93 protein-coding genes, 3 tRNA genes, 1 other RNA gene and 3 pseudogenes are annotated in these 112302 nt (G+C 63.9%); 44 read left to right on the top strand and 56 right to left on the bottom strand.

Annotated features, from left to right (window positions below; genetic code table 11):
• The 3 genes from E4J89_RS15315 to E4J89_RS15305 all read right to left on the bottom strand — a co-directional run.
• A partial coding sequence (locus E4J89_RS15315) for an N-acetylneuraminate synthase family protein (protein WP_136787011.1) occupies positions 1–669 on the bottom strand: 669 nt, incomplete at its 3' end.
• Positions 670–937: 268 nt separating this feature from the next.
• The gene (gene ettA / locus E4J89_RS15310; RefSeq protein WP_136787010.1) at positions 938–2620 is read right to left on the bottom strand and encodes an energy-dependent translational throttle protein EttA; all 1683 of its coding nucleotides are present in this window, start codon (positions 2618–2620) and stop codon (positions 938–940) included.
• 93 nt (positions 2621–2713) lie between these two features.
• On the bottom strand, positions 2714–3295 hold the full coding sequence (locus E4J89_RS15305) for a single-stranded DNA-binding protein (RefSeq protein WP_136787009.1): 582 nt from the start codon (positions 3293–3295) through the stop codon (positions 2714–2716).
• Positions 3296–3505: 210 nt separating this feature from the next.
• On the opposite strand from E4J89_RS15305, the gene E4J89_RS15300 reads away from it, so the two are divergent.
• The 3 genes from E4J89_RS15300 (at position 3506) to E4J89_RS15290 (ending at position 6581) form a co-directional block, all read left to right on the top strand.
• The gene (locus E4J89_RS15300; RefSeq protein ID WP_136787008.1) at positions 3506–4552 is read left to right on the top strand and encodes a tyrosine-type recombinase/integrase; all 1047 of its coding nucleotides are present in this window, start codon (positions 3506–3508) and stop codon (positions 4550–4552) included.
• Between the two features lie 56 nt (positions 4553–4608).
• A tRNA-Arg gene (locus E4J89_RS15295) sits at positions 4609–4681 on the top strand.
• 1018 nt (positions 4682–5699) lie between these two features.
• Complete coding sequence (locus tag E4J89_RS15290; protein WP_169304026.1) at positions 5700–6581, top strand: GT-D fold domain-containing glycosyltransferase; 882 nt, start codon at positions 5700–5702, stop codon at positions 6579–6581.
• A gap of 108 nt (positions 6582–6689) precedes the next feature.
• On the opposite strand, the gene E4J89_RS15285 is transcribed toward E4J89_RS15290, so the two are convergent.
• Together E4J89_RS15285 and E4J89_RS15280 are read right to left on the bottom strand one after the other, a co-directional pair.
• Positions 6690–7382 (bottom strand): acyltransferase family protein, encoded by a 693-nt coding sequence (locus E4J89_RS15285; protein ID WP_346763391.1) that lies wholly within the window; start codon positions 7380–7382, stop codon positions 6690–6692.
• Positions 7383–7397: 15 nt separating this feature from the next.
• Positions 7398–7700 (bottom strand): hypothetical protein, encoded by a 303-nt coding sequence (locus E4J89_RS15280; RefSeq protein ID WP_136787005.1) that lies wholly within the window; start codon positions 7698–7700, stop codon positions 7398–7400.
• A gap of 811 nt (positions 7701–8511) precedes the next feature.
• Here E4J89_RS15280 and E4J89_RS15275 point away from each other — a divergent pair.
• Both E4J89_RS15275 and E4J89_RS15270 read left to right on the top strand, forming a co-directional pair.
• A complete protein-coding gene (locus E4J89_RS15275; RefSeq protein ID WP_136787004.1) occupies positions 8512–9369 on the top strand; it encodes a hypothetical protein in 858 nt (285 codons plus the stop codon).
• A gap of 682 nt (positions 9370–10051) precedes the next feature.
• Positions 10052–10789, top strand: a complete 738-nt coding sequence (locus E4J89_RS15270) for a polysaccharide deacetylase family protein (protein ID WP_136787003.1) — start codon at positions 10052–10054, stop codon at positions 10787–10789.
• Between the two features lie 61 nt (positions 10790–10850).
• On the opposite strand, the pseudogene E4J89_RS19780 reads toward E4J89_RS15270, so the two are convergent.
• The 3 genes and pseudogenes from E4J89_RS19780 to E4J89_RS19435 form a co-directional block, all read right to left on the bottom strand.
• Positions 10851–10996, bottom strand: a pseudogene (locus tag E4J89_RS19780) (endonuclease/exonuclease/phosphatase family protein); the annotation flags it as partial.
• 134 nt (positions 10997–11130) lie between these two features.
• Positions 11131–11328 carry a hypothetical protein gene (locus E4J89_RS15260; protein WP_136787002.1) on the bottom strand — a complete coding sequence of 66 codons (198 nt, stop codon included), beginning with the start codon at positions 11326–11328 and terminating at the stop codon, positions 11131–11133.
• Between the two features lie 58 nt (positions 11329–11386).
• On the bottom strand, positions 11387–11527 hold the full coding sequence (locus E4J89_RS19435) for a hypothetical protein (protein ID WP_169304025.1): 141 nt from the start codon (positions 11525–11527) through the stop codon (positions 11387–11389).
• Positions 11528–11710: 183 nt separating this feature from the next.
• Between E4J89_RS19435 and E4J89_RS15255 the strand changes: the two genes are divergently transcribed.
• The gene (locus E4J89_RS15255) at positions 11711–12736 is read left to right on the top strand and encodes an endonuclease/exonuclease/phosphatase family protein (RefSeq protein WP_136787001.1); all 1026 of its coding nucleotides are present in this window, start codon (positions 11711–11713) and stop codon (positions 12734–12736) included.
• A 38-nt stretch (positions 12737–12774) separates the two neighbouring features.
• On the opposite strand, the gene E4J89_RS15250 is transcribed toward E4J89_RS15255, so the two are convergent.
• Together E4J89_RS15250 and E4J89_RS15245 are read right to left on the bottom strand one after the other, a co-directional pair.
• Positions 12775–16278 (bottom strand): CDP-glycerol glycerophosphotransferase family protein, encoded by a 3504-nt coding sequence (locus E4J89_RS15250; RefSeq protein WP_240691921.1) that lies wholly within the window; start codon positions 16276–16278, stop codon positions 12775–12777.
• A complete protein-coding gene (locus tag E4J89_RS15245) occupies positions 16275–17711 on the bottom strand; it encodes a stealth family protein (RefSeq protein ID WP_169304024.1) in 1437 nt (478 codons plus the stop codon). The genes E4J89_RS15250 and E4J89_RS15245 overlap by 4 nt, the downstream gene beginning before the upstream one ends.
• A gap of 198 nt (positions 17712–17909) precedes the next feature.
• Between E4J89_RS15245 and E4J89_RS15240 the strand changes: the two genes are divergently transcribed.
• The 10 genes and pseudogenes from E4J89_RS15240 to E4J89_RS15195 form a co-directional block, all read left to right on the top strand.
• Complete coding sequence (locus tag E4J89_RS15240; protein WP_136786999.1) at positions 17910–19106, top strand: CDP-glycerol glycerophosphotransferase family protein; 1197 nt, start codon at positions 17910–17912, stop codon at positions 19104–19106.
• 200 nt (positions 19107–19306) lie between these two features.
• Entirely contained in the window at positions 19307–20944 is a 1638-nt protein-coding gene (locus tag E4J89_RS15235) for a CotH kinase family protein (protein WP_136786998.1), read from the top strand.
• Between the two features lie 168 nt (positions 20945–21112).
• Positions 21113–23146: an acyltransferase family protein gene (locus E4J89_RS15230; RefSeq protein WP_276606350.1), complete on the top strand. Its 2034-nt coding sequence runs from the start codon at positions 21113–21115 to the stop codon at positions 23144–23146.
• A gap of 5 nt (positions 23147–23151) precedes the next feature.
• The gene (locus E4J89_RS15225) at positions 23152–24231 is read left to right on the top strand and encodes an acyltransferase family protein (protein WP_136786996.1); all 1080 of its coding nucleotides are present in this window, start codon (positions 23152–23154) and stop codon (positions 24229–24231) included.
• A gap of 596 nt (positions 24232–24827) precedes the next feature.
• Complete coding sequence (locus E4J89_RS15220) at positions 24828–27314, top strand: GH25 family lysozyme (protein WP_240691920.1); 2487 nt, start codon at positions 24828–24830, stop codon at positions 27312–27314.
• Between the two features lie 382 nt (positions 27315–27696).
• Entirely contained in the window at positions 27697–28803 is a 1107-nt protein-coding gene (locus tag E4J89_RS15215) for a polysaccharide pyruvyl transferase family protein (RefSeq protein ID WP_169304023.1), read from the top strand.
• A 9-nt stretch (positions 28804–28812) separates the two neighbouring features.
• Entirely contained in the window at positions 28813–30774 is a 1962-nt protein-coding gene (locus E4J89_RS15210) for a glycosyltransferase family 2 protein (protein WP_136786993.1), read from the top strand.
• A 413-nt stretch (positions 30775–31187) separates the two neighbouring features.
• Positions 31188–34352 carry a CDP-glycerol glycerophosphotransferase family protein gene (locus E4J89_RS15205; protein WP_169304022.1) on the top strand — a complete coding sequence of 1055 codons (3165 nt, stop codon included), beginning with the start codon at positions 31188–31190 and terminating at the stop codon, positions 34350–34352.
• Positions 34349–35890: a CDP-glycerol glycerophosphotransferase family protein gene (locus E4J89_RS15200; RefSeq protein ID WP_205754507.1), complete on the top strand. Its 1542-nt coding sequence runs from the start codon at positions 34349–34351 to the stop codon at positions 35888–35890. Before E4J89_RS15205 ends, E4J89_RS15200 begins: the two co-directional genes overlap by 4 nt.
• A 190-nt stretch (positions 35891–36080) precedes the next feature.
• Positions 36081–36385 (top strand): annotated as a pseudogene (locus E4J89_RS15195) (transposase); the annotation flags it as partial.
• Between the two features lie 221 nt (positions 36386–36606).
• Here the strand turns inward: E4J89_RS15195 and E4J89_RS15190 are convergent.
• From E4J89_RS15190 to mptB, 12 genes are all read right to left on the bottom strand, one after another.
• Complete coding sequence (locus E4J89_RS15190) at positions 36607–40251, bottom strand: CDP-glycerol glycerophosphotransferase family protein (RefSeq protein ID WP_169304021.1); 3645 nt, start codon at positions 40249–40251, stop codon at positions 36607–36609.
• Between the two features lie 217 nt (positions 40252–40468).
• Positions 40469–41908: a bifunctional cytidylyltransferase/SDR family oxidoreductase gene (locus E4J89_RS15185; protein WP_136786989.1), complete on the bottom strand. Its 1440-nt coding sequence runs from the start codon at positions 41906–41908 to the stop codon at positions 40469–40471.
• A gap of 160 nt (positions 41909–42068) precedes the next feature.
• The gene (locus tag E4J89_RS15180; protein ID WP_240691924.1) at positions 42069–43847 is read right to left on the bottom strand and encodes an endonuclease/exonuclease/phosphatase family protein; all 1779 of its coding nucleotides are present in this window, start codon (positions 43845–43847) and stop codon (positions 42069–42071) included.
• A gap of 201 nt (positions 43848–44048) precedes the next feature.
• Positions 44049–45815, bottom strand: a complete 1767-nt coding sequence (locus tag E4J89_RS15175; RefSeq protein ID WP_136786987.1) for a CDP-glycerol glycerophosphotransferase family protein — start codon at positions 45813–45815, stop codon at positions 44049–44051.
• A gap of 2 nt (positions 45816–45817) precedes the next feature.
• Positions 45818–46279: an adenylyltransferase/cytidyltransferase family protein gene (locus tag E4J89_RS15170; RefSeq protein WP_136786986.1), complete on the bottom strand. Its 462-nt coding sequence runs from the start codon at positions 46277–46279 to the stop codon at positions 45818–45820.
• Between the two features lie 86 nt (positions 46280–46365).
• The gene (locus tag E4J89_RS15165) at positions 46366–47295 is read right to left on the bottom strand and encodes a glycosyltransferase (RefSeq protein ID WP_240691918.1); all 930 of its coding nucleotides are present in this window, start codon (positions 47293–47295) and stop codon (positions 46366–46368) included.
• Positions 47292–48116 (bottom strand): CDP-alcohol phosphatidyltransferase family protein, encoded by an 825-nt coding sequence (locus E4J89_RS15160; protein WP_136786985.1) that lies wholly within the window; start codon positions 48114–48116, stop codon positions 47292–47294. The genes E4J89_RS15165 and E4J89_RS15160 overlap by 4 nt, the downstream gene beginning before the upstream one ends.
• On the bottom strand, positions 48113–49186 hold the full coding sequence (locus E4J89_RS15155; RefSeq protein WP_136786984.1) for a glycosyltransferase family 2 protein: 1074 nt from the start codon (positions 49184–49186) through the stop codon (positions 48113–48115). The genes E4J89_RS15160 and E4J89_RS15155 overlap by 4 nt, the downstream gene beginning before the upstream one ends.
• The gene (locus E4J89_RS15150) at positions 49186–49977 is read right to left on the bottom strand and encodes an ABC transporter ATP-binding protein (RefSeq protein WP_136786983.1); all 792 of its coding nucleotides are present in this window, start codon (positions 49975–49977) and stop codon (positions 49186–49188) included. Before E4J89_RS15150 ends, E4J89_RS15155 begins: the two co-directional genes overlap by 1 nt.
• Entirely contained in the window at positions 49961–50809 is an 849-nt protein-coding gene (locus tag E4J89_RS15145) for an ABC transporter permease (RefSeq protein ID WP_136786982.1), read from the bottom strand. The genes E4J89_RS15150 and E4J89_RS15145 overlap by 17 nt, the downstream gene beginning before the upstream one ends.
• A gap of 85 nt (positions 50810–50894) precedes the next feature.
• Positions 50895–51326 carry a DUF3224 domain-containing protein gene (locus E4J89_RS15140; RefSeq protein WP_136786981.1) on the bottom strand — a complete coding sequence of 144 codons (432 nt, stop codon included), beginning with the start codon at positions 51324–51326 and terminating at the stop codon, positions 50895–50897.
• 45 nt (positions 51327–51371) lie between these two features.
• Positions 51372–52904 (bottom strand): polyprenol phosphomannose-dependent alpha 1,6 mannosyltransferase MptB, encoded by a 1533-nt coding sequence (mptB, locus tag E4J89_RS15135; protein WP_169304027.1) that lies wholly within the window; start codon positions 52902–52904, stop codon positions 51372–51374.
• 210 nt (positions 52905–53114) lie between these two features.
• Here mptB and orn point away from each other — a divergent pair, with 210 nt between their 5' ends.
• From orn to def, 3 genes are all read left to right on the top strand, one after another.
• Positions 53115–53729: an oligoribonuclease gene (gene orn / locus E4J89_RS15130; RefSeq protein WP_136786980.1), complete on the top strand. Its 615-nt coding sequence runs from the start codon at positions 53115–53117 to the stop codon at positions 53727–53729.
• A 151-nt stretch (positions 53730–53880) separates the two neighbouring features.
• A tRNA-His gene (locus tag E4J89_RS15125) sits at positions 53881–53953 on the top strand.
• A 142-nt stretch (positions 53954–54095) separates the two neighbouring features.
• A complete protein-coding gene (gene def / locus E4J89_RS15120) occupies positions 54096–54668 on the top strand; it encodes a peptide deformylase (protein ID WP_136786979.1) in 573 nt (190 codons plus the stop codon).
• Between the two features lie 68 nt (positions 54669–54736).
• On the opposite strand, the gene E4J89_RS15115 is transcribed toward def, so the two are convergent.
• The 4 genes from E4J89_RS15115 to rnpB form a co-directional block, all read right to left on the bottom strand.
• On the bottom strand, positions 54737–54937 hold the full coding sequence (locus E4J89_RS15115; protein ID WP_136786978.1) for a hypothetical protein: 201 nt from the start codon (positions 54935–54937) through the stop codon (positions 54737–54739).
• Positions 54938–55035: 98 nt separating this feature from the next.
• Positions 55036–56496: a glyceraldehyde-3-phosphate dehydrogenase gene (locus E4J89_RS15110; RefSeq protein WP_136787017.1), complete on the bottom strand. Its 1461-nt coding sequence runs from the start codon at positions 56494–56496 to the stop codon at positions 55036–55038.
• A gap of 256 nt (positions 56497–56752) precedes the next feature.
• A complete protein-coding gene (locus E4J89_RS15105) occupies positions 56753–57787 on the bottom strand; it encodes an acyltransferase family protein (RefSeq protein ID WP_136786977.1) in 1035 nt (344 codons plus the stop codon).
• Between the two features lie 329 nt (positions 57788–58116).
• An RNA gene (gene rnpB, locus E4J89_RS15100) (RNase P RNA component class A) lies at positions 58117–58509 on the bottom strand.
• Positions 58510–58638: 129 nt separating this feature from the next.
• Between rnpB and E4J89_RS15095 the strand changes: the two genes are divergently transcribed.
• The 4 genes from E4J89_RS15095 to E4J89_RS15080 all read left to right on the top strand — a co-directional run bounded on the left by E4J89_RS15095 (position 58639) and on the right by E4J89_RS15080 (position 64388).
• The gene (locus E4J89_RS15095; RefSeq protein ID WP_136786976.1) at positions 58639–59403 is read left to right on the top strand and encodes a peroxide stress protein YaaA; all 765 of its coding nucleotides are present in this window, start codon (positions 58639–58641) and stop codon (positions 59401–59403) included.
• 226 nt (positions 59404–59629) lie between these two features.
• The gene (locus E4J89_RS15090; RefSeq protein WP_136786975.1) at positions 59630–61432 is read left to right on the top strand and encodes a hypothetical protein; all 1803 of its coding nucleotides are present in this window, start codon (positions 59630–59632) and stop codon (positions 61430–61432) included.
• A 75-nt stretch (positions 61433–61507) separates the two neighbouring features.
• Positions 61508–63274, top strand: a complete 1767-nt coding sequence (locus E4J89_RS15085) for an accessory Sec system protein Asp2 (protein WP_136786974.1) — start codon at positions 61508–61510, stop codon at positions 63272–63274.
• A 130-nt stretch (positions 63275–63404) separates the two neighbouring features.
• Positions 63405–64388, top strand: coding sequence for a hypothetical protein (locus E4J89_RS15080; RefSeq protein WP_136786973.1), 984 nt, complete (start codon positions 63405–63407; stop codon positions 64386–64388).
• Positions 64389–64427: 39 nt separating this feature from the next.
• Here the strand turns inward: E4J89_RS15080 and E4J89_RS19775 are convergent.
• Positions 64428–64667, bottom strand: a pseudogene (locus E4J89_RS19775) (type II secretion system protein F); the annotation flags it as partial.
• A gap of 52 nt (positions 64668–64719) precedes the next feature.
• On the opposite strand from E4J89_RS19775, the gene E4J89_RS15070 reads away from it, so the two are divergent.
• Positions 64720–64950, top strand: a complete 231-nt coding sequence (locus E4J89_RS15070; protein ID WP_136786972.1) for a hypothetical protein — start codon at positions 64720–64722, stop codon at positions 64948–64950.
• Positions 64943–65155, top strand: a complete 213-nt coding sequence (locus E4J89_RS15065; protein ID WP_136786971.1) for a hypothetical protein — start codon at positions 64943–64945, stop codon at positions 65153–65155. The genes E4J89_RS15070 and E4J89_RS15065 overlap by 8 nt, the downstream gene beginning before the upstream one ends.
• A gap of 92 nt (positions 65156–65247) precedes the next feature.
• Here E4J89_RS15065 and E4J89_RS15060 read toward each other — a convergent pair whose 3' ends face one another.
• Both E4J89_RS15060 and E4J89_RS15055 read right to left on the bottom strand, forming a co-directional pair.
• Complete coding sequence (locus E4J89_RS15060) at positions 65248–65988, bottom strand: C4-type zinc ribbon domain-containing protein (RefSeq protein ID WP_136786970.1); 741 nt, start codon at positions 65986–65988, stop codon at positions 65248–65250.
• 75 nt (positions 65989–66063) lie between these two features.
• On the bottom strand, positions 66064–67092 hold the full coding sequence (locus E4J89_RS15055; RefSeq protein ID WP_240691917.1) for a Nif3-like dinuclear metal center hexameric protein: 1029 nt from the start codon (positions 67090–67092) through the stop codon (positions 66064–66066).
• Between the two features lie 101 nt (positions 67093–67193).
• On the opposite strand from E4J89_RS15055, the gene msrA reads away from it, so the two are divergent.
• From msrA to E4J89_RS15010, 9 genes are all read left to right on the top strand, one after another.
• Positions 67194–67718 carry a peptide-methionine (S)-S-oxide reductase MsrA gene (msrA, locus tag E4J89_RS15050; RefSeq protein WP_136786969.1) on the top strand — a complete coding sequence of 175 codons (525 nt, stop codon included), beginning with the start codon at positions 67194–67196 and terminating at the stop codon, positions 67716–67718.
• A gap of 90 nt (positions 67719–67808) precedes the next feature.
• Positions 67809–68744, top strand: coding sequence for a cysteine synthase A (gene cysK, locus E4J89_RS15045; RefSeq protein WP_136786968.1), 936 nt, complete (start codon positions 67809–67811; stop codon positions 68742–68744).
• A gap of 80 nt (positions 68745–68824) precedes the next feature.
• Positions 68825–69412, top strand: coding sequence for a serine O-acetyltransferase EpsC (epsC, locus tag E4J89_RS15040; protein ID WP_136786967.1), 588 nt, complete (start codon positions 68825–68827; stop codon positions 69410–69412).
• Between the two features lie 47 nt (positions 69413–69459).
• Complete coding sequence (locus E4J89_RS15035) at positions 69460–70446, top strand: diaminopimelate dehydrogenase (protein WP_136786966.1); 987 nt, start codon at positions 69460–69462, stop codon at positions 70444–70446.
• A gap of 149 nt (positions 70447–70595) precedes the next feature.
• A complete protein-coding gene (locus E4J89_RS15030; protein WP_136786965.1) occupies positions 70596–71510 on the top strand; it encodes a hypothetical protein in 915 nt (304 codons plus the stop codon).
• A gap of 473 nt (positions 71511–71983) precedes the next feature.
• Complete coding sequence (locus E4J89_RS15025) at positions 71984–73303, top strand: hypothetical protein (RefSeq protein ID WP_136786964.1); 1320 nt, start codon at positions 71984–71986, stop codon at positions 73301–73303.
• Positions 73304–73731: 428 nt separating this feature from the next.
• On the top strand, positions 73732–75939 hold the full coding sequence (locus E4J89_RS15020) for a S8 family serine peptidase (protein WP_169304020.1): 2208 nt from the start codon (positions 73732–73734) through the stop codon (positions 75937–75939).
• A gap of 196 nt (positions 75940–76135) precedes the next feature.
• Entirely contained in the window at positions 76136–76741 is a 606-nt protein-coding gene (locus tag E4J89_RS15015; protein WP_136786962.1) for a DUF1326 domain-containing protein, read from the top strand.
• 1 nt (position 76742) lies between these two features.
• Complete coding sequence (locus E4J89_RS15010; protein WP_136786961.1) at positions 76743–77516, top strand: DUF2182 domain-containing protein; 774 nt, start codon at positions 76743–76745, stop codon at positions 77514–77516.
• Positions 77517–77762: 246 nt separating this feature from the next.
• Here the strand turns inward: E4J89_RS15010 and gndA are convergent, their stop codons facing one another.
• Positions 77763–79199, bottom strand: a complete 1437-nt coding sequence (gene gndA, locus E4J89_RS15005) for an NADP-dependent phosphogluconate dehydrogenase (protein ID WP_136786960.1) — start codon at positions 79197–79199, stop codon at positions 77763–77765.
• A gap of 128 nt (positions 79200–79327) precedes the next feature.
• On the bottom strand, positions 79328–79549 hold the full coding sequence (locus tag E4J89_RS15000) for a hypothetical protein (protein ID WP_136786959.1): 222 nt from the start codon (positions 79547–79549) through the stop codon (positions 79328–79330).
• Positions 79550–80298: 749 nt separating this feature from the next.
• On the opposite strand from E4J89_RS15000, the gene E4J89_RS14995 reads away from it, so the two are divergent.
• Positions 80299–80541, top strand: coding sequence for a hypothetical protein (locus E4J89_RS14995; protein ID WP_240691916.1), 243 nt, complete (start codon positions 80299–80301; stop codon positions 80539–80541).
• 246 nt (positions 80542–80787) lie between these two features.
• On the opposite strand, the gene E4J89_RS14990 is transcribed toward E4J89_RS14995, so the two are convergent.
• The 4 genes from E4J89_RS14990 to E4J89_RS14975 all read right to left on the bottom strand — a co-directional run bounded on the left by E4J89_RS14990 (position 80788) and on the right by E4J89_RS14975 (position 82976).
• A tRNA-Val gene (locus tag E4J89_RS14990) sits at positions 80788–80863 on the bottom strand.
• Between the two features lie 393 nt (positions 80864–81256).
• On the bottom strand, positions 81257–82087 hold the full coding sequence (locus E4J89_RS14985; RefSeq protein WP_136786958.1) for an NAD-dependent protein deacetylase: 831 nt from the start codon (positions 82085–82087) through the stop codon (positions 81257–81259).
• 5 nt (positions 82088–82092) lie between these two features.
• The gene (locus tag E4J89_RS14980; RefSeq protein WP_136786957.1) at positions 82093–82557 is read right to left on the bottom strand and encodes a peroxiredoxin; all 465 of its coding nucleotides are present in this window, start codon (positions 82555–82557) and stop codon (positions 82093–82095) included.
• The gene (locus E4J89_RS14975; protein ID WP_136786956.1) at positions 82554–82976 is read right to left on the bottom strand and encodes a DUF3052 domain-containing protein; all 423 of its coding nucleotides are present in this window, start codon (positions 82974–82976) and stop codon (positions 82554–82556) included. Before E4J89_RS14975 ends, E4J89_RS14980 begins: the two co-directional genes overlap by 4 nt.
• Positions 82977–83393: 417 nt before the next feature.
• Here E4J89_RS14975 and aceE point away from each other — a divergent pair, with 417 nt between their 5' ends.
• The 6 genes from aceE (at position 83394) to fabF (ending at position 91461) form a co-directional block, all read left to right on the top strand.
• Positions 83394–86135, top strand: coding sequence for a pyruvate dehydrogenase (acetyl-transferring), homodimeric type (gene aceE / locus E4J89_RS14970; RefSeq protein WP_136786955.1), 2742 nt, complete (start codon positions 83394–83396; stop codon positions 86133–86135).
• 128 nt (positions 86136–86263) lie between these two features.
• Positions 86264–87622, top strand: coding sequence for a helix-turn-helix domain-containing protein (locus E4J89_RS14965; protein ID WP_240691915.1), 1359 nt, complete (start codon positions 86264–86266; stop codon positions 87620–87622).
• 109 nt (positions 87623–87731) lie between these two features.
• A complete protein-coding gene (locus tag E4J89_RS14960) occupies positions 87732–88697 on the top strand; it encodes an ACP S-malonyltransferase (RefSeq protein WP_136786954.1) in 966 nt (321 codons plus the stop codon).
• The gene (locus E4J89_RS14955) at positions 88694–89761 is read left to right on the top strand and encodes a beta-ketoacyl-ACP synthase III (protein WP_136786953.1); all 1068 of its coding nucleotides are present in this window, start codon (positions 88694–88696) and stop codon (positions 89759–89761) included. Before E4J89_RS14960 ends, E4J89_RS14955 begins: the two co-directional genes overlap by 4 nt.
• 112 nt (positions 89762–89873) lie before the next feature.
• Positions 89874–90119, top strand: a complete 246-nt coding sequence (locus E4J89_RS14950) for an acyl carrier protein (RefSeq protein WP_136786952.1) — start codon at positions 89874–89876, stop codon at positions 90117–90119.
• 106 nt (positions 90120–90225) lie between these two features.
• Positions 90226–91461, top strand: coding sequence for a beta-ketoacyl-ACP synthase II (gene fabF / locus E4J89_RS14945; protein WP_136786951.1), 1236 nt, complete (start codon positions 90226–90228; stop codon positions 91459–91461).
• A gap of 129 nt (positions 91462–91590) precedes the next feature.
• Here the strand turns inward: fabF and E4J89_RS14940 are convergent, their stop codons facing one another.
• From E4J89_RS14940 to E4J89_RS14920, 5 genes are all read right to left on the bottom strand, one after another.
• Positions 91591–92094: a DUF3145 domain-containing protein gene (locus E4J89_RS14940; RefSeq protein WP_136786950.1), complete on the bottom strand. Its 504-nt coding sequence runs from the start codon at positions 92092–92094 to the stop codon at positions 91591–91593.
• A 190-nt stretch (positions 92095–92284) separates the two neighbouring features.
• Positions 92285–93238: a tyrosine recombinase XerC gene (locus E4J89_RS14935; protein ID WP_136786949.1), complete on the bottom strand. Its 954-nt coding sequence runs from the start codon at positions 93236–93238 to the stop codon at positions 92285–92287.
• 195 nt (positions 93239–93433) lie between these two features.
• Positions 93434–94633 (bottom strand): DNA-processing protein DprA, encoded by a 1200-nt coding sequence (locus tag E4J89_RS14930; RefSeq protein ID WP_136786948.1) that lies wholly within the window; start codon positions 94631–94633, stop codon positions 93434–93436.
• Positions 94634–94680: 47 nt separating this feature from the next.
• Entirely contained in the window at positions 94681–96222 is a 1542-nt protein-coding gene (locus tag E4J89_RS14925; RefSeq protein ID WP_136786947.1) for a YifB family Mg chelatase-like AAA ATPase, read from the bottom strand.
• The gene (locus tag E4J89_RS14920; protein WP_136786946.1) at positions 96222–96578 is read right to left on the bottom strand and encodes a YraN family protein; all 357 of its coding nucleotides are present in this window, start codon (positions 96576–96578) and stop codon (positions 96222–96224) included. Before E4J89_RS14920 ends, E4J89_RS14925 begins: the two co-directional genes overlap by 1 nt.
• Before the next feature lie 170 nt (positions 96579–96748).
• Here E4J89_RS14920 and E4J89_RS14915 point away from each other — a divergent pair, with 170 nt between their 5' ends.
• On the top strand, positions 96749–97636 hold the full coding sequence (locus E4J89_RS14915; RefSeq protein ID WP_169304019.1) for a CPBP family glutamic-type intramembrane protease: 888 nt from the start codon (positions 96749–96751) through the stop codon (positions 97634–97636).
• 15 nt (positions 97637–97651) lie between these two features.
• Here E4J89_RS14915 and E4J89_RS14910 read toward each other — a convergent pair whose 3' ends face one another.
• The 11 genes from E4J89_RS14910 to E4J89_RS14860 all read right to left on the bottom strand — a co-directional run bounded on the left by E4J89_RS14910 (position 97652) and on the right by E4J89_RS14860 (position 105093).
• Complete coding sequence (locus E4J89_RS14910) at positions 97652–97975, bottom strand: DUF2469 domain-containing protein (RefSeq protein ID WP_136786944.1); 324 nt, start codon at positions 97973–97975, stop codon at positions 97652–97654.
• 33 nt (positions 97976–98008) lie between these two features.
• Positions 98009–98707: a ribonuclease HII gene (locus E4J89_RS14905; protein ID WP_136786943.1), complete on the bottom strand. Its 699-nt coding sequence runs from the start codon at positions 98705–98707 to the stop codon at positions 98009–98011.
• Positions 98704–99537: a signal peptidase I gene (gene lepB, locus E4J89_RS14900; protein ID WP_136786942.1), complete on the bottom strand. Its 834-nt coding sequence runs from the start codon at positions 99535–99537 to the stop codon at positions 98704–98706. Before lepB (E4J89_RS14900) ends, E4J89_RS14905 begins: the two co-directional genes overlap by 4 nt.
• A gap of 11 nt (positions 99538–99548) precedes the next feature.
• Positions 99549–100256 carry a signal peptidase I gene (gene lepB / locus E4J89_RS14895; RefSeq protein WP_240691922.1) on the bottom strand — a complete coding sequence of 236 codons (708 nt, stop codon included), beginning with the start codon at positions 100254–100256 and terminating at the stop codon, positions 99549–99551.
• 41 nt (positions 100257–100297) lie between these two features.
• On the bottom strand, positions 100298–100654 hold the full coding sequence (gene rplS, locus E4J89_RS14890) for a 50S ribosomal protein L19 (RefSeq protein WP_136786941.1): 357 nt from the start codon (positions 100652–100654) through the stop codon (positions 100298–100300).
• A 324-nt stretch (positions 100655–100978) separates the two neighbouring features.
• Complete coding sequence (trmD, locus tag E4J89_RS14885; protein ID WP_136786940.1) at positions 100979–101971, bottom strand: tRNA (guanosine(37)-N1)-methyltransferase TrmD; 993 nt, start codon at positions 101969–101971, stop codon at positions 100979–100981.
• Positions 101972–102520, bottom strand: a complete 549-nt coding sequence (gene rimM / locus E4J89_RS14880) for a ribosome maturation factor RimM (protein WP_136786939.1) — start codon at positions 102518–102520, stop codon at positions 101972–101974.
• 122 nt (positions 102521–102642) lie between these two features.
• A complete protein-coding gene (locus E4J89_RS14875) occupies positions 102643–102882 on the bottom strand; it encodes an RNA-binding protein (protein ID WP_136786938.1) in 240 nt (79 codons plus the stop codon).
• A complete protein-coding gene (rpsP, locus tag E4J89_RS14870; RefSeq protein ID WP_136786937.1) occupies positions 102882–103307 on the bottom strand; it encodes a 30S ribosomal protein S16 in 426 nt (141 codons plus the stop codon). The genes E4J89_RS14875 and rpsP overlap by 1 nt, the downstream gene beginning before the upstream one ends.
• Before the next feature lie 345 nt (positions 103308–103652).
• Positions 103653–104138 (bottom strand): hypothetical protein, encoded by a 486-nt coding sequence (locus E4J89_RS14865; protein WP_136786936.1) that lies wholly within the window; start codon positions 104136–104138, stop codon positions 103653–103655.
• Between the two features lie 67 nt (positions 104139–104205).
• On the bottom strand, positions 104206–105093 hold the full coding sequence (locus tag E4J89_RS14860; protein ID WP_136786935.1) for a VOC family protein: 888 nt from the start codon (positions 105091–105093) through the stop codon (positions 104206–104208).
• 177 nt (positions 105094–105270) lie between these two features.
• Between E4J89_RS14860 and E4J89_RS14855 the strand changes: the two genes are divergently transcribed.
• Positions 105271–105702, top strand: coding sequence for a YkvA family protein (locus E4J89_RS14855; protein ID WP_136786934.1), 432 nt, complete (start codon positions 105271–105273; stop codon positions 105700–105702).
• Here the strand turns inward: E4J89_RS14855 and E4J89_RS14850 are convergent.
• The 4 genes from E4J89_RS14850 to ffh all read right to left on the bottom strand — a co-directional run bounded on the left by E4J89_RS14850 (position 105684) and on the right by ffh (position 110019).
• Positions 105684–106925 (bottom strand): hypothetical protein, encoded by a 1242-nt coding sequence (locus tag E4J89_RS14850; protein ID WP_136786933.1) that lies wholly within the window; start codon positions 106923–106925, stop codon positions 105684–105686. The two genes, E4J89_RS14855 and E4J89_RS14850, sit on opposite strands and share 19 nt — an antisense overlap.
• A 61-nt stretch (positions 106926–106986) precedes the next feature.
• A complete protein-coding gene (locus tag E4J89_RS14845; RefSeq protein ID WP_136786932.1) occupies positions 106987–107697 on the bottom strand; it encodes an alpha/beta hydrolase in 711 nt (236 codons plus the stop codon).
• Positions 107698–107707: 10 nt separating this feature from the next.
• Complete coding sequence (locus E4J89_RS14840; protein WP_136786931.1) at positions 107708–108265, bottom strand: NUDIX domain-containing protein; 558 nt, start codon at positions 108263–108265, stop codon at positions 107708–107710.
• Positions 108266–108432: 167 nt separating this feature from the next.
• Positions 108433–110019: a signal recognition particle protein gene (gene ffh / locus E4J89_RS14835; protein WP_136786930.1), complete on the bottom strand. Its 1587-nt coding sequence runs from the start codon at positions 110017–110019 to the stop codon at positions 108433–108435.
• Between the two features lie 351 nt (positions 110020–110370).
• Between ffh and E4J89_RS14830 the strand changes: the two genes are divergently transcribed.
• Positions 110371–111789, top strand: a complete 1419-nt coding sequence (locus E4J89_RS14830) for a glucose-6-phosphate dehydrogenase (RefSeq protein ID WP_136787012.1) — start codon at positions 110371–110373, stop codon at positions 111787–111789.
• Positions 111790–112008: 219 nt separating this feature from the next.
• Here E4J89_RS14830 and E4J89_RS19430 read toward each other — a convergent pair.
• Positions 112009–112302: hypothetical protein (locus E4J89_RS19430; protein WP_169304018.1), on the bottom strand; the 294-nt coding region annotated here is incomplete at its 5' end.

Here is a 112302-nt window from a genome sequence, read left to right as displayed (position 1 = left end):
CCCGCGCTCGTGCCCGGAATAGCCCACCGGCACCTGGTAGCGCTCCTGCAGCGTGCTGATCATCCGCAGGTTCGCCTCTTCCGGCGGCAGCGGGTAGGTCGAGGTCGCGTGCATCAGGATCAGCTTGTCCGTGCCCAGGGTCTCCACCGCCTTGTCGATCTGCTCGATCGTGGACATCCCGGTGGACAGGATCACCGGCTTGCCGGTCTCGCGCAGCGCCTTCGGCAGGTCCAGGTCGGTCACCGAAGCGGAGGCCACCTTGTGGGTCAGCGCGCCGGCGTCCTCCATGAACGCGACCGAGGGAACATCCCACGGCGAAGCGAAGCAGTGCAGCCCGCGGTCGGCGGCGTGCGAGATCAGCTTCTGGTAGATCGGCATGTCAAACTCCACCCGGTACCGGTAGTCCAGGTAAGTCATCTCGCCCCACGGGGTGGAACGCATCTTGTCGCGCATGTCCGCCGGGGTGGAGATCTCCGGGGTGCGCTTCTGGAACTTCACCGCGTTCGCGCCGGCCTCGGCCGCCACATCGATCAACTGCTTGGCGATCTCGATGTCGCCGTTGTGGTTGATCCCGATCTCGCCGATCACATAGACCGGCTGCCCGGCACCGACCTGCACGTCACCGATCGCGACGGGAGCCGGCGCACCGGCGGGAAAATTGGAAGGCATAGCTTGCGTGGTCAATGTAGCTCTTTCTGTACCGCTGACTCGATGACCACCTCACGCTATGGTCAAACGGTAAAGCACCGGCGCTGGCCAAGTGACCGGCCGGTGTACAGAAGGCGACAAACTGAGGAAGCGGCTTTTCGGCCCAGGCCTTGGGTGCTGTTGCACCGGCTCCAGCGCCGGGCCGGGGCGGGCCGGGCGCCTCCGGCTGTAAAAAATGCAGCGAGCGGCCCCGGAACCGGGAGCCGCTCGCTGCAGTCTGGACCTACCGTCAGTCGCGGGTCAGGCGGCGGTGCGTCACGCGGTGCGGCTTGGCCGCGTCCGGACCCAGCCGTTCCACCTTGTTCTGCTCGTAGGAGTCGAAGTTGCCCTCGAACCAGTACCAGTTCGCGGGTTCTTCGTCGGTGCCCTCGTAGGCGAGGATGTGGGTGGCCACCCGGTCCAGGAACCAGCGGTCGTGCGAGACCACCACGGCGCAGCCGGGGAATTCCAGCAGCGCGTTTTCCAGGCTGGACAGCGTCTCGACGTCCAGGTCGTTGGTCGGCTCGTCGAGCAGCAGCAGGTTGCCGCCCTGCTTCAGGGTCAGCGCCAGGTTCAGCCGGTTGCGCTCACCGCCGGAGAGCACGCCGGCCTTCTTCTGCTGGTCCGGGCCCTTGAACCCGAAGGCGGAGACATACGCGCGGGAGGGCATTTCGACCTGGCCCACCTGGATGTGGTCCAGGCCGTCGGAGACGACCTCCCACAGCGTCTTGTTCGGGTCGATGCCGCCGCGGGACTGGTCCACGTAGGAGATCTTGACGGAATCGCCGATCTTCAGCTCCCCGTCGTCCAGCGGCTCAAGGCCCACGATGGTCTTGAACAGCGTGGTCTTGCCGACGCCGTTGGGACCGATCACGCCGACGATGCCGTTGCGCGGGAGCGAGAAGGACAGGCCGTTGATCAGCTCGCGGTCGCCGAACCCCTTGCGCAGGTCCGTGGCCTCGATGACCAGCTGGCCCAGCCGCGGTCCCGGCGGAATCTGGATCTCTTCGAAGTCCAGTTTCCGGGTGCGCTCCGCCTCTGCCGCCATTTCCTCGTAGCGGGCCAGACGGGCCTTGGACTTGGTCTGCCGGCCCTTGGCGTTCGAGCGGACCCAGTCCAGTTCCTCGGCCAGCCGCTTGGCCTGCTTGGCGTCTTTCTTGCCCTGGATTTCGAGGCGGGAGCGCTTCTTTTCCAGGTACGTGGAGTAGTTGCCCTCGTACGGGTAGAGGTGCCCGCGGTCCACTTCGGCGATCCATTCGGCCACGTGGTCCAGGAAGTACCGGTCGTGGGTCACGGCGAGGACGGCGCCCGGGTAGGACTTCAGGTGCTGTTCCAGCCACAGCACGCTTTCGGCGTCCAGGTGGTTGGTGGGCTCGTCGAGCAGCAGCAGGTCCGGCTTCTGCAGCAGCAGCTTGCACAGCGCCACCCGGCGCCGCTCGCCGCCCGACAGCACGGTCACATCGGCGTCGCCCGGCGGGCAGCGCAGAGCGTCCATGGCCTGCTCCAGCTGCGAATCGATGTCCCAGGCGTCGGCGGCGTCGATGGCCTCCTGCAGCTTGCCCATCTCCTCCAGCAGCGCATCGTAGTCGGCATCCGGGCTGGCCATCTCTTCGGAGATCTCGTTGAAGCGCTGGATCTTCCCGTAGATCTCGCCGACGCCTTCCTGGACGTTGCCCAGGACGGTCTTTTCCTCGTTCAGCGGCGGTTCCTGCAGCAGGATGCCGACCGTGTAGCCGGGGCTCAGCCGCGCCTCGCCGTTGGACGGGGTGTCCAGCCCGGCCATGATCTTCAGGATCGTGGACTTGCCCGCACCGTTGGGGCCGACGACGCCGATCTTGGCGCCGGGGAAGAACGACATGCTCACGTCGTCCAGAATGACTTTGTCGCCAACGGCCTTGCGGGCCTTGGTCATCGTGTAAATGAATTCCGCCATGCCCTCAAGGCTAGTCGGTGCGCCCCGCGATCACACATTCAGGACACCTGCAAACCCGTGACGGGCAGGCGGGCGCCGCCCGCCACGGACTGCTCAGCTGGCCAACGGCAGGTCCGCCCCGCTTTCCCGGTCGCCGCCGGCAGCCTCCTCCTCCGCTGCCGCCCTTGCCGGCTGGACCGCGGCCACGGGGCTGCCCGCCTCCGCGTCCGGGACGGAAACCGCCGGATCCGGATCCGCCAAGGCCATCGACCGGCAGTCCAGGGAGCGGGGGTGCGGCGCGTCCGTGCCGTCCGGCGCCGCGCCCGTTGGCGCTGCCGTCCAGTTCTTGATGAACTCCGCGGTGCCGCGGCGCAGGTCATGCCCGATGGAATCCGCATCAATCTCCGGGGAGGTGCCGCGGCGGCCGTCCTGCAGCTCCCACTGGCGCAGCTTCAGCTTGCCGGTGACCACCACCGGATCGCCCTTGGCCAGGCTCCGCCACAGGTTTTCCGCCAAGCCGCGGAATGCCTGCACCGTGTACCAGTTGGTCACGCCCTTGACCCACTCGCCCGTGTCGCGGTTCAGCCAATCCCCTGACGACGCCAGCCTGAACTCCGCCACCGCGTCCCCCTTCTTGGTCCGCTTCCGCTGCACCTCCGTGCCGAGCACGCCGCGGACCGTGATGTAGTCACTCATCTCCTGCCTCCGATCTTCTCGAAGCCGGCGGTGCCGCCGGCAGCAGCCACTCTGCCCCAGCCGGACGGCGGGCAAAAGCGGTGCGGCCCCGGCTGTGGACGGGTTCCCGCCGGCGCCCGGGTGTGTAGGCGAACTTGGCACGGCACCGGGTTGTCCACAGCGGAGGAGGCCGAGCGCCAGGGCCCTGACTGCTGGCCATAGCCTCTAGGCGTGGATCCAGTCTCTTCCAGCGCACAAGGGCGCCGCGGCTACCGGCGGCGTGCCCGCTTCGCCGTCGCTGGTCCGGGCATGGCACCGCGAGAGCGGGAGATGACCGTCGGCGCGTTGTACGCCGACTGGATGCGACTGCTGACCACCCAGGGGCTGCGCGGCAGGCCCATCGCGGCCAGCACGGCGGCCAATTACCGCAAGAACTGGCACCGGCACATCGCGCCGCGCTGGTCGTCCACGCCGGTGGACCAGGTGCACTGGCGCGACGTCGGCGAGTGGATCGCCGGCCTGCAGGCCGGCAGCCGCGGCCAGTCCGGCAACAACACCCGCCGCCGGGTGGCGCTGATGTTCATCCGGCTGATGCGCCACAGCGTCTATCTGGAACTGCTGCCGGAGAATCCGGCCACCGATGCCACCGGCCGGGCCGGCTACGTGCCCCGGGCCCCGGTGGAGAAACGGCGCATCTATTTGTCGATGCCGGAGCTTCAAGCCCTCGCCGGACAATGTGCGCCGTGGACGGATCTCATCATGCTCGCCGGGACCACCGGACTGCGCTGGGGCGAGATCACCGCGCTGCAGGCCCGGGACTTCCGCAGCACGCCCGAAGGCTGGCTGCTGGACGTGCTGCGCTCCTGGACGGAGGGCGACACCGGCGCACCGTCGCCCAACACCAAGAACGGCGGCACGCGCACCGTCCCGGTTCCGGACAAGGTTGCCGCCATGGTGCTCGGCGTCCGGCCGCCCGAGGGCCTGCTGTTCCGCTCCCCCGGCCGCAGCGGGGTTCCCGGCGGGCGGCTGCACCACTCGAACTTCGCCGCCCGCGTGCTGCGCCCGGGCGCCGCCGGGGCCGGGCTGGACCCGGCCCCCACGTTCCACGACCTGCGCCACACCGCCGTCAGCCTGATCCTGCACTCCACCAAGGACGTCAAACTGGCGCAGCGGATCGCCGGCCATTCCTCCGCTCAGCTGACCTTGGACACGTATGCCGAACTGTTCGAACAGACCCTCTTCACCGCCTCCCGGGCACTGAACGGCTTGATAGAGTAAATCCTGGATTTGCCCCGAGCCGGACGCGTGCGCAGCGGCCCGGGCTGAAACCGCCAGCCTCGGTAGCTCAGCGGATAGAGCAGGAGCCTTCTAATCTCTTGGTCGCAGGTTCGATTCCTGTCCGGGGCGCAGCGAAAAGCGGCTCTGACTAGGCGCTATGCCCGGTCGGGGCCGCTCCAATTTTGCACCCTCTGGGGGGCAGATCCACCGCTTACCCACCGCTTTCGCTTCTGACCACCGCCCCATCATCTCGGCCAGATGCTCACAGGCCTTGCGGTGGGGCGGGTCCCATGCCCCCAGTCCAACCGACTGCCTGGTGTCAAACATCGCGCTGACAGGCGCGGGAGCAGGGCCCGCGTATACGGCGTGGCCGGAAAATTGATCAGCCGTGACATCTACGGCCAGTTCGTTCGACTCCAGCAAGTCATGCCCGCCGTTGCTATCCGACCGTGTGGCATTCACAATGGGCCATAAACCGAGGCCGGCGTCCTGCAAGATATGCCCCCAGAGCCTAAGACGCCCACGTGCATGAGGACTTGGGGAAGCTCGCGAACCCTGGGTGCGCTTTCGCGGCCGGGCTCGCTGCAGCTTCCAGGAAGCGAGATACCAGTTCCTGCACCTGCTCCAGCCTGGCACCCTCAAGCGCAGGCCTCATTGTGTGCCACCTAAAGCTTCAAGGCCCGATGTCATGTCGTGGGTCTTCTGCACGTAGTGCCGGCTGGTGATCTGCTCACTGGAGCGGCCCAACTGGGCAGATGCTGAATGCCATGCCCGCGGTGTTGGCCAGCAGGGTTCCAACAGACTTGCGGAAGGTGTGCGGCGTGACCCACGGAAACCAATATCATCCCGGGCCGAACGCCACTGCTTTCGGAAGTGCCGGGATTCCGCAGGGTGCATGTGGACGACGGAAATACTACGCCCCAAGGGTGGGTAACGATCTGCTGCACTTGGCGGGTGTTCGGCAACGACTTCAAGGGCCTCGCCGGAGGCACATCCGGGACCGTCAACACCACCAGCAACCGGGTCTGATCGGGGCGGGTCGGGCTTCTAGCGGTTGGTATGCTGAGGGAAATCTCGTACCACTAGGAGCCCGATGATCTCCCGCTACGCACCGAAACTCCGATCAGCATTCGCGTTGATGCGGGACATGTCCAAGTCCCTGAAAAGCCAGGAAGACCTGATGGCCCGGCAACTGGAGCTCCTGGAAGTCCAAAATGACATGCTGAGCAAGATCCGGTGGCATGTTTCGGAGTCGCGGCAAATCAGCGACGAGATCCGCAACGGGCTCGCGGCACCACGCCTGGACGAGATGAGCGACTTCCTTGCCGAACGGCAGTTAGGGCTTGTGGAAACCATCGAAACCGTCCGCGACCGGAAACTGAGCCTGGCACGATACGGTGACGGCGAGTTCAAACTGATGTTCCGGCTCGAACACGACACCCAGTTCCAACGCAACTCCACACAGGTTTTCCAAGCCCTCAACGATGTTGTCCTGCACGCCATGGACAACCCCGACAAACTGCTGGTCGGCTTGCCGCACCCCCACCGTGACAAGTATTGGACGAACTTCTACAGCCAATTCTCGGGGCAGATCATCAAGCGGTTCGAAGCCCTGCCGGTCGTGGGGAACAGCCAAGCCACTCGCCCCATCCTTTTCCATGCGTGCGGGCCGGCAGCCGTGGACGCGTGGAGGTCCGTGTGGGAAGGGCTGGATGTAACTGTCGTGACCGGGCGTGGTTCACGGTTCGAGATGGTCCCGGAACTGTTCGACAACATCCGCTCGTCCACGTTTGAATACTCCGAGCCGCGGCATGCGTTCGATGATCTTCCCCGGCTGCTCAAGGTGCTCGAAGGCTCCACCTCGGATCTGGTGCTTATTTCATTAGGTCAGGCGGGGACCGTTCTTGCCAGCGAGTTGGCTATGAGGGGTCAGTGGGCTCTCGACATTGGGCACCTCAGCAACAGTTACAACCAGATCTACAAGGGCGCTGTCCGGCCGGAACAACTGCCCTTCAGCACAGTCGAGTAACCACAGCCGCACCCGATACGGAAGGCCCTCACCGCATGGTGGGGGCCGTCGTTGCACCCAGAACCCCGCGCCACGGTGGGTTATAGCCCGAGTCTGAGCCGCCCGGCGTCAGGATGCATTGTCAGCGCCCTGACGCCGGGGCGCCAGTCCCACCACTCGATCTCGGTAGGTGCGCAGGACCGCGTCAAATCCAGGGTGCGAAAACACGGCGACGACGGCCACTGCAACCAGCAGGCAGACGCCGAGGGCAACCCAGCGCCCGTAGTCCTCCAACACTGCAGGCATCATCATTGCCAACCCCATGATAATGAACCCATGGAATAGGTAGACTGCTAAGCTGCGTCTACCTGCCGCCGCGATCCTGCCCTGCCGGTCAGGCATAAAGGCCAGGAACGCGAAGACCATCAGCGCCGACAGTGACAACAGCCCGGCGCGCATCAGCGCACCCTCCCCCGCGTCGGCATTCAGGTCCTCATAGCTGCGGCTAGCAAAGAACCACCACGGACTAAGGTCTGCACGGAACACCACCCACGTCAGGGCCCCAGAGGCGGCAGCCAGCCCGGCTTTGGCAACGATAGGCAGACGAGCGGCCACCCCGACTATGCGGTGGCCGAAGACCGCACCGAGAACATAGAACGGCAAGAAAACAACTGCCCGCGAGACCGCGAACTCGTTCCCCAAGAAGCCGAAACAGCCCGCTGCCACAGCGGCTACCACGGAAACCACGAGTGCAGTGCGCTGGAACCGAATAGCCTGTGGCAAGAGAAGCTGCCAGTAAACGAGGGCGAGCAAGAACCACAGAGTCCAGAACGGGAACTAGGAGAACTGCTGCGGCGTACCGGCAAGCGTGTCGAATACCCAGTACAAGCCTTGGAAGGTCAGCAGCAGGAGCAAGATCCCGCCGGCACGCTCCGGCAGTCGGTTGGCCTTAGCAGTGATCCCCGCAAGGAACACGAACGCCGGCATGTGGAACAAGTAGATCGCCGTCAATGCGAGCCGGAACGTCTCGGCATCCCAAAAGTTTGTGACTTCAAGCAGATGCCCGAGTACTACCAGCACGATCAGAGCGCCCTTAGCGGTGTCGATGCGATGATCACGGTTCGGCAGCGTGGCGGGCATCGCATGAGTCTAGCCCACGCACTCCCGCGCCACGGCGGGTTATGACCCTGGCTGCGTCGGCCCGGCAGTCGTACACAGACCTCCGGGCTGACATAACCGGGCACCGTTCGCGAACACATTCTTTACGCACGACCCACAGAGGCCACGCATGATTGACGGCATACCCATCAACCTCGACACCCTGACCCCCGTGGGCCTCTACATCCTGCTCGTACTCCTGCTCTACTTCGAACGAGTAGTATCCATCGGCAGGGTCCGCGCCGCATGAGGACGCCAAATACTGGCGGGATCTCTGCGAGAAAAAATGACCTCACAATCAGCCAGCTAACGGAGACCAACAACGTACACGTGGGAGCGTCGGAGAAACCGTTGCAAAGGTCATGACCGAGCTACAGAACAAGGCCGGAGATGAGAAGTGAAGTGGTTCACCCGAAAACCCGCAAGCATGGAGATGCACCTGGGCACTGCAGTGCCCAGGTGCCCGCAACCTAGCAGCTGTTGCAATACATTGGTAGACGACGAAAACCAGCATCCCCAAATCTTTTGGTCGCAGGTTCAATTCCTGTCCGGGAAGAACTGCTGGAGCCTACGGCCGTTCTCGCGGCGGCTCGCACACGTGATGCGTTGGCACCACACGGATGGCGATGCGACGCCTCCCTCAACTGTTCTCCGGCTACTCCGAGCCTGCCTACGACTTCGGGGGCCTCCGAGTGAGCAGAATCTCAAATATTCGCTGCGGTCCTGGGAACCTGCCGGATACAGGTATCGTTACCTATCCGTAATAATCCCCAGATTGAACTAGGTACGAAATATGGCTGACGACTCCGCCGCCGACGACAAAAAGCCCAAAGCGCTCGGGCTAAGTGGCACACAGACTATAGGCTCGGCGATGGCCGCGGTGACCTCCGCACTGGTAGGTTCCTTTCTCGGCGTCGCCGGAACGCTGATCGGCGCCGCCATTGGTTCCATCGTCGCCACGGTGGGCGCCGCACTCTACGCCCGGACGCTGAGCTCCGCCGCCACTGTGGCCCTGAAGAAAATCCCCAAGGCTCGGGTACGCGCCCTGCGGGAAGTCGAAGAGGTGGCCGCCAGCGCACCATCCGAGGCGATCGAACCGCAGACCGAGCCGACCAGACGGAAGGATAAACGCGCCAAGAAGCCCATCACGCCGATGACGTGGGTCAAGGTTGGACTGGCAAGCACAGCGGCTTTCGCCATCGCGATGATCGGCATTACCGCGGTCGAATTCGGCACCAGTCAGCCGATCTCCAGCCTGGTCTCGTCTGCTACAGGGATTGACCGTGCATCGAGCGCTTATAAGACGACCCTTGGCTCCTTGGGCGGCAACAAGGAGGCAGCGGAAGAAACGGACAAACCCGCCAAACAGGATGAGGATCCCGCAAAGACCGGAGACGGCGCGGCCGACGACTCCGAAACCGCGGATAATCCTGAAGTGGGCGGGAACAACTCGACCGAAATCGAAGAGCCGGGACTTAGCGAATCGGACGGCACCGAACAGGTCCCGGCCCCTGCCCCGGAAACGGGCCAGACCGCTGAACCTGCGCCGGATACGACCCAGGCCCCGGTGCCGGAACAGACCCCAGAGCCCACCCCCGCCGAGCAGGGCGGCCCGTCCGATGGTGGCGGCGACACCGGAACCGGCCAGTAGCACGTCGCTTCCCGCGGCTGGGCGCCGAGCGCCCGGCCGCGGGAATCTTCTTTGCAGGCCTGACGTCTTGGCCCGGGCGGGGGCAGAACAGCGGATCACGCCAGGTGATCCGGTCGGGCGACTCAGGGCTAACGCTTCGCTCAAACACGATCCCAGCGGACCACGTCGTCCATCCCTCCGCCGACATCCGCTTCCTTGCAGCCAGACAGGCCGGGCACCGGCAAACAGCCACAATCCTGTTTCGCTAGGTGCCCCACTGAAAAGTGAGCGCGTGGAATGAGCTGGTGCCTCACATAGGTGAACGCGAGAGGCTTGATGTCATTCGGTTCTTGGGAGTCGACGGCTCAACGGTTCCAAGGATGCCATGTCGGGGTGCCGGCTGGCAGTCATTGCCTTGGTTTTGTCTTTGGACAGATTAATTAGGCGGAGCTGGATCTAGTTGATCCGGCCCAGCCATCGGAATCTTGCCTTCCACATTAGCCAGCCTGCCCCGGACCCGGGGCTACGCGCTCAAAGAATCTCCTGAGGCACCTACCCACTCCAAGTGCTCAAAGAAATTGAGGGACGTCGCCGTCTTGCCCTCCTGAGAGCCTTTGCTCCATACTGCCAGTAGCCGCGCGCGCCCCACGAACTGGCGCCCCCAGCTCCGGCCGCACGGTGTTTGGGGGAAGGACGGTGCGCCATGCGTACCAGCCGAATTTTGATCATCTTGGCCACTGTCTTGGGGCTCACCACGGCGGGGTTCGTGCCCAGCGCCCAGGCGGCCATTAGCTGGACGCAAAGCGAGGCGCGGGGACCCAACCACACCAGCCGCGTGGTGCTGACCTATGACGATTGTCCGAAGACTTTGACCTCCTTCAAGAAGGTCATCAAATACGCCAAAAAGAAAAACATCGGACTCGTCATCGCGCCCACCGGCCGGTGCCTGCAGAAGTACAAGAAGAAATACGACGTCGACCTGGCGAAGCTGGCCCGCTCCTACGGCCAGTACGTCATTAACCACAGCATTAACCACCGCGGGGATATGAAAAAGCTCAGCTGCGCCGCCGTGGCCCGCGAGCTGCGTGCCCCCGGCGTGGTGACCAATTACGGCCGCCCGCCGCATGGCCGCATCGATGATTCGGTCCGCTGCGGCTACCGCAAGGCCGGCATGAGGCCGTGGCTCTGGACCGGAGAAACCTATGACTTCACAGGCAAGACAAAGGCACAGGTGGTCTCCTCCGCGGCGAAGACAGCCGCCAAGGGCGGCACCATCTTGATGCATATGCAGTGGAACGGCTTCAATCCCGATGCCATCAGCAAGATCAAATCCAAACTGGCCGACCGCGGACTCAAGGTATGTCGGGCCTACCGCGGCAAGGACAACAAGGGCTCAGTCATCACCAGTCCTGTGAGGCTGCCGTCCAAGCTCCCCTGCTAAGTGTGTCTCTACAGCAGATGCAAGCGGGGCAGTTGGCGCGGGTGGTCCGGTTTTCGTCGACGTATTCGGCAGTCCCGAGAATCGGCAAATGGTCCGACTGATCGCGCGGCAAAATTTTCACGTTCTGAATGTCCACTCCCAAAGAGGTGGCGAAATCGAAGTGGCGCGGAAGAGCTTGTAGCGCGTGTAGGCCCGACGATTACCCAGGTCAGGGCTTAGCCGGATTCCTTCAGGTGCTCAACCCAGGTTTTTGGTGAAGAAGGGGAGTTGAAATCCCCCACCATCTCCCCGGTTCTTGATGGCGATATTCTCGGTCCAGCCGGTGAAGACATCGGTGGCGGTCAGGTTGCAGGCGAACTCGCCTCCAGCGAATGACCAGATCGATTTCCAGAATGCCTGGGCTGTTCCATATCGTCCAAGGCCCGGCGCACGGCTATCTCAAAGCGCAGCAGCGAACCGGGTTTGGTTGCTGAAACGGCGTTGAGATACCCCGCGTTCTTGGCCGGTTTCAGCAGGCGGTCGATGGTCGCAGGGCTCATGGTCACCAGTTGTTCGTGCACATGGGCGTTCAGGCGGCGTCGACAGGCCTTAGCTCGTTCAAGCGTTCCAGCGATCGAGCACGTCAGCCATGATCGGCACCAGCAACTTGCCGCAGGGCTCGCCCGAAAGCGACCAAACCAACTGAAGCATCTTCAGGGTGTCGTAGCCGTAGGGCCATGATCGCGGCACGCTCGTCAAGGATCCGGCCCTTCTCCTTCTTTAAAGCCCGCTGTAGTCCTGGGCCCTCTGTTTGATGATCTCCCGTTTCGGTTCGTTGACAGCACCTAGACACCGGTCCATACTGGCTGCTGTCTGCAGGGCCTTCCGTGGAAATGGACCGCGATTCAGCCCGCAGCCAATGGGGGAAAAGCGGGTGGAGCCATGCGCACACGCACATTGGTCATGCCGTCCAAACCGGCGGCTTTTCTGGCCGCGATGCTCCTTGTTCCCGGCGTCCTGACCCCATCGTTTCTGTCCGCAGACGTCTTGACTTTGGGCCCAACCCAGTCCGGCCACAGCACAGCGGCTGGCGGCAGCACGAACGCGGCCGGAAGCCCAGAGATCGACGTGCGGGTCATGACGTTCAATATCCGACACGGCACGGACGAAGATAACGACCTTGACCTGGAGAGCGTCGCGGACGATATCAAATCCGCCAAGGCACAGATCGTCGGGCTACAGGAAGTAGACCGGCACCGCTCCTCCCGGAGTGACTTCGTAGACCAGGCCAAGTGGCTGGCTAAGCGCCTTCACATGCATTTTGCTTTCGGGCTCAACCGCAAGACACCGCCGAAGAAAGGGCACAAGAAGCCCGGCCTGCACGGAGTCGTTGTGCTGAGCAAGTTTCCCATCCTCTCAGCACACAACCACATGCTGACCAGCATCAAATACAAGCACCGCCCCACCAAGCAGCGCAGCATGCTAGAGGTGGTGATTGACGTCAAAGGCACCAAGATCAGCTTCTACAACACGCATCTGGACCACCAGCGTAAGGAACAGCGTCTGGCCGAGATGCAGCAAATTCTGGCGATAACCCGGCAGTCCTCCAGGCCGTCGGTCTTCGTTGGCGACCTCAACTCCCAGCCCTCCTCCCGGGTGTTGGATCTGGCCAGGACCCAGTTCCACGACGTCATGGCCGAGCTGGGCGAAGGCGAGGAACTGACCTTCCCCTACGAGGATCCGGACCGAAGGATTGATTACATTCTGACCCGCGGGCCGATCACCGCGCGTTGGGGCGTCGTGGTTGACACGGATTCCTCGGACCACATGCCTGTGGTGGCAGATCTGGCCATTGCCAAGCCCGTCAAAAAGCCGTCCCCGCCGCCAGCCCGACTGGAGGGCGGACCGAGGATTGCGCCGCACCCACCGGTGGCGCCGAGGACCGGCACCACGCCCATCTGGTTCTGACCACGGCTCTGGCCGGCGCCGACGGAGGCTCGGACTCGTCAGGGTTGCGGGGACGTCGCTCTGGGGCCGTCGTCGTCACCCGGCTTGCGGACCTCATCCGAATCGGGACGCCTTCGCCTCCGGACGGGCGGAAGCAGCAGGTCCACCACCCGCCGGGCGGCACCGCCGTCATCCTTCGGCGCGAAGCGAGCCGCAAACTCCTCCAGCCGACGCTCGCGTCCGGGATCCGGGGCAGCCGCCTCGGCGAGCGCGTCGAACAGTTCGTCTTGGGTCTGGGCCACCGGTCCGGGCAGGTCGGGGCCATATTCGAGGTAAAAGCCGCGCAGCGTGTCCCGGTAGTGCTCCAGATCATAGGCATAGAGAACGATCGGCCGGCGCAGAATGGCGTAATCGAACAGGACCGATGAATAGTCGGTGACCAGCACGTCGCTGGCCAGAAACAGTTCCTGGATCTCCGGATACCCAGAAACATCACGCACGCAGCCCGCGACGTTCTCGGGAATGGCCAACCGGTTCGCGATCAGCACATGCATGCGCAACAGGAGCACGGTATCTGCGCCAAAGCGCTGCTGGAAGGCGCTCAGGTCCAACGGCAGTTCAAAGCCGAACCGCCCCGTGCCAGACGACTGGTCATCACGGAAGGTCGGTGCATAGAGGATCACCCGGCGGCCGTGCGGAATGCCCAGCCGTTCCCGGATCACCTTGCCTGCATCGCTCCCACGATTCAGGGCGAGCACGTCGTTGCGTGGATAACCTTCTTCCAGCACCGGCCCTCTGTATCCGAAGGCGCTGCGGAACGCGTTCGTGGCATAGGGGCTGGGCGACAGCAGCACGCTCCACTGCCGGACCGCTTGGTCGACACGCACCATATACTCTTCGTCGCGGCCATGGACCTGTTCCAGGTCGTGCACCATGCGCTTGAGCGGTGTTCCATGCCAGGTCTGGATGAACACGCCTTTTCCGCGCCGCCGCAGGTAATGCGGGAAGTTCTGGTTGTTCACCCAATACCTTGCTCTGGCCAGATACCAGTAATAGCCGGGCGAGAGCCGCCGCACCACCTTGGTCCGCGGATCGCTGTTGGGCAGTTTCCGGTGGTAGATCCACACTTTGCGGCGCTGGTCCCCCCGCCGGACCAGTTCCTCGTAGAGGTAGCGCGGGCTGTCCGCATACTGGGTGCCCAGCCCGCTCTCGAACACGATGAGGTCGTCGGCGGCCGGGGTGCGCGTAACGGCGCTGAAGAGTCGGCGCATGGCCGGGAAGTAGAGTCGGCTGCCACGCAGCCGACGGCCCGCCGTCACCAACACTTCCGGTACTCCGCCGTCGCGCAGTCCCCGGGCGGCAGGCCGGGCGTGGAGCACCGCGTCGAAAATACGACGACAATTCTCCTGGTCCTTGAACGTGAGGAACCGACGTGCCCGCCGCCGGTACTCGGGGGTGACCTTGCAGCCGGAGCCGAGGGCCTCCTCCAGCAACTCCAGCAGCCTGTCACGGTCGAACGCGATCCGTCCCGGCAGTTCGGCATCCAGGTCAAGGTGCGAACCCCGCGGACCGAGGAACCGTTCCCGATCGAACTGGTAGTAGATCACCGGCTTGTCCAGAAAGCTGAAATCGAAGCCCACGCTGGAGTAGTCAGTGACCAGCAGCGCGCTCTGCTTCAGCAGGTACTGCACGCTGATTTCCCCCTGTGAAATGACGCGAGCCGGGACGCCGTCGAAGTAGGTGCGGTATTGCTGCATGTTGGGGTGAAGGCAAAAGACCAGTTCGGCCCCGTACTGTTCGGTCAGCGCGGCCAGCCGCGGGTCCCGCAGGAAGGCAGCCCAGGCGTGCAGATAGTCGGACTCGGCGAACCGGCCCGGGTCCTGCAGCCAATCCCGCCAAGTGGGGATCACCAGGATTTGGTTCGGCTTGACCGGAACGTCGTGGGCAAAAAGCGTGTCGAATCGGGACAGCCCCGTGACGACGACCTGGCCAGGCCGGTAGCCGAAGTCGCTGACGATGTACTCTTTCTCCCGCTCCGAGCTGACCAGGAACAGGTCCGTTTCAAAGCCCGGGGAATTGCGTCCGTAGTTGGGCACCATCCACTTGGTGCCCATCACTCCGTGCTGCAGGAAGACCTTCACGCCCCGTGCCGCGCGGTGAAACTGCGGCAGCCTCGTCGGATAGAGGAAATCGGGGTGGTGCGACCCGATAAACCGTTCGGCCCTCAGCGCCACGGCCACGTGCTCCTTGGACTGATACGCCACCACGTTGTCCAAGCCCTCAAGGTTTTGGGCCTCCGGGGAATCCGGATCAATGACGTAGTAGGCGTCGATCTCCGGATGGCTGGTGCGCAGGTACTTGAAGAAGGCCAGTCCCGTGTCCTGGGCCTTATAGGGTTGCTCGCCGACCAGCCACACCGGGCGGTCCCCCGTTTTGCCGGCCTTCGGCTGCGGGAGCATCCGGGCGCGGGTGTGCTCCTGCAGGCACTCGAAGGCGTCGGTGTCCAGCAGCTCTATGTGGAAGGACGTCTTCCTCGCTTTGAACGTGTAGTACGGGATGATGCACAGCGTGCGCTCGCCGCGGTTCTTCCAGCCGGGCCGGGTCAGCTTGCGGACGATATACCGGGTCCGGCCGACCCGCACCCGGTGCGGTTCAGCCGACGCCCTGTCATGGATCTCCAGCCAGGCGTCCAGAATGCCGTCTTTGGCCAGCGCATCATCCGAAAGGGCGCCCAGGTCGAGCCGAACGGAGAGCCGGTACTCGTGAAGCCCGAAATTACGTTGGGTCACGGTTCTGTCCAGAGCCAATCGTGCGGGGGCGGTGTACCGGGCTCCGCTGCGGCGTCCGGTGAGCACGAGTTCGGCCCTGACAGCCTCACCATGGCGTGTGCGCAGCCGCCCCGAGAGCCGGACCACGCCGTCGGCCACCGAGAGGCGCTTCACGTAGATAGCGTGGTACGGCTTGAGCGGGCGGTTGACCGCAAGTCTGAGAAAGCCATTCCGGTTCACATACAGCGCTAAGACGGTGCCGGTAGCTGTGGTGACCGGCCGCAGCGGGCCTATAACAGTGCGACGGAACCTGCCCATTGAGACAAAGCCATGGGAATGGCCGTCTTCCGCATCTACCCTGGATGCATAGCTTGGCAGCCGGTCTGCGGTGGCCCTGAGTTCCAGCAGCAACGGCAGAACGCCGCCCTCGCCGTCATCTGCCGGTTGGACTGCGACACCGGGGAAATCCTCCAGCCCGATCACCGCCGAGTACTCCGGACCCGTCTGACTTGGTCCCTGCCCACGTCGGGTCGGTGCCCAGGTCGGACCCGAGCCCGGTGACACCGGGTGCAGTTCGGCCAGCCGGACCAGTTCCTCCCCGGATCTGGTCCACAGTGCGATCGGGGCCAGCTCCGTCGACAATCTCAGGCGCACCGTCAACTGCGTGCCCTGCTGGCTCACGGCCAACCCGTGCAACTCCAGCCGGGCGCCGGACGCGCTTCGGTCCAGGACGTGCTCAAGGCGCCGCCGGGCCGAGCGGACCAGGCTCTGGAGGGCAGCCGCCGGCGCCGTCACTCCTGCACCTCGAACGAACACGGCACGGGGAAATACTCGGTGAGGAATTCGAGCATCATCCGGTCCAGGTCGGTCTGGTCCAGTCCGGTGCTATCCACCTCGTTGAGACAGAAGACATCCGAATTGCGGTCACGCAGCAGCCGCAGCAATTTGCCTTGTGCGGAAGGCTGCGAGATGTCGCAGTAACGGTAGCTCAGCCGCCCCGGCACCGTGGTGCCAATCAGATAGCCGTAGTAGTGGGCCACCGCGGAGGCCACAGAGATGTCCTCGGGTGTGCGGAACTTCGCCGAGGTGGTCGCGCGGATCTCAGCCGGAAACTCCCGTTCGATCCGGGCCAACGTGCTGACCCGCTGCGGGTGGGCCACGTGCTGGAACTTGTAGGCGATCGTCCTCCCAAAGGCGGTCTCCAACAACGCGCGGTTCCGGCGTGCCGCGCTGTCCACGGGAAGGTCATCCGGGCCGCCAGGGCCGAAGTCCACCGCTTTGCTGGAGGGAAACATCTTGGTCATCCCGTTACCGAGGAAAAATAGTTCCGGTTCAACGTGGCGGCCGAAGAAGACGTCGTCGTTCAGGTAGAGAAAGTGCTCGCTCAGGCCCGGAATGCGATGCAACTGGGCCTCGATGGCATGCGAGTTGAAGGTGGGAAGCACGTCGGGGTCCGCAAAGATGTCACGGTGGTGGACCAGCGTGACCCGCGGGTTGCCGAGGTCCAACCATGCCGGGGCCTGCCCGGCGGTGACCAGGTAGACGTGGTTGATCCAGGGCGCGAAATAGTCCAGCGAGCGCAGCGAGAAGCGCAGTTCGTCGTGCTGCCGGAAGCGTGCCTCATTCGCTGAGTACTCGCTGTACCCGCCACGGTTGACGGTTCCCTCAGCCACCGCCCGCCGCCAGGCCTCGGCTTTCTGGGCCGCCCATTCCGGATCGGCGCCGTCCACCCAGGTGTAGACGGCGTCTATCGGAAAGATGACGTCCGAATACCACGGCAGAGTCCGGCGCGGACCGTCGACCATGCTCAGAATGCAGCCATGCCGCTGGTCGGCCAGCACCACTCCGCCTGCTTCCAAGGCTTCGAAAAAGGTTAGCTGCTCGCCCGGGACCGGCTTGACATCGGTGACGGGATGCGGGCCCTCCCCACTGCCGGAGAGCACATACACGGGCCGCCCCACCGCGGCGTGTGCAATCGCCGTCACGGCCTGCTGCAGCTGCTCGGGCGCTATGTCCAGGGTGGGCATTTCCCCAGGCAGCGTCGCGTCCCGGAAGACAATGCCGGCGGCCTTAAGGGCTCCACCGACCAGAGCCCGGTTGTCTGCAATGGCCTGTACCGCGCTGAACCGTCCCACGGAGCGGGCCGGCAACAGTCCCCCGGCCACCGACACGGCGGCCTCACCTTCGGTTAATTCCGTGTGCTGTACCCGTAGCCGCGTATGGTCCACTGCTCTCTTAAGGCCTCGCTGCATGCCAGTCCTGCCATAGACGAGGTTGAATAAGGCCCGTGCCACGGGCCTGGGAAGTGTGCGTGCGAGCCATCCCCGCACTGCGGCGATCATACGCTTCCCTCCCCCAGCGAACCGGTAGTCCCCCTTAGCAGGAATACTAGGCTGGTAGCAGTCCCACGGAAAGCAGGAAAACCCTTGACCATCGCCGCAACCGCCCGACGAACACTGGAGCTGGCACGCGACCGTGCCGCTGGTGCGCTCTTGGAACGCCGGGTCCGAGCCCGGCTTGCTGCCGCCAATACCGGCGCCCCGGACCGTTTCGACTGCGTGGTTTACTTCGCCGATGATCGCGGCAGCGCCTACCAGCTGCGGCAATGGCTGGCGCCTCTGGCGGAGCTAGCCAAGAGGCATCCAACCGCAGTCCTGGTGCACCGGCCGACGACGACGGCAGCGCTGCTGCCGGACTCTCAGCTGCCGGTGTTCCTGACCACCGGCATTGGCCAGGTGGAGGACTTCGTGGACTCGCACGGCGTCAGGCTGGTGTTCTACGTGAACAACAACCGGGACAATTTCACCGTCCTGCGACTAGCTGGCCCGCGCCATGTGCATCTGAGCCACGGTGAGAGCGACAAGATATCGATGGCATCCAACCAGCTCAAGGCGTATGACTACGCTTTCATCGCCGGGGCCGCGTCTCGCGAACGCATCCTCGGCCACCTCCAGGGGATGGATCCGGCCAAGCTGGTAGAAATCGGCCGGCCACAGCTGGACACCCCGGTAGAGGACATCAAGGTGTACGCCGGGGAGCGGACCACCGTGCTGTATGCCCCCACGTGGGAAGGAGACCGGCCCGCGATGGCCTACGGTTCCGCGCACAGCCATGGCCCCGCACTGGTCAGGGCGCTGCTGGCCGATCCGCGCTACCGGCTGATCTTCCGCCCCCACCCGCGCACCGGTGTCCGCATCCCTGCCCACCGGACCGCCGTGCGCGAAATTACCGACTTGATCAAGAACGCGCAGCAGCAGGATCCCGGTGCGGACCATTATCTGGATCGGCGCCCCGATGTAGCTGCTGCTATGGCCGAGGCGGATGCATGTATTTGCGACATCTCGGCGGTGGCGATGGACTGGCTGCCGCATGCGAAGCCACTGCTGGTCACCCGCCCGGTGGACCCCGAAGCTCAAATCCAGGACGGCGGGATCACCGCCGTCGTGCCACTGCTGGACGCCGCCGCTGCCCAAGACGTCCCGAGCATCCTCTCAGGCATGCTGTCCCTGCCCGTGCCAAGTGAGCAGAAGGTCCTGGTGGAACACCATTTCGGTGACACCGCGCCGGGTGCGGCTACTCGGCGTTTCCTGGAGGCGGTGGAGCGGGTGCTGCCCGAGGGCTGAGGTCTTCCCGCTGGCTCAAATCAACACCACCGGAGCTGCATCGGCGCTGGCCGGGGCTCCGGACATTAAGCCGCCTCATGCCGGTTCACATTCGGAATGGCGCTCGGGGGTGTTGTCCTATCGCAGCCCGAGGAGTAGTGTACGGGCACTATCGCACTTGGGGTTGCGCATCTGGGGTTGCGTGCTGATTCGGGGGAATCATGAAAAGCCTATTTTCTGCTGCCGCAATAGTCTCGCTCTCGCTCGGTTTGCTGGTGATGCCGCCCGCGCTGCCGCAAGCGAACGCGGCCACCGGCACATTGTCCATTGTCGACGGCGGATCGGGGACCGCCGCCAAGGCGACCGCACAGTTCAGCCCCGCAGCATCGGGCCAAGCCGTCAAACTGCAAGTGAAAACGCTCGTCACGTCCATGACCGTCGAGGTGGCGTCCGCGACCTGGAAGACAGTTGCCACCGGCGCCCAGGACGCCAGTGGCAAGGCGACGCTCAGCATCGCCAATCCGCTGGAGGTCAAGCACGAGTATCGTGCTGTGACCGGCTCCGGAAGCACACAAGTTGTCACCGGCACGGTCAAATACGCGTCCAAGACCGCCACCAAGAAGACCGGACTCCCCGTGGTCTACCTGAACACCAACGAGGGCAAGACGATCAGCACCCGCAGCCGCTACTTCGAAGGCAGGTTTGCCATCAAGGCTGGTGCCGGCTGCACAGCGGTCTCATCGCAGGTGGCGGCGGCCAAAGGACGGGGCAACTCGTCCTGGACGTTCGAGAAAAAGTCGTACACGGTCAAGCTCGACGATAAAGTCAATCTGTGCGGACTGGGCGCCAGCAAGAAATGGGCTCTCGTAGCGAACCACTATGACAAGTCGCTGCTGCGCAACTCGCTCGCCGGATTCATCGGCTCCAAAATGACGAAGCTGGCTTGGACCCCCAAGTCCAAGCCGGTGGACCTCTACATTAACGGTGCCTACCGCGGTTCGTACCTGTTGATCGAACGGATTGCCGTGACCGACCCGGCCAAGAAGAAGCCAGGCGACGCGGTCCGGGTCAGCGTTCCGGAATTGGATTCGGGCTCCACCGACAAGACCGGCGGCTATGTCCTCGAGTGGGATTTCCGTAAAGGAGCCGATCACAACGTGACAGTCGGTAAACACGGCTATGTGGGCATCAAAGAGCCCGAAAACGACTACGACGAGGCGGGCAAGGATACCGGAAAAGGCATCACGGCGGCCCAGATCAAATACATCGACGGGTACCTCGACGCCGCGGACAAGGCTCTATTCGGCAAGAACTTCAAGTCCTCCACCAAGGGCTGGCGAAAGTACATCAGCCTTCCCTCCGCCGTGGACTACTACATCGCCATGGAACTCATGAAGCCCCTCGACGGCAACATGTATGCCAGCGTCTACATGTACAAGAAGCCGAACGGGAAACTGTATTTCGGACCGCTGTGGGACTTTGATATGGCAGCCGGAAACGCCGACCGGGGCGGAAAGCTGGAAACCACCAACAGCTGGTATCTCCGTGATCCGCTCAAGATCGCCGCGCGGCAGTCGGCGGACACTTGGTTCAACCGGCTGAATGACGATCCTGGGTTCCGGAAGGCCGTCAGCAAGCGCTGGACGCAGGTTCACGCCTCGCTGAAAAAGAGCGATTCCTACCTCGCCAGCCAAAGCAAGACGATCTCGAAATCCGCCGCATCAAACTTCAAGCTGTGGAAGGTCAAGGAGAAGCTCCGCACCTACCAGATCGTCAAGGGCACCTGGTCGAAGGAAGTCAGCTACCTGCGCAGCTGGACCAAGAGCCGGATCAGCTGGATGAACAAGCAGTACCGGTAACGCAGTTGCTCCCTGTTTCCGGCGGGGAGCGGCGGGTAGACTGACCGGCACACCGCACCTTGGCCGTGACCTTCGTCAGGAGCCAAAACGAAAGCACCGCTCACATCACGGGCCGGAACCAGCCAGGATTCCGGCAGCGCGGCCCGCAGGGCCGGCTTTCGGCAGGACATTCAAGGCCTGCGGGCGCTCGCCGTGTCCATGGTCGTGGTCTACCATCTCTGGCCCGGGGCACTCACCGGCGGTTTCGTGGGCGTGGACGTCTTCTTCGTCATCTCCGGCTACCTGATGACGGCCCATCTGCTGGGCAGGCAACCGCGGACCGGCCATGACCTGCTTCAGTTCTGGGGCCGGCGCATCCGCCGGCTGCTGCCGGCGGCCTTCGTTGTCCTGGCCGCGACGGCGGTGGGCTCGCGCATGCTGGCCCCGCCCACCCAATGGGAGGAAATTGCCCGGCAAGTCATCGGTTCCGCGCTGTATGTGGAGAACTGGTTGTTGGCCAGTAGTTCGGTGGACTATCTGGCCGCGGACGACGCGCCCACCCCCGTCCAGCACTTCTGGTCCCTTTCCGTGGAGGAGCAGTTCTATCTGGGCTGGCCGGTGCTGATGCTGCTGGTGTTCGCGGCTGCCCGTCAACGACAGGTCCGACCGGCAGTGGCGGTCCGCTGGATGGTGGCGGCGGTCATTGGGGTTTCGCTGACCATCTCGGTGCTGGGCACCGTGGCCGAGCCTGCGAGCGCCTACTTCATCACTCCCACGCGAATCTGGGAACTGGCCGCAGGAGGCTTTGCAGCCACGCTGCCAGCGCTGGCGTCCACCCGCCTCCCGCAACCGACGACGGCGGCGCTTGGCTGGGCAGGCATGGCGGCAATCCTGGTGGCAGGGGTCAGCTATTCAACCAACACCCCTTTCCCTGGCTATGCTGCGCTGCTGCCGGTGCTGGGCACTGTATTAGTCATCCTGGCCGGATCTACCCGTGCCTACTCCCCCACGGGGATCCTGCGGCCCCGGCCGGTCCAGTGGCTCGGAGATGCGTCCTATTCGATCTATTTGTGGCATTGGCCGCTGATCGTGCTGTTACCTATGCTCATGGGTGCCGGCCTGCCGGTCCAGATGACCGCCCTTGCGCTGACGCTAGCCCTCTCAGCAGTGACGAAAACCCATGTCGAAGACAGATTCCGGCGGACCCTGCCCTCGGCGCGGCTGCTGCCCACATACCGTTTCGCCGCATTGGGCATGGTCATGTTGGCTGTTGTCGGCGGTGCCCAGTTAGCCGAGGTGAGCGTGCGTCAGGAATCGGCGGCCAGCCAACTGGCCGCCATTGAGCAGAGCCGGGACCCCTGCATCGGGGCCGGCGCTGCAGCACGGGGCTTCGAGCACTGCCCGCAGGATCCGCGGGCCACGCTGGTACCGGATCCTTCCCTGGCCAAAGACGATCTGCCAGACGCCTACCGGGACGGCTGCTGGGCGGTCAGCGACTTCGTGGACCGGCCGGTATGCCGCTATGGAAACGGCCCGGTGCAGATCGCGCTCGTGGGCAACTCTCATGCCGGTCAATGGCTGCCCGCGCTGCAGGCGTTGGCCGAGCACCACGGCTGGAGAGTCACTACCTTTTTGGCCTCTCGCTGCAATGTGACAGACGCACCGCTGGAGCTGGGCAGCCAGGCCAAGACCCAGAATTGCCTGGACTACGGAGACTGGGTCATGGAGCAGACCAAGGGCAGCAAGTTCGATCTGGTCATCACGTCCGAACGCCAGTCCGTCCCGGTGCAAGGTGAAAGCTGGGGCACCACGCAGGCGCCCGCCGTCGCCGGTTACGCATCATATTTGAGGCAGTGGGCCAGCGCCGGCACCAAGGTGCTGGTGATCAAGGATCCGCCCTACCCTGGAACCAAGATCAGCAACATCCCCGACTGCCTGGCCTCGAATCCGGGCAACCCGGCTGCCTGCTCCGGCACCCCGTCCAGCTGGCACTGGATGGACCCGCTGGATGAGGCGGCCCGCAAGCTCTCCCTCCCCGGCATCAGCCGGGTGGATCTGGACAAGTATTTCTGTGTTGACGGCGTCTGCCCTGCGGCAATCGGCTCCGTGGTTGCCTACCGCGATGGTTCACACATCACCGCAACCTATGCCTCGTCGCTCGTTCCGTACTTGGACAGGCCGATCAGCAACGCTCTCCGCGCTCCCCGCCCCGGGGACGGGTAGCCATCTTGGACCGGGACACGAATCCTCCGGTCGGTGTCTCCCCGGCCGTACCGGCTCCTGCGGGAAAAATCCGCCAGACCTGGATCGACCAGGCCCGCTGGGCGGCCATCGTGCTGGTCGTCGCAGGCCACGCCGCGGGCCTGCTGCGCAGCAGCAGTGGCTTGGCCCTGATGGTGTCCAACTTCGTCTACATGTTCCACATCCCCGTCCTGATCTTGCTGGCAGGCTGGGGAGCCCGGCATGCGGAGGCCAACGGTCGAAACCTGATGAGGATCTGGTGGCAACTGTTACTGCCCTACCTGCTATTTCAGGTGGTGGCCTTCGGGGTGAACTACCGATTCGAAGGCACCGTGCCGAGCTGGGTCTTTGCGGAGCAGACCTTCGGCCTCTGGTTCCTGGTGGCTTTGGCTGCGTGGCGGCTGGCGGGCCCTTGGTTCCGGGGACTGCGCGGCGCAGTCCCCGTGGCCGTTGTTCTGTCCTTGCTGGCGGGGATGAGTCCGGATATCGGCGGTTTCCTGTCCCTGTCCCGGGTTTTCATCTTCCTGCCGCTGTTCGTGGCCGGGCCATGGATTGTGGAGCGGGTGGCCGAGTGGCGCGCGCACCGGCCAATGCGACTGGCCGGTGCGGCAGTCCTTGCGGCCGGCGCCCTGGTTGTCGCCGCCCAGGGCAAGGGGTTCTGGCGCAGACCCTTCCTAGGCAACGCCGGCTACGAGGTGCTCAACCTCAACAGCCTGGAGGGCATGCTGGTTCGACTGGTGGTTCTGGGGGTCGGGGCGGCCATGGCAACCGGATTCATGCTGGTGCTGCCGGGCAGTCCGGGAGCACCCTCACGCGTGGGCTCCTGGGTGGCCGAAGCAGGCCGACACACCATGTATCCGTACCTGCTCCACCTGCCAATGCTGACCATAGTCGGAGCATCCACGCTGGTGCATGCGGGACCGCCGACGCTCCGCACGCTGGTATTCCTCGCTGCATCCGTGGCGTTCTGCGTCCTGACGGTCAGCCGACCAGTCCGGTTTCTGACCCAGGTACTGGTGGAACCCCACAACCTGGTCCAAGCCACGAAGCGTCTCCGGCACGCCTGACCCTTCGGTGTGCCCTCTGAAATCAGGCAGCAGAGCCGGGCGCACCACCTAATTTGTAAATTCTTTATATAAATTTGCTCCGACACTGAGCTTGGCCGGGCGTGGCGCGGATCCTGGTGTTAAGGTGAAGCGGTCAATCTACCCCGGCCCAGTCCTTTTCCTATCGGTGTCGCATCGCAGCGGTAAGGAAGCTTTGGAGCAGCTTTATGCGCAATCGCAACTTCTTGTCCGCAGGCGCCCCATCCTCACGCCCCAATCCGTCCCGGCTAGTCTCGACCCTGACTTGTGTGGCACTGGCGTCCTCCGCCTTGCTGATGGTTCCCCCGGCCGCTGGAGCCGCTGAGCTGCCAACGGGAAACACCATTCAAAGCCCGTTGGGTGAAACGGCCAACGACGTCCCCTCCGAACCGGCTGCAGCATCCGAAACGGAACCGGCAACAGAGCCAGCGGCCGAACCTGTCGTTGAACCCACTGAAACGAATATCGCGGAGCCCCCGGCTGATCCGATCGAGACAGAGGCAGCCGAACAAGATCCCGCCCCTGCCCCAACGGAACGGGCTACAAAACCTGCCGTCGAAGAACCCCTCAGTGAAACGATGCAGACGCTGCTGGATCCGGAGGCTGAGGTTGACGTTGACGAGCTCACGCAGGAACAACTTGATGGGCTGATGAAGGCCCTGCAGGGAGAAGACGGCGCCCAAATGGGGCAAGGCCTACAGCTCCGCCGGGAACTGGCCCAGCCGGAACAGCAAGAACAACTCGAGCAGAACCTCCTGCAGGAACTGGCACCTGACCTGGACGTTCTATCCATCGACCGGATGGCCGCGGTCCAGCCGCTAGCTGCACCGAACCGCAACAAGCCCCAGCCCAGCGGCATTCAGGGCATCGATGTCAGCAGCCACCAGGGAACAGTCAATTGGAAAACCGAGTGGAACTACGGTGCCCGCTTCGCGTACGTCAAGGCCACCGAAGCCACTACGTATTTGAATCCCTACTTTGGCCAGCAGTACGGCGGGTCCTACAACCAGGGAATGATCCGCGGTGCCTATCACTTCGCCATACCCAGCGTTTCCTCCGGGAAGGCACAGGCGGATTACATGCTGAGGAACGGCGGCGCTTGGTCTGCCGATGGAAAGACGCTCCCGCCCCTGCTGGACATCGAGTACAACCCGTACACGAAGCTGGGCAACACCTGCTACAACATGAGTGCCAAGCAGATGGTTGCCTGGATCAAGGACTTCTCCAACACCATTAAGTCCCGCACCGGCCGGGTTCCGGCGATCTACACGACGGCCGGCTGGTGGAACCTGTGCACCGGCAACAGCACCGCGTTCCGCGACCATCCACTGCACATCGCCGAGTACGGGGTCTCCTACCCAGATCCGATGCCGGCCGGCTGGACCGGCTGGGACATATGGCAGTACAGCTCCACAGGACCGTTCGTGGGCGACTCCAATGTTTGGCGTGGCAGCTGGACCGACCTCAAAAACTTTGCCGGACTCTACGACCGCAAGCTTCGCAATGCCACGCCCGGTGACATGAACGGAGACGGCAACGGGGACCTGCTCTCGCGGCGCACTGACGGGACCATGTGGCTCTATCCCGGCAACGGCAATGGCGGGTTTGGCGCGGCACGCCAGATCAGCACCGGCGGCTGGCAGAAATACGACGCAATTATCGGCGCCGGGGACCTGAACGGGGACAAGCTGCCGGACGTTTTGGCCCGGCATACCGACGGTTCCCTGTGGTTCATGGCGGGAACCTCCAGCGCCACCCTTAAGAAGGGCGTCGAGATATCGGCCAAGGGTTGGGAGAAGTTTCAGTCCATCTTGGTCCCAGGCGACCTGAACGGGGACGGTAAACGGGATGTTCTGGTGACGTTGTCCGACGGGACGGCATGGGTCTTCCCCGGCCTTGGCAACGGGCGATTTGGGTCCCGGACCAAGGTGGCGTCCGGTTGGGGGGTCTACAACCAACTTGCCGCCCCCGGGGACTTTAGCGGTGACGGCAAGGCAGACGTCTTGGGCCGACGTGCGGACGGTTCGCTCTGGGTGCTGCGAGGCACCCGGACCATCAAACTGGACGGCACTTTCACCACCGCCACGCGGGTGGCCTCCAAGGGCTGGGAGAAGTTCAACCAGATCCTTGGCCTTGGCGACAACAACCGTGATCGCAAGCCCGACGTCGTCGTCACCCTTCCCGACGGCAATCTCGGATTCTTCAGGGGCACGCAGATGAAGGATTCGACGGGAGTTAAGGGCCGGGTGCGCGCCGGTCAATCCGTCTGGCACACGTACGACCTTGTGTTGTCCGCCGGCGATCTCAACGGCGACGGGAATCCCGACCTCTTGGCGCGCAAGTCCAGCGGTTCCTTGTGGTTTGCCGCCGGAAACGGAAAGGGCGGTTACGGGGCCCGGGTCAAGATCGGAAAGAGTGGCTGGAACAAATTCAACCTGCTGATCGGTGTGGGCGACTACAACGGCGACGGCCGGGACGACGTGTTGGCCCGCGGGCAAAAGGGATCCCTGTGGCTCTACCCTGGGACCGGCCGCGCTGGCGCAGGCCAACAAGTGTTCGCCAAGAAGGTCCGGATCGGGAAGAGCGGTTGGAACAAGTTCAGCCACTTGCTCGGCGCCGGCGACGTCAATCGCGACGGCAAGCAAGACCTGGTTGCCGTCCAAAGTAACGGCTCCGCGTACCTGTACGCTGGCACCGGCACGGGAGGTACCGGGAAGAAGTCCCGGATAGAGTCTGGCTGGCAGAGCTACAACGCGATGGCCGCCACCGGTGACTTCACCGGAGACGGAGCCGGCGACCTCGTGGCGAGGAAGCGTGACGGCTCGCTATGGCTGCTCTCCGGGTACAAGACGTATTCCGCTTCAAACGGCTGGTTCGCCGCAGAGAGGAAGATTGCGTCAAAGGGCTGGGACAAGTTCAACCGGATCCTAGGAGTGGGGAATTTCAACCAGGACGGCAAGCCTGACCTGGTGGTCACCAAGTCGGACGGCTCGGGTTGGTTCTTCGCCGGAACTCGCTTCCAACACAGCGGATTGCTATCGCGCAAAGCGGCGGGCAGGCTGTGAGCTGGGGCCCAGCCGCCCGTTGCCTGATCAAAGCCCGTATATGATGGGTACTTGCCTCCGGCCCTTCGCACCGCCGGAGGCAAGTACGGACGGTCAATATTGAGGCCGCTGGACCAAAGACCGGCTCACCCTTGCCAGGCGTGATTGTTACCGCTGCCTGCTGCCGGCAACCGTAACGAGCGAAAGGCAGCACCTTACCGCCATGCAGATTAACGGCACGCCATCCGCTGTCTCCGCCCTGCGTACCCAGGCAAGGCGCTTGGTCCGTGCCTACGGACGGGTCACTGACCCGGACCCCCTACGGTCCTTGCAGAGCCAACTCGGACAGCGAACCACTGGGATGCCCGGTCTGGTCCGGATTAGGAGGCACTCCGAATCCTGTGTGTGCCTGGACTTTAAGGACGGCGCGCTCGCCTATGCCTTCGACCTACGGGTAAAGGCCCGCCAACTGGAACTCTCGGTGGTGGGCCGGGATGCCATGTCCAGGCGTGTGCTTCGCAGCTCCTTGGTAGGACTGGCTCCGATGGTCCGGGACCGGGGCGAACGCCACATCCTGTCCCGGTGGTCAGGCGGGCGCAGTGCGCGCCAGCGCCTCGTTCAGGAAACCTTGGCCAAGATGCGGTGGCTGACAGGCCTGTTGCAAACCTTGCCGCACGAGGCGGCTCCCGATCGGCCGGTCCCCCTCGACCATGTACTGACCTACTGGTGGGACCAAAAACCCAATTTCGGAGACGCCATTGGCCCTTGGCTGGTGGGCGCCATGACCGGGCGTCCGGTGGTCAACAGCAAGTGGATCGAGCCGCAGCAGCCTTCGCTATTTACCGTGGGCTCCGTCGTCGGCCACCTGAGCGTGCCCGGCCACAACATTTGGGGCTCCGGGATCATCAACGAGTTGGGCGCCGAAAAGGCCGGGCGCATCGGTCCGAATAAACCAGCGGCCATTCATGCCGTGCGGGGACGGCTGACCCGACACGAGCTCACCACCAAGCTGGGCTGGGATGTCCCCGAAGTCTATGGAGACCCGGCCCTGCTGCTGCCGAAGTTCATGGAACCAGCCCAGTCGAAGCAAGCCGGCAAGATCGCCATTGTGCCGCATTACTTACACAAGCCCTATTTCGCCGGAGTCACGGATCCGCAGCTGAACGTGGTCAACGTTGGCAACGGGCTGGAGCGCGTGGTGTCCCAGATCGCTCACGCGAGCCACTGCATTTCAACGTCCCTGCACGGCATCATCATTGCCCACGCTTATGGTGTGCCGTGGACTTGGCTGCGGGTCGGCGATCACATTTTGCACGGGGATAACTTCAAGTTCGAAGACTTCTTCAGTGTGCTGGCTCGCGATGAGGTCACCGAGGCCATAATCGGCGCCGAACAGATCGCGAAAACGGACTTCGTGAAATTGGCCCAGGCGGCCAGACTGCCCGCCGACACGCTCAGCCCGGGGCCACTGCTGGATGCGTTTCCCAGCACACTTTCCAGCATGAATTAGAGGCAACTCGTGACCACGCCCACCATTTCCATCGTCACCCCCACCTACAACTGCCAGCCCCTCCTTCAGGCAAGCCTGGAAAGCGTCTTTACTCAGACCTTGCCGCAGTCCGAGATCGAAATCATCGTGGTGGACGACGGCTCCACCGACGGCACCTGGGACTACCTGCAGTCCCTGCGCGCGGAGCATCCGAATCTGGTGGCCCTGCGGCAGGAGAACTCCGGCAGGCCCAGCGTGGGCCGCAACCGCGGCCTTGCCACTGCCACCGGTGAATTCGTGTTCTTTTTGGACTCAGACGACTGGTTCTCCCCGGAAGCCTTGGAAAAGATGGTGGCCGCGGCCCGCGAGCACGGATCCGACGTCGTCGTGGCGCTTGCCGTGGGTGACAATCGAACGGTCCGGCAGGCCTCTTACCTGAAGACCGTCTACGACGCCGATCTGCTCGACGACGGCGCGTGGCGGACACTTTCCCCCTGGAAGCTTTTCCGCACCTCACTCGTCCGCCGCCTAGGAGTCGAATTTCCGGAGGACATGGTCCAAGGCGAAGACCAAGTCTTCGTCGCCCAGTGCTACCTCGCCGCCGGCAAGGTCTCCACCTTGGCGGACTACGACTACTACCACCTGCGCGGCCGCGAAGACGGCGGCAACGTCTCCAAACAACGGCAGTCGCTGCAGAACAAACTGTTGACCACCACTCGGATGGCCCAGATTATCGTGGCGAACACGGAGCCCGGCCCGCGACGCCAGAGGTTCTTCCACCGCGTCATTTTCCGGACCCTAGCGCCCGGGCTAGGCAAGCCGTTCATGACCGCCGCTCCCGACGAGCAAGAGGAATTCCTCAACCGAATTCAGCAGGAAGTCCTGCCCGGCATGGGCAGCGAGGACCTGGCAGCGGCAAAAGACAAGTCCAGGCTGCGGCTGGCGGTGGCCCAGGAGGGGACCGTCGCCCAGTTGACAGACCTCAACGAGCGGTTGGCGGCGCGGCCGTCCTATGTCGCCGAAGAAGGCAGGCTGCACTACGATCTCGGCCCCGAACTCAACGTCCTGGTCCCTGTAGAACTGCGCCGGGTCAGGGACGCAGCCAAACTCAAGCACAGCTTCGATGGGTTGTGCAGCACGACCGCCGGGCTGGAGGCCACATACCGCATTCACACGCCGTTGTCCGAAGTCCCCGGTCTGGACCTGCAACCGCCTGTGTTGAAGCTGGTGACTCGAGGCAGCTCCCCCGTCACGGTCAGCGTGGCCGGCACCGCACTTGACGACCAGCGCTGGCAATTCGTTGTTGGGGCGGATCTGCTCGCCCAAGCGCCGACGGTTCCCGTGATCTGGGACGCCCACTTGGTGCTATCGGACAACAGCGGACAGCTAAGTTCATCCCGTGCTACCTATCCCCGCATTAATGAGGCGACCCAAGCCCGCGCCGTGGCGCTATTGTCCCCGGACGGCGCAGCCGCCTACTTGGAGGCCTACTCCACCGCTCATGGCAGCCTCAGCGTGCGCCAAAGCGGGGCGCCGAAGCTCACGGCGATCACAGTCGCCGGTGGCGATGACCATCTAACGCTCACCCTGCCTAGGAACAGCGGGAATTTGCGCTCTGTTGCGCTGATGACCGCGCAGGGTCATTTACAGCTCCAACATGAGTTGTCTCCGGAGGGGCAGTTGGTGGTCCGGATGCCTGAGGCTTCCAGTCTGTCGGCTGATCGGGCGCCCACCATGGACGGCGTGGGCTTGCCCAGGCTCGCCCTGGAGATCGAGTGCGAAGCGACGAGCTCTCAAGTGCCGCTGACCCTCGCTGAGGGAATGCTGGTCCCGCTGCAGCCTACCGCCGCCCCGCAGGGTCCTGCCGCCGGGTCCGTTGCGCCCCCACAGGCGCAGCGTCAAGATCGCACCCGTCCTTTGTCGAAGCGCAGCGCAATCTCCGGGCTGCTAAACCGGCTCCGACGCTCAAAGCGACACGCACCCCGCGGGTGAGCGCCACGTGGCTTCACCTTGCCTAGAATTCCCCCAACTGCCCCCAGTGAAAGCTTGACATGGCACTGATATCCGCTGATGAATCCGAAACGCTTCCCAGCGCCCCGCGAGTCCTTCGCGGCCTGGCCGGCGAGACAGCTTATGCGCTGGTCCTGACGCTACTCGCCGCCGCTGCCACCACACTGGCGGTTTCGGGCGGGTCCGTTTGGCTGGCAGCGGCTGTGCTGCTGGCGGTTAGTGTCGCCGGTATTGTCCAGTTGGCAGTGCCGGGTCTGAGGCCTGTCCAATCGCTGGGACACCTCGCTGTCCCCCGGACGGCGGCTATAGCAGCTGTATCCCTGCTCCTGGTGCAAGCTTCCCCATCGTCCGCGGGCCGCTGGACCGCAGCGCTCACGGCAGGTGCAGTTTTAGGCATGATGCTGCTGGAGCCGCTGCTGCTCCGTGCTGTCGGCGCGCGGCAGGCTTTCGCAGCCCATTTGCCTGGCGTCTCCCCTGTGCCCAAGCTGACCAACCATGCCCACACCTATGTGATCGGCTCCTTCGTATTGCCGGGCTGGGGCGCGGCGACCGCTGCGCTCGGATGGCCGGTCTGGCTCTGGAGCGCCGCCACGGTGGCGGTCCTCGGGATCTTTGGTGCCGCCGGATTGAACGCATACCGGCGGGCAAGGGCCAGCCGCGCCATAGAAAGCAACCTCGGCACGGCGCTGCGGCAGTACGCCCCAGACTTCATCATCTACACTGCCCGGCCCGATGATGCGTCCTATCAGGTCGCCATGTGGCTGCCTTACCTGCAGCGGACCGGCAAGAAGTTCATCATTGTCACCCGTGCGCTGGTGCCTGCCGAGGCTCTTGCCGAATTGACCGATGCCCCCGTGGTCATGCGCCGGCGGGTCGCCGACTTAGACGACGTGGTGGTGCCAAGCGTCAATGCGGTGTTCTACGTCAACGCGTCCTCAGGCAACGGTGCCATGGTGCGGTTCCATGAACTCACGCATGTCTATTTAGGGCACGGGGATTCGGACAAGCCCCCGTCGTACAACCCCACGCACGGCATGTACGACAAGATCTTTGCCGCCGGCGAAGCTGCCACCCGCCGCTACGCCGAGCACGGCGTCTCGATACCCCAGGACAAGTTCCAAATCGTCGGCCGCCCGCAACTGGAAAACGTCCAGCCTGCCCGGCCAAGAGGCGCCAATGCTCCGGTGGTGCTCTATGCACCCACGTGGCGGGGACATGTGGAGGAAACCTTCTTCCATTCGCTCCCGGTGGGAGAGAAGATTGTCCGCTCGTTGTTGGATCGCGGCGCCACTGTTATCTTCCGTCCGCATCCGTTCAGCTACGAGTTCCCTGAAGACGCCGCGATAATCCGCAACATTCAGGAACTCCTACGAGAGGACGCGGAAAGCACCGGGCGGAAGCATCTCTGGGGCGCTGAGGCGGAGTCGGTTCGCGGCATCGTCGAATGCATCAATGCCTCCGACGCCATGGTTTCGGACGTCTCGAGCGTGGTCTCGGATTATCTGTATTCCGGCAAGCCATTCGCCATGGTTGCGGTGAATTCCGTCGCGGAAGACTTCGTCCTCCAGTACCCGATCGCCAGAGCTTCCTACGTTCTCGACGGCGGTCTGGCCAATGTGGACCAGGTCCTGGACTCTTTATTGGGGTCGGACGAGATGGCCCGGATCCGGTCAGATTTGCGCTCCTACTACCTGGGCGACTTTCCCGTCGAGGGCTACACCGACGTGTTCATCGAGGCGGCCCGCCTCGTTGCGACGACGCGGGCCAGCCACACCGTCCCCTCAGCCGCGGCGGATCCCGAGGTCCAGGCGACCCCGGCCGAGGATGTCGGCGCGGCGGGCGAGGAGGAGGCCCACCTGACCTCGGGGCGTCGGCGTTTGCTCGCCCTGCTGCGCTTCGTCCTGCCCGCCCTCGGGGCGGTCATCACCTGGTGCGCGCACATTTTGGTCGCTCCGGCGTGGCTGACCTGCGCTGCTGGCCTGGCTACAGTGGCAGCGTCATTGCTCTTCCACCGGCGTGCCCTGCAGCGCCGCCGAGCACTCAATGCCATGCTCGGCAACGACCTCGCCCCACGTGCCCTGCTTGTTCTGGCGCTCCTGCTTCAATTGGGATGGCCAGCCTGGACTGGTGCCGCCGCCTGGGTGACCGCCGGCCTCTTCTGCTGGCTGGCGGCCACCACCCTGGAAGAACAAGCAGCAACTGCTTGGCGTCCTCGTGGATTGGATGCGCGCAACCTGCCGGGAGTCAACACGCAAGGTCACGAGATTCTCCCTCGCGGCAGTGTCGCGGTGTTCAGCCTTGTAGGTCTTGTCGCGGGCTTCGTGACCGTGTTCTTTGGCGTCGGAGATGCCTACATCGCTGCCGGGGTGACGGCCCTGCTTCTACTGGCATTCACCACCAAGATATTGGGCGCCGGTTGGTGGCGCAGTTACCGGAACCTGCGCCACGAGACGGAGCTGCCGCAAATGGTAGAACGGCTGGCTCCCGAATTTGCCCTCTATTTCGGATCCAACGTTGGCGCCGGCTACCAAGCAGGCATGTGGCTGCCCTACCTCGACAGAATCGGACGACCCTACATCGTCATCACGCGAACCCTCCGGATGATGCGTGCCATCGCTGCGCTGACGGATGCCCCGGTCGTCCACCGGCCGACGCTGCGCAGCTTGGAAGAGGTCGTTCCGCATAGCTTGAAAGTCGCCTTCTACGTAAATAACGCGGTCAAGAACACTCACTTCATTGAGCGCCGCGAAATGCGCCATGTCTGGCTCAACCACGGGGACTCGGAAAAGCCCGCCTGCTACAACCCGGTGCATGCCATCTATGACCATATTTTCAGTGCCGGACAGGCTGGCGTGGACCGCTATGCACGGCACGGCGTGGAAATTCCGGCGGAGAAATTCCGGATCGTGGGAAGGCCGCAGGTGGAGGACATTCAGCGCCGCCACGGAGCGCCAAGGCCGAACCCGACGGTGCTGTACGCCCCGACCTGGCGCGGCCCGTACGCCGACTCGGCCGTGTACTCGCTACCGTCGGGACGCGGCATTGTGCAAGGTCTGTTAGACCGTGGCTGCACCGTTATTTTTCGCGCGCACCCGTTCAACTACCGTTTTCCGGAGGCAGCCAAGTGGATCGCCGAGATCGGCGAGCTTCTGGCAGCAGACTCCGCAACCACTGGTCGGCAGCACCTCTTTGGGAAGGCGGCAGAGCAGGACATGAGTGTCGTGGACTGTTTCAATGCCTCAGATGCAATGGTCTCCGATGTTTCTGCGATGGTTTCGGACTACTTGCAGTCCGGCAAACCGTTCTCCATCGTTTCCGTGGGTCGTACCATTGCGGAGCTGGAGGCGGAGGCCCCGGCGTCGCGGGCTGCCTATGTGATCGAGGAAGATCTGGGGAACCTGGACCAAGCGTTGGACAATCTGCTCGTCCATGATCCGTTGGCGGCGCAACGGGAAGAATCCCGGGTCTACTACCTTGGCGACTTCCCGGCAGGCAGCTACGCGGACGGATTTTTAACGACCGCTAGAGAGCTCATCGACGCGCCCAGGCGGCCGTTGTGAGAGGCGCCCTTCGCACGGTGCTACCCCTCACGGCGGGAACCCTGGTGCTCGGCGCTGGGGCCGGCGTCCTCGCCGCCTCGCTCGCGCTACAAGGCTCGGCTGGGCTGGGATGGGTGCTGCTGGGTGGGGTCGGAACGGCTCTGAGCATTGTACTGGTCCCTATTACACACCGGGTTCTCGCGGTCCACCATGTCACCGCGTACGGCCTGCCCGGCGTCAAGCTGCCCACAGCCCCTCAGGTTTGGGTTCCTAGCGTCCTGGCCGGGGCCAGCTTGCTCGGTACCGCGGCGATTCTCAATGCCGGGTGGAGCGTGTTGTGGTGGATTTTGTGGCTAGCCGCCATCGGTGCCGCCATGGCCGGCGTCGCAGGCTACGCCTTCTGGCTAGCTCGGCAGCGACGCGGTCGCTGGCCCTCTGTACAGCAGGCCTTGGACAATCACGGCCCACAGTTCCTGATCTACACCGGACGCAAAGACGGTGGAGCCTACCAGATCGAGCAGTGGCTGGGACCTTTGAAGGACCTCCAAGTCCCCTTCGCCGTCATTACTCGGCACAACGAAGCCGCAGATTCGCTGCACAAGCGACCGGCGCTGGCTGGTATACCGCTGATCGCTTGCCTGAATACCGCAGAGCTGGACAAGGTCATAGCCCCCACGGTGCGTGCGGTCTTCTACGTCAACTCGGTGGCGTCGAACATCAATATGGTAAGTTACCGGAATCTGACGCACGTCTACCTCGGGCACGGGGACTCTGACAAAGAAATTTCCGCGCATCCTGTCCATGCCATGTACGACAAGATCTTCGTCGCAGGCCAGGCCGCCATCGAGCGTTACCATGCCAACAACGTGCTGATCCCAGAGGAAAAGTTCGCCATCGTCGGACGACCACAGCTTCGCGGGGCAGAACAAGGACCCCGAACACGCGGCCCGAACGAGCCGATCACCGTGCTTTATGCGCCGACATGGCTTGGCTATAACGACGCTTCCACTCTTAGTTCGCTTGCGCAGGCCGGCCCCTATATAGAGCGACTTCTAGCAGTCGGAGCCCGGATCATCTTTCGCCCGCACCCGTTCAGCAGCAAGTCACCCGAGGAACGGAGGCTTGTAGCAGGAGTGGACGAACTGCTAATCCGTCACCCGGGGCCGCACATGGTTTCCATGGATGCCCGGGCGGCTGACCTCATGCGGTTGTTCAATGATTCGGACGCATTGATCACTGATGTCTCAAGCGTCTTAGTGGACTACACGGTCACTGATAAACCCATCGGCGTCATTGTCCAAACAGATGAGGGCCAGGTGGAACGCTATCCCTCCTTGCGGGCCGCACAACTGCTGCACTCCCCCACCGACGCGGATGACCTGGTCAGGTGCGCTCAGCTCGGACGTAATCCACGCAGTGAACACGCAGCCGGATACCATGACCCATCCGGTACGTTCGAGACCGCGGTCAGGGAAGTTCTAGCCGCCGACGCCACTCCTGCCCTAGCCACGGTGCCAGCTTCTACCGTGGACACGGAAGCCATTACGTCGGAAGGCTGATGCCCGAGAGGAGAAGATGCTAGCCGACGAGATGGACCCCGGCGACCCACCAGGTTCAGGTTCACTCGCCGCCTCCGAATCAGCCCAAGCCCCCTACCTTCTTCGTGGGCCCTGAATTAGGTAAGAATCAGGATTGGTGGCCTGTCGGCCCCGGCATGATGCTGCCCCCAGCGTTCATGATCCGGCGGGCCTGACATCCATGCCGGCGGTCGGCGTCAGGACGGAAGCAGGATCATCACCGAGATCGTCGGCAAGGAATTCGCCTCCGCAGGACATCTGGCATCCTACTCCGGACTCGCTCCGGTGACCTGGAGATCGGGTACTTCGATCCGGGGAGATCACCCGTCGAAGAAGGGCGACAAAGTCCTCAATCGCGCCAAGGGCAATCGCCAGAACCAAGCCCTCATCGCCATGGCCGGACGACGCTGCGACGTCCTCTCCACAATGCTCCGCGACATGACCCTCAACGAAACACCCCAGCTCAAGGCAGTCTGACCCCATGACGAGGACCAAAGGGATACCTCCCCATGGTCCTCGACTGAACAACCTGACGCACACCGACCGGGAAGACTGCGATGCATCAAACGCTATCGCGCCCGACGCGGCTGCCAGAGGGAAGGCTCGTCACGGCTGCCTCGTGCTGAGCGAGCCAGGGACCGTGAGGTCGATGTTGCAACGCGGTCAATGAGTACGTGTCCCATTGGCTATTACAACATTCAACGTTGACTTAGCCCAACTGTCGCCTCATCCCTGGCCACCGGAGTGGGGGAAGAGAATACAGCATCAACCAGCCGCGCAGCGGCGTTGCCATCTTCAAGACAAATGAAGTCACGGCGGAAACGTTCGTAAGAATCTTGGTACTCCTCCTCGATTCTGTCGAGGCTCCTCAGACTTGCAATCACTCCCTCCGTAGTTGTTAGCTTTGGCCCCGGGGCCGTCGGCTCATATTCGAGCAGCCAATCCCGCGCCTCCCTGTAGCGTTCTAAATCAGGGACGAAGAAGAGCATTGGCTTGCCTGTGACACCGAAATCGAACCTTAGCGAAGAGTAATCGGCGATTAGCACATCAGCAGCCAAGTAAAGGTCCGCAACGTCAGGGTAACGCGTGACATCTATGACTTGCTCGGGAATGCCGAACCGGCTTCCCGCACGAACGCTGGATACGTGACCTCGAACCATTATGGAATATTGCGGACCCAACTCCGCAACGAGGCGTTCCATGTCCAGTAACTCCAATACTGGAGCACTTAACTCGTTCGATGCAAGGTAATCACGATACGTTGGCGCATAGAGAACTGCAGTTTGGTTGGGCGCTATACCCAATACTTCCCGGACAGACTCGCGTCTATCGCTGGCGGAACCCTGCTGCAGAGAGTCATTGCGCGGATACCCGATCTCCAGAACCTTGCCATTGTAACGGAACTCTTGCACAAGCAGAGGTGTGGCATAAGGAGCCGGAGAAACCAAATAATCCCACTCAGATGCCCGCTTGTCGAACGACGCAACTCGTGCACGACTGAAGATCGAAGAAAGTCGCTCCCAGTTTGTGTGACCCATCTCCTTGAACGGATATCCATGGAAGCCTTGTATAACCTTTTGATGGGGAGACTTCTCGTGATATATCGGCTGATGGACGTTGTCCATCACGTATTCGGCATTTCGCAGCAGCTCGTACCACTCACGACTTTCATAGATCACTGGTATTCCACCATCGGGAACCTCGACCGAATGGTCTGTGACGGCCCAGTAGACCTCTACTCCTGCATTGCGACGCATCAACTCTTGGTGCACAGCTTTAGCATTGCAAGCAGTGTTTTCCCCATAGTAGGAACGGAAAAGCGCGGTTGCCCAACGAGGGTTGGGGGTTAGTTGCTGATGCCAGAGTTGTAGTTCTCGTTGCTGTCTCGCGCCCCGCTCTTCCGGCCGAAGGGGGCGCAACACCACGAATTCAAGACTGCCATTCCTGGACCGCTGGAGACGACCATGCAATGAACCGCTATCCTGCACGATGGGGAGCTGGGCCAGAAGTTCTGGAGAGGTTTCCAGTTGGCACAAATCGCCATCGTCGGTCGAAAGCTGTAATCTGTAACGCCCCGGAGGTAGCGGCAGCGAGGCACCTCCCCAAACTGAAGTGCGCAAAGAAAGCGAAACGGTGTCTTGCTCCAGGTTCGCTTCGATGTTTGTGCGGGGATTGACATCATTCATCAGCTTTACAACACTGGCTTGCTCCGAATGGCCCCGGTGGACTGTTAGTACCAGCCGATCCTCTTCAAACTGCGCACTCTCGAATCGGACCGTGGAAATCCATTCTCGGAGGCCGAGGTTACCCGCCCTAGTACGAAATGCAGATAGGCCTTGATGCGAGCTTGATTCGCCATATGCCTCACCATCTTGCCAGGCAATTGGAGACCGGCGTCCGGACATCCGCACCATCCGAACAAGCCAACTGCCCATTGCTCTAGATTCGCCATCCGATGTCATCGGCCGCGGCAGTTCCAAGATCGCACTCACGGTGTCGTCTGAACGATCGACCGGACATTCCACGGTAAAACCGGTCGGTTGGTGGACAAACAAAAACGATTTGATTTTCGGCGCCTCAGCTGAACTGACAGTCAGAGAGACTCTCCGGGCGTCAACAGCATAGGTTCGCAACTTTGCAGAAGGACGGTGTACCGAGAACTCAATGCCACCAGCAACGTAATTCGGCATTACGCGGAAGCCATTATCGAGCTCGCTAGGAGTCAGGTACCCGGCAGAAGAATGCCGATCTATACCTGTGAGAAGAACCTGTTGCCGGAAACCAGCAGTTTCGACTCGAACTTGCAGTTGCCATTTTGAACGATGAAACTTCCCTCGATATAGCTCATTCGTGAACTTTACAGTCGCGCTGAAACCAGAAGCTTCGTAATTGGACCACTTATGTTTAGACCGTGCACTCGTCTCCGGATCGAGACGCTGATGGGTCGGCAAATCGATCTCTTCGCCAGTAGCCGAATTAACCAATAGACAAGTCACAGTTGTTTCTTCATGGGACAGGTCGATGTTGTCGATATATGCCCACCCGTGAATCGTCATTGTTCGTACGTCCGACCACCATGCGCGAGTGATGGTCGGAATCACCTGACGCTGACGGGGCAACAAAGCGTACTGGCTGTCAGGTATTCCAAGGGCCGCATCACGAAACGTGGGTAGACAGCAAAGCAATTCGCCAGATTCGACGATACTAGGGAAGTTCTTGATATTCCCGCCGCCGGAATCGAAGAACTCAATAAAGCGATTGCGCTCATTTCGAAGCACTAATTCGTAGGCTACTCGGTGTTGTGGCGGTATGTTGTGCCACATGTAGGGCTTGGCCTGGGACATGAGCCACGAAATTCCCTGACGCAATAGATCCCAATATGCTTCGTCGGCGCGGACTGCGGCAGCCACTGAATGGGGAAAGTCATTGGAGACTAGTTGAGCAACACGATCTTCTCTGAGCGATGCAGATCCTTGCTTTCCGAGGATTTTCAGGCTCTTCCTTGCAGCTCGCAATCGCTCCGTAAGATCCGCAGACGTTGCGATCTGCTGGGTGATGGATGTTCCGTCCTCGCGTTGCCTCCATCCAACGTACGCTCCGGACAGGATGTCGATAGATTTTGCTTTCGCATAAGCACTCGCTGATACCGGCTGGTCCTCATATTTTTCGCCTACGGGGAAATGAAGGCCGGCACGATCCCAAAACTCCCGTCTGAAGACCTTGCTCCAAACGACTGCATTAACCAGGACACTAGGGTGCTCTTGCGCAGCGACTTTTAGTCTAGTTTCTGCATGCAGGTCACGGATCCAAGACGCGGCTTTCCACTGCCGTGTGCTGTTGAATCTGTAATAGCCGAAAACGGCGAGGTCTGAACCAGTGGACTCAAGGCTACTAATGGTAGTCTCGTATGCTTGTCTGGCAATAATGTCGTCCGGATCTAGAAATCCGAGATACTTACCTACTGCGTTCGCGATCCCAACATTTCTGGCTTCGCTGGGCCCGACGTTGTCATCAAGGCGAATGACCCTAATCCGTCTGTCCCGAACGGCTAAAGATTCAGCTATCTGGGCAGAATTGTCTGTGGACTTATCGTCCACGACGATAACCTCAAGATCAATCAGCGACTGTTGAATGATAGAGTTGAGGCTCTCTTCGATGTACCGTTCGACATTATGGACAGGAACTACGACACTAAGAATCGGCCCTCGAAGTGCTGATCGCCGAATGGCCACATTGTTGGAGTAAGAGGCGCTGCTTTCGCTCCCCTGCTTAGCACTCTTGGCGTTGGCGCGAAAGGCATCAAGCCTCTTCACCAATCTGCCCTTCAACGTGTTCATGATCATCTTTAAATCCTTAGTTCCTGCACTAACCATGAGTTGGCATCACACTTAGCGACAACCACTCTTTTCGGGATAGCGTTGCTTTCCTGCAGCCTATTCGGCATGTTCACTTGCGGACCTGATCGGCTGCTCTCCACCTGACGTCCCCACTGCCGAGCGCGAGCGGTCGTTGCAGCGATTGCACCGGTTCGGCAGACTCGGCGGTAGCAGCCTCAACTACTCAGGCTTGGTCTTGAATCGACAGTATGTTTTCCATGGCCATCGGGTCACTCTTGCGGACGTCGATCACGTGGCCTGTCTTTAGGGAAACAAGAACGTCAAGGGAGGCTTGGGCAACAGTCTCCGACTCTAGAAGTCCGGTCGGATCTTCCGCTCCGAAAGCTTTCGTCCGCATTGGAGTCCCAGTGCGTTCCGGGTTGACACAGTTGACGCGGACGCCGTCTTCGGACCATTCGTCAGCCAGGGCTTGCGTGAGGTTTACAGTGGCGGCCTTGGCAGAGCTGTAGAGACTATAGCTAGCCCGCCCGCGGGTATAAGAACTCGATGTAAAGAGAAGAAGAGACCCGCCGGTCTTCTTGAGTTCTGGGTAGAAGGTCTGGGCTACCAGTACCGGACCGATGTAATTGATCTCGGTCGCCTCATAAATGGTCTCGTCCGAGGTTTCACTCAGTAGCCCACGCGGAAGAACGCCAGCAGTGTTGACCACGTAATCTACGCGTCCGGTTTCGGCGAGGACTTGATCTCGGGCCGCAATCAAGTCCTCACGACGATTCACGTGGGTCTTGGTGGTGGATCGGGAAAAAGCTTTGACCGTAGCCCCGTAACGTGCGGCCATAGCAGCGATGTCGGCACCGATGCCGTAGGAGCCGCCGAACACCACAACGGTCTTGCCCTCCAGGGCTGCCCTGTACCCCTCTTCGTTCAAGGGGGCCTGCACATCATTGCTGGTGAGCTGGAAGAGCTTGTCCGCGATGTAGATGTCGATCGGCTCGGTGACCTTCATGTTCCGGTCGTCGCCGTGGACGACCGCCACCGGGACATCCGAGTTGTATTTCAGCACGACCGTGCAGTCGTCCGTAGCTGCGAAATCCGGATCCTTGGCTGCTTCAGCGTAGGCCGACCGGATGACGCTGAGCTTAAACGCCTGCGGGGTCTGGCCGCGGCGCAGCATTGCCCGCGGCGGGACCGAACTGATCACGGGGTAGCCGTCGACCTCGGTGCCTGCCACGGAAATGATGGTATCTGCGGAAGGGATGGCGACATCGACTGCGCCGTGCGTATCCAAGGCCTTGACCACGTCGGTGACGATGCGCGGTGAGAGAAGGGGGCGAACAGCGTCGTGAAGGATGACATTGCACTCCTCGTCATCCAGAGCAGCTAGGGCCCGCTGCGTGGTGTCGTTGCGGTTGTCAGCGCCTTCGAGAATCTGGGTGACCTTGGCGAAGTCGTTGCGCTTGACAATCTCTCGCACCTTGTCCAGGTATCCAGGAGTCATCATGACCAGGACCTCGTCAATGGCGGGATGACTGTTGAGGACGTCGAGCGTGTGTTCCATGATCGGACGGCCAGCGATTTTGATCAACTGCTTGGGAATATTCAGGCCCACACGCGACCCGACGCCTCCGGCTAGTACAACTGCAACGTTCCGTAGCTGAGACAAAGACTTACTCCTAATTAATCAATTCGTTGGGCGTCGCCCGGAACAGTTTACCGGCTATTCACATGCCACTTTGCCAAGGCGTGCGGGTCCTTCCCGTTCCGCGCCGTAGCCTCCGACGCCTGTGTGTCGAACGCGACTGACCAGCAGGCTGCCCCGATGTCTACCGGGGCAGGGTCACGACCGCCTTAATCGCGTGGTGATCCGAAGGAATCGTTCCCACAAACTTGCCTGTCTTCGGATCAATATTCGCGACGAGCTCCCACTTCTTCACTGCCACGTCTTTGGAGACCAAGACGTAGTCGATCTGGGTGCCGAACGTGCTCGGTGGGGGATTCTGGAAACCATGGCTGCTGTTGAAGTTTGCCTTGGTTTGGGGGACGTCGAGCCCAGCGGTGTCCGCAAAACCCCCGGCCAGGAACGTCGAGACCGGTTTGTGTCCTCCGTGCGAGTTTAGGTCGCCAAGGAGCACGACGGGCAAGTCTGCCAGCTCTGCGTTGTTCTTCAGCGTGCTGAGAATAGCTTTGACCTGAGCGGTCCGTCGGTCCTCGTAGACGCCCCGCTTAGTGATTCCTGATGAGTAGAGATGAGTATCCACGGCCGCGAAACGAACACCGCTCCCGTCACGCTTCTCGAAGACCTGCCACGAAGCGGTGTACCCGCTCCCCCGGTTGTCCGGGTTGGGCAGGCTGATGCTGCCGCCCTTCCCGATTGGCTTCACGGTAGCTGTCTTGTAGAAGATGTGGTTGCCGTCGAGCTTGTATTCGTCCTTCCAACACCCGTCCTTCTTGCATTGGCTGTAAGAGTAAACGCCGTCCGTTCCGGTCAGCGCACGTTGGTAACCTTTCGGAGCCAAGGTCCGGCGAAGGTCCTCCCATTGGGGTGTGACTCCGTCTCCGCCCGGATAATTATCGGAGGCATACGCTTCCTGCACACCCACCACGTCTGCCCCACTGCCGGCAATCGTGGACGCAATGGCCGGCTTGCGGTTGTTCCAGCGGCGGCTGCTCACGCCGTCGTCATACTTCGCAGACTTGACGTTGAACGACATCACTGTCAGGGGAACGCCAGCACGGAGCGTCGCCCCGTAGACTGTTGCGCTGTACGTACTGCGGACGACGTTTTCCTTCACGCCATTGACAGCCCTAACCTGGAAGTAGTACTTCTTGCCAGATCCAAGCGTGTTGAAGGTCAGTCGGTTGCTGCCATCGGTTGTCTTCAGGGTTTTCACGTTGGTGGTGAAGCCGGTATCTGTGGCAGCCCTGACTTCATACTGGCGGGCGTTCCACGCGGTGTTCCAACTCAGCGTGGCACCGTTTGGCGAGGTCCCGACCACCTTCAGCCCCTGGGGCACGGACGTTTTCAGATTGGCCTCGAGCTTCGGCGAGTACCGGACGTTCTTGGTGTTGGACTTGTTGAAGGCCAGGATCCGGTAGAAGTAGCTCTTGCCCGGCTTGGATGCCTTGAAGTTGGTATCCAGATACCAGTCTTTGCTGGTCTTCACCTTGACCAGGTTGGCGCTGAAGTCCCGCTCGGTCGAGCGCCAGATCTCGAAGCGGGTGGCGTACTGCGGCTTTTTCCATTTGAGAGCGATGCTGGTTCCGGACTTGGGCACCACTTTGATGGTGGAGAACTCGCGCGGCCAGAAGCAGTCCAGCGTTACCTTCTTAACGGCCGAGTAACTGCCCGAAGCCGAACCCTTGTTTGCCCTGACCTTGAAGTAGTAAGTCGTGCAGTTCTTCAGACGAATGGGCTTACGGGTGGACTTGCTGGTCTTGAAGTGCTGGACTCCCTTGGTGAACTTGGCATTGGTTGCCAGCTTCCCCGTGTAACTCGTGGCGCCAGCTACCGGTTTCCAGCGGAAGACGAAGCTCTCGAAGTTGATCTCAGTAACGGTTACCCCTGTGGGCTTCGCCAGTGCCGCCGCTTGGGCCGCAGGCATCGCCACTTGGACCGCTCCTCCGGCCAGGAGCACCGCAATCAACAGAGCCAGGATACGTCGTGCCACATTGCTTCCTTGTAGAGCCAGAGGGATATTGGAGCGGCGAGATTAGATGCTGGACGTCGAGCAGTAACCTTTAACCGTAGCGCGATCTTAGTCGCCGAGTTCGCAAAAGAGAACCTGTGACGTACAGGCGTCCCGCTAACCCACTGAGGACTTGGCAGCTGCCACTCCGTCGATGATGGCCAAGGAGGCCTCGACGAAGGGCTCAGCTGCCTGAGGACCGATAATGTCGCCCAGGCAGTACCGGCGGCGATCGGCACGCTTGGCTGCCAAGGGGTCGGCGCCCAGCAGCCCCTCCAGAGCCGGCGTCAGCGTGGAGAGGTCCTTCTCGATGACGTACGCAACCTGTGCCGTCGGGAACTCCCGCAGGAACGCATCGCCGCCGGACGTGATGGCTGCCATCGCGAATGGTTTGCCCGAAGCCAAGTACTCGGAGGCAATGCTTGAAACATCCGTGACCAAGGCGTCCGAGAGGTTGAAGCAACCAGCGACGTCGAGGTCCTTCTCGGCGGCGCGACCGAAGACATGTTTGCGTCCGGAGGTTTGGGCATCCTTCCGCAGTAGCTCATGGATCTTCAGCACCTGCTTCTTATCGGCAGGAATGCCGTAGCTCAACGGGTGCGGACGGAAGACCACCGTTGCGCTGCGTGCCAAAAGCGCTGTGACGATCTCGGGGCCGATGGGCAGGGACGAGTAACTGGTACTGGGACGACCGCCCTGCCACGTTGGAGCATAAAGCACCGTCGGCTCGGCCGGAACGATTGCATCTTCGCGGAATTCGATGTTTTCGACCTGCGGCCGGCCGACCAATTCGAACTTCTCCCGCGGAATATCGATGCCGTGGGTCGCGTAGCGGGCCACCCCCTGCTCCCCGCAGACGAAAAGCTTGTCGTAGGTCGCGTGTCGGGGGTGGAAATTTGCTTCCTTGTCCGAGTCCCCGTGGTTAAGCCAGATGTGGGTCAGCTTGCGGTAGCGCTGAAACGCGGCGTTACCCGGACTTCCCTGGACGTAGTAGGCAGCCTGCAGGGTAGGGACAACCAAACGGTCCAGAGCGCCGACTGCACCTTCCATGACGCTGACAACTGGTGCGGAGGTGAGGCGTGCGATGACCGGTACCGTCGCCGGGTTCTTGGTGATGACGACGAAAGGTCGATCCAGCCGTTCCAGGTACGGAAGCCACATGCCCAGCTGGTACTCGGCGCCTTTCAGCGCGGCATAGTAGACGGCGAACTCCGGCTTGTGTGACTTCAACAAGCTTGGCAGCCGGTCATAGTTTCGTTTGCTAACGGCCAGGGAGACGAAGGCGTAGTTCAGCACCCGGAAAACAGGTACCAACTGGGCCAGCCCCAGAATAAACACGATCCACCCGGGAGCCCGGAAAACGGCCAGCATCACGGCCAGCCCGATGATCGCCAATGTGTTGCGGGTGATGTTGCCTGCGGCAAAGGGGCGCTTGGGCGTCGCTGCCGCGCCCGGCAAGTTCGCCGCTTGCTGCCGCTTTCCGCCCAGGATGCGCTTGAGCACAGGCTCCTGCAGTACGACGATGGTGGTCAGGCCGAGCGCCGCCCAACTCCATGCCGCGCTGTCCGGGACAACACGGGCGTAGAAGCCCGCCGCAGTGATCGCCAACACGACGCGCAATGAAACGTAGGTGGCCAGAAGCCTCCCGCGGTTCACACGCCGAAGGGAGCGGCGCTTTAGCCAGAGAATGACCAAGTAAGCCAGTCCGGCGACTGCCGTACCGAGGAATGCTTGCGGGATGGACGAGGATGCGAGCACCAAGGCGCAGCCGGCGACGGCCAGTATGCCGAGGACGAGATTTGACGCCAGGCTCTTAGTATCGCTTTTCAGTGTCTTGAGGGCGGTGGCGAAGCCAACCGTCAGCTCGTTTGTAGCAGCGGCCATCTCTAGCTGAGCTCTTTGACGATCTGGCTGATGCTGTCCAGCGTCCGCTTCAGCTCCTCGACGTGACGCTCGTCGAAGGCACTCAGGACTCGCTTCATCTCGGTGGTCGAGATGCCGCTGGTCCGCGGCAGATAGACGACCTCAACCTTGTCTTCCAGGTCGTCGAACTTGCCCTTCCAGTCCTCACCGATGCCAAAAACATCGACGCTGTATTTCTCGATGTCCTCGCGCTTCTGTGCCCAGTTACTCTCAGGTATTGCCATGTCCACGCAGCTAAGTGCACGGACAATCTCAATCCGCTGCTCGAACGGGACCACCGGTTTCTTGCCCTTGATGGCGTTGAACTCATCGGTGGACACACCAACGATCAGTCGGTCCCCCAGTTCACTGAGCCTCTTGAGAATGTTCAAGTGACCGATATGGAACAAGTCAAATGTTCCATATGTAAGAACCGTTTTCCCCACCAGCGTTACCCCGCCTCTTCCATTAGCCTCAGTTTTGTCTGCATGCCATCTTAGGGCAGGAGTCACTACCCACGGTGCCGGTGTGGCTAGATCACCGGCCAGCGGCCCGAAGCACCCATCCGGATGATGGTAGACCACTTAAGCTTTCGCCTGTTCTCCCCTGGCCCCCACGGGTCCTGCTGCCAGCCGGCTCGCCAACCGGCGAACCACGGTTTGAGCTGGCCCAATTCTTTCCGGGATCGCAGGACCTGGACGAGCGTCCAGGACCCGACGTACGCCCAACTGAAGGGCCAACGCAGGTTGCGCCGGGCCAGCCAGACCCTATTGCGGGCGTTGAGTCGGAAAAATTCCTCGTGCCGGCGGGGATCAATCACCGGGTGTCCTGCGCGCAAATCCCCGGCGTACCAGGTGCGGAATCCGGTGTCCCAGACCCGCCAGGCGAATTCAATTCCTTCGTGGGCGTACCAGAAGGTAGAGGGCCAGCCGCCGGTGCGATCAAACACGTCGCGGCGCATGGCGATGGCCATCTCGACGACGGAAAACACGTTGCTGGACGCGTGGGCGCTACCCTTCCGCAGCCGCGGGATCCACCGCTGCGGCGCGTCAGGGTCCGCCGGATCTTCGATCCGGGGCTGGATCATGCCGATGTCTGTCCGGTCCCGGAACAGTTGTGCGCATGAGAGAAGGAAGTCCTCATCCGGCAGCCACGCATCGTCGTCGAGGAAGAAGAGGAAGTCCCCCGAGACGTGCGGAACGCCGGCATTGCGACCTGCCGGGATCCCCAGGTTCTCCTCTAGGTGCAGGGTCTTGAAGGCTGGGGGCAGCCCTTCGGGCATCCAACCGTTACCGACCACGACCACGTCAAGGCTGACGCCACGCTGGGATTGAAGTGAGGCAAAGCCGCGCTGCAGATCATCCGGCCGCGTGCCTTGGGTCAAGATGACAACACCGAAGGTTGGCGCCACAGTGGAGTCTCGGGGCGCTGTTGAACGTTTCTCCGGCACTGTAGCGCTCACTTCTTCAGCCTCGGTGACGCCATAATAGCCACGAAGTGGCCGATGTTGACCAGCAGCACGGCTGGCACCATCACGTAAAGCAGCCAGCGCTCCCCCAACACCGGAACGCCTGCAACCAACGAAACCACTGAGGCTGCCAAGATCATCAGGCTCATTTCCACCGAATGCAGCACCCGGTGGAAGGGCAGGAACCGGGCCAACCGGCGTAACCGTCCGACCAGAGTCGCTGACGGAACTGCCTTCGCCGCGGCGGTGTCCGGCAGCTTATCCAGACCGGCCAGCGCCCGGGAAGCGTGGACCATCTCGTTCTGCGCCTTGTTCAGCACGATCAGGAACGCCAGCACTGCGCCAAGGAAGAGAAGGAAATACGCCTGTCCCGGATCACTGCCAAGCAGGCCAAGGTCCCCAAGGCAACGCAGTCCCAGCGCGAGGGGTATCAATCCTTCGGTGGTGTAATGGCCGATCTTGTCCAGGAAGATGCCCTTCGGGCTCTGAGTGCCACGCCAGCGCGCCACTTCCCCATCACTGCAGTCGAAGTACAACTGAAGCTGCGAGAAGAACACCGCCAGCAGCGGACCCCAGATGCCTGGGATGAGCAGGCAGGCCGAGATCGCCCAGCCGGACAGGATCATCAGCCCGGTGACGCCGTTGGCGCTGATGGGGGTACGCACCAGCGCGCTGGTTAGGTAGATAGAGATGTGCCGCAGGTACAGCTCGGCGGTCCAGTGCTCGGCATTCTTTCGGCTGCGCACCTCCGGCGGCTGGGCGACGGCGCGCAACTGCTCAAGCGTGGGATGAGCCGGGCGGGTGGTGCCGGTCACGACTTCCTCCGGCTGGTGTCGACAGTGCCAGCGGCGCCGAAGAGCCGGCCGCGAAGGTAGCCCAAGCCCCAGCTGACATGGATGCCAGGCAGCACCGCCAGCAAGCGAAGGCGTTCCGGCTTGCCTAGTTGGCCCGACATGGTGGCGGACGCGTAGGCGATACCCGCAGCGTAGAGGGCGGGAAGCAAGCCGGCGGCAGCCGTCGGGTACTTCAACCAGGCAGGAGAGTGACGGGTGGCACCCGTGGCCGCGAGCACAGCGCCTGAAGCGCCGGCCGCCAAGCCCGCCACCAACAGCGGGGGCATGAAGTGCCGTAGGGACTTTCCTTCCCGATGCCGTCGGGCAAGTTCTGCACGCCAGATCCCGGCCGCATAGAACTGCCGGACGAGCTTGCCGAAGTTGGCCCGCGGCCAATAAGTGACCTTCAGCTCTGGGTCGAACCAGACGTCGAAGCCGGCCTGCCGCAGCCGCAGGCACATGTCCCAGTCCTGTCCGCGCCACAGGGTCTCCTCAAAAAGTCCCACTTCGTCGAAGACTTCGCGTCTGAAGACCCCCAGATAGGCGGACTCGGCTGGGCCCTCGGGCGCACCGCTATGGTAGGCGGCACCCCCTAGTCCCAGCGGGGACACGTACGCGGCGGCCACCGCCCGCTGGAATGCGGTTTTCCCTTGGGCATCCATGAGCCCGCCGACATCTGCTGCACCGGTGCGGCGGAGGGTTTCCACGGCTCGGGAGGTGTAGTGCGGTTCCAGTTCAGTGTGCGCATCCACCCGGACAATGACTGGGTTCTTGGAGGCTTGAAGAGCAAGGTTGAGGCCGGCCGGCGTCCGGCCGGTAGGGCTGGCGACGCTGCGCAGCCGCGGCTCCTGAGCCTGGAGATCGGCAACGATCCGGTTGGTGCCATCCGTTGAAGGGCCGAGCGCGAGTACCACTTCTTTGGGCCCGTCGTATTCCTGTCCCAGGATGCTCTGGACGGCGTCCTGGATATGCGCAGCCTCGTTGAGGACCGGCATGATGTAGGAAACGCCAGGACGCTCCTCCAACGGAGGCAAGGCGGATGCAGAAGCCACTATTTCCTGGACTCCCGGTAGGCGGCCACGACTTCCTTGGGATCGCCGTCCATCTCCAGGACGCCCTTGTTGATCCAGATGACCCGGCTGCAGGTGTCCAGAATGGATTTCATGGAATGTGAGACCAGAAACACGGTGCCGGCGTTCTCGCGGATCTCGCGGATCCGCGCTTCGCTGCGTTCACGGAAACGCTGATCCCCCACAGCGAGGGCTTCGTCGACGATCAGGATCTCGTGCTGCTTCGAGGCTGCAATAGCGAACTTCAAGCGAGCCTGCATGCCCGACGAGTAGGTGCGCATGGGCAGGTCAATGAAGTCTTCGAGCTCCGCGAACTCCACGATATCGTCGCGGAGTTTGCTGATCTCCTGCTTGGAATACCCCAGAGCCAAACCGCCCAACTGGATGTTCTTTTCTCCCGAAAGGTCAGGGATCAAGGCCGCCCCCACGCCCAAAAGATTGGGTCTAGACGACGCATAAACGGCGCCCTGCGCAGGCGGAGTGAGGCCCACCAGGGTACGCATCAGGGTGGATTTGCCGGAACCGTTGGCGCCGATGACGCCGATGGACTCATTCTCATAGGCCGTGAACGAGACGCCCCTGAGCGCATGGACCGTACGCACCCTGCCAGCGCCCCGCTGCAGGAGTGAGCGTCCAGTCTCTTTGACCTTCTTGCCACCCGCGTGAACGTAGTACTTCACGTGGAGGTCGTCTACAACAACCACGGGTTTTCGCCTGTCGGCTGCCGCCTCTGTGCCGATCAACTCTTCCCCTGTCTTAGTCGACTCGGCCATACCGCTCCTCCGCTACCCAAAAGAACAAGACACCGGCTACAAAGACCGCCACGGACCAAATGGAAAAGTAGAGCCAGTACATCGGATCGTAGTCCGTCCCCGGCATCAGGATTCCTCGGGCAATTGAGAGGATTTCATGCAGCGGATGGAAGTCGAAAAGTGTGACCGCCCACGGGTGTGATCTTAGGATGCGGTCGATCGCAAACAGGACGCCCGACGTGTAAAACAAGATCCGCGTGACGAGTGGGAGCAATTGGGTCAAGTCTCTAACATGGACAGTCATTCTGGCGGTAATGAGCGCTACGCCCAGGTTGAAGACGGTGAAGATCGCCACCAACGGAATGATCAGCAGCCATTCGGCACTGATCGGCGCGCCCAAGATCAGGATGTAGATAAACATCACTGCGAGCATTGGCACAAGTGTCATCAACTGCTGGATCACCGTCGACACGGGCAATGTGATGCGAGGGAAGGCCAGCGACTGCACCAAGGCGCCGTTTCCGGTGATGGACTTGGCGCCGTTATTCATCGAGTTGGCAAAGAACTCGAAGAGAAAAACACCGATCACCACGTACATCGGGAAGTTTTCCGGACGGTTAGCGCCTTGCAGGATGCCGAAGATCGCCCCGTACATCAGCGCATTCAACGTGGGCTTGATGAAGATCCAGAGCATGCCGAGCCGGTTGCGCTGGTTGGACGCCTCGATCTTCCCCCGCGCCATGGCGACGGCAAAGTCGCGACGGGCCCATGCTTCCGATAAGTATCGGAACAGCGAGGGCCGGGCGCCGACTCGGTGGAGGCGGTTCTCGCTCGCATATTCGGCAAGGCTCATGCCAGGTAGTTTCCCTTACTCACGCTTGGATGGCAGCGTCGCCATCCCAGAGGGACCGGCGGTGCACCTACCGAGTTTAGTTGATTCAACTCCGAACTGCGGACTCGTCCTCGCGGAAGAACACCCGCAGTTCAAGGCTGTGCTGCCCTGCTGCGTCTTGGACATAGATGGCTTTCCCCACAATTCCTTCAAGGGCGCCCGTGCCGGAACCAGGAATGATGTGGCCGTCGCTTGCCGCGGCTTCGCCCTCGGCAAGGCCCCAGTGTTGGATCACCATGGTGCCTTCACGGCCGTCCACAGATCCGGTGAAGACCTCGGACGCTACGTAGCCGGCGCCGGTCGCGTTCCCGGCCATGAGCAACTCGGCGCGGCTGGTTCCTGTGATTAACCCGTCAAAAACCTTGGTCACGAGGACGCGACTGAGATCCGAGTTGGTTCCTTCGACTTCGTACGGCTCGGGAACCCAGTCGGTGACGTCAAAGTCTGCGGCGATGATGTGTTCGGCGTCGTTGGTCATGGGGCCTACGGTCTCCTAAGTAGGTGCCGGACGCAGATCAGGGCCTCAGAAGAGGCGCTGGTCGTCTGCATCGGCGTATTTCTTGCGGAAGAGTTTGCGGGTTTTCGGGTCCACGAACACCAGGTACAGGGCGAAGGCGACCGCCACGATGCAGGCTAGGAGCCGGGCCATGTCCAGGTTGAACTCGATGTACGGGAAGATATCCAGCTGGTCCGTGATCGCGTAAATCATGAGGAACGAGGTCACCGCATAGACGGTGCGGACCTGCCAGTCATTCCGGATCCCGGTGGCGGCGAAGAGCGGTAGCAGCCAGACGATGTACCACGGCTGAATCATCGGGCCCAGCAGCACCACTGCGGCCAGTGCCAGCGCCAGCCGCCGGACAATCCGGTCGTAGCCGCCTCGGAACATGGTGTAGAGCACTATGAGCACCGCCACCACTTTTCCGGCCGTGTAAACCGCCGACTGCACCGCAGCGCCGTCGAACCCCAGTCCCCCGGCCACCAGCCCCAGCAAGATGCCCAGCAGTCCAACCGGTGCGTACCAGATCATCAGACCGGCGCCCTGCTGGCTGAGTGCTCCGATCCAGCCGAAGCCAAGTCCGTTGATCGCACCGAGCACTGCGAGCAGCCCGAAGGATAGGGCCGCGGTCATGGTCCAATAGCCGAACTTCCGCGGCCAACTGGCACCCTTGCCCGCCCACAACAGCCCGACAAACGGCAGGAAGATCAGCGTGATCGGCTTGATGCCTATGGAGAGTGTCACCAGCAGGATGCCCAGTAGCGCCCGGCGGGTGGCTGCGTAGTACAGACCTGCCAGGGCGAGTCCGAGCATCAACGCATCGTTGTGAATGCTGGCAATAAACGTGGTCAGGAACAGCGGGTTAGCACAGGCCAGCCAGAGCGCGCGGTTTGGATTGATCCCGTGCAGCTCCGCGAGTTTCGGGCCGTAGTAGACGCACATGGCGGCGCCTAAAATCGCGAGGATCCGGAACATCACGATGGAGTATTCCGGGTGCCCGCCGCTGAGCCAGACGATGAACTCTTCCATCCAAAGGAATATGGGGCCGTAGGGCGTTGGGCTCCGCGCCCAGAGATCGTCGGCGCCGGTCTGCAGGTAATTCTGCAGCTGGTCATACCCGTCCACGTACGGATTCAGGTTGTTGACCATGACTTTGCCCTGCGCAATATAGGCGTACACATCGCGGCTGAACAGCGGGATGCTCAGCGCCAATGGCGCTCCCCAAGCGACGATCGCCGTCAACGTGGCGCGGCGCGCCTCGGCACCCCAAACCGTGAATTGTTGGCCCAGACGCAGCCACGCGCGAACCAAAATCATGCCGCCCAAAGCGAGCAGGATCACCGAGAGAATGACCCCTACCAGTTCCACACGGAGGAAGATCAGCAACGGCCAGCGGCGTAGTTCGGACACCGAGGCGAGCCAGCCAACGCCCAGAGAACCGAAGAACATCATGAACGAACCAACAGTGCCCTCGACGATGCTCAGGCTGGACCGCTCCCTAACGTCGCTTCTGCCCCCGGGTACAGAGGGCTCAGCCGTAGGTCTTTGCGCGGTCATCGTCTCGGCGGTCCAATCACTCCGGGGTCGGTACACCTGGTCCGGTGCGGTCATCGTCTCGGCGGTGGTCCGCACGCCTCAGAACGGTCAGGCGGACACAGCATCAGCAGGCGGCGGCTGATGCTGCTTTCTGCATGTTAGCACCGGGCATCGGCCCGCCCCCTGAGAACGGACCCGCGGGGCAAGACCAGGACGCGATACATTTGACAGGTGCCAATCTCTAACGAACACATTGTCTGGATCGACTGCGAAATGACCGGGCTGGACCTCGAGGCGGATGCGCTGATCGAGGTTGCCGTCCTGGTCACCGACTCGGAACTCACCATCCTGGGTGAGGGAGTCGATGTTGTCATCAAGCCCAGCGCCGAGGCCTTGGCCCAGATGAATGACTTCGTCCGAACCATGCACACCACATCCAAGCTGCTGGACGAACTCCCGCACGGCATGACCATGGCTGAAGCCGAAGACAAAGTGATGGACTACATCACGAAGTGGGTCCCGGAACCGCGCAAGGCACAGCTTGCGGGCAACTCCGTGGGCACGGACCGGACGTTTTTGGCCCGGGATATGCCGCGCGTCGTCGACCATTTGCATTACCGCATCATCGACGTCTCCACCATCAAGGAGCTGTCCCGCCGCTGGTTCACCCGCGCCTATTTCCAGTCCCCTGCCAAGAGCGGCGGCCACCGTGCCTTGGGAGACATCAAGGACTCCATCAACGAACTTCGGTACTACCGCGAAGCAGTCTTCGTCCCCTCCCCCGGCCCGGATTCCGCTACTGCCAAGAAGATCGCAGCCGGCATCAATGCCACTCCGACGTCCTAGATTGTTAGGTACGCCACTTTCCCGCCGGGAATGGTCTAAAGTGGCAAAAGCCAGATGAAAAGCATGTAAACTGGTCTGCGTTGCCTTACTGGTTGGAGACCGGCAGGAACCGCTTGAGCGGGGCCCGTCGGGAGGAACAAGAGGGCACATGGTGGGTATAGCTCAGCTGGCAGAGCGCCTGGTTGTGGTCCAGGAGGTCGCGGGTTCAATCCCCGTTACTCACCCCGAAGGTCCGGCAGCAGCCGGCAAGCAGAGCCGTCCCGCACGTCGGGACGGCTCTTCGCATATGTAGCGGTATCGTTCCATAGCCTCGGTTGACGTGGCGGTGGCAACACCCACTGAAGCCATCCTCAACGAAGGAGAAGAATGACTGTCCGCCCAGTCACCGTCACCGGAGAACCGGTGCTGCACCGCCGTGCCGTAGAGGTGGAGGCGTTCGACGACGAACTCCGGGCCTTGATAGCGGACATGTTCGAGACAATGGACGAAGCAAACGGAGTCGGCCTTGCTGCTCCCCAAGTAGGCGTTGGCCTGCGCATCTTCACCTATGAGTTTGCCAACGACGACGATGTCCCGCCCCGCGGAGTGCTGGTCAACCCGACGCTGGTTCTGGGCAAGGTCTCCGGCGCGGAGCCGGACCCTGACGAAGAAACCGAAGGCTGCTTGTCCGTGCCCGGTCACAGCTACCCGCTGAAACGGGCAGAGTGGGCCCGAGTCCGCGGTTTTGATGCGGACGGCACCCCGGTGGACTTCGAGGCAACGGGTTGGTTCGCCCGCGTGATGCAGCACGAATACGACCATCTGGACGGCAAGCTGTACATTGACCGGCTCAACGACCGGTGGAGCAAACGCGCCCGCAAAAACATCAGGAAAGAAGGCTGGGGCATCCCCGGCAACACCTGGCTGCCGGGCGTCGACCCGGACCCGTTCGGCCACTGACCCTGAACTGCCAGCCGGCCTGCTACCAGCGCCACGGCACCGCCAATGAGCGGTAGCAGCCGGGACCGCTAACTGTCAGTGAGACCGGACTTGTGGTCCTTCTCGCAGCGGCGCAAGTCCTCCAAAGTAATGTCGCGCAGTCGTTTGAGCTCATCAACGCGCTTCTCCGGCACGCTGCCGCGGGCATACGCATCCTCCGCCGCGTGCAGCAGCCGCTCGGCTTCCTTGTGGTTGGCTTGCGCCTGTTCCCATCGCGTCATCTCTACCATGCCGCAATTGTAGGAACGCCGTCCGGCTAAAGCCATAGCAAGGGCCGGCGGCAATCATGCCGCCGGCCTTCGCCGTCGTTATTGCTGGATGCGTCCGGTCAGACGGTTTCCGCCACCGGCTCCATCACGGCCGGGAAGATCTTCGGGTTGACCCCGGCGATCTCTTCCAGCACGCGGACCACCTGACAGCTGTAGCCGAACTCGTTGTCGTACCAGACGTAGAGCACGGCGTTCTTGCCGTTGGCGATGGTCGCCAGACCGTCCACCACGCCGGCGCGGCGCGAGCCGACAAAGTCGGTGGAGACAATTTCCGGCGAGTTGACGTAGTCGATCTGCTTGCGCAGGTCCGAGTTCAGCGACATGCCGCGCAGGTACTCGTTCAGGCCTTCCTTGGTGGCGTCCTGCTCCAGGTTCAGGTTCAAGATGGCCATCGACACGTCCGGGGTGGGGACGCGGATGGCGTTGCCGGTCAGCTTGCCCTCAAGCTCCGGCAGGGCCTTGGCCACCGCCTTGGCGGCGCCAGTCTCGGTCAGCACCATGTTCAGCGCTGCCGAGCGGCCGCGGCGGGTGCCCTTGTGGAAGTTGTCGATCAGGTTCTGGTCGTTGGTGTAGGAGTGGACCGTCTCGACGTGGCCGTGAGCGATGCCGTACTTGTCGTTGAGGGCCTTGAGCACCGGCGTAATGGCGTTGGTGGTGCAGGACGCGGCGGAGACGATCTTGTCGTCATCCGTGATGTCCGTGTGGTTCACGCCGTGCACGATGTTCTTCAAGCCGCCCTTGCCCGGTGCGGTCAGCACCACACGCGAGACGCCCGGGCACTGCAGGTGCTGGGACAGGCCTGCTTCATCGCGCCACTTGCCGGTGTTGTCCACCACGATGGCGTCCTCGATGCCGTACTGGGTGTAGTCCACCGAGGCCGGGTCGTTGGAGTAGATGAACTGGATCAACGTGCCATTGGCCTGGATGGTGTTATTCTCTTCGTCCACGGAGATCGTTCCCTCGAACGGGCCGTGCACCGAGTCGCGACGCAGCAGGCTGGCGCGCTTGATCAGGTCGTCGTCGCTGCCCTTGCGGACCACCACGGCGCGCAGGCGCAGTCCGTGGCCGCCGCCGGCGTGGCCCACCAGAATGCGGGCCAACAGCCGGCCAATGCGACCGAAGCCGTAGAGCACCACATCCGTGCTGGTGCGCTCGTCCGCGCCGTGCTTGCCGACGATATCTGCCAGTTCAGCACGGACGAAGTCCTTCAGGTCCGTGCCGGCAGCCTCGCTCTTGAACTTCACCAGCAAGCGGGCCAAGTCGACCGACCCGGCGCCGAGTTCCAGCTCGCTCAGCGCCTGGACCACCGGGAAGGTTTCTTCCAGCGGCAGTTCGGCGTCGTCAATCTGGCGGGCGAAGCGGTGCGCCTTGAGGATGCCCACCACGGACTGGTTGATCAGGCTGCGCCCGTGGATGGAGGTGACCACGTTGTTTTCCCGGTACAACCGGCCAATCATCGGGATCATCGCTTCGGCAAGGGCCTGACGATTGCTCCACGCGTCCAGGGCCGACTCTGACATCTGGTTCACAGAATTACCTTCCTACATCAGCCGGGTTCTCCCTCGAGCCCGGTTGTCACCGCCGTGGATTTTCACGACGACGCCGCTTTCGCCAGACAGCCTGGTTCCAGCGGCACGCCACCGCCAACTGCCGGCGGGAAGCTTAGAGATCTGCGTTGTCTGGCCGCTGGTTACCCAAGCGACGCCAGTCACGCCTACCTGCTTACCATTCTAGGGACAGCTGGAAGCATCGGCGTACGCCTGCAGGTGAACTGCCTCACGTTTGTCGGGCGTCGACCCGTTCGCCGCTCGACTTTGCAACGGCTGCCGAGTAGCTCGTGACAACATAGCTCGACGCACGGCGGATGGTGTTCTCAAAGACCGGCAGGGCCAGAAGCAGCGTGGTAACTGCAGCCAGCACTAGGCCAAGCGCGAGCACGCCTGCGCTCCCCCAGATGTCTTGGATAGCAGGCAGCGCCTCCGCCACGGCAAGGACAACGAAACCGTGCAGGACGTAGATCGCCAGGCTGTGCTGGCCGAGTCTGGCAAGGAGCCCAGGCCGGTTGGGTGCCGTGCAGAGCAGCGCACCTATAGCGACTGCGGCGAGGATGAGCAGCGCCGCTCTGGTGCCTAGGCCCAAAACGTCCGGAGTATCAAGCCGGTCAAAACTGAAGGATCCATACAGCCACTGGTGCGGAATGTCCCAACTGCAGACAAGCAGCCAGCCACCGAGCGCCGCCGCAACGGCGACAGCTTTCCACACCCAGCTCGCCTCCCCCAACACACGGACAATGCGCTTCCCGTGGGTGGCGCCCACCACGAAAAACGGTAGGAAAACCAAAGCACGGGAGAGGGACAACGAATAGCCGACCGAGTCCAAAGCACCGACGACCAAGGCGACGACGATGGACAGTGCAATGGCCGCCTTAGGAAACCGTGTGATGATCGGCAGCAGCAAGAGCCACCACATCATCCCGAGCAGAAACCAGAGGATCCAGAACGGTCTCTCAATGGAGAAGTCCCGGTCGATGCCCAGAACACTCACGAAAATGTAGTAAAGCGCTTGGAACGCCGCCAGAATCACGGCGAAAGTCCCGATGCGCTGGCCAAGCCGGCTGGTCTTGGCGGTTACTCCGGCCAGGAACACGAAGGCCGGCATATGGAACATGTAGATGCCTGTTAGCGCCAGCCGAGTACCGTCCGCTTTCCAAGACCCGATTTCCTCGAGGAAGTGGCCAAGGACCACCGCGAAGATCAGAAGTCCCTTGGCGGTATCAAGTCGAAGGTTTCGCTGTGACGCCGGAGAAGTCATCCCCTCACATTACAAGACCATAACGGGCAGGCAGGGGCATCAGGACTTCCGCAGAGCAAGGCTGCTTAACCAGACGAAAAGCGTCGCGCTCCTCCGCCGGACCGTCAGAGTCGCCATCGCTTCAACGCATACCTCATCGTCGCTAGCCAACATTGGGGATACCTGACGCAGCGAAGGACTGCGAAACTGTGCATTATCGAACGCAGCCATTGCCCCCACACAGGGGTTGCGTTTGGCAGTTGAAGCGGCCCCGTCGGCCCCCTGACCTGACGGGGCCTCTTCCAGCCACATCTGCGGCTCCATTCCACCCACTGGTGGCGAGAATATATGGGACGGGTTGGCCTATGAGCCGGGTTCTGTCACCTGCGGCAGTTGCCCGCCGCCGGGTGGCGATCATCCATCTAGGAGCACCGTTGCCGGTGCCCTCAAGCGGCCTACCCGGACACTCGGGCGAGCAGCCCTCAATCGTGCCCTGTCTGGCCTTGCTCCGGGTGGGGTTTACCTAGCCGCCCCGGTCGCCCGGCGCGCTGGTGGTCTCTTACACCGCCGTTTCACCCTTACCAGGTGCTGCACAAGGCAGCCCTGGCGGTCTGTTTTCTGTGGCACTAGCCTGCGGGTTTCCCCGAGTGGGCGTTACCCACCACCCTGCCCTGCGGAGCCCGGACTTTCCTCGGCGGACGCATCTTCGCAGACCCGTCCGACGCGATCGCCCAGCCAACCCGTCCCGCCTTCAGGATACGGCCTGCTCCCCCACCGCCCGTAATCTGACCCCTAGCGGCGGTTTCAGAGCATGACGACGGCGGTGCTCCCCCTTTTCGTGCGGCGGCGCCGTCCGACGGTAGGCTGCTACGGTGCTGATTCTGCTTCCGCCTTCCGAAGGAAAGACCGCTGCCGCCAAGGGACATCCCTTCGATCTGCAGGAACTCCAGTTCTCGGAACTGAACCCGGCGCGTGAGGAAGTACTGACGGCGCTCGCCCACATCAGCAACAGTCCGGACGCTCTGGCGCAGCTGGGCGTCGGCGCATCGTTGGCTGCGGAGGTGGAGCGCAACACCCGGCTGCGCGACGAGCCGTCCGCCCCGGCACACACCGTCTACTCCGGCGTGCTATACGACGCCCTGGGCTACCGCACCATGACGGCGACGCAGAAACGCAAGGCGGACGCCGCCGTCGTCGTCATCTCAGCGCTCTGGGGTGCCATCGGCTTTGCGGACAGCATCCCGGCCTACCGGCTGTCCATGTCCGTGGGGCTCCCGGAGACCGGGAAGCTGGCCTCCTACTGGAAGAAGCGGCTCAACGAGACCTTGGATGCCCACGCCGAGGGGCACCTGCTGGTCGATTGCCGATCCAGCACCTATTCCGCGGCCTGGACACCGGAGCCGGCCCGCACCGTGGTGGTCAACGTGTTCCAGGAGCGGAACGGCAAGCGCACGGTCGTCTCCCACTTTGCCAAGCACACCCGCGGCGAACTGGCCCGGCATTTGTTGACCCGCCGCGGCAAGGCTCCTGAGACGCCGGCTGCGCTGTTGAAGGCGGCGCAGGAAGTCTGGCATGCCGAACTGGTGGACGGCACCGCACGCAAAGCGCACGCGCTGAACATAGTTCTAGGCGAGTAGATCTCCACGCGGGCCTGGCGGCCCTTGGTCGATCACCGGGAGCCGGGGCTTGGCGGACCTGGTCGATCACCGGGTAGCTTGCCAAGCGGCCCCCTTGGTCGACCTTGATCGGACACCGCGTTTGTGTCCGGTGCGATTGCTGCATTGAGTTTGCCTGCCGTTCACCAAGGCCACGTAGCTTCGGTGCGTCCGGTTACTTGAGCATTGATGGAGGCGTTGGGGGCGCATGTCCGAACGAGAGTTGGATTTTGTCCATGGCGGCGTGCTGGTGCAGTACAAGCGGCGTGCGGCGAAGCTGGACCGACGGCACCTGATCGTGATGTTTGCGGGCGTCGGACGTTTGGACAGCTACGAGTTCGATGGCAGGGCTTCCAGCGACAGCCAGGCGCACTGGATCTGGATCAAGGACAAGTTCGACGGGCAGCATGCGTACTATCTGTGCCGGAACATGGACTTTTCCATTGAGCAGGCCGTGCTCGCGTTGATCGATGCCGAGCTGGAGCGGCTGGGGCTGAGCCGGAATGAATGTACCCTGGCGGGCTTCTCCAAGGGCGGCTTCTCTGCGCTGTATCTAGGCATTAAGTACGGCTTCGGCAATATCCTGGCCAGCGCCCCGCAGGTCTACGTCGGCACGCATACCCGCGGGAACCGGCCCAAGATTTTCGCCCATCTGACCGGTGGCGGCGGGCAGGCCGAGTTGCAGGAGCTGGACCGGCTGCTGCCCGACGCCGTGGCAGCGGATACCCAGACGGAGAAGAACATCTACCTGATCAGTTCCCCGCGGGACCAGTTCCACTCGGCGCAGATAGTGCCCGCGCTGGCGATGTTCGCGAAGTACCCGAACTTCAATTACATCGAGACCGATTCGGATCTGGTCAACGAACACACGGATGTGACCCGCTACAACGTGCCGTTGATCCTGGCCACGCTCTACGCACTGGCGGAGAACGTTGCGCCGCGCTACGGCACGGTGCGCAACGGCAAACCGACCGCGCCGCAGCTGGGCAACGAGGTGCTGGCCCGGCAGCGGGAGGCCGGCGCCGCCGTCGCCAATCTCACCGGCGTGAGGCTGGCTGGTTCTGTGTTATTCCCGGAGGGCGTGGGGTTCCTGCGCGGGTACCCCACCGAACAGTGGGCGGACGTAGCCAGCTCGCTGGTGCTGGCCGGCGATGGCCGACACGAGTTCGTGCTGGGCGGGAACGAGGACGCAGGCATCTCCTTCCGATACTTCCAGGAGGCATACTGCAATTACCGGCTGGCTAGGTTTTCCTCACGGAAGCACCAGGGCATCGATTTGGCCGGGCTGCCTGCCGGGACGTACGAGCTGCGGCTGAAGCTGGCGGCCGCGGGCCGGGAGGCCGAGCTGCCGCTGACCTCGGGAACACCGCTGAGCACCGAATCCCAGCTGGACGGGCGGCTCTACCGCCTCCGCTCCCGAACCGGCGGCGCCATGCTGGATGTCCGGCCCGTCCTCGGCACCGCACCGCAGGAAGCCTACTTCCGGCTGCGCACCAGTTGGGCACGCGGCCAGCGCGTGCACCTGGACGGCGACTTCGCCGTCCGCGGCATGGAAATCCCCGACAGCAAAGCCGCCCGCTACTACCTGGTGCTGCACAGACCAGCAGGCACCCACGCCTTCACCCTGGCCGCCGGAGGCTTCCGCGGAGACCCCAACGTCTTCGGCGACGCACTCAGCGACTACTCCGGCGCACACTTCGGCACCCGCAAAGGCACCGGCGTCGACATCTCCCAGCTCCCGCCGGGCACCTACCACGCCTCCATCAGCCTCAGCAGCGCCGGCGGACTCTACACCCTCCCCACCGGCAAAACCGTGCAGATCCGTACGACAGTCCCAGGCCGCACAGACGGCGATGCCACCGCGGGCACCACCGCCACGATGCACGACGCCGCGGCCGGACCTGCATCATTCCGGCCAAGTTACCTGCAGCGCGGCATCGTCCGCCTGACCCCCTCGGCGCTTCGGCGGAGGATCAAGCGCCGCATCAAACGGCGGCTGGCCCGGCGGTAACTGGGGCCAACCCTGCCACCGCTTGGTTGGCAGGTGTTTCCCGGGCGTTCATTCGGGCGCAGTAGCTTCGCAGGCATGCCCCAACGCGAACAGGACTTTCTGCACGACGGCGTCCTGGTGGAATACAAGACGCGCGAAGCCAAGCAGGACCGGCGCCACTTGATCGTCATGTTCACCGGGCTTCGCCCGCGGGACACCTACGATTTCGACGGTCAGTCCACTCAGGAGAACCAGGCCAACTGGCTGTGGATCAAGGACAAGTTCGGACCCCAGCCTGCCTATACGCTTTGCCGGGACATGGACTTTGCCATCGAGGATGCAGTGATTGCGCTGATCGACGCGGAGCTGCAGCGGCTGGGCCTGAGCCGGAACGAATGCACGCTGGCGGGAATTTCCAAGGGCGGCTTCCCCGCCCTGTACTACGGGATCAAGTACAACTTCGGCAACATCATCGCCTGCGCCCCGCAGGTTTACGTCGGCACGCACACCCGGCGGAACCGCCCCAAGACCTTTGCGCACATGACCGGCGACGGCGGGGACCGGGAGCAAGAGGTGCTTGACGCACTGATTCCGGAGGCCGTGGCCGCAGACCAGGGCACGGGCAAGAACATCTACCTCTTCAGTTCGCTGCAGGACCAGTCCCATGCCGCGCAGGCCGGCCGGGCGCTGCCGCTGTTCGCCAAGTATCCGAACTTCAACTACATCGAGACAGACTCGGACCTGGTCTGGGACCATGCCGGCGAAATCCGCTACAACCTGCCGCTGATGCTCTCCATCATGGCGGCGGTGGCCGACAATACCCCGCCGCGATTCGGCCGAGTGCGCAACGGCAACCGGATGCCGTCCCAACTGCGCAGCGACGTGCTCGCGCGGCAGCGAGAGGACGGCGCCGCCGTCGCAAACCTCACCGGTGTGCGGCTGGCCGGTGCGGTGCTGTTCCCGGAAGGCGTGGGTTTCCTGCGCGGAAACGAGATCAAAAGCCGCTCCTCCCAGGCCGCCGCGCTGGTCCTGTCCGGCCATGCGCTCCGGCAGGAGCACGAACTGGTCGGGGCCGGTGATCCGGCGATTCCTTTCAGGTACTACGAGGAAGCAGCCTGCGACTACAAACTGGCGAAGTTCACCTCCCCGGACAAGCGCGGCATTGATTTGGCCGGGTTGCCTGCCGGGACGTACGAGCTGCGGCTGAAGCTGACGGCCGGAGGCCGGGACGCCGAGCTACCACTGACCTCGGGCACGCCATTGAGCACCGAATCCCAGCTGGGCGGGCGGCTGTACCGCCTCCGCTCCCGGCTTTCCGGAGCGGTGCTGGATGTGCGACCCGTCCTCGGCACCGCGCCACAGGAGGCCTACTTCCGGCTGCGCACCAGTTGGGCCCGCGGCCCGCGCGTGCACCTCGACGGCGACTTCGCCGTCCGCGGCGTGGAAATCCCCGACAGCAAAGCCGCCCGCTACTATTTGGTGCTGCACGGACCCGCCGGCACCCACGCCTTCACCCTGGCCGCCGGAGGCTTCCGCGGAGACCCCAACGTCTTCGGCGAGGCCCTCAGCGACTACTCCGGAGCGCACTTCGGCACCCGCAAAGGCACCGGCGTCGACATATCCAACCTGGCGCCGGGCACCTACCACGCCTCCATCAGCCTCAGCAGCGCCGGCGGACTCTACACCCTCCCCACCGGCAAAACCGTGCAAATCCGAACCACCGACGCTGCCGGGATAAGCGCCACGATGCGTGATACTGCTCCCTTGCGGCGCCGAGGCTTAAGGTCGGTACCGCCGAGGGACCTGCCACGGAAGATCCGACGCAAGATCAAACGGCGACTGTCTCGGCTGGTGGTGCGCTGACCAGCACCTTCCACGCCTTTATCCGAATGGTCCCCAAGGCCTATATTGGCCATGCGCTCGACGGCACCATTCATCGTTGAACGGGCATTGCCACTGCTGACGTCACCGTAGGGGAGGCACAGTGTCCTCGATGCAGCATCCCATCCGGCGCCGGGCCGTACTCGGCATGATGCTGGCCGCGGTCCCCTGCGCTGCAGCCGCCGACATCGCGGGCCACCCGCCGGTACCCGCCGTGGCCCGACTGGCCCACCCGTCCCGCCCCGGTGGGCACACGATGGCGTGTTGGGGCTCCTCGACTGCTGAGGGAATGTCCCCGGAATTAGCACAGCTAGCCTCTGCCTACGGGATGACGTACTTCAACGGGGGCGCCGGCGGCCAGACAGCGGAGCAGATCCTCGCCCGGATCGGGGCCCGGCCAGCGCGCGTTGCCGCCAGTGTCATCCCGGCCTCTGGCGCCGCCGTCCTTTCCTCACCGTCAATGAGCGCAATGGATGCTGCATCGTTCAGCGCTGCGGGCGACCTGGCGGGCATCCCGGGGAAGCTATCCAAGGCCCACGGCGCACAACCGGGCTACCGCTTCCACCGGCGCCGGCCCGGCACGAGCGTGCGGATGCCTGACGGAACCCCGTTCCTCCCCACTGAGGGCGGTGACTTCCGTGCCGGCATCAGCCACCTGAGCATTGGCAAAAACAATCTCACCGGCAAACACCATGCAGCGAGCGATCCGGACACCATCGTCGAGTGGACCCACGCAGCTGACACGTGGCTCACGGCCGCCGGCGGACACGTGCTGGTCTGGGGACATTTCGTCAATACCGGGACGCACGCATCGGCACCGGTGCGACGGCGCATCTACCGTGTCAACGCTGCCCTGAGCATTCGGTACGGTCCGCGGTACTTGGATCTGGACCGCTTGCTGACGCACCGAGGGATCTGGGAGATGGCCGGCATCCGGCCAACGGCGTCGGACCTGAGGGAACAGGCTAAAGGCAACAAGCCGCCCAGTCTCTCCAGCAACGGCGCGCACCTGAATGCACTGGGGTACGCGGTCCTGCGCCGCGTCATCGAGAGCAAACTCGAAAACCTGGGCTGGCTCCCGCACCCACAAAGATAGTCAATAGACGCCGCCTCTGCGCCAGACCAGGCCCGAAGAAGCCGACTCCATCAGATTCCGTTTCGCCATATCGCGCCCGACCTGCGCCTGTGCCCTCAGAACGTCCGCCAGCGGCGTTTAGCGCTCCGCAGCCACCGTGATCCCATCGACGGAGGGCCTCAACGCAGGCAAACGAGTCCGGTGTGAAAACTCCTGCTACGCCGTCAGCACCGGTATACCCGAGCACGTCTACGCTAGGACCACCGCAAATTCCTGGGCCAGTTCGCCACGTGCGCTGCGGCCGGCGATAGCTCCATCCGGGGGCTTGAAGCCGGCATGCGAGGATGAGTCCATGTCCGGTGAATCGATGCCGCAGGGGTTGTCCCTCACATGGAAGTTCCTGTCCCCACCTACGGCGGCCAACGTTGCCAAGGCACTGCGACAAGTCGCGCGGCACCCGCTGCCGAGCGACTTGTCTGCATCCACCCTGGTCGTGATGCCGCAGCCCGATGCGACAGGCACCGGGTTCCGCATCGACCTTTTCATCCCGCTGGGGTCCGATGAGGAGACTGGAGATGCCTGAGCCAATCATCAGGAAAACCATCACCTATGGGCTCAGCCTGCCCGTACGGGAAGACCGGGGGAACTTCTGCGTCTTCATGGAACATCTCGCCAGAAACCTGGATAGAGACGCCGAGAAGATTGTCTCCGGTCTGGTGGTCGCCGAACAATACGACGTGGACGACGGAGAATTCCCGTGGACGGCGACAGTGGTCCTCGAACCGTGAGTTGGCTGTAAGGCCGGTGCTCTCGCAATCTCGTAACCGGTTGCCCGCACGACAACCCGCACGTCAAGGAGCGCCCTGTTGTGGCGCCGGCGTTAGCTGGCCCACTCCTCCGAGCGGATGAGGATGCAGCCGGAGTCGGGGCAGAAGACGATGTCGTCCGGGGCTGCCTTGCGGATGTCGGCCAGATCGCCGGCGCTGAGCTGCATGCCCGAACCTTCAGACTTACCGTGGAACAGGCGGGCCGCGCCGATGCCGCGGTGGGCCAACGTCTTTTCGTAGACGGCCAGCAGGGCTGGTTCGAAGCTGGCAGCCAGTTCCTTGCGGTCCGCGGACACGGTGCCGCGTTCGTTCTCGATCCCGCCGAGCTCATCGTCGCGGGTACGTTCCAGGCCGGACAACTCCTCGCGCAGCTGGTCGTTGGCCTGCTGGTGCTCGTTCTGGCGGGTCCGGAGTCCCTCCAGCCGCTCCATGACTTCCAGCTCAACGTCTTCGAGGTCGCTGCGGCGCTTGTTCAGCGAGACCAGCTCATGCTGCAACGCGGTGAGGTCCTTGGGTGTGCCCGATCCGCTGTCCAGCCGCTTCTGGTCGCGGTCGATCCGCGACTCGACGGTCTCCACGTCCGCCTCGGCGCGCTTCAGCTCGCGCTCGGTGTCCGCGATCTCGGTGTTCAGGGCAACGAGCGACGAGTCGGCGGCGGCCAGCTTCTCCACCAGTGCGTCGATCTCGGCGTTCTTGGCAGTGGCTGCAGCACGGCGGCTCAGCTGAGTGAGCTTGCCGTCGAGTGCCTGCAGGTCAAGCAGTCTCAGTTGCTCGGAAGCCGGTGCCTTCGCCATGTACGTCCTTTCAACACGCTGCGGAACCGTTTGCGGTTCAGCCTCGTCCTAGCCTACCGTCCGGACGCGGCGCTGTTAGCCCGGTGTGAGGACGAAATCCCACGGGTCGGTGTTGGTCACGCTGACCTTGACTTCCACGCGGTAGCCCTGGTCGGTCAAGACGTTGTCGAGCGCCGCCGACGCCGGGGTCAGCCAGAGCCATTCGCTGCCGAAATGCGAGACGTCGATCAGGTACGGCCGGCCTTCCACTGTTCCTTCGCGTGCCTCGGAGGCCGGATGGTGGCGCAGGTCTGCCGTCACATAAACGTCGGCGCGGGATGCCCGGACCTGGTCGAACAGAGAGTCTCCGGCGCCGCCGCAGACGGCCACGCTGCGGATGATTCCGTTGCGGTCGCCGGCCACCTTCACTCCCCCGGCGACGGCCGGCAGGATGCTGAAGACTTGCTCGGCGAACTCGCCCAGGGTCCTGGCTACGGCCAGCTCCCCGACGCGTCCGATGCCTTCTTCCGGCAGCCCGTTGTCGGCCGGTGAGAGCGGCCGCACGTCTTGCAGACCGAGGGCATCGGCCAGCACGTCGGAAACCCCGCCCACGGCGCTGTCCCCGTTGGTGTGCACGGTGACCAAGGCGCAGCCGTTCTCGATCAGCCGGTGCACCGCGTCGCCCTTGAAGCTGGAGGTTGCCACCGAATTGACCGGTTTCAGCAGCAGCGGGTGGTGGGTAACCAGCAGGTCGGCGCCCCACTCAATGGCTTCGGTGATCACGTCGGCCGTGGGATCCACTGCGAACAGGATCTTCTGCACCTCCGCGGTCGGACGTCCGACGACGGGGCCAACGGCATCCCACTGCTCTGCCAGCGATTCGGGCCACAGTTCCTCGATGGCCAGCAGCACGTCGCCGAGGACCGGCGTCTTCGGCTGCTCTTCGACCGGCGCGGTGGCTGCTGCGCCCGCAGTGGTTTCGGTGCCCGCAGGGGCCTGGGCATCGTGGGAGGCTTCTGCTTCCGCAGGGTTTTCGGTGCGGGCCGGGGCTTCGCTTCCCGCTGAAGGTGTGGATCCCGCGGGGGCGTTGGTGTCCCCGGAGCGGAGCTGTTCGTCGTCGACCATAAGTCCTTTTCTACCCCATCCGCCGCGGGCCCGCTCACCCGCCCGGGGCGGATGACTTGCGCCCCGGGAACATTCGAGGGGTCCGTGACATTGTTTAACCCATGAAGACTTTTGTGCTTGGCGGTGGCTGCTTCTGGTGCCTGGACGCGGTCTACAACATGACCCGCGGCGTGACGGAGGTGGTCTCCGGCTATACCGGTGGCGCTGTGCGGAACCCGTCCTATGAGGCGGTCTGCTCCGGAACCACCGGGCACGCGGAGGTTGTCGCGGTCACGTTCGACGAGACGGTGGTTCCCGAAGACGTCATCCTGGGCATGTTCTTCGCGTCGCACGATCCCACCACCTTGAACCGCCAAGGGTACGACGTCGGCACCCAGTACCGTTCGTCGATGTTCTACATCGACGACGAACAGAAGCAGACCTTTGTTTCGGCGATTGAACGCGCGCAGGCCGACTGGCGGGACCCGATCGTGACCGAAGTGGTCCGGCTGCCGGAGTTCTACCCGGCGGAGGAATACCACCAGAACTTCTACGCCAAGTACCCGCACGTTGGCTACTGCCAGGTGATCATCAATCCCAAGCTGGCCAAGGCCCGAAAATATTACGCCGAATGGCTCACCGCATAGCAGGCCGATCAGCGCGCTGACTAGGCTGAAAGAAGTTTTGTTACTCCCATCTTTGTAGCGGCCTCCGGGCCAGAAGGCAGGAACACACACATGGCACCGATTTACGACGACGTCACCCAGGTTGTGGGACGCACCCCGCTGGTGCGCCTGAACCGACTCACCGAAGGCCTGCCGGCCCAGGTGGCCGTGAAGCTGGAGTTCTACAACCCGGCCAACTCGGTGAAGGACCGGATCGGTGTGGCCATCGTCGACGCCGCCGAGAAGGCCGGAGCCCTGAAGCCGGGCGGCACCATCGTGGAGGGCACGTCCGGCAACACCGGCATCGCGCTGGCCATGGTCGGCGCGGCCCGCGGCTACAAGGTCATCCTGACCATGCCGGAGACCATGTCCACCGAACGCCGCGTGATGCTGCGCGCCTTCGGTGCCGAGATCGTGCTGACCCCGGGCTCCGAGGGCATGCGCGGTGCGGTGGAGAAGGCCAAGGAGATCGTGGCCAACACGGAGAACTCCATCTGGGCGCAGCAGTTTGCCAATGAGGCCAACCCGCTGATCCACCGGAACACCACCGGCGAGGAAATCTGGGCCGACACCGACGGCCAGGTGGACATCCTGGTGGCCGGCATCGGCACCGGCGGCACCATCACCGGCGCCGGCGGCCTGCTCAAGGAGCGCAAGCCCGGCGTGCAGATCATCGCCGTCGAGCCGGAAGACTCCCCCATCCTGACCGGCGGCAATCCCGGCCCGCACAAGATCCAGGGCCTGGGCGCCAACTTCATTCCGGAGGTGCTGGACACCAGCGTCTACGACGAAGTGCTGGATGCACCGACGTCGGCTTCGGTCGCCGTCGCCCGCGATCTGGGCATCAAGGAAGGCATCCTCGGCGGCATCTCCTCCGGTGCTGCGGTCTGGGCGGCGCTGGAAGTGGCCAAGCGGCCGGAGAACGCCGGTAAGCTGATCGTGGCCGTGGTGCCCGACTTCGGTGAGCGCTACATTTCCACGCTTCTGTACGACGACATCCGCGGCTAACCAGCTTCCCCGCGCCAGGCGGGCGGCGGCCAAGCCAGTCTTGCCCCGCCCGCGGCGCGATGTCCGATCAGAAAGAGCACATGGGTTTCCTAGCGCGACTGCGTGAAGACCTCGAGGCCGCCCGGTCGCACGACCCGGCGGCCCGGGGCCGCGTCGAGAATTTCCTGGCCTATTCCGGATTGCATGCCATCTGGATCCACCGGCTGACCCACAAAATGTGGGCCAACCCGTCGCTGCGGCTGCCGGCCCGGCTGATCTCCCAGGCCGGCCGATTCCTGACCGGCATCGAGATCCACCCCGGCGCGACGATTGGCCGCCGGTTCTTCATCGACCACGGCATGGGCGTGGTGATCGGCGAAACCGCGGAGATCGGCGAGGACGTGATGATCTACCACGGCGTCACCCTCGGCGGCCGCTCGCTGGCCAAGGTCAAGCGCCACCCCACCATCGGCGACCGCGTGGTCATCGGCGCCGGAGCCAAGGTGCTCGGGCCCGTGGTCATCGGCGCGGACAGCGCCATCGGCGCCAACGCCGTGGTGGTCAAGGACGCCCCGCCGGAATCCATCATCACCGGCATTCCTGCCACCTTCCGGCACCGCGACCCGCAGCGAGAAACCAAGCCTGCCGTTGACCCGGCCGAGTACATCGATCCCGCGATGTGGATCTAACCCTCCGCTGCCTGAAACACCGTTGAACCTGACGATAGGACAGACCCTTGGGTGAATCGATTCGCATCGGCATTGCCGGCTACGGAAACCTCGGCCGCGGCGTGGAGGCCGCGGTTGCCAAGAATCCCGACATGCAACTGGTGGGGGTGTTCACCCGCCGGCATCCCGCAGATCTGGCCACCCTGCGCACCGAGACCGCCGTCTACGCCATGGATGACCTCGCCGGGCATGAAGACCGCATTGACGTGCTGATTCTGTGCGGCGGCTCGAAGGAAGACCTGCCGCAGCAGGGGCCGGTCATGGCGGCCCGCTTCAACACCGTGGACAGCTTCGACACGCACGCCCGCATCCCGGAGTACTTCGAGACCGTTGACGCCCCGGCCCGCGCGGCCCGGAAGACCGCGCTGATTTCGGCCGGCTGGGATCCCGGGATGTTCTCGATCAACCGGGTCTACGGCGAAGCCCTGCTGCCCGACGGCGACACCTACACTTTCTGGGGCCGCGGGCTGAGCCAGGGCCACTCCGACGCGATTCGCCGCGTGCCCGGTGTAGCCGCCGGCGTCCAATACACGTTGCCGTCCGAGGACGCCATCGAGCAGGTCCGCAACGGCAGCCGCCCGCAGCTGGAGACCCGGCAGAAGCACACCCGCGAATGCTATGTGGTGCTGGCCGACGGCGCCGACGCCGCATCCGTCCGCGAGGCGATCGTAACCATGCCGCACTACTTCGACCAGTACGACACCGAAGTCCACTTCATCACCGCCGAAGAACTGGCCCGCGATCACAGCGCCATGCCGCACGGCGGCGTCACCATCCGCAGCGGCAACACCAGCGACGCGCACGCGCAGGTCATCGAATACGGACTCACCCTGGAGAGCAACCCGGAATTCACCGCCAGCGTCCTGGTGGCCTACGCCCGGGCAGTGCACCGGCTGAACCAGCAGGGCCAGTTCGGCGCCGTCACCGTCTTCGACGTCCCGCCGGGCCTGCTCTCCCCCAAATCCGCCGCCCAATTGCGCGCCGAACTGCTGTAGTTCATTCACGGTCTGGCGGCCGTCCGGCATGACCGAGTTCTGCCGATTATGTCCTCACCTCAGCGGCACACGCACCACTGGAGTGATTCGTCATACGATTACCCCGTCAAGCTATTAACCGGGCCAATTGCCCGGGAAAGTTGGGGAAATTGAAACTCGCATCATTTATCCGGGGTATGGCGGTCTCAGCGGCCGCAGCCTCGCTCCTCTTTGGTTCGGTCACGGCTGCCCACGCAGCACCGCTGCCGGCCACAACACCCGTATCTGAAACACCCGTCGATGAAACGGTTCCGACTCCTGCACCCGAGACGAGCCTGGCGATCATGAAGATCGCAAGCCCGGTGGCCCCCGTCAACGGAACGGCAACCGTGAAGCCAGCGGTCTCCACAACCGGCTGGGTCACCGTCACCTCCAAGGTGGTGACGGTCAAGCAGGGCAACAAGACGGTAGTGAAGAACAAGACCAAGGCGAAGCTCAAAGCCGGCACTTACTCGGTGAAGACCACCGTAAAGTACAAGAAATATGCGGTGGAGGACGGCACCCGCGTCTACGCCTCTTCCAAGAGCACCACCAAGACTCAAAAACTGGTCGTTCGCAACGCCGTTGCAGTGAAGTCGATCGCCGGCAAGAAGGTTCCCTACAACGGCAAGGCGACCATCAAGCCGAACGTTTCTGCTGCTGAGGGCGTGAAAGTCGTGGCCAAGACTCTGACGGTCAAGCTGGGCAACAAGACAGTGGCGAAGAACAAGAAGTCGGCTTCGCTGAGAGCCGGCAAGTATCGAGTCACGACATCAGTGAAGTACCGTCTGCCGTCGTCCACCTCCACCCGCACTGCGACGAAGACCCAGTGGCTGACCATCAAGTCCGGCAAGAAGCCCACCAGCGTGGCTGGATACGGGAACAGTTGCCCTAGTGGATACCCAGTGAAGGGCAATCACAGCTCTTCCGGCGAATGGATTTACCACGTTCCCGGCGGCAGCTTTTACAGCCAGACAGACCCGGAAGAGTGCTTCGCAAGCCAGGGCGCAGCCATCAGTGCCGGCTACCGTCCCTCAAAACGCTAACTAAAATTTTTGGCGTAGGACAAGCTTACGGCTGGCCCGGGACAACCGATCAAATTGTCCCGGGCCAGCCTGTATCTCGGGTGACGTCACCGTTCTCCATATGCACCCGGCTCCTGCAATATGACTTCGACGCACTCCCGGCGTAGCGACCGGCCCATGGGCGGTCTGACTGTCCATGAGGGTCCCGCTGCACTGTTGGGAAATGGTTCTTCGACGACCGGGGCTTTGCATTTAAGGCAGTGCTTGGAGCGGACACAGCCTGCCTCGCCGATCGCCCGGGAAGTTGCCGAATCCGAGGGCAATCTACGAGCGGTATCAATCGGCCCAAAACCTGCACAATGCCTATTCATTGGGTATTATGCAGACAACTCCGAGATCATCCGGAGAGCAAACACTTCCATCTGCTCTATATCTCATTCTCGTTGGGGGAATATTCTTTGAGAAGACTTCTTCAGCGCGCCACCACAATTTCGGTGGCCGTGCTTCTGCTCGCTGCGCCGATTGCCGTCGCTCCGGCAAACGCGAGCCCAATCACCCGTAGCGTCACTACAACGATCGCGGCCACCACCGCAGTCGGCAAAGCAAAAATCACGGCTAGCCCAAAGTCTGCAATTGTTGCTAAGGGCAAGACTCACAGCTTCAAAGTCAAAGCGACCGGAAGCAAGCTCAAATACCAGTGGCACGTCAAGAAGCCCAAGTCCAGTAGATGGGCCAAAGCGACAGGCTCTTCCGCGAAAACCAAAACTCTCAAGGTCAAGGCCGACACAGGCCTCAATGGAGCACAGTTCCGCGTCGTTGTCTCTAACTCGCGCGGAAAAACTACTTCCCGTAGCGCCAAACTCAGCGTTGTCGCCTCACCTAAGATCACCACTCAGCCCAAGAGCGTGACTGTAGCTGCAAAATCGAAGGTAGCACTTTCCGTCAAAGCCAGCGGCGGTTCCATGTCCTACCAGTGGCAGAGTAAAGCCGGATCTAAATGGGCGAATATTTCCAAGGCCACCAGGTCGACCCATTCCTTCACTGCTCCCACAGGGCAGTCTGCAAAAGAGTACCGGGTCATAGCGAGCAACAAGGCCGGAAAAACTGCCTCTAAGAGCGTCAAGGTAACCACCGTCGTCAGGCCGACGGTGAAGATCCCGGGGTCAGTTCACACCACCTCTGGGAAATCGGTGACCATCAAAAGCCAAGCGACAGGAGGATCCCTTTCCTATCAGTGGGAGCGTGGAGTTGCAGGGGCTGGTGGCAAGGTCTCTTGGACGCGAATCCCCGGAGCAACTGGCGCAAATTACACTTTCACCGCTAAGTCTAAGAACGAACTGGATGCCTACCGGGTTACAGTCAAGAACAAAGCCGGAAAAGCCACCTCCTCCGAAACACTGCTACTTGTCTTTTCAACGAAGCAAGACCCCTTCCCTATAGACAAGATATTCAGCATGCCGGACTGGCTTGTGACGTTCTTCGAACCAGGTCAGTATCCAAGCGACAGACCAGGAAAAGTAGACCTCTTTGTAGACCTGGCCTTGGGCAACATCAGCGATGACGTCATCGACCCTGCTGACTGGATCGTCGTGGATTACATCGGGAACAACGGACGAATCTACAACGACTCCGGATTCACGGTTACGGATTCCTACCGCGACATCGGGCCACTGCTTCCCATGGACTTCGACGTTGAATCCTCGACGGGCTACGGCGTGGTGTTTGCCGATGTTCCCGCCAATGCCGTCAAGGGTGGAGTCTGGCGCATCACTGATCACTACGATGGCTCAGTCGAATACGTGAAGGGCTTTTAAGGACACATCGTCACCGAGACTGTGGAGATGCACGCGTGCCCAGGATCCCCTGGAACCGTATCTTCCCCATGACTCACTAGAAATGGGTTGTTGCCTTTCAGCAACAACCCATTTCTCGGTTGCGCGCTCCTCGCGACAGATCAGTAGATCGGAGCGGGACGACCATTTTGTAACGGGGGCCCAACGTCTGATTGGCATGGCCCGTTCGACATTACGAATCAAGCGGAACTGCCGATATAGCAAGATACGGCACGGCTCCAACTAGTCTCAACGTCGAGGGCGTTATGAGAAAACTGGCCCTGTCGCCGCTCAACGGATGCAGGCTTGCACGTAGCGCAGAGGTAATCGAATTGCACTCGCCCAGATTCTCATCTCGCGATGGACGACTCTTATCAGTTGACGCCTTCATCAAGCTCTTGAGGATTCATATGTTGGGAATGTTCCACAGATTGGTACCAGCCTGGGTCGTTACGGCCTTAACAATTTCGCTCCTATATGGGTCTGTCCTTCCGATTCCTGCCGCGAGCGCTGCGGACAGTCATCCCGAACTTCCGAATCTCCGCACGCTTCAATCGGCATCTACGGAGGCAGGCGGAGACCGATTTATTGTCAAGTTCCGCGAGACCGCCGGTGCCAGTTCCACCGAGCGGGACAGTTCCTATACCGAAGTTGCCGCAGACACCGACGTCGCCCTTGAGGAACTGCACACAACGGCAGACGGGGCCAGGATCATCGAGTCCGATCGGGAACTCACTGCCGTGGAAGCCAATGAACTGGTCGCGACATTGTCCGCCCGCCCCGATGTCGAGTACGCGGAGCAGGATGTCCTGATGTACCCGGCGTACGGTCCAAACGACACGTACTACAAGCAACAATGGTCATTCTCTAACAGCAAAGCCGGTCTTGCTCTCCCTGAAACGTGGCTCACGACGACTGGCAAGGGGTCCGTTGTTGCTGTGATCGACACTGGACTGACCCAGCACAGCGATCTCAAGGCTAATGTTTTGCCCGGCGCCGATCTGATCTCCGACCCCGATATATCGCGGGACGGCGACGGGCGCGATCAGGATCCGCTGGACAATGGCGACTGGTGCGACGAAATCGGTTCCGACTCTTCGTGGCACGGGACCCATGTGGCAGGCATCATCGCTGCAGTCGCAGGCAATGGTCGAGGAGTTGCGGGTGCGGCCCATGGTGCGAAAGTCGTTCCTGTCCGCGTGCTGGGCGCTTGCGGGGGCTGGATGTCTGACATCGCAGACGCCATCATCTGGGCGGCTGGCGGCAGAGAAGTGGACGGCATTAGTCCGAATCAGAGCCCTGCAGATGTCATCAATATGAGCCTCGGCGGCAGTGGCCCTTGTGACTCCACCATGCAGGACGCCATAAACTTTGCGGTTAGCAAGGGGAGCACCGTCGTGGTCGCGGCCGGCAACGAAGCGGAGCCTGCCGCGGATGCCTCACCCGCAAACTGCAGCAACGTTATTACGGTGGCCGCCTCCGGACCCACCGGTGAGCTAACCGACTACTCCAACTACGGGTCTGCAGTCGATGTGACAGCTCCCGGTGGAGACCTGCGCTATGCCGCTGGAGGCATCATCTCGACAGTGAACACTGGGAATACCGTCCCCGCTGGAGAGGGCTACGGCATCATGGAGGGCACCTCGATGTCTGCCCCGCATGTGGCCAGCATTGCCGCCCTCATGAAGTCTGCGAACTCGCTCCTGTCCCCGGCCCAAATAGAGACTGCCATCAAGAAGTCTGCGCGTCCGATCGCTGGCTGTTTCTCCGACTGCGGCGCTGGGCTGGTGAGCGCGCTGGCGGCCGTCAATTCCGTCCTGCCGGAACTGACATCCGGGTCACCTCTCATCACCGGGAAAGCCACGGTTGGCAACGCTTTGTCCGCGAAGCCTGGCACATGGTCCCCCGGACCAATTCGCCTCTCATACCAATGGCTGCGTAACGGCTCCCCGATTTATAGGGCCACCGGAACTAGATACAGCCTGACTTCGACCGACGTCGGCAAGTCCATCAAGGTCCGGATAAGCGGAGAAAAAAGCGGATACAAGACCGCGGTCCGCGAATCGGCCGCCGTCCGAGTCAGCGCCGGCGTCCTCGCAACCGCCACTCCGAAGATCACAGGTACCGCCAAGGTCGGGAAGAGGCTGACAGCCAAGGCAGGCTCATGGACCTCAGGCACCAAACTGAAATACCAGTGGTATCGATCCGGCAAGGCCATTAAGGGAGCGACGTCCAAAACCTACAAGCTAGTCGCGGCCGACCGGGCCGATCGGATCGTGGTGAAGGTAACCGGCACCAAAGCCGGATATGCAACGGCAACCAAAGCCTCGGCCAAGACGGGCAAAGTTGCCGCCGGCACCCTGAAATCTGTAAAGCCCAAAATCTCTGGCACAGCTAAGGTCGGGAAGAAGTTGACGGCCAAACCCGGTACGTGGACTTCCGGCACCAAACTGAAGTACCAGTGGTACCGCTCCGGGAAAGCGATCAAGGGAGCCTCTTCCAAGACCTACAAGCTCGTTTCGGCCGACCGCGGTCACCGGATCAGGGTCAAGGTTACCGGCACCAAAACGGGCTACGCCACAACCTCCAAAGTCTCGCCCAAGACGCGGAAGGTCTGACATCGGACGGGCGCTCGACATGGCGGACATCCCGGCCTTCCGGTACTGATACCGCAGCGAGAGATGAAGCCAGCGGCGGGTCCGGCGGAGTACATCGACCCGGCAGTGTGGACCTGACCGCCATTATGGGCTTATTGACCGGCTTTTTGCCGCGGAGGACAATCAAGGGTGGGTGCCTCTTTGAAGGGAGCCTCAAATGTCCTGGCACATTGAAGGTACATACTTCGAAAACTGCAACTGCGACATGATCTGCCCGTGCAGCACTTCGGGCCTGACCGCACCGGCCGATAACGAACGCTGCAATGTGGCGCTGGCGTTCCACGTCGCATCCGGCGAGGTGGAAGGCGTGGACGTTGGCGGGCTGAATGTCTGCATCGTGGCTGATGCCCCGGCACTGATGGGCGACGGCGGCTGGAAAGTCGGCATGCTGATGGACGCCGCCGCCTCTCCCGAACAGGCCGAGGCGCTCGGAGCCGTCTTCGGCGGCCAACGCGGCGGACCCATGGAGGGACTGGCTCCGCTGATCGGCGAGATGGCTGGGATGCAGGCCGTCGACATCAGCTACAGCGACGACGGCCACCGGCACCAAGTCACGGCCGGCGGCGGAGTGGACATAACAGCCGAGGACTTCGTTTCGCGGCTGGATTCCACCGGTAAAGGTGTAAAGGTCAGCGGCATCGGCTTCCCCGCGGACACGCTGGCCGCCGGTACGGCAATCGCCTCACGCGTCGACGTATTCGGGATGACCTGGGACAACGTGGGCAAGAACTCCTTCTCCGCCCCCTTTGCCTGGTCTGCCTAGGATGCCCGGCCGCGTCTTTCCTGCCGTACGCTTCCGTCCTGGTCTGCTCGCCCTTATTGGCTGCGCCCTGCTGGCCTGGTACCTCACGGTGCAACTGGCCGTCGGAATGCCGCCCGGCCCAGGCGCCATGGGGTTGGGGCTGGCCGGTTTCCTCGCTGGCTGGGCGCTGATGATGACCGCGATGATGTTGCCGTCACTGGCACCGCTGCTATCGGCCTACCTGCGGTCCATCCGTGCCGAGCGCAGCAGCCGGACCCGGGTCATTCGGACTACCGCTCTGGTGGTCGGATACCTGCTCACCTGGACCGGTTTCGGCATCCTGGCCTACGCCGCGTCGGTTCTCGGGGCCCGGCTGGCCGCCGATGCCCCGGTCGCCGCGGCCTGGATCGGCGCCGGGCTGCTGGCGGCGGCGGGCATCTACCAATTGACTCCGCTGAAGAATTTTTGCCTCCGGCACTGCCGCTCACCAGTGGCCTTCCTGCTGCACGTTTCCAGCTACCGGGGTGCTTTCCGCGATTTACGCGTGGGCCTGTACCACGGGCTGTACTGCGTGGGCTGTTGCTGGGGGCTGATGCTGGTTCTTATCACTGTGGGCGTCATGAATCTGGCCTGGATGGCCGCCATTGCTGCCGCCGTCCTGCTGGAAAAGACCTGGCGCCACGGAATCGCGTTCAGCCGCGCGATCGGCGCCGCACTGATTGTCTTCGCCTGCTTCGTGCCGGCTAATCCCTGGCTGCTGCCCGGACTATACATGGCCCCGGAAATGATCATGTAGCCCGCGCGAGCGGTCGCCCGGGAAAAATCGGTCCGGACTTTGCCCAAAACCCGAACGCCCCGCAACTGGTTGAGCAGTTACGGGGCATTTCGCGCGTCAGGATCTCCACGCGGTTGCAGAGCAACCTTGGTCGATCACCGGTGGAGACGGCCTTGGTCGATCACCGGTGGGGCAAGCTTGGTCGATCACCGGTGGAGATGACCTTGGTCGATCACCGGTGAAGCGACCTCGGTCGGTCTCCCCTAATTAGTGGGTGTCGACGGCCTCGACCTCGGACTTGTCGCCGCTCCAGAGGGTGTGGAAGGTTCCTTCGGCGTCGGTGCGACCGTAGGTGTGTGCGCCGAACAGGTCGCGCAGGCCCTGGGTCAGCGCGGCGGGCAGGCGCTTGCGGCGCAGTCCGTCGTAGTAGGCGAGCGAGGAGGAGAAGACCGGCACGGGGATGCCCAGCTGCACGGCGGTGGCCACCACGCGGCGCCAGGCCGGGACGGCGGCACCGATGGCTTCGGCGAAGGCCGGGGCGAAGAGCAGGTTCTCCGGCTTGGAGTCGCCGGCGTAGGCCTTCATGATGTCGTCCAGCAGTTCGGCGCGGATGATGCAGCCGGCGCGCCAGAGCGAGGCGATTTCGTCCAGCTTCAGTTCCCAGCCGTACTCGCCGGCAGCGGAACCGAGCATGTCGATGCCCTGGGCGTAGCTGACCAGCTTCGAGGCGAACAGCGCCTGACGCACGTCCTCGACGAAGCTCTGCGGCACCGTGACGTCCTCTTCGTGCCCGGTCAGGACGTCCTGGGCGATGGCGCGCTGGCCACGCTGCGAAGACAGTCCGCGGGCGAAGACGGATTCGGCGATGCCGGACACCGGCGAGCCGAGCTCCAGCGCCGAGACGACGGTCCAGCGGCCGGTGCCCTTCTGGCCAGCCGAGTCAACGACGACGTCGACGAAGGGCTTGCCGGTCTTGGCATCCGTGTGGGCCAGGACCTCGGCGGTGATTTCAATCAGGAAGGACGAGAGGTCGGTCTTGTTCCATGCGGTGAAGATCTCGGCCTGCTGCTGCGGCTCCAGGCCGGCGCCGGTGCGGAGCAGGTCGTAGGCCTCGCCGATGACCTGCATGTCCGCGTATTCGATGCCGTTGTGCACCATCTTCACGAAGTGGCCCGCGCCGTCGGTGCCGATCCAGCGGCAGCAGGGCTCGCCGTCGTACTTGGCGGAGATTTTTTCCAGCATGGGGCCGAGTGAGTCATAGGACTGGCGGGAGCCGCCGGGCATGATGGACGGGCCGAGCAGCGCGCCCTCCTCGCCGCCGGAGACGCCGATGCCCACGAAGTGCAGGCCCTTCTCCGCCAGTGAAGCTTCGCGGCGCCGGGTGTCCTCGTAGTGCGAGTTGCCGGCATCGATGACGATGTCGCCTTCTTCGAGCAGCGGGACCAACTGCTCGATCACCGAATCCACCGGCTTGCCGGCCTTGACCATGATGAGTACGCGCCGCGGCTTCTGCAGGTTGTCCACCAGTTCCTGCAGCGATTCGGTGCGGATGAACTCGCCCTCGTCGCCGTGCGCCTGCAGCAGCGCGTCCGTCTTTGCCACCGAGCGGTTGTGCAGGGCGACCGTGTAGCCGTTGCGGGCAAAGTTCCGTGCCAGGTTGGCACCCATGACGGCCAGACCTGTCACACCGATGTGTGCGCTCATTGAATCTCCAAGTGTGGGCGGTCCCCGCGGGCAGGGACGTCAGCGAACAGCCCGAGCGGGCCGAGGTTCCTCAACAAGCCTAGTCGTGACCGGCGGCACCGGCTAAGTGGCGGAGCGTTACCTTCGGCTCATTCGCCCGCTGGCATGGAGGGGCGGAAGCGCAGCCAGGCGTCAATGGCATCATCACCGGCAGCTTCCTCTGCGGAAGAACCCGGGCCGGCAACCGCGCCGGCACCGCCCTCGGCCGCTTCGCCGTCGAGCGGCACGACCCGAGCGGCCTCTGGATTGAAGGGATTGTGCTGGGCGGCCGAGAGCAGGGCGCTTTCCTCCATCAGGTCCCGCCGCGTCATCTGCCCGGGATCCTGCACCGACCACGGCCAGCGGTGTGTGCCGCAATAGGCACAGCGCCTGGACGTGACAGCGCGCGTGTGGATGAAGGTGTGGCCTGCTCCGCGGCAGAATCTATCCATTGTTGCCCCCAACGAAAACCAGCATGACCGGTACAGCTTTACAGACAGTCGGGTGGTTGTGGAGGGTTCGCAAGCTCCGTTGCTTAACCGTTATTGCATGACGCAGCGACGGCTCAGCCTTGGCTCAGGGTATGCGCAATACGAACTTTGGAACGGCTTTACTGGAGCGTCGGGACCCTCGGCAAGGCCGCTATTTCCGGCGGAACTGCGCGCTTCCGAGGACACGTTGGGAAGATCAATGATTGTGGTTGAGAAATGCCCATCGCCATGGCAGACTAGCCCGAGGCGGTTGCCTTATGAATGCCTTGGAGCCCCCATCTCCGAGAGCTGCACCGCCGATCCCCTGGCAGTCCCGTTGATCCCCCATCTAACGGCTGCCCGAAAGGCACTGTCCCTCCCCGGGACAGTGCCTTTCCCTTTAAACCTTTCCCTATAAACCTTGCCCATCTGAACCTTGCCGGCCCTGGCGAGCGGCGGGAGCTGGGCCCTCGTGTGCCCTGTGATGCTCGCCCGCCACCTCCTGTCACCCCGCGAGGAGGGGTGCCTTTGCCTCGAAATAACGTGCTGGAAATGCCGTTGCAACGCCGGGCCTGCACGATGGGGCCATCGCTCGATCCAAGGAGGAAGCCATGTCACCTGAACAGCAGCGGGACCAGGATCGCGGCGGCAGCCCGGTATGGCTGGCGGATCTTTCCCGATTCCGTCGGGGAGACCAAGTGGAAGCCGGGCAAAACAACGTGGTCTACTACCGTGGCCGCGTGGAGGATACGGCCGCAGGGCTGGGCGTGGTCTGGATTCGCGAGAGCGGGCACAGCCGCCGCCGGATGCTTCACACCGACGAGTACTTCATCCGGCACATCCCGGAGCCTTAGAGAACGGCCCGCCCCTCCCCCACAGAGGGCGGGGCCGTTACCTCATCAATCCGGTTCTCCCTACCCCCATGTAGTCATCGCCGGGAGACACACGTTACACCTGATCGGTAGGGCTGTTGCTAAAGATCTGCTCAGGATTAATCGGTCCAGCATCGAGTACTCCTCGGATGTGGGGCGGTAGCGAGACCGGGAGACGAAGAAACCCCGTGCCTTCCAGCCGGTTTGGCGAGAAAGCACGGGGTTGAGTGGTGGGTCCTACCGGGATCGAACCGATGACATCCACGGTGTAAACGTGGCGCTCTACCAGCTGAGCTAAAGACCCGTTGTAATGTCGAAAGCGGGACCGCGGAGCGTTATCCGCCGCAACATCACGAGGATTTACTCTACCGGATAAATGGTCGTGAACGCCAACTAAACTTCCGTGGCAAACAACACGATAGGACGATAAACCTGACCCGTGGCTCAGGTGGGCCAGGGCACATTGGCCAGGCCGCGCCGCCGTGCGTTTTGGGAGTGGTTGGCGTCCGCTTCAGGCCCGGTTCGGCCAGACCGATTGGGAGATCCAGCCAGCCAGCAATGGGTCGTTCGGACAGGTAGCTGGGCGCGACTCAGACGCCGTCGGGAAGTCGTGTCCGGCGGCCGGCAAGTAGCAGCCGCCCGACGGCCCGCATCCGCGACCTGCAAGGAGCCGTTTATGCGGCCTGCAACGAGCCGGTCAGGCGGGCTGCTGGAGGCGGCCGGGCAGCTCGGCGGCCAGATAGCCCAGAGCCTCGGAAACGCCGGCTTCCAGCTTCACGTCCGCCAGGTCATCGCCGCGGGTGGTGCCGCGGTTGATGATGACCACCGGCTTGCCCTGTTTGGCGGCGTGCCGGACAAAGCGCAGGCCGCTCATCACCGTCAGCGATGACCCGGCCACCAGCAGCGCCTCGCCGTCGTCCACCATGGCGTAGGCGGACGCGACGCGGTCCTTGGGAACGTTTTCACCGAAGTAGACGAAGTCCGGTTTGAGCATGCCGCCGCAGACCAAACAATCCGCCACGACGAAGTGCGCGGTGTGGGCGACGTCGGCATCCGCGTCCGGGGCTACGTCGCCGGCGTCCCCGGTGGCCGCGTAGGCCGGGTTGAGCTCTTCCAGCCGGCCGGCCAGCGAGGAGCGGGTGGTGACGTCGCCGCAGTTCAGACAGATGACCTGGTCGAAGCGGCCGTGCAGGTCAATCACGTTGATGCTGCCGGCATCTTCGTGCAGCCGGTCCACGTTCTGCGTGATCAGTCCGGCCACCACACCGTTGCTTTCCATCGCGGCCAGCGCGTAGTGCCCGGGGTTGGGCGCAGCGTGATGCATGTGCCGCCAGCCCACGTGGTTGCGGGCCCAGTAGCGGCGGCGCAGTTCCTCGTCGCCGACGAACTGCTGGTAGGTCATCGGGGTCCGCGGCACCGAGGTGGGGCCGCGGTAATCCGGGATGCCGGAATCGGTGCTGAGGCCGGCGCCGGTCAAGACGGCCAGCCGGCGTCCGGCCAGCAGCTCGAGCGCCGCCAGCTGCTCCATGGTGGCTAGAGCTCTTTCAGCACGCGGTGGTATTCCTGGATGTCGCGGGCCTGGCCGCGCGGGTTGCGGATCTCGTGCCGCAGGATGCCCTCGGCGTCGATGATGAAGGTGCCGCGCAACGCCATGCCGGATTCCTCGTCGAACACGCCATAGGCCTTGGCCACCTCGCCGTGCGGCCAGAAGTCGGCCAGCAGGTCGAACTCGTAGCCTTCCTGCTCGGCGAAGGCGCGCAGCGCGAACTTGTGGTCCACCGAGACCGCGATGACGCGGGCGTTTTCACTGCGGAACACGTTCAGGTCGTCGCGCAGCTCGCACAGTTCGCCGGTGCAGATGCCGGAGAACGCGAACGGGTAGAACACCACCACCACGTTGCCGCCGCGCAGCGCGGAGAGCCGGATCGGTTCGCCGAACTGGTTGACCAGTTCGAAATCGGGCGCGGGCTGGCCAACCAGCGGCGCGGCCGCGCTCACTTGTTGGTCCGCTTGCTGACCAGCCGGTTGGCGGACCAGTCACTGGACACACCGGCGGACGTGGTCACGTGCAGTCCGGCGGTCGGTGCCGCTTCCTGGACATCGGATGCCGGCACGTAGCCGTCACGGCCTGACTTCGGAGTCAGCAACCACACCACGCCGCCCGGCGCGAGCGTGGTCTGCGCATCGACCAGCGTGTCCACCAGGTCCCCGTCGCCGTCGCGCCACCACAGGATCGCCGCGTCAACCACTTCGTGGTCGTCCTCGGTGAGCAGCTCGGAGCCGGTGAGGTCCTCGATGTCGTCGCGCAGATCGAAATCCACGTCCTCATCGTAGCCGAACTCCTGGATCAGGTCTCCGTCTTTGAAACCCAAGTTGCCTGCCACATTCTCTACCGCGGCGGCTTCGGCCTCGCCCACTGTGCTCCTCCTGTATGGAACGTATTGGTCCGCCCACGGGAAAGTGAGCGTGTTGCTAGTTACAAGCCAACACCCTAATCGCCATCGCTTCAAGCCACCCGCAAGAAGGTGCGGAATTTTGTCATGGCGCGTCCCTTTAATGAGGTAGTCCATCACGGGTTCGACGACGGTGCGCGGCCTCGGTGCGCGGGCCGCGGCGGCGGCCGCCCCTCCTATAGAAGCAACGGCACTGCGGCGCGCAGCGGCGGTGCCCGCCCGCCGTCGTCGTAATAACTGGCATGCAGGGCTTCGGCTGCGTTGTAATGCGGTGAACAGTTAGAGTGGCAGTGAAGAATATCCTCCCGGCCGGACCTATGCGCCGGGTCGCTATGCCACGTAAAGCGCAGACACAATCTGCGCGCGTATGAGAGGTTGGACGTGAGCGCAGGAGAAGACACCTCGCACATCCTGAGCGGGCTGACAAGCCAGCTGCCGGATCGCGATCCCGAAGAAACCGCCGAATGGATTGAGTCCTTCGACGGCCTGGTGGAGAACCGGGGCACCGAACGTGCCCAGTACATTGTCCGCTCCCTCCTGCAGCGTGCAGGTGCGCAGAGCGTTGGCGTGCCGATGGTGACCACCACCGACTACGTGAATACCATTCCGGTGGATCAGGAACCGGAATTCCCGGGCGACGAAGAGACTGAACGCCGCTACCGCGCATGGATGCGCTGGAACGCGGCCATGCTGGTGCACCGCGCGCAGCGCCCGGACATCGGCGTGGGCGGACACATCTCCACCTACGCCGGCGCAGCCACTCTCTACGAAGTTGGCTACAACCACTTCTTCCGCGGCAAGGACCACGCCGGCGGCGGCGACCAGGTCTTCTTCCAGGGCCACGCCTCCCCCGGCATGTACGCGCGCGCGTTCATGGAAGGCCGGCTGACCGAGGAAGACCTGGACGGCTTCCGGCAGGAAAAGTCCCGCGAGGGCCACGCGCTGCCGTCCTACCCGCACCCGCGGTCCATGCCCGAGTTCTGGGAGTTCCCCACAGTCTCAATGGGCATCGGCCCGGCCAACGCCATCTACCAGGCGCAGCTGAACCGCTACCTGCACAACCGCGGCATCAAGGACACCTCCGACCAGCACGTCTGGGCGTTCCTGGGCGACGGCGAGATGGACGAGCCGGAATCGCGCGGCTTCCTGCAGCTGGCAGCCAACGAAAAGCTGGACAACCTCACCTTCGTGATCAACTGCAACCTGCAGCGCCTGGACGGACCGGTGCGCGGCAACGGCAAGATCATGCAGGAACTTGAGGCCTTCTTCCGCGGCGCCGGCTGGCACGTCATCAAGGTGACCTGGGGCCGCGAGTGGGATGAACTGCTGGCCAAGGACCGCGACGGCGCGCTGGTGGACATCATGAACTCCACGCTCGACGGCGACTACCAGACGTACAAGGCCGAGTCCGGCGGATTTGTCCGCGAGCACTTCTTTGGCAAGTCTCCGCAGACCAAGGAAATGGTTGCGGACATGACCGACGAGCAGATCTGGAACCTGAAGCGCGGCGGCCACGACTACCACAAGGTCTACGCCGCCTACCGCGCCGCCACCGAATTCAAGGGCAAGCCCACGGTGGTGCTGGCCCAGACGGTCAAGGGCTACGGCCTGGGCACCCACTTCGAGGGCCGCAACGCGACCCACCAGATGAAGAAGCTGACCCTTCAGGACCTGAAGGACTTCCGCGACCACCTGCGCATCCCGATCAGCGACGAGCAGCTCGAAGCCGATCCGTACCGTCCGCCGTACTACCACCCGGGCCCCGACGCCCCGGAGATCAAGTACATGATGGAGCGCCGCGCAGCCCTGGGCGGTTCCGTGCCGGAGCGCCGGACCGAGCACAAGCAGATGCACCTGCCCGAGGAGAAGGCCTACGAAGTAGCCAAGCGCGGCTCCGGCAAGCAGCAGGCCGCCACCACCATGGCGTTCGTGCGGCTGCTCAAGGACCTGATGCGGGACAAGGAGTTCGGTGCCCGCGTGGTGCCGATCATCCCGGACGAGGCCCGGACCTTCGGCATGGACTCGTTCTTCCCGACGGCGAAGATCTACAACCCCAAGGGCCAGAACTACCTGTCCGTGGACCGCGACCTGGTGCTGGCGTACAAGGAGTCCCCGCAGGGCCAGATCCTGCACACCGGCATCAACGAATCCGGCTCCACCGCCGCTTTCACCGCCGTCGGCACCTCCTACGCCACGCACGCCGAGCCGCTGGTGCCGATCTACATCTTCTACTCGATGTTCGGCTTCCAGCGCACCGGCGACTTCTTCTGGGCCGCCGCGGACCAGATGGCACGCGGCTTCGTCATCGGCGCGACCGCCGGACGCACTACCCTGACCGGCGAGGGCCTGCAGCACGCCGACGGGCAGTCGCCGATCCTGGCCTCGACGAACCCGGCCGTGGTCACCTATGACCCGGCCTACGGGTACGAGATCGGGCACATCGTCCGGTCCGGCCTGGAGCGCATGTACGGCGGGAACCATCCGGATCCCAACGTGATGTACTACCTGACCGTGTACAACGAGCCGATCGTCCAGCCCACCGAACCGGAGGAACTGGACGTCGAGGGCGTCGTCAAGGGCATCTACCTGCTGGCTCCGGCCAAGATCGACGGGCCGCGCACCCAGCTGCTGGCCTCCGGCGTGGCTGTGCCGTGGGCACTGGAAGCCCAGCAACTGCTCGCCGAGGACTGGGGCGTCTCCGCCGATGTCTGGTCCGTGACCAGCTGGAACGAACTGCGCCGCGACGGCCTGGCCGCCGAGGAAGAAGCGTTCCTGAACCCCGGCTCGGAGGCGCGCAAGCCGTTCGTCGCCCAGCAGCTCGAAGGCGCCACCGGCCCGATCGTGGCGGTCAGCGACTACATGGCGGCCGTGCCGGACCAGATCCGGCAGTACCTGCCCAACGAGTTCGCCACGCTCGGCGCCGACGGCTTCGGGTTCTCCGATACCCGTGCCGCTGCCCGGCGCTTCTTCAAGATCGACAGCCACTCGATTGTGGTCCGGGCGCTGCAGATGCTGGCCCGGCGCGGCGAGGTCGATGCGAATGTGCCTAAGGACGCGTTCGAGAAGTACCGGCTGCTGGACGTCAACGCCGGCACCTCGGGCAACGCTGGAGGCGACGCCTAGACCCGGCAACAGCGCCACTAAACAGGCGGCGGACCCAGCCTTTCACGGCCGGGTCCGCCGCCTGTTTTAGTAGGAACCACACAAAAGGACGAATGGAGCTTGCACCGGCGAGTGCGTATGCTCATTGCATGCCCCAAGCCCGGACCGAGACCGTCAAAGCTGCCGCGCAGCCGGCCCAGCAGCAGACCTCGGCGGCTGCGGCTGCGGCTCAGCAGACCCCTGAAGATGCCGTTAACGCTGAGCCGACGACGGCACCAGCACCCGTCCGCCGCCGCGCCGGCGCGGGACGGAAGGCCGATCGCGCGGCCACCGGCAACCCGGAGACCCTGGAGCGGCTGCGGTCCAAAATCGGTGCCTTGGCCACGGCCACGCTAAAGCGGCTGGACTCGGACCTGCCGTGGTACCGCGGGCTGCGGCCGGACGAACGGTCCGCCCTGGGCCTGGTGGCGCAGAAGGGCATCGCGTCCTTTGTCACCTGGTACGAACGCCCCACCTCCCCCGCCTGGGTGATGAACGATGTGTTCGGCACCGCCCCCACCGAGCTCACCCGCTCCATCAGCCTGCAGCGCGCCCTGCAGCTGATCCGGGTAGTGGTTGAAGCGGTGGAGGACGAAGTCCCGGACCTGGCTGGCGGCAGCGACGAAGCCCAGCTGCGCGAAGCCGTGCTGCGCTACTCGCGCGAAGTGGCGTTCGCCGCAGCCGACGTTTATGCCCGCGCGGCCGAGACCCGCGGTTCCTGGGACACCCGGCTTGAGGCACTGGTGGTGGATGCGATCCTGCGCGGCGAAAGCTCCGACGCGCTGCGCTCCCGCATTGCCGCCGTCGGCTGGAAGACCACCGGCCCGATCACGGTGATGGTGGGCGGCTCGCCCGGCGAACCGGGCCCCAGCTTCGTGACCGAGCTGCGCCGCGCCAGCTCCCGCTACGCCGCCGACACGCTGGTGGGCATCCAGGGCGACCGGCTGATCCTGGTGCTGGGCGGCGTGACGGACCAGGACACCGCGTTCGTCCGCCTGGCCGACCTCTTCGGCCCCGGTCCCGTGGTCTACGGCCCCGAGGCCCGCTCGCTGGTGGACGCCAGCAGTTCGGCGCAGGCCGCGTTCGCCGGGCTCAGCGCCGCGAAGGCCTGGCCGGCGGCGCCGCGGCCGGTGGCGGCCAACGATCTGTGGCCGGAACGGGTGATGTCCGGCGACGATATTGCCCGGCGGGACCTATACAAGTACATCTACGTTCCGCTGGTCAACGCCGGCAACGGGCTGGTCGAGACGCTCTCCAGCTACCTGTCCTTGGGGCATTCGCTGGAGGCCACGGCGCGCGAACTGTTTGTCCACGCCAACACGGTGCGCTACCGGCTGCGCCGGGTCTGCGACGTGACCGGCTGGGATCCGCTGCTGCCGCGCGAGGCCTTCGTGCTCCAGACCGCGCTCGGCGTGGGCCGCCTGATTGCTCCACCCCGGAGCCCCAAGGACCGCGCGCCCAGCCGGTAATAGCCTGCGGCAATCGGCACTACCTTGTAGACTTCCTACAAAGCGGTCCGGCGAGCTTCGTGTGCCGAAACACCGTGGAAACCATCTCCTCTTTGGAAAGCTTGAATACGTGCTTGCAATAGTCTGCCCCGGCCAGGGCTCCCAGACGCCCGGATTCCTCAGCCCGTGGCTCGAGGTCCCCGGCGTGGCCGAACACCTCGGGCTGCTCAGCGATATCGCGCAGCTGGACCTGCTCTCCCACGGCACCGTCTCCGATGAGGAGACCATCAAGGACACCGCCGTCGCCCAGCCGCTGATCGTCGCCGCAGGTCTGCTGGCCGCCCGCGCGCTCACGGCGGACGAGGCACTGGACCTCTCCACCGTCGTCGCGGGCCATTCGGTGGGGGAAATCACCGCCTCCGCCGTCTCTGGCGCGCTGACCGAGAACGACGCCATGAACTTTGTGCGCGAGCGGGCCAACGCGATGGCCCGTGCCGCTGCGCAGACTCCGACCGGTATGAGTGCAGTGCTCGGCGGCGACCCGGACGAAGTGCTTGCCGCTATCGAGGCCGCGGGCCTGACCCCGGCCAACGCCAACGGCGGCGGCCAGACGGTTGCCGCCGGAACCTTGGAGCAGCTGCAGGCGTTCGCCGCGAACCCGCCCGCCAAGGCGCGGGTTATCCCGCTGAAGGTGGCCGGCGCTTTCCACACCGAACACATGGCCCCCGCGGTGAGCGCCCTGGAAAACCTGCGCCCGCAGCTGAAGCCGGCCATGCCGTCGCTGACCCTGCTCTCCAATTACGACGGCGAACCGGTTGTCGGCGGCGAGGAGAACCTGGACAGCCTGATCGCCCAGGTCTCGCGCCCGGTGCGCTGGGACAAGTGCATGGAGAAGATGCTGTCCGTCGGCATCACCGGGCTGCTGGAGCTGCCGCCGGCTGGGACCCTGACCGGACTGGCCAAACGCGGCATGAAGGGCGTGGCCACCATGTCGCTGAAGTCCCCGGACGATCTGGACGCAGCCAAAGCCTTCATCGCCGAACACACCGAACAGACCCCCGTCCTGAACAGCATGTCTGGAGAATCCGAGAAGTGAGCACCCCCGTCATCCAGCAGACCCCGCTCCGCGACTTCTCTCGCGTGCTGGGAATCGGCGCCTACCGTCCCGACATCATCGTGACCAACGACGACGTCTGTCAGTGGATCGATTCCTCCGACGAATGGATCCGCCAGCGGACCGGCATCGTCACCCGCCACCGGGCCGGTGCCAACACCTCGGTGCTGGACATGGCCGAAGGCGCTGCCAAGGAAGCGATGGCGCAGGCCGGCATCACCGGCGACCAACTCGGAGCCGTGATCGTCTCCACCGTGTCGCACCCGTACGCCACGCCGTCCGCCGCCGCAGCCCTCGCCGACCGAGTGGGCGCCACGCCGGCCCCGGCCTTTGACATCTCCGCCGCCTGCGCCGGCTACTGCTACGGCATTGCCCAGGCCGACGCCCTGGTTCGCTCCGGCACCGCGGACTATGTGCTGGTGGTCGGAGCGGAGAAGCTCTCCGACGTCATCGACAACACCGAGCGGACCATCTCCTTCCTGCTCGGCGACGGCGCCGGCGCCGTCGTCGTGGGCCCGTCGGACACTCCGGGCATCAGCAAGCCGGTGTGGGGTTCGGACGGCAGCAAGTGGGACACGATCAGCATGACCCACTCGCTCAATGATGTGCGCGAGCTCTCGCTGGCCGCCGAGGCCGCCGGCTCGCTGTCCGCCATCTCCGACAGCTATGACCCGAAGGACGCCAAGATCTGGCCCACACTGCGCCAGGACGGGCCGTCCGTTTTCCGCTGGGCCGTATGGGAAATGGCCAAGGTGGCCAAGCAGGCGCTGGCCGCCGCCGGCCTGCAGCCCGAAGACCTCGCCGCCTTCGTCCCGCACCAGGCAAACATGCGCATCATCGACGAAATGGTCAAGCAGCTGAAGCTGCCCGAGAGCGTGGTCGTCGCCCGCGACATCGCCGACGCCGGCAATACCTCGGCAGCCTCAATCCCGCTGGCAACACACCGGCTGCTGCAGGAGAACCCCTCACTTTCCGGCGGACTGGCACTGCAGATCGGCTTCGGCGCCGGCCTGGTCTTCGGCGCCCAGGTCATCGTCCTGCCGTAGACTGCCTTGCGGTAGTCGGGCCTCCCCCTACATTCCCACCAGAACCAGGCCGCACAACGCGGTTTGAAACCCCGTCCGGACACCGTCCGGCAGCACAAGAAAAGGAGCCACCATGGCTAGCAACGAAGAAATCCTGGCCGGTCTGGCCGAGATCGTCAACGAAGAGACCGGCCTGGCCCCGGAGGCTGTCGAGCTGGACAAGTCCTTCACCGATGACCTGGACATCGACTCCATCTCGATGATGACCATCGTGGTCAACGCCGAGGAGAAGTTCGGCGTGCGCATCCCGGACGAAGAGGTCAAGAACCTCAAGACCGTCGGCGACGCCGTCAACTTCATCGTCAACGCCCAGGCTTAGTTCCGCGTTGCCCGGGCCTGCCCGGGACTCGGCGGCCGGCGGGTGACCTCCCAGTCCGGCCGCCGCACCAGATTTATCGCCCAATCACTATTGAGAGACTGAATCAATGGCACGCAAAGTAGTCATCACCGGCCTCGGCGCCACCACCCCGATTGGCGGCGACGTCCCCACGATGTGGCGGAATGCCCTCAAGGGCGTTTCCGGGGCCCATACCCTCGAAGATGATTGGGTGGCCAAGTACGAGCTGCCGGTGACGTTCGCCGCCAAGGCCAGCAACCGTCCCGACGAGGTCCTGACCCGGGTCGAAGCCAAGCGGATGGACCCCTCCACGCAGTTCGCCGTCGTCGCGTCGCGCGAAGCCTGGAAGGATTCCGGCATCGAAGACGTAGACCACGACCGGCTGGCCGTGGCCTTCGCTACCGGCATCGGCGGCGTGTGGACGCTGCTGGATGCCTGGGACACGCTGCGTGACCGCGGTCCGCGCCGCGTGCTGCCGATGACCGTTCCGATGCTGATGCCTAACGGCCCTGCTGCCGCAGTCAGCATGGACCTGGGCGCCCGCGCCGGCGCGCACACCCCGGTTTCCGCCTGCGCTTCTGGCACCGAGGCCATGTCCATGGGCATCGAACTGATCCGCTCCGGCAAGGCCGACGTGGTGATGACCGGCGGCGCCGAAGCCGCGATCCACCCGATGCCGATTGCCGCCTTCAGCGCCATGCAGGCGCTGTCCAAGCGTAACGACGACCCGGAGCGTGCTTCGCGCCCATACGACATGGACCGCGACGGCTTTGTCATGGGCGAAGGCGCCGGTGCGCTGGTGCTGGAGGCCGAAGAGCATGCACTGGCCCGTGGCGCCCGGATCTACGCCGAACTTGCCGGCTCCGGCGTCACCGCCGACGCCTACCACATCACGGCACCGGATCCCGAGGGACTGGGCGCCACGCGCGCGCTGAAGGCTGCGCTCTTCGATGCCCGGGCTCAGGCAACCGACGTGGTGCACGTCAATGCCCACGCGACGTCCACCCCGGTGGGCGACAAGCCGGAGTACACCGCGCTGAAGGCAGCGCTGGGCGACCATGTTTCCAACGTCGCCGTCTCCGCGACCAAGTCGCAGACCGGCCACCTGCTCGGAGCCTCGGGTGCCGTGGAGTCCGTGATGACGGTGATGGCCGTCTACGAACGCCGCGCACCGGTGACCATCAACCTGGACAACCAGGACCCGGAGATCCCGCTGGACGTGGTCACCACCGCCCGCGACCTGCCGCAGGGCGACATCATTGCGCTGAACAACTCCTTCGGCTTCGGCGGACACAACGCCGTCGTGGTGTTCCGCAACGTCTGATCGAAAAGTCTGATCGAAAAGTCTGATTGAGTACTGCCCGCCCGCGGGCAGCACGAAAGGGAGGGCGGCCGGTGTTGACCGGCCGCCCTCCCTTTGACGTTGCTGGAGGAGGGTTGGGGAAGCTGGCGGTTAGCCGACTTGGTGCAGCCAGCGCACGGGGGCGCCTTCGGCTGCGTGGCGGAACGGCTCGAGCTCTTCGTCCCAGGCCTCGCCCAGGGCGAGGGACAGTTCGTGATAGACAGCAGCGGGATCGCCGGCACCGGCCTCGTAGGCGTAGCGGATGCGGTCTTCGCTCACCATGACGTTGCCGTGGACATCGGTCATCGCGTGGAAGATCCCGAGTTCAGGGGTGTGCGACCAGCGGCCGCCGTCGACGCCGGCGCTTGGTTCTTCGGCCACTTCATAGCGAAGGTGCGCCCAGCCGCGCAGCGCAGATGCCAGCATGGCACCGGTCCCCTGCGGGCCGACCCACGACAGCTCGGCCCGGTACATTCCGGGCGCGGCAGGCTGAGCGGTCCACTCAAGATCCGTTCGCTTATCCACGACGGATCCGACGGCCCACTCGATATGAGGGCACAATGCCGAAGGTGCTGAATGCACAAACAGCACGCCACGAGTCATCACAACAGACATCCCATCCTCCATTTGCTGTAGGTACGTCTTCCCCAACGACCTTCAGCCTTGAGACAGATGGAACTTGTCAGTACTGCTGTTTCCGACGCTTTCGATCCTCATTGTGCCGTACAGCAGCGAATTGCGCCAGTGTAACTACCAATGTGCCATTGCGTGTCGCGGATTTAGCCGCTCAGTGGCGGTTTACACGCTAAGCCCGCGGGTGCGCCTGCTGGTAGCTTTGCCGCAACCGGTCCACCGAGACGTGGGTGTAGAGCTGCGTGGTCGCCAGCGTGCTGTGTCCCAGAATCTCCTGCACGGCACGCAAGTCCGCTCCCCCATCCAGCAGATGGGTGGCGGCGCTGTGCCGCAGCGCGTGCGGTCCAGTCGCAGACGTGTCTCCCAGCAGTGCGAAGAGCCGGGCCGCTACGGAGCGCACTTGGCGCGGGTCAACCCGCTTGCCGCGTTGGCCCAAGAACGCGGCGGGTCCGCTCTCGGCACCTGCGAGTTTGGGTCGTCCGCGGCGCAGCCAGTCATCCATGGCGACGGCGGCCGGCAGCCCGAACGGTACGGTGCGCTCTTTGTTTCCCTTGCCCAGCACCCGGATGGTCCGCCGTTCGTTGTCCACCTCATCAATATCCAGGCCCGCCAATTCGCTGACGCGGATGCCGGTGGCGTAGAGCAGTTCGATCATCGCCCGGTCGCGCAGCGGCAGCGGCTGTCCGTCCGCTGCTTCCGCCGCGAGGGTACGGAACAGTTCGTCCACTTGGGCCGGCCGCAGCACGGTCGGCAGTGAGCTGTTCCGTTTGGGTGCTTTCAACCGCAGCGAAGGGTCCGTGGGAATGAGTTCCTCACGCAAGGCCCAGGCCATGAAGCTGCGGGCGGTTGCGGTGCGCCGAGCCAACGTGGATCTGGCCATCCCCCCGCTGTTCATGGCACCGAGCCACGCACGCAAAGTCCCGAGCGAAATGTCCGTCAGCTTTGCGGCTCCGGTCTCCGCGGAATAGCCGAGCAGGTGCCTGACATCGGTCAGATAGGCGCGGACGGTGTGCTCGGAACGGGCACGTTCAGCGCTCAGGTAACGGGCGAAGCCGTCCAGAGCCGCATCAAAAGCCTCCGGGAGTGGGTCTGTGCCCTGCACTTCGGGGTTATCTGCAGAGCTCATCCCTTCACTTTGCTGGCCGGGGCAGATGAACTCAAGCAGGCGCACGGGCGAATTCCGATCTTTCTGTCCCGTCCTGCCTCGGTGCCTGTCGCACCCCTACTCGGAAGCCTGTCTTGTCCCCATGGCCTGGCTTGCTCCGCTCCGTGTCGGACGCCCTGTCTTGCCCGTTGGACTCTCAATTCCCTTCTCCGGCCCTCAGCTCCTCCTCCCCCGCCGCCAGCCGCCGGCATCCTGTACGGCGAGCCCAGCGGCCTCCAAGCGGCCGAGGCCGGCCAGCACCGTGCGTACCGGGATCCCGGCGACCGTGGCGAGTTTGTCCACGGTGCTTCCGCGGCGAACCGGCAGGGCGTCCAGCAGCAGCAAGTCGTCCACGCCGAGACCGTCGTGGTCTGCCAACTTCTCCTGGGTTCCTGACTCTAGGACGCTTCCAACGGGGCCAGCGAGTTCGGCTGCCTCGGCTGCGTCGGTAATGGCCGTTGCGCTGCCGTCGCGCAGCAACCGGTGCGTCCCCGCAGAGTTGGCGCTGTACACGGATCCAGGCACTGCGCCGACTCCCCGTCCAAGGCCCGCGGCGTGGTGCGCCGTGTTGAGAGCGCCGGAGCGCCAGCGCGCTTCCACAACAATGGTGGCCGCTGCCAACGCTGCTATGAGCCGGTTTCTCTGCAGAAATCTCCACCGGGTTGGCGCGGCCCCAGGTGGCACCTCGGCCAGCAGAATGCCCCGACTGGCGATCGCCCGGAGCAGTTCCTCGTTACCTGCCGGGTAGTACCGGTCGAGGCCCCCGGCCATGACCGCCATGGTCGAGACATGTTCCATCTCCGACGCGAGGGCGGATCGATGAGCTTGAGCGTCAATTCCATAGGCGCCACCGGAGATCACGCAATAGCCCCGCTGCACCAGGCCGCTGCTGATGTCGCCCGTTACCTGGTTGCCGTAGTTGGTGCTGTCCCGGGAGCCGACAACGGCGACCGTCGCGTCGACAGCCGGAATGCCGTCGGTGAACCTGCCCCGTGCCCAGAGGCAGAGCGGTTCTCCCAGCCCGAGATCGGCCAAACCAGGTGGCCAGACGGCATCTCCAGGTATGAGCAGAGCGCCGCCGAGCCGACCCATGACAGCGAGGTCTCGTTCCGGCGCCAAGTCCTTGACCCGCGGTGCCCATCGTTCCAAGGCGTCGGACAAGGGCTGCGCGATGCCCGTTGAGGCCTGCCGGTCCAAGGTCCTGAGCAGCTCAGCCTGCAGCCCGTGCCCGGCGCTCAGCTGCCCCGTGGCGATGCGCAGGGCGTCGAACGGCCCGGCAACGGCAACCAGTGCCAGGCCAATCCAGTCGGACGGCTCCATCAGCCGGGACAGCGACGCGCGCGCCAGGCGCTCGTCATCGGAGGGCAGTCGCGTCATTCTGGTCATCTCCTCGTAGCTGGCTGGCGCTGATGGGGGCAACATGCTCAGGCCGCCTTGACCTGCTGGCGGAAGGTCAGCGCGGTACTGACGGCGTCTCGGTCCGGTCGGTCCAAGCCGGCCAGGTCCGCAAGCGTCCAAGCCACGCGCAGGACCCGGGTGTAGCCGCGTCCGGTCAGCACCGCGCTCTCCATGGCACGGTCCAGATCCTGGGTGACAGCTTGCGGCGGCCGCAGCTTGCCGGTGAGCAGTTCGCCGCTGATTTCCGAGTTCAGGCTGATCCCCCATGGACGCAGCCGCTCCTGCTGGGCTGTCCGGGCGGCAGCGACGCGAGCGGCGACGGCGGCGCTCGCTTCCCGGCTGCTGCCGGAGGCCAACATTCCCACCGTCAGCCGCTGCAAGGTCAGTTGCAGGTCGATGCGGTCGGTCAATGGATTGGAGAGCTTGCCGAAGTAGCGGCGCTTCTGGTCGGGCGTACAGGTGCAGTCCAGCCCCTTGCCGCCGGAAAGCCCGCATGGACAGGGATTCGCAGCCATCACCAGTTGGAAGCGTGCGGGATAGGCGGCCGTTCCGGCGGCGCGGTGCACCACCAGCTTTCCGCTTTCCAGCGGCTGGCGCAGCGCATCGAGGACCTGGCGGTCGTACTCCGGCGCCTCGTCCATGAAGAGCACACCCCGGTGGGCCCTTGACGCGGCGCCCGGACGGGGCAGCCCGGAACCGCCGCCGATGATCGAGACGGCGGTGGCTGTGTGGTGCGGGCTCTCGTAGGGCGGGCGCCGAATCAGGGCGGTGAGCGGCGCCGCCGGGGCGCTCAGGGAGTGGATAGCCGTGACCTCCATGGCGTGATGGTCAGGGAGATCGGGCAGGATGCCGGGCAGCCTTTCTGCCAGCATGGTCTTTCCAGCGCCGGGCGGTCCGACCAGCAGCAGGTGGTGGCCACCCGCTGCGGCCACTTCCAGCGCCATCCGGGCTTCGTGCTGGCCCGCCACATCGGCCAGATCCGGCGCCGGACCGGCCGGGGTAGGAGCAGCGGGTTGAGGCTCCAGTTGAGGTCCCGCTGCGGGGAGGTTGAGCCGGTCAAGATCCGCTCCGAATGCCAGGAGCACCTCGGACAGCGTCTCGAAGCTGCGTACGTCTGCGCCCGGCACCAAGGCTGCCTCGTCGGCGTTGGCGGCGGCGACGGCTACCTGCGGATACCCCGCATCAACCGCCGCCATGACGGCGGGCAGGACGCCGCTCACCGGACGGAGCCGCCCGTCCAGCCCGAGCTCGGCCAGGAAGACCGTACGGCCGGCGGGGCGGATGTCACCCGCTGCTTGCAGGGCGGCCAGCACGATGGCCAAATCGAAGCCGGACCCCTTTTTCGGCAGCGAGGCCGGGACGAGGTTCACGGTGATCTTGCGCCGGCTGAGCGGGACACCGGCGTTTTTCGCCGCGGCCTTGATCCGTTCTTTCGCCTCGGACAGGGATGCGTCCGGCAACCCCAGGAGAACGAAAGCCGGCAGGGTTTGGCCAATGTCCGCTTCGACCTCCACCATGTGGCCGTTCAACCCCACCAGGGCTACGGAGAACGTCCGCCCCAGGCCCATCAGCCGACGTCCTTCAGGTACTCGATCACCGGCCAGCGGGCCTGTCCGTAGAGCACTGCGACGGCATCCACGCGCATGGTTGTGCCGGCCATGCCGTGGTCCCGCAGCCATTGGTGTCCCAAGGACCGGAGCCGCCGGACCTTGGCACCGGTGATGGCCTCGAACGGGTGGCCGTAATCGGTGCTGCGGCGCGTCTTCACCTCGGAGACCACGATGGACGCCCCGTCCACGGTGATGAGATCCAGTTCCCCGTCCGGGCTGCGCCAATTCCGGTCGATCACCCGTTGACCGGCGCCCGCCAAAAACGCTGCCGCCATCTCCTCGCCGCGCCGCCCGAGTTCATCCTTCGCTCTCATGCCCTCAAGCTTGGTCGGCTGCACCATTCGAGAGCAGAATGAAGGCCCGAATGTGGACACCCGCATGCGGAGAGAGCCTGTGCAGGATAAGTCAGGAAGGCGCTGAAGGATCTCCCGGTCCGTCCGTTCCGCATTGCGGTGGGAGGCGGACGATGGCAGGATCGCTTGCAATGTCCCCGCCATTTCCTGCTCCTGCACGCACCGCGCTGCCGGTGCCCTTGCTGCGGGCTGCCGTTGCCGTGCTGGTGATGGCAGTTGCGCTGGCTACTGCCGGGCTGCTGACGGCATGGCTGGGCGGTGGCAGGAGCGTTGTCGACAGGCTGCTCCCGGCGGCGTTGGTTTCGGTCGTGGTGGTGCCGGCCATCCTGGTGCTTCGCCTGCGGTGGGACAGAAGTCGTTTGTCTGGGATCGGGCTCACCGACCTTCGGACCAGTGTGAATTCCCTGCTGCTGGGCGCCGGCGTCGTTTCTGGCTGCGGCGCTGTTATCGTCGCTGCAGTGTCCCTGACCGGGGGCATAAGCTGGACCGGTTTCGATCCATTGGAGTTCATGACGTTCTTGGCGGTCAACACGGCGATCGCCCTGCTGCTGGAAGCGCTGCCCGAAGAATTGTCCATCCGCGGCTACGCCCTCACGGCACTGCGGTCGCGCTGCTCCCGTGGCGTCGCAGCACTGCTGGCCACTGCGGCGTTTTTGGCGCTCCCGCCGATTGCCCTGGGGTTGCAGGCCCTGCTGAGCGGGCTCACCGGCTCCGCACCGCTCCCCTCACTCGCGCCCGCCGGAGAGGAACCGTTGACCTACTACGCCATGCTGGCCGGCTTCAGCATGCTGCTGATCTTCGCCCGCGAAGCCACGGTCTCGGCAAGTATCTGGACCTGCATCGGCGCACATCTGGCATTCCTGACCGTCAACCGGATCCTGTTGGGGGCGGGCGCGACGGGTGTGGAATTGGAGGTGGCCGGCCCGGCGCTTGCCGTGACCCTACCGCTGTACCTTTGCACCGCCGTCGTTGCATTCAGCCTGCTGCGGGAACGCGCGGACCGCCGGCGTGCCCAGTAGTTCAGCAGCTTAGCGTCAGCCGCCGAGGCCGTCCTTGGGCAGGGTGAGGTCGTCGTTCTTGGTCAGTTCCTCCACGTTGACGTCCTTGAACGTGATCACGCGGACGGACTTCACAAAGCGGGCGGAGCGGTAGACGTCCCAGACCCAGGCGTCCTGCAGGGTCAGGTCGAAGTAGACCTCGCCGTCGGCCGAGCGGGCCTGCACATCAACGTGGTTGGCCAGGTAGAAGCGGCGCTCCGTCTCCACGACGTAGCTAAACAAGCCGGCGACATCGCGGTACTCCCGGTAGAGCTGCAACTCCATATCGGTTTCATAGTTCTCAAGGTCTTCGGCGCTCATGTATCCATCCTGCCCCAGATTGACTGGCGGTGTTTAGTTAGCGATATCGACCGCGGGCATCAGCGGCTGCTCCGGGGTGAGCCGCCAGCTGCGGCGGTGCAGGTCGGACGGGCCGATGCCCTGCAGGGCGGCACGGTGTGCGGGGGTGGCGTAGCCCTTGTTGATCTCCCAGGCGTACTCCGGGTAGTCCGCCGCGTAGCCGGTCATCAGGGCGTCGCGCTCAACCTTGGCGAGCACACTGGCAGCGGCCACGCTGAGGCACTGCAGGTCCGCCTTGATCCGTGTCAGGACCGGGGCGTCGCAGCCCGGGTGGGCGGCGTCGTCGAACAATGACGGCTCCCCGGCGGAGAGCCAGTCGTGGTTGCCGTCCAGAATGACGATGTCCGGGCGGGCGGTGGTCAGAACCTGGCCCCAGGCGCGGGCTCCGGCGAGCCGCATCGCCGCCATCAGGCCCAGCGCGTCGATTTCCGCTGCACTGGCGTGGCCCACGCCGTAGGCCAGTGCCCATTTCTGGATCTTGGGTACCAAGGCCACCCGGTCGGCCGGGGTGAGCAGCTTGCTGTCGCGCACGCCGCGGATCTGTTTGACCGCGGTCGCGTCGATGGCCACCATCCCTACACTGACCGGGCCGGCAAGGGCCCCGCGGCCTACTTCGTCCGCGCCGGCGACTAAACGGTGTCCGGCCTCGACGAACGAACGCTCAAAACGCAGCGTGGGGGCTTTGGTAGTCACTGGGACTCGTTCTGACGGGCGAGGGCGGGCGGCTCGGTGCCGGTCGCCGAGGAAGGTGCCGGCACGCCGTCGAACACTTCCGGATAGTTGCCCAGGAAGCCCAGCCGGTCCAGCGGCCAAGCGATGACGCTGGCCTTACCCTCGACGGATTCCACGTCCACGAAGCCCTTCGAGGCTTCGTCCTGGTGCTCGCGCGAGTCCGCGGAATGGTTCCGGTTGTCGCCCATGACCCAGATTTTACCCTCGGGCACGGTCACGTCGAAGGGGATCCGCGTGTTGTCCGAGCCCGGAGCCAGATACGGTTCTTCGTTCAGTGGCACGCCGTTGACGGAGATCCGGCCATCGGCGTCGCAGCAGATCACATGGTCTCCGCCCAGGCCGATGACGCGCTTGACCAAGTGCTGCTGGGATGCGTCGGGCATTAGGCCAACGAAGGTGAGGAACTGCTGGAACCAGTTGCCGGCGCCGTGCGAACCATTGGGCGGCAGCCAACCGAGGTCGTCCTGGAAAACCACCACGTCGCCGCGGGTGAGCGCAAACGGCTGCGGCACCAACAGGTTGACGAAAATACGGTCGTCCACCTCGAGCGTGTCCTCCATTGAGGTGGACGGTATGAAGAAGGCACGGAAGAGGAACGTCTTGATCAGGAAAGAAAGGACGACGGCGACCGCGACGATCGTGGCGATCTCCTTCAGCCACGACAACAGGGAGTTCCGTCCGGTGTTCTTGCGTTCGCGGTTCTTGCGGTCGCGGTTGCTGCGGTCGCGCTTCTGCGGCCCGGAGGCGTCCGGCTGGTATCCGCCAGTGTCCTTCGGGTCGTCCTGGTCCATGCTCACTATCCTCAATTCTCCGCGGGCTGATCCGCCGGCTGGGAACCCAACTGTATCCGGTCCAACCCGGCCGCCCGGTCCAGCGGCCAGATGATGTTTGTTGGCCGGCCGATGACCCGCTCAATTGGAACCATACCCCCGCCGGGCGCACCCAGGAGTGCGCGGGAATCGGCCGAGGCGGAGCGATGGTCTCCCATCAACCACAATCTATCTTTGGGCACCTGGACGGAGAACTCCATATCGCTGGGCGCGTCGCCCTCGAAGATGTAGTCCTCCTGCACCGGTTCGCCGTTGACCTGCAGGCGGCCGTCCGGGCCGCAGCATTTGACGGTGTCGCCCGGCAGGCCGATGACGCGCTTGACGTAGATGGTGTCGCTGCCGGCAACGCCCAGCCACTGGCCGGCCTGTTGCAGGAGGTCCACAAACGGGGAGTTGCCGCTGTTGAAGGGAGCGAACGAACCGCGGCCGTCGAAGACCACCAGGTCACCGCGCCGGATCTCGCCGAAATGGTAGTCGGTGCGCGAGACCAGCACGCGGTCGCCGGTCTCCAGCAGCGGCTCCATGGAACCCGAGGGGATGTAATACACGTCCACCAGCGTGGCCCGCACGATCGCGCTGAGCACCACCGCACAGACCACGATGGCCAACACAAAACGCCAGCCCGGAAGTCCGGACCGGCGTCTTGGCGGTTCCCCGGACGCGTCCGGGGAACCAGAGATTTGCTGCACTGCCTAAGTCAAGAAGCTGCTGGTGGGCAGCTTTACTTGGCAGAGCCGAAGTCGCGCTTCTCCTTGATGCGGGCAGCCTTGCCGTGGCGCTTGCGCATGTAGTACAGCTTGGCGCGGCGAACGTCACCCTTGGTCACGACCTCGATGTGGTCGATGATCGGGGAATGTACCGGGAAGGTACGCTCCACGCCCACGCCGAAGGAAACCTTGCGGACGGTGAAGGTCTCGCGGACACCATGGCCCTGGCGGCCCATCACGTAACCCTGGAAAACCTGGATACGGGCGGTCTTGCCTTCGATGATGTTCACGTGCACCTTGACGGTATCGCCGGCGCGGAACTCGGGAACGTCGCGCAGGGATGCTGCGTCGACAGAGTCGAGGATATGCATTTCTCACTCCTGGTGAACGCCACAGGTCATTCACTTTGGTTACGGCGCGGCGGTCAGGTGAGTAGCCTGCAACAGTCGCTGCCGAAATTCAAGAACCGGCCCGTCCGGGAATCGGCGGCCGGCGAGTCCGGCTGTTGGCAGCGCTCCCCCTGTGGCAGGATCGCGCCCAGCGGACACAATCCTCTATTTTGCCACATAGGTTTATTTTCCCTAAATGGAGCAATTTGTACCCGTATAGGTTCTATAGACCCAGATAGGTCATATCACTCCGATGGCTCGGCCGAAGCTCTAGTTCCGCCGGGCTCTGAGCTCAGGACTAGTTGATCAGGGAGTGTGCCGAATCGCTTCGGCGGCAGCCCCTGACTCCGGCGCAGCCGGCAGGACCCGCGTGGCCGTGATGGTGTAGCCGAGCGAGTTGAGGGTGGCGCGATCGGCCTTGTCCAGCGTCTCCGGGTCCAGCGCCAGAATCAGATCGGGGCGGCGTTCGGCGGTGCGGCGCAGTTGTTCGTCGCGGCGGTGCCGGGCGATCTTGGCGTGGTTGCCGCTGAGCAGCACCTCCGGAATTCCGCGTCCGCGCCAGTCCGACGGCTTGGTGTAGACGGGGTATTCCAGCAGCCCATCCGAGTGCGACTCTTCCACCAGGGATTCGGGATTGCCGACGACGCCGGGCACCAGCCGACCCACGGCTTCCACCATCGCCAGCACGGCCACCTCTCCCCCGTTGAGCACATAGTCGCCGAGGCTGACCGGCCGCACGCGGAAGTGCTCATCGGCCCACTCGAGCACACGCTCGTCGATGCCCTCGTACCGGCCACAGGCGAAGACCAGGTGCTCCTCGAGGGCGAGTTCGTAGGCAAGAGCCTGGTTGAATACCTCACCGGCGGGTGAAGGGACGATCAGGATGGGGCGGGCCGCGGCGGGCTGCGCAGGCTCCTTCTGGGTCTCCGCGCGTTCGCTGGCGCTCACTTGGTCGACCACCGGGGAATCGGGCACGGCGGGGGTCTCCACGCGTTCGCTGGCGCTCACTTGGTCGACCACCGGTGTGGCGCTCACTTGGTCGACCACCGGGGAGTCGTCGACCACCGGGGAGTCTGTGACTAGCGATTCCAGGGCCTGGGCCCAGGGCTCGGGCTTCATCACCATGCCGGCGCCGCCGCCGTACGGGGTGTCGTCCACGGTGCGGTGTCGGTCGGTGGTGAAGTCCCGCAGGTCATGCACCTTCAGCTGCAGAAGGCCGTCCTGCCGGGCCTTGCCGATCAGGGACAGGTCCAGCGCGGCGAGATACTCCGGGAAAATACTGACGACGTCGATGCGCACCTAGCGCTCCCCCTCGCCGTCGTCGGGGGTTTCCTGCGCGCCCGGTGCGTTCAACTCGAACAGCCCGGCCGGCGGCGTGAGCCGGACGAAACCGGCTTCCACATCAACCTCCGGCACGATGGCCTCGACGAAGGGCACCAGGACTTCCTCGCCGTCGAGGTTTTCCACCACCAACAGGTCCTGGGCGGGCATGGTGTTCAGGCCGGACACCTTGCCAACGACCTCGTCCCCGATGCGCACATCGAGGCCGACCAGTTCGTGTTCATACCAGGCATCGTCGTCGTCCTCGACGTCGTCGGTGTCGATGAAGAGCTTGGCGCCGCGGAGTTCTTCGGCACCGTTACGGTCCGCGACTTCGTGGAAGCCCAGCAGCAGAATGTCCTTGTTCCAGCGGGCGCTGCGGACGGTCAGCGGTCCCAGCCGCGCCGGCTCCACGGTCAGCTCGACGTCGGGCACGAAGCGATCGGCCGGAGCATCGGTCAGCACCTGGACGGTGACCTCCCCGCGAATGCCGTGCGGTTTGCCGATCCGGGCAACTTGTAGCTGCATGCAGACTCCTTGGAAAAACGTCCGTCGGGTGAAAAACGTCCGGCCCCTGGACCATTAGCTGGTACAGGGGCCGGAGGTGTGGATTTGGTGCCTGGCGTGAAGCCGGGCAGCGCCGATCCGGATCAGCGTCGGCGGTCGGTATCCACCACGTCGACGCGGACCTGCTCATCGGCCAGGGCGTTCACCACGGTGCGCAGTGCGCGGGCGGTGCGGCCCTGGCGGCCGATGACGCGGCCCAGATCCTCCGGGTGAACACGCACCTCGATGATGTCACCGCGGCGGCTGTTCTTCTGCGTGACCTTGACGTCCTCGGGACTGTCAACGATCCCGCGGACCAGATGATCGAGCGCTTCAGCCAGCATTACTCAGCCTTTTCGGCTTCGTCAGCAGCTTCCTCGGCCGGAGCCTCGGCAGCTTCTTCCTTCTTGGCCTTCGGGGTGATGGCCTCGGGGATGATCACGGAGTCCTTTTCGGGAGCCACGAAGGCTTCCTTGGCTTCCTTGGTCTTGAGAGTGCCTTCCTGGCCCTCAATACCCTTGAACTTCTGCCAATCGCCGGTGATCTTGAGCAGGACTGCAGCCTGTTCGGTCGGCTGGGCGCCGACACCGAGCCAGTACTGGGCGCGCTCGGAGTTGATCTCGATGAACGAGGGCTCTTCGGTCGGGTGGTACTGCCCGATCTCTTCGATGGCACGGCCGTCGCGCTTGGCGCGGGAATCCATGACAACGACGCGGTAGTGGGCAGAGAACTTCTTACCGAAGCGCTTAAGGCGAATCTTTACGGCCACTGTTGTGGTCACTCCTGGTTCTGAAAATGGGCGAACCCGTATGTCTGCTCCCGTGGGGCGGGCCATGGTTGGGGTTCAAAGGACAAGATGCATACACGGAGAGAGGGGCCGCGCAGATCGAGTACCTGACTATTGTGCCAGATAGGAACCAATCCGCGCGACTCGTCGGCGATGGGCGGGTTGCGGCGGGGTCTCCACGCGTTCGCTGGCGCTCACTTGGTCGACCACCGGGTGCGGGCTGGCGCTCGCTTGGTCGACCACCGAGGGTCGAGTGGGGCTCACTTGGTCGACCACCGAGGGTCCAGTGGGGCTCACTTGGTCGGCTACCGCTGTCCCTGGTGGTGTTTAGGCTTCGGCGGTGCTGGACCAGATGTAAAGCTGCTGGCGTTCGGTCTGCTCGACCTGCGACGCCAGCTGCGCGATCCGACGTACATGGTCCTCGGCGATGTCGCCACTGAACGGCATGTCCTCTTCGGCAGCCCACAGCGAGGCGACCTCCGGGATCAAGGAGGCACCGGCGTCGTCGGTGTGGGTCAGCAGCTCAGCCAGCGACTGGACCATGCCATCCGGGGCCACCATCAGGTAGTCGCTGGAGACGTCGGCCATGTCCAGCGCCTCGCCGCCGGCGGCGCCGACAGCCTTGGCAGCCAGACCACCGAGGATTTCGATCTCCAGGTCGGTCACTCCGTTGAGCCGGAGGCTGGGGGCATCCCCGACCGCGGCCATGGGCCCGTCGGTTTCGCCGCGGGATTCGACGCTGGCCTCAAGTTCTGCGGCGCGCTTGACGGCGGCGTCATGGGTGGCAACGAAGATTTCGGTGGTTCCGGACATGTGCAAGCCCTTCCGCGGCTAGACCGATGGTTCTCGTTCAGCCTAGCCGCATCGGGCGGATTTCCACCTAGCCGACGGCGATGCGCAGCTGGTTGCGCCACGGGTCCTCGAAGCGCAATTCGGCACCGGTGTGGTGGTGCGAGACGCCGGCGCTGGTCAGCCGCTCGGCCAAAGCGCCCACCTCGTCGTCGGTCGGAACGTGGATCAGCACTTCGCCCAGGCCAAGGGTGTCCTTGCGCGGGCCTGCGCCGCGGCTGTTCCAGACGTTCATGGCCATGTGGTGGTGGTAGCCGCCGGCGGCAACGAACAGCGCCTGGCCGTGCCAGCCGGCGGTGCGCTCGAAGCCGAGGGTCTTCACATAGAACTCTTCGGCGGTGTGGGTGTCGCCGACCTGCAGGTGCACGTGGCCGATATCCGCGCCGGACTGGCGCTGGTTGGCGAGCGACTCCTCGGTCAGGTGGCTCTGCAGGTAGGTTTGCGGGTTCAGGGCCAGGCTGTCCATGTGGACCTCCTTGCCTTCCGCGGTCTGGTTCCACGACCACTGATCGCGCGGGCGGTCCCAGTAGAGCTCAATGCCGTTGCCCTCCGGGTCGGTGAAGTAGAACGCCTCGCTGACCAGGTGGTCGGCACTGCCCGTGAACCGGGACGGGTCGGTCTGCGCCGCGGTGGCCACGGTGGCGGCCAGGTCCGACTGGTTCTCGAACAGGAAGGCGGTGTGGAACAGGCCGGCTTCGCCGCGGGACGGCAACTGCAACCCGTTGGCCGGAGCCAGGTGGAGCAGCGGCGTGGTGCCGCGGCCCAGGAAGACCCCGCCGAGCCCCTCGGAGACGGGATCCAGCCCCAGCGCCTGCTGGTAGTAGTTGGTCATGTTCTTCATGTCCCCCACCTTGAGCATCACGGTGCCCATGCTGAGGTCGGCGGAGAGCAGGTCCTGGGGGCTTACTTGAAAGTTCATGTAAATAGAATACTTGAACCTTCACGTTTATTCCAGTCCCCTGACCTAGGGGTTCAGAAATGGGCCTAGGACTCAGAGTCTGACTATCGCCGCCCCGCAGCCGATCGCGCCGGTGCACCGGCCGGTACGCTGATCCTGAAGGGTCGCTACAAGTCCAATACGAGTCAGGATGCCGCGATGCAATGGTGGGAACCGGTCCTCGCCGTGGTCGGCGGATTGGTGCTCCTTTACGTCCTGATGCTCCTGGCCCTCTGGGGTTACGCGAGGCGCCATCCGGATACCGTTGGCATGCGGGATGCGATGCGCCTGTTGCCCGATCTGCTCCGCCTGTTGCGCCGGCTGGCGGCCGATCCGGAACTTCACGTCCGGACGCGGTTGCTTCCGCTGCTGCTGCTGATTTATCTGGCCTCGCCCATCGACTTGGTTCCGGATTTCGTCCCGGTCCTTGGCTACGCCGACGACGTTCTGGTGGCCGCCTGGCTCCTGCGCGCGATGGTCCGGTCGGCTGGACTGGAACCGCTGCGCCGACATTGGCCCGGCACGGAGGCCGGACTCAACGCGGTGGAACGGCTGGCCGGCGTCTCCGGGAATCAGCGGCGTCGCCGGTAAGCCAGATAGCCGCCCAACGCAACGTCCCCGGCGGCCTGCAACACCAGCCCCAGCGCACCGGCGCGCAGCAATCGGGCGCTGGCCGGACGGCGTGCCGCGGCCCGGAACAGCAGCGCGGCCCCGGCGGTCGCCGCAGCGGCACTGCCAGCCAGCATTCCGGGGCGTGCGACGACGGCGCGCTGCCAGGCAGCGAGGGGCCCTCTCCCTTCGGCGGGGGTGCTGGCCAGTTCGAGCAGTGCCTTGCCGATTGACTGCACCGGCAGGGTCTCCATCCCGGGGACCCGGTCGGGCTGCAGTGTTCCTTCAGCCAGCCGTGCGGCCACCGGAGGCAGTTCCAGGAGTTGGCCGGCGCGGGCCAGGATCCCCGGTTCGTCCGGCGATGCCATGAGTTCCTGGAGTCCTTCGACGGCGCCCGGTTCCAGACCGAGGACGTCGCCGAGCCGCCGCGGATCGGGGCCTTCGGGATGCACAATCCGGCCGAGCAACCGCAGCGCCTCGGCGTCGGCGCGCGATGCCGAGGGGAACGGCTTGGCCGGCCCCTCCCAGGCATGCCAAAAGCTGGTATCCGGATCGCGCCGGGTGCCGGGCAGCCAGGCTTCGACCGCGCGGAAACCGTCCAAGTCCATCAGCGCCACGATGGGTTTGGCGGAGGCCGGCCAGTTGTAGAGGCCCGGCGCCGCGTCGCCGTGAATCAAAACGAGGCGCTGGCCGGGCGCAAGACCCTCCGCATTTCCTTCAGAGGAGCCGAGGAGGTGGACCTCCACGCCATTGAGGGCACCGAACATCATCAGATCCTCGCGCCGGAACTTACCCACCAGGACGGTGCGCAGCTCGGCGGCGTCCGGTGCTGCAAGCTCCTCGGCGTCGTCGGGTTCCGGCACGACATCCAATTCCAGCGCAGCTTCCGGCGCGGGCGCCTCGTATTCGACGCCGTCAATCTCCACAGCTGCCCCCAAGTCGGCGGACAATCCGCGGACCAGCGCCGCGACATCAGGGCCGGGCACCGCCTTTCCCGCGGCATCCAATACTGCGGCACGCTGCTCCGGATTCACGGCCAGCAACACGGACACCACACTGTCGCCGGGCTGCGGGACCCCGCCGGCGTAAGCGCCGAGCAGCGACCGGTTGGAGAGTTGCTGCTGCAGCGCTGCCACACCTGCCTCGTCCAGCGGCCACGGCCACCACAGTTGTCCGGACGCCGGTTCCCAACCTGTTTGGTTCATAGCTCAACGCTAGCAACCTCTGCTCAGTCCGGCGGCACAGCGACGGGCAGAAAACCTCGGTTCAGTCGGGCAGCGGCTTGCGGGCCAGGAAGGCCTCTAGGAGTGCTTGGCCTTGCTCGGAATCCTGCGGCCGGTGATGCCCGCCGGCGTGGCGGTGGATGGCGCCGGTGCCGGCCAGGTAGTGGGCCACTTCCTCATACAGCGGCTCCCAACCTCCGGTGACCACGAGCGTGGGCAGACCCGGGACAATATGCAGCGGTGCGTTCCATGGCGGCGCCTGTAGTCGGGCCCGTTTTGCCTGTGCCCGGTCGGCCGCAGTGGCCAGCGGCAGCGCTTCCGCTCCGACCACCAGCCGGACGAACTCACGCTGGTACTCCTCATCGGTCAATTCACGGCGGGCAGCGAACAGCGGCTCCAGGCGTTGCCGGTAGGCCTGCGTGGCGGGCAAGTCAGCAGTCAGCGACAAACACGCCGGCTCGAACAGCGTCAGCGAAAGCACCTTGTCCGGATGTTCCACGGCGGCCATCATCGCGGCGACGGCGCCCTGTGCGTGCGCCACGACGTGCGCACCGGGACCGAGATGGCCGCCAACGATCCGGGCGTCTTCGTCGAAGTCGGTAGGCAGCGGGTCCGCCTGCAGGTCAAAGCCGTGGCGTCGGAGGAACAGGCAGTCGTACCGCCCGGCCAGCCGGTGCTGGTGCGGCCAGGCCGCGGCGCCGAAGCTGTCGGTGCCGTGGACAAAGACCACCCGCTCTCCGCTGCCAACTGCCATGGGAGAAATACTAGACGCCGGACCCGACAGTTCCTTTGGAGCCAGCGGCCGGCTCGGGTTCCCAGACGTGCGGTGCAAGTTCACGTTCCGGCACGCGCGACTGCGCGGTCTGCAGCACCTGCCCGTTGCGCAGTTCCGCCACGGTGAGCAGCTCGTGGGCGCGCAGTCCGGCTGCCAACTGGGCGGACTGTGCGCCGTCCAGGACCGCCGCAGCCTGTTCGACCGGGAGGAAGACGGCCTGTCCCCCGGCACCCGCGGCGAGTTCACCGCCGTCGTACGTTCCGCCGTCGTACACAAAGGTAATGGCTTCGGCGGCAGCGGCAGCCACGGGCTGGTAGTCGAGCGCCAGAATGCGCCCGGGCGGCACCGGGAGCGAGGATTCGGCCAGCACGCGGGCCGCGGCGGACCGCGGATCTTCGCCCGGCCGGACGGCTGCAGCCGGCAAAGCGGGGCCGTCGGGACCGTTCAGCAGCACCACGGAACCGCCGACGCTGCGTACGATGACCACGACGGCGCCCTGCCGCCGTCCGGCCGGGCGGTCCACTCCGGTGTGTGCCTGCTCTGCCACAAAACTCCTTCGCTGCGCTGCCTCGCCGGTGGGCCGATGACCCGCGTCGTCTTGACCGTCGTCTTGCCGAAACGATTCAGCAACCCAGCCTACCTTCCCTCTTTACGGCAGATGCCCCGCCGGACTCACCGACGGGGCATTCGCACTGCATGTGGAGCCTGGGCAGGCTACTTGCCGAGGAACTTATCAAAGCCCTTGGGCAGGTTCAGCGCGGACGGATCGAATTCCTGTCCGTCCTGCGGGGCGCCGAAGGCACTTCCGGCCGGAACCGATGCCTTGTTCTTGCGCCGCTCCTCGGCCTCGCGCAGTTCCTGCGCGGCCTTGGCCGGGTTGCCGGAGCGGGTCTTCTTCTTGCCCTTGGCTGCCTGCTGCTTCTTGCGTGCGCCACCGAAGCCGCCGGGGCCGGCCACGCCGGGCATGCCCGGGATGCCGCCGCCCTGTGCCATCTTCTTCATCATCTTCTGGGCCTGGCCGAAGCGCTCCAGCAGGCCATTGACCTCGGAGACGTGGACGCCGGAACCCTTGGCGATGCGGGCGCGGCGGGAACCGTTGATGATCTTCGGGGCAACCCGTTCGTGCGGCGTCATCGAGCGGACGATCGCCTCCACGCGGTCGATCTCGCGCTCGTCGAAGTTCTCCAGCTGCTGGCGCATGTTGGCGGCGCCGGGCATCATCATGAGCATCTTCTTCATCGAGCCCATTTTGCGGATCTGCTGCATCTGGGCGAGGAAGTCGTCCAGGGTGAAGTCTTCCTGGTCGGCGAACTTCTTCGCCATCCGCTCGGCTTCGCCCTTGTCCCAGGACTTCTCCGCCTGCTCGATCAGGGTGAGGATGTCGCCCATGTCCAGGATGCGGTTGGCCATCCGGTCCGGGTGGAAGATCTCGAAGTCGTCCAGGTTCTCGCCCGTGGAGGCGAACATCACCGGTTTGCCGGTCACCGACGCGACGGAGAGCGCGGCACCGCCGCGGGCATCGCCGTCGAGCTTGGAAAGGACGACGCCGGTGAAGTTGACGCCTTCGTTGAAGGCCTGCGCGGTGTTGACCGCGTCCTGGCCGATCATCGCGTCGATGACGAAGAGGACTTCGTCCGGGTTGATGGCGGCGCGGATGTCCGCGGCCTGCTGCATCATCTCGGCGTCGACGCCCAACCGGCCGGCGGTGTCCACGATGACCACGTCGTACAGTTTCTGCCGCGCTTCGGCGATACCGTCGCGGGCCACGGCCACCGGATCGCCGGTGACGGCGTCGAACTCGGACTGCACGCCCGGGTGCGGGGCAAAGACGGGCACGCCGGCGCGCTGGCCGTTGACCTGAAGCTGCGTCACGGCGTTGGGGCGCTGCAGGTCGGCGGCGACCAGCAACGGGCTGTGGCCCTGCCCCTTGAGCCACTTGGACAGCTTGCCTGCCAGGGTGGTCTTGCCCGCACCCTGCAGACCGGCGAGCATGATCACCGTCGGCGGGTTCTTGGCCAGCTTGATGCGGCGGGTCTCGCCGCCGAGGATGTTGACCAGTTCGTCGTTGACGATCTTGACGACCTGCTGGCCCGGATTCAGCGCACCCGAGACTTCCTCGCCGAGAGCCCGCTCCTTCACATGGGCGGTGAACTCGCGCACCACGGGCACCGCGACGTCGGCATCAAGCAGGGCGCGCCGGATCTCGCGCACGGTGGCATCGACGTCGGCCTCGGACAGACGTCCCTTGCCGCGCAGATTCTTGAAGGTTGAGGTCAACCGGTCAGAGAGTGAATTGAACACGCGCCGTGTCTACTTTCGTCGATCTGGTTCACAATCCCCGGGCCACGCCGGAGTTCAGCTCTTAAGGGTATCAACTGGCGGTGGCCTCAGTCTCGCCGCCGTTAGACTCCGTTCTGCGGACGCCTTCTTCGTATCTTCTTCGGACGGCTTCTGCGGACGCCTTGTTCGGACGCGGGAACGACGCGGGTTTGCCAGAACGTCGTTGCGGCGCCCGTCGCCGGTTCCGTTCCCTCCGCGTCGAGGCACCCGCCGCTACCGTTCCCTCCGCGTCACGGCCGTGGCAAGGTGGGAATCGTGAGCGCTGAACAGACCCAGACCAAGGACGCCTCCTCCCCATACGCCAGCGGGCCGATGCAGATTCAGACGCTGCTCATCCTCGGCGCCTCCGGCGACCTGACCGGGAGGCTGCTGCTGCCGGGGCTGGGCAAGCTGATCGCCCAGGGCAAGACCACCGGGCTGAAGCTGGTGGGCGCCGGCTCCGATGACTGGGACTCCGCTCGATGGCAACAACGCGTCAAGGGCGCCTTCGATCCCTGTGCCGAAGCCGCGAACGACAACGGCCGGCAGCAGTTGCTCGACATCCAGCAAGACACTCAATACCACTCGGTGGATGTGACTGCCGAGGGCGCCCTGGCCAAACTGCTGGCGGAATTGGACGGCCCGGTGGCCGTGTTCTTCGCTTTGCCGCCAGCCGTCAGTCAGAAAGCATGCGAAGTGCTCAAGCCAGAGGATGTGCCGGAGGGGACCCGTCTGGTGCTGGAGAAGCCCTTCGGCACCAGCCTCGAGTCCGCCGAATTGCTGAACAAGATGTTGCTGAAACTGGTGCCGGAGGACCACATCCACAGGGTGGACCATTTCCTGGGCAAGTCGACGGTGTTCAACATCCTGGGCCTGCGCTTTGCCAACCGCCTGTTGGAACCGTTGCTCAGCAATGACCATGTGGCCAGAGTGGAGATTTTCTACGACGAGTCTCTGGCCTTGGAGGGGCGTGCCCGCTACTACGACGGCGCCGGGGCCCTGCGAGACATGATCCAAAGCCATTTATTGCAGGTCATGGCTCTGACTGCATTGAACCCGCCGGCCACACTCAAGGAACGCGATCTGCGCGACCACATCGGCAGCGTGATGCGGGCCGCCAGCGTCGACCCCGATTTCGCCAAAAGCACCCGGCGGGCCCGCTACACCGCAGGCCGCATCGGCGACCGTGACACACCCGACTACACCGCAGAACAGGGCGTGGACCCCTCGCGGAAAACGGAAACCCTTGCCGAAGTCCACATCTCCATCAACAACAGCCGTTGGGCGGGCGTGCCGTTCATCCTGCGCTCGGGCAAGGCGCTGGCCAAGCCGAAGAAGGAAGTCATCATCACCTTTAAGCCGGTCAATCACCTGCCTGCGGGATTCAAGGGCGTCGACTCGCCTACCCGATTGCGGATCGGCCTCGGGCCCGAAACCCTGCAGTTGGAAATTGATGTCAACGGTCCGAGTGACCTCTTCACGCTGGACCGGGCCGTGCTGGAAGCAGATCTGCACGCGGCCGACCTCCTGCCCTACGGCGAAGTCTTGGAGGGCGTGCTGCACGGCGACCCGTTGTTGTCTGTCCGCGGGGACATCGCCGAGGACTGCTGGCGGATTGTCGAACCAGTCTTGGAAGCCTGGGAAAAGGACGTAGTCCCGCTGGAAGAGTACGAGGCCGGCAGCCTTGGTCCGGCCGGCTGGGACACGTCCCGAAGCGACGCCCCGCTCTCCCCTGATACGCAGCACCGCTGATAAGTATCGACACCCGGCGGAGAGTAACCGCCATCGGCATCGAGCCGGATGAATAACGCCAAAGACAGCGCCGGCCTCCGTAGGCACCGCCGCTAGTGGGCAACGCCGCCCAGATAGACCCCGCCGCGGTGGGCAAGTCTCGCCATAGGGATAGCCGCAGTAGGCAACTCCCGGGACAGACTCAGCCGGCCTGCACAGAGCAGATAGCGCCACGCTACGTCAGAATGGCGGCGCTTCGTCCGATGGTTCGTCGTCGTCTCCGTCCGTGGAGGCTGCTGCGGTGGTTGTTCGGGGGTTGGTGGTGTGGGGTTGGTCGTTGGCTGTGGGGTAGGTGATGGCCCAGTTTTCGTCGGGGGTGGTGGTGTGGGTGTGTCCGGAGCGGGTGGTGATGTGAACCGTACTGGGTCTGGTAGAGACTCTTTCCTCACCGGAGAATGAATCATGACCAGCGGAATCAAGTACGAACAGGAATTCAAGGACCGTGCCGTGCGCCTGTATATGGAGCGGCGCGCG

This window comes from Arthrobacter sp. CAU 1506 (assembly GCF_005047635.1).
Classification (GTDB): domain Bacteria; phylum Actinomycetota; class Actinomycetes; order Actinomycetales; family Micrococcaceae; genus Crystallibacter.
The sequence above is the reverse complement of the archived record's forward strand: the minus strand, read 5'-3'. Positions and strand labels throughout refer to the sequence as shown.

Excerpts from the sequence above, each read along its gene's own strand:
- E4J89_RS15190 (WP_169304021.1), bottom strand. The coding sequence starts at position 40,251 with ATGATCATGAACACGTTGAAGGGCAGATTGGTGAAGAGGCTTGATGCC.
- E4J89_RS15000 (WP_136786959.1), bottom strand. The coding sequence starts at position 79,549 with ATGACGCGGCGGGACCTGATGGAGGAAAGCGCCCTGCTCTCGGCCGCC.
- E4J89_RS14875 (WP_136786938.1), bottom strand. The coding sequence starts at position 102,882 with ATGCTGGCTGAAGCGCTCGATCATCTGGTCCGCGGGATCGTTGACAGT.
- E4J89_RS15180 (WP_240691924.1), bottom strand. The coding sequence starts at position 43,847 with ATGCCTGCGGCCCAAGCGGCGGCACTGGCGAAGCCCACAGGGGTAACC.
- E4J89_RS14935 (WP_136786949.1), bottom strand. The coding sequence starts at position 93,238 with ATGAGCTCTGCAGATAACCCCGAAGTGCAGGGCACAGACCCACTCCCG.
- E4J89_RS15105 (WP_136786977.1), bottom strand. The coding sequence starts at position 57,787 with ATGACTTCTCCGGCGTCACAGCGAAACCTTCGACTTGATACCGCCAAG.
- E4J89_RS14985 (WP_136786958.1), bottom strand. The coding sequence starts at position 82,087 with ATGGAGCAGCTGGCGGCGCTCGAGCTGCTGGCCGGACGCCGGCTGGCC.
- lepB (WP_136786942.1), bottom strand. The coding sequence starts at position 99,537 with ATGGACCAGGACGACCCGAAGGACACTGGCGGATACCAGCCGGACGCC.
- mptB (WP_169304027.1), bottom strand. The coding sequence starts at position 52,904 with ATGACCGCGCAAAGACCTACGGCTGAGCCCTCTGTACCCGGGGGCAGA.
- E4J89_RS14940 (WP_136786950.1), bottom strand. The coding sequence starts at position 92,094 with ATGTCTGTTGTGATGACTCGTGGCGTGCTGTTTGTGCATTCAGCACCT.
- E4J89_RS15145 (WP_136786982.1), bottom strand. The coding sequence starts at position 50,809 with ATGAGCCTTGCCGAATATGCGAGCGAGAACCGCCTCCACCGAGTCGGC.
- E4J89_RS14915 (WP_169304019.1), top strand. The coding sequence starts at position 96,749 with ATGTCCCCGCCATTTCCTGCTCCTGCACGCACCGCGCTGCCGGTGCCC.
- E4J89_RS14965 (WP_240691915.1), top strand. The coding sequence starts at position 86,264 with ATGCCCCAAGCCCGGACCGAGACCGTCAAAGCTGCCGCGCAGCCGGCC.
- E4J89_RS15080 (WP_136786973.1), top strand. The coding sequence starts at position 63,405 with ATGCAGCATCCCATCCGGCGCCGGGCCGTACTCGGCATGATGCTGGCC.
- epsC (WP_136786967.1), top strand. The coding sequence starts at position 68,825 with ATGGGTTTCCTAGCGCGACTGCGTGAAGACCTCGAGGCCGCCCGGTCG.
- E4J89_RS14930 (WP_136786948.1), bottom strand. The coding sequence starts at position 94,633 with ATGACGCGACTGCCCTCCGATGACGAGCGCCTGGCGCGCGCGTCGCTG.
- E4J89_RS15010 (WP_136786961.1), top strand. The coding sequence starts at position 76,743 with ATGCCCGGCCGCGTCTTTCCTGCCGTACGCTTCCGTCCTGGTCTGCTC.
- E4J89_RS15055 (WP_240691917.1), bottom strand. The coding sequence starts at position 67,092 with ATGGTCGACGACGAACAGCTCCGCTCCGGGGACACCAACGCCCCCGCG.
- E4J89_RS14925 (WP_136786947.1), bottom strand. The coding sequence starts at position 96,222 with ATGGGCCTGGGGCGGACGTTCTCCGTAGCCCTGGTGGGGTTGAACGGC.
- E4J89_RS15015 (WP_136786962.1), top strand. The coding sequence starts at position 76,136 with ATGTCCTGGCACATTGAAGGTACATACTTCGAAAACTGCAACTGCGAC.
- E4J89_RS15220 (WP_240691920.1), top strand. The coding sequence starts at position 24,828 with ATGCAGACGCTGCTGGATCCGGAGGCTGAGGTTGACGTTGACGAGCTC.
- E4J89_RS15150 (WP_136786983.1), bottom strand. The coding sequence starts at position 49,977 with ATGGCCGAGTCGACTAAGACAGGGGAAGAGTTGATCGGCACAGAGGCG.
- E4J89_RS15175 (WP_136786987.1), bottom strand. The coding sequence starts at position 45,815 with ATGGCCGCTGCTACAAACGAGCTGACGGTTGGCTTCGCCACCGCCCTC.
- E4J89_RS15085 (WP_136786974.1), top strand. The coding sequence starts at position 61,508 with ATGCCCCAACGCGAACAGGACTTTCTGCACGACGGCGTCCTGGTGGAA.
- E4J89_RS14850 (WP_136786933.1), bottom strand. The coding sequence starts at position 106,925 with ATGAACCAAACAGGTTGGGAACCGGCGTCCGGACAACTGTGGTGGCCG.
- E4J89_RS14830 (WP_136787012.1), top strand. The coding sequence starts at position 110,371 with ATGCAGATTCAGACGCTGCTCATCCTCGGCGCCTCCGGCGACCTGACC.
- E4J89_RS15070 (WP_136786972.1), top strand. The coding sequence starts at position 64,720 with ATGTCCGGTGAATCGATGCCGCAGGGGTTGTCCCTCACATGGAAGTTC.
- msrA (WP_136786969.1), top strand. The coding sequence starts at position 67,194 with ATGAAGACTTTTGTGCTTGGCGGTGGCTGCTTCTGGTGCCTGGACGCG.
- E4J89_RS14995 (WP_240691916.1), top strand. The coding sequence starts at position 80,299 with ATGTCACCTGAACAGCAGCGGGACCAGGATCGCGGCGGCAGCCCGGTA.
- E4J89_RS15205 (WP_169304022.1), top strand. The coding sequence starts at position 31,188 with ATGATGCTGCTGGAGCCGCTGCTGCTCCGTGCTGTCGGCGCGCGGCAG.
- E4J89_RS15255 (WP_136787001.1), top strand. The coding sequence starts at position 11,711 with ATGCGCACACGCACATTGGTCATGCCGTCCAAACCGGCGGCTTTTCTG.
- E4J89_RS15235 (WP_136786998.1), top strand. The coding sequence starts at position 19,307 with ATGAAAAGCCTATTTTCTGCTGCCGCAATAGTCTCGCTCTCGCTCGGT.
- rimM (WP_136786939.1), bottom strand. The coding sequence starts at position 102,520 with ATGCAGCTACAAGTTGCCCGGATCGGCAAACCGCACGGCATTCGCGGG.
- E4J89_RS15275 (WP_136787004.1), top strand. The coding sequence starts at position 8,512 with ATGGCTGACGACTCCGCCGCCGACGACAAAAAGCCCAAAGCGCTCGGG.
- E4J89_RS15060 (WP_136786970.1), bottom strand. The coding sequence starts at position 65,988 with ATGGCGAAGGCACCGGCTTCCGAGCAACTGAGACTGCTTGACCTGCAG.
- gndA (WP_136786960.1), bottom strand. The coding sequence starts at position 79,199 with ATGAGCGCACACATCGGTGTGACAGGTCTGGCCGTCATGGGTGCCAAC.
- ettA (WP_136787010.1), bottom strand. The coding sequence starts at position 2,620 with ATGGCGGAATTCATTTACACGATGACCAAGGCCCGCAAGGCCGTTGGC.
- E4J89_RS15260 (WP_136787002.1), bottom strand. The coding sequence starts at position 11,328 with ATGAGCCCTGCGACCATCGACCGCCTGCTGAAACCGGCCAAGAACGCG.
- E4J89_RS14920 (WP_136786946.1), bottom strand. The coding sequence starts at position 96,578 with ATGAGAGCGAAGGATGAACTCGGGCGGCGCGGCGAGGAGATGGCGGCA.
- E4J89_RS15280 (WP_136787005.1), bottom strand. The coding sequence starts at position 7,700 with ATGCCCGCCACGCTGCCGAACCGTGATCATCGCATCGACACCGCTAAG.
- E4J89_RS15090 (WP_136786975.1), top strand. The coding sequence starts at position 59,630 with ATGTCCGAACGAGAGTTGGATTTTGTCCATGGCGGCGTGCTGGTGCAG.
- def (WP_136786979.1), top strand. The coding sequence starts at position 54,096 with ATGACTGTCCGCCCAGTCACCGTCACCGGAGAACCGGTGCTGCACCGC.
- E4J89_RS15290 (WP_169304026.1), top strand. The coding sequence starts at position 5,700 with ATGTCCAAGTCCCTGAAAAGCCAGGAAGACCTGATGGCCCGGCAACTG.
- E4J89_RS14950 (WP_136786952.1), top strand. The coding sequence starts at position 89,874 with ATGGCTAGCAACGAAGAAATCCTGGCCGGTCTGGCCGAGATCGTCAAC.
- E4J89_RS15115 (WP_136786978.1), bottom strand. The coding sequence starts at position 54,937 with ATGGTAGAGATGACGCGATGGGAACAGGCGCAAGCCAACCACAAGGAA.
- E4J89_RS14865 (WP_136786936.1), bottom strand. The coding sequence starts at position 104,138 with ATGTCCGGAACCACCGAAATCTTCGTTGCCACCCATGACGCCGCCGTC.
- E4J89_RS15110 (WP_136787017.1), bottom strand. The coding sequence starts at position 56,496 with ATGTCAGAGTCGGCCCTGGACGCGTGGAGCAATCGTCAGGCCCTTGCC.
- E4J89_RS14860 (WP_136786935.1), bottom strand. The coding sequence starts at position 105,093 with ATGAACTTTCAAGTAAGCCCCCAGGACCTGCTCTCCGCCGACCTCAGC.
- E4J89_RS14845 (WP_136786932.1), bottom strand. The coding sequence starts at position 107,697 with ATGGCAGTTGGCAGCGGAGAGCGGGTGGTCTTTGTCCACGGCACCGAC.
- E4J89_RS15270 (WP_136787003.1), top strand. The coding sequence starts at position 10,052 with ATGCGTACCAGCCGAATTTTGATCATCTTGGCCACTGTCTTGGGGCTC.
- E4J89_RS14910 (WP_136786944.1), bottom strand. The coding sequence starts at position 97,975 with ATGAGCGCCGAAGACCTTGAGAACTATGAAACCGATATGGAGTTGCAG.
- E4J89_RS15020 (WP_169304020.1), top strand. The coding sequence starts at position 73,732 with ATGTTGGGAATGTTCCACAGATTGGTACCAGCCTGGGTCGTTACGGCC.
- fabF (WP_136786951.1), top strand. The coding sequence starts at position 90,226 with ATGGCACGCAAAGTAGTCATCACCGGCCTCGGCGCCACCACCCCGATT.
- rplS (WP_136786941.1), bottom strand. The coding sequence starts at position 100,654 with ATGCATATCCTCGACTCTGTCGACGCAGCATCCCTGCGCGACGTTCCC.
- E4J89_RS15065 (WP_136786971.1), top strand. The coding sequence starts at position 64,943 with ATGCCTGAGCCAATCATCAGGAAAACCATCACCTATGGGCTCAGCCTG.
- E4J89_RS15305 (WP_136787009.1), bottom strand. The coding sequence starts at position 3,295 with ATGAGTGACTACATCACGGTCCGCGGCGTGCTCGGCACGGAGGTGCAG.
- cysK (WP_136786968.1), top strand. The coding sequence starts at position 67,809 with ATGGCACCGATTTACGACGACGTCACCCAGGTTGTGGGACGCACCCCG.
- E4J89_RS15140 (WP_136786981.1), bottom strand. The coding sequence starts at position 51,326 with ATGACCAACGACGCCGAACACATCATCGCCGCAGACTTTGACGTCACC.
- E4J89_RS14855 (WP_136786934.1), top strand. The coding sequence starts at position 105,271 with ATGCAATGGTGGGAACCGGTCCTCGCCGTGGTCGGCGGATTGGTGCTC.